Here is a 115343-nt window from a genome sequence, read left to right on the forward strand (position 1 = left end):
TGGTTGAACAGGGTCATCAGCGCTCTCCTTGGGTGTGGACGCGTGCTCGTGCGGGCTCCAGCAGGGAAGGGGCGGGCTCCAGCTTGTTCTGCAGCCAGGTGTGGAAGGCGCCGATGTGGTGCTCGCTGGGCACCAGGACACCGCCCTTGGCGTACATCCGGGACCCCATCCCGGGCTGGGTACGTTCGCAGGCGTCGAAGTCCTGCCGGTTGACCCGGTCGAACAGCTCCACCGACCGGCTGACGTCCTTGCCGCTCTCCACCACGTGCGGCAGATACAGCCAGTCGCACTCGACCACCGTACGGTCGGCCGCCACCGGATACATCCGATGGAAGATCACATGGTCGGGCACGAGGTTGACGAACACCTGCGGCCGCACAGTGATCGCGTAATAGCGCCGGTCCTGCTCCTCACCCACCCCCGGTATCCGGTCGAGCCCCTCCGAACCGTCCACGGTGAACCCCCGCACGTCCTGGCCGAACTCCGCGCCGTGGCCGACGTAGTACTGCGCGGCATACCCGTCCGCGAACTCCGGGAGCACCTCGGTGAGTTCGGGATGGATGGTGGCACAGTGGTAGCACTCCATGAAGTTCTCGATGATCAGCTTCCAGTTCGCCTTCACGTCGTAGGTGATACGACGGCCGACGGACAGCTCCTCGATGCCGTAGCGCTCGATCGACCCGACGTCCCCCAGGCGCGCGACGACGTCCCCGACGACCTCCTCCTCGAACGAGGGCGGGTTCTCCGCGAGGCACACCCACACATACCCGAGCCACTCCCGGACATGGACGGTGACCAGGCCGTACTCGGTGCGGTCGATGTCCGGCATCGACGTCAGGTTGGGCGCGGCGACGAGCTTGCCGTCCAGGCCGTAGGTCCAGGCGTGGTACGGGCACTGGAAGGCCCGCTTGACCTCGCCCGCCTCCTCGGTGCACAGCCTGGCCCCGCGGTGCCGGCAGATGTTGAGGAAGGCCCTGACCGAGCCGTCCCGGGAGCGGGAGACCAGCACGCTCTCGCGTCCGACCTGGTAGGTGCGGAAGGCGCCGGGCTTGTCCAGGTCGGCGGCGCGCGCGACGCAGAACCACATCGCCTCGAAGATGTGCTCCTGCTCCCGGGCGAAGATCTCGGGGGCGGTGTAGTACTCGCCGGGCAGCGTGGGGATCAGGCTGGGCGGCAGGTTCGTGAGGGTCATCGTGTCACCTTCGGAGGATGTTCAGACGCGCACGCGGCGAGGGTCGAAGAGGTCGATGGGGTGGTCGGTGGTGCCCTCGGTCGCCAGGTCGGCGAGGATCTCGCCGATCACGGGCACGAACTTGAACCCGTGGCCGGAGAATCCGCAGGCGACGGTCACCCGCGGCTGCTCGGGGTGGTGGGCGAGGACGAAGTGCTCGTCGGGGGTGGTGGCGTACATGCAGGCCGCGCCCTTGAGGAAGCGGCCGGGCAGGGTGGGGATGCGGGGGCGCAGGTAGTCGGCGATGGCCGCGATCTCGCCGGGGTGGATCTCGCGGTCGAGGGCGTCGGGGTCGCAGACGCCGCCCTTGCGGAAGAAGGCGACCTTGGCGCCTCCGTCGGGGCCGTCGAGGGCGGGGAAGCCGTAGATCTGGCCGCCGTCCGGGTCCTCCCAGATGTAAACGGGGTGCCGGTCGTGGGTGAACGGGCCGGTTCCGCCCTCGGGTTGGAACCAGTACATGACCTGGCGCTCCACCGTCACCCGCACCCCGAGGTCCGTGAGGAGCTTCGGCGCCCAGGCCCCGGGGGCGATGACCAGCCGGTCGGCGGTGTAGGCGCCGCGATCGGTGACCACCCAGGGCCTGCCGCCCCGCCCGTCGGCCTCCCAGCCGAGGACCGTTTCGGCGAAGTGCAGGTCGGCGCCGTGGGACTTGGCCAGGTCCAGGTGGGCCGCGACGGTCGCCTCCGGCCGGGCGATGCCGGCCTTGCGCTCGTAGAAGGCGACGTCCTCGGCCGCCGGGGTGAAGGTGGGGAAGCGGCGCCGGATGTCGGCGGCGCCCAGGACCTCGTGGTCCAGGCCCCATTGGCGGGCGCTGCGCAGGGTGCCGGCGAAGGCCGTGCTGTCCTCGCGGCCGATCATGAGACCGCCGGTCTCGGTGAAGACCTCGCGGCCGGAGTCGGCGGCCAGCTTCTGCCACAGTTCGTGGGCGCGCAGCAGCAGGGGGACGTAGGCGGGGTCCTCGAAGTAGGCCTGCCGGTAGATGCGTGAACCGCCGTGGCTGGAGCCGAGGTTGTGGGCGGGGCCGAAGCGCTCCAGGCCGAGCACGCGCCGGCCGCGGGCGGCGAGGTGGTAGGCAGCCGCGCTGCCCATCCCGCCCAGGCCCACGACGATCACGTCGTACGAAGAGGCCATGTCCATCTCCTGGGAGTCATGCCGGTTGTGGTGTCGGGGTTCCGGGGACAGCAAGCCTGAGTTGCATATGAGGGAACGCTTATCGCTATAAGCAACGACTTCCCAAACTGTCCCTTCACCGGCAGGCACTGTCAAGAGGGTGATTCGGCGAAGTCGCCGACCACCTTCCGCCGATGTGCGCACACCCCTAGGGTGTGGAGGAGCGCTTTTGTATGGTTGCGCCATGAGCAACCACACCGCACATAGCGAAACGACTGGCCCCGCGGTGAGCGGGGTGCAGTCCGTCGACCGGGCCGTCAGCGTTCTGGAGATCCTGGCCCAGCGGGGCGAGGCGGGGGTCAGCGAGGTCGCCGCGGAGATCGACGTCCACAAGTCGACCGCGTTCCGCCTGCTCGGGGCGCTGGAGGCACGCGGTCTGGCCGAGCAGACGGCCGAGCGGGGCAAGTACCGGCTCGGCTTCGGCATCGTGCGTCTGGCCGGCGCGGTCACCGGGCGCCTCGACATCACTCAGCAGGGCCGGCCGGTGTGCGAACGGCTCAGCGAGGAGATCGGCGAGACCGTCAACATCGCGGTCCTTCAGGAGCAGTACGCGGTCAACCTCCACCAGGTGCACGGCCCGGGCGCCGTCGGCACCCACAACTGGGTCGGACAGCTCACCCCGCCGCACGCCACGTCGAGCGGCAAGATCCTGCTGGCCCACCTGACGGAGGAGCGGCGCACGGAGGTGCTCGCGGTGTCCGGGCTGCGGAAGCTGACGTCGCGCACCCTGACCAGCAGGGCGAAGCTGGAGAAGAACCTCGCCGAAGCGCGCGAGCGCGGGTACGCGGTGACGCTGGAGGAACTCGAACTGGGCCTGCACGCCCTGGCGGCGCCCGTCCGGTCCCGGGAGGGCGAGGTGATCGCCGCGCTCAGCGCCTCCGGACCCGCCTACCGGTTCACCGAGGAGCGGCTGCACCAGATCGCGCCCGCCGTCGTCGAGGGCGCGGAGGAGATCAGCCGCCGGATGGGTTGTCCGGGCTGATCCCCTCGGGGTTCGGCGGAGCCCCGGCCGGGGCTCCGCCGAGGCAGCCGCTCAGACGTACTCCGTGGCCGCGTCGAGCAGCCATTCGGCCAGATAGCCGGCGAACGACGAACGGACCAGGACCCAGAATCCGGCCCTCGGCTCGTCCCGGGCGACCAGGACGACCTGCGTGCGGCCCAGCGTCGTCTGGGCGCAGCGCCCGGGTCCGAAGACCCTCGGGTGCAGGTCCAGCGCGCAGCCGTGGGCCAGCAGGTCGCGGGCGCGGGGGCCGGTGACGAGGAGGGTGGTGCGCTGGGCGGAGACGTCGGTCACCGAGACGGGCTCGCCTTCCGCCGCCTCCCGGATCCGGCGCTCCAGGTCCCGTTCGCTGCCGGGCGGCCCGATCAGCAACCATTCGTCCGGACCGAGCCACAGCGCGGTCAACTCCCCAGCGCGTACGGCGGTGTTGGGCTGGATCGGCAGGGGGAGGCCCAGGGTCAGGCCGACGGCTTCCGCCGCCGCTCCCTTGGCGTCCAGGCGTACGTTCACCTGGGCCAGGAAAGGGAGTTCGGCCAGCCTGATCTCGCCGCTGGAGCTGCGGGTCGCGGCGGCCAGACGGTCGGCGACCCGCACCAGCGGGCTGCGCGGCGGGACGGTCGGGGCGGTGTCAGCCATCGCGGCGGGCTCCCTCGGGGTCGTAGAGGACGGGGCTTGCGACGGTCACCGGGACCAGCCGGTCGCCGACGGGGGCGTAGAGGCGTTCGCCGATACGGTCGCGGCCGCCCTTGATGAGGGCGAGCGCGAACGTCCTGCCGAGGGCCGCGCTGCGGTAGCTGGAGGTGACATGGCCGAGCATCGGCACGGGCGGGGCGGGCAGTTCGCCGGTCGCGACCAGGTGGGTGCCCTCCGGGAGGAAGGCGGCCGGGTCCTCTGGGAGGAGGCCCACGAGGTGTTTGCGGTCGGGACGGGCGGTGTCGGCGCGGGCGTAGGAGCGCTTGCCGATGAAGTCGGGCTTCTTCTTCGACACCGCCCAGCTCATGCCGAGGTCCTGCGGGGTGACCGTGCCGTCGGTGTCCTGACCGATGATCGGGTAGCCCTTCTCGGCGCGCAGAACGTGCATGGTCTCGGTGCCGTAGGGGGTGATGCCGTACAGGGCGCCGGCCTCGTACACGGCCTCCCAGAGGGCGAGGGCCTGCCACGGTGAGACGTTGATCTCGTAGGCGAGTTCGCCGGAGAAGCTGATCCGGCAGACCCGAGCGTCGATGCCGGCGACGGTGGTCTCCCGCCAGGCCATGAACGGGAAGTCCTCGTTGGCGACGGCCAGTTGCGGGGCGAGGGCGCCGAGGACCGCGCGGGACTTCGGGCCGACCAGGGCGATGGTGGCCCACTGCTCGGTCACGGAGGTGCAGTGGACCTTCAGCTCCGGCCACTCGGTCTGCAGCCACTCCTCCATCCAGTCGAGTACGGCGGCGGCGTTGCCCGTCGTCGTGGTGACCAGGAAGCGGTCCTGGGCGAGGCGGATGACCGTGCCGTCGTCGAAGACCATGCCGTCCGGGCGGCACATGACGCCGTAGCGGATCATGCCGACCTTCAGGGTGCTGATCATGTTGGTGTAGAGCAGGTCGAGGAAGACGCCGGCGTCCGGGCCCTGTACGTCGATCTTGCCGAGGGTGGAGGCGTCCATGAAGCCCACGCTCTCGCGGGTGGCGGCGCATTCGCGCAGCACCGCCGCTTCCATGTCCTCGCCGTCCCGCGGGTAGTACCAGGGGCGCTTCCACTGGCCGACGTTCTCGAACAGGGCGCCGTGCGCGACATGCCACTCGTGGATCGCGGTCGTCCGGACCGGGTCGCTCAGCGCGCCCCGGTCGCGGCCCGCGAGGGCCGCGAAGGAGACCGGCGTGTACGGCGGGCGGAACGTGGTCGTGCCGAGCGCCGAGATGTCCACGCCGAGCAGCTCGGCGACGACGCCACTGGCCAGGACGCCGGAGGTCTTGCCCTGGTCGTTGGCGGTGCCGGCCGTGGTGTAGCGCTTGGTGTGCTCCACCGAGTGCAGGCCGGCGCCGGTCGCGCGGGCCAGGTCGTCGACGGTGACGTCCCGTTGGAGGTCGACGAAGCGGGGGGCGTCGTCGGTGCCGCCGGGGACGACGTACACGTGCATGGGGGGCGTCTGGCGAGGCTGTGCGGCCGTCCGCGGGAGGCGGGGCGTCTCGGGCGTGTACCCCAAGGCCGCCACGGCGCGGGCTCCGGCGGCCGCGCCCTGGGCCAGGACCGTGGCCTGGTCGAGGGCGCCGCTCGCGCTGCCGGCCACCTCGACCGCCTGGCGGCAGGTGTCGGGGACGAAGGAGCCGAGCGCCTCGTCGTAGCGGAGCTTGCCGCCGGACTGGCTGAACAGGTGCGCGACGGGGTTCCAGCCGCCGGAGACCAGCAGCAGGTCGGCGGCGAACTGCCGCTGTCCCGCCGCTTCTCCGTACGGGGCGACGGTCACGGCGGTGAGGCGCGGGGCGCCCTCCGTGCCGGTGACGGCGTGGCCGGGCAGGACCTCGATGCCGGCCGACCTCGCGCGGTCGGCCCACTCCCCCGGTTCGGGGCGGGTGTCGACGATCGCCGTGACGGCCACGCCCGCGGTGTGGAGGTCCAGAGCTGCCGCGTAGGCGCTGTCGTTGGTGGTGAAGACCACCGCGTGGCGGCCGGGCAGGGCGCCGTGGCGGTTGACGTGCGTGCGGGCCGAGGAGGCCAGCATCACTCCGGGGCGGTCGTTGTCCGCGAAGGCCAGGGAGCGCTCGTGGGCGCCGGTGGCGAGGACGACGCGACGGGCGCGGATGCGCCAGACGCGTTCGCGGGAGACGTGCTCGGGGGCGTCGGCGCCGAGGTGGTTGGTGCGGCGTTCGACGGCGAGGAGGTGGTTGTCGTCGTAGTGGCCGAAGACGGTGGTGCGGGTCAGGACGCGGACCTCGGGGGCGGCGGCGAGCTGTGCGGTGATCTCCTGGACCCAGTCGAGGTGTTCGGCCGTGCCGAGGAGGCTGCCGCCCGGTTCCGGCTGGTCGTCGGCGAGGATGACGCGGGCGCCACCGGCCGCTGCGGCGGACGCTGCGGCGAGGCCTGCGGGGCCTGCGCCGACGATGAGCAGGTCGCAGTGGGCGTGTACGGCGTCGTAGCGGGCCGGGTCGGGGGCGGTGGCGAGGCGGCCCTGGCCCTGGAGGCTGGTGGCGACGAGGCCGTCGTAGAGCTCGACGGTGGTCGCGGGGAGCATGGGCTCGGGGAAGGGTTCCTCGATCTGGACGACCGCGTTGGGTTCTTCCGCGCCGGCCGAGAAGATGCCTCGGGGGCGGCCCAGTTTGATGCTGGTGCCGGTCTGGATGATGCCGTTGGCGAGGAGGGCGGAGGCGAGGGTGTCGCCTCGGTAGCCCTGGTACTCCGTGCCGTCGAAGGTGAAGGTGAGGGGGGTGTCGCGGTCGATCCGGCCTCGGGTGGGGTGGCGGAACGGGGTTTTTTCGCCCCCGCCGCCCCTACCCGTCCCGTCCTGAAGGGGCGCTGCCCCTTCTACCCCGCCCGTGTTGTCGGTCGGCTGCGGGTGGGTGGGGGCTGGTCGCGCAGTTCCCCGCGCCCCTTCCGGGGCTGCCGCCCCGGACCCCGCCGAGAACGCCGGCCTGGGTTCCACGGCTGTCGGGCGTTCCTCTCCCGTTCTGTACACCGCCAGGATTTCGTTCGTCGACGTGTCGCGTACGGCGTTGAACCAGCGGCGGCAGCCTGCCGCGTGGGTCCAGCGTTCGGCGAAGGGGCCCTTGGGGTTGTCGCGGAAGAAGAGGTAGCGGGCCCATTCCTCGTCGGTGAGGGAGGCCGGGTCCTCCGGGTAGGGGACGTGGGCCTGGCCGCCGTAGTGGAACTCGGCCTCGTCGCGGGGCCCGCACCACGGGCAGGAAATGAGCAGCATGGTTCGGCTCCCTAGTGGGCCACCGCGGCCGCGCCGTGCTCGTCGACGAGCGCGCCGGTGGTGAAACGGTCGAGCGAGAAGGGGGCGTTGAGGGCGTGCGGGGTGTCGTGGGCGATGGTGTGGGCGTAGACCCAGCCGACGCCGGGGGTGGCCTTGAAACCGCCCGTTCCCCAGCCGCAGTTGAGGTAGAGGTTGTCGACGGGTGTGAGCCCGATGATCGGTGAGGCGTCGGGGCTGGTGTCGACGATGCCGCCCCAGGTGCGCAGGACGTGGGCGCGGGCGAAGACCGGGAACAGCTCCAGGGCCGCCGCCATCTGCTCCTCGATGATGTGGAAGGCTCCGCGCTGGGTGTAGGAGTTGTACGCGTCGATGCCCGCGCCCATCACCAACTCGCCCTTGTGGGCCTGGCTCACGTACACGTGGACCGCGTTGGACATCACCACCGTGGGGTGCACCGGCTCCAGCAGCTCCGAGACCAGGGCCTGCAACGGGTGGCTCTGGAGGGGGAGTTCGATGCCCGCCATGGCGGCGAGGACGGAGGTGTGGCCGGCCGAGCAGAGCGCCACCTTGCCGGCGGCGATCGGGCCGAGGTTCGTGCGGACGCCCACCACGCGGTTGCCGACCACGTCGAGGCCGGTGACCTCGCAGTTCTGGATGATGTCGATGCCGGCGGCGTCCGCCGAGCGGGCCAGGCCCCAGGCCACGTAGTCGTGCTTGGCGATGCCCGCGCGCGGCTGGTAGGTGGCGCCCAGGACCGGATAGCGCACGTCCGGCGAGGTGTTGACGATCGGGCACACTTCCTTGACGCCGTCCGCGTCGAGCCACTCCGCGTCCACGCCGTTCAGGCGGTTGGCCTCCACGCGGCGCACGCTGTCGCGCACGTCCTGGAGGCTGTGGGCGAGGTTCAGCACACCGCGCTGGGAGAAGAGGATCGGGTAGTCGAGTTCCTCCGCCAGGCCCTCCCACAGCTTCAGCGCGTGCTCGTAGATGCCCGCGCTCTCGTCCCACAGGTAGTTGGAGCGGATGATCGTGGTGTTGCGGGCCATGTTGCCGCCCGCGAGCCAGCCCTTCTCCAGCACGGCGACGTTCGTGATGCCGTGGTTCCTGGCGAGGTAGTGGGCGGTGGCCAGACCGTGCCCGCCGCCGCCGACGATCACCACGTCGTACGCCTTCCTCGGCTCGGGATTGCGCCACAGGAAGTCGGGGTGGTCGGGGAGGCCGGCGCCGGGTGTGCGGGGGCTCATCGGGCGTCTCCGTTCAGCACGTTCATACGGTGTTCGCGTTCCTCTCGGCGGCCTCGACGACGTTGGCGAGCAACATCGCCCGGGTCATGGGGCCGACTCCCCCGGGCATGGGGGCGAGCCATCCGGCGACCTGGGCGGCGTCCGGGTGGATGTCGCCGACCAGGCCCTGGTCGGTGCGGGTGATGCCGACGTCCAGGACCGCGGCGCCGGGGCGCAGCATGTCCTTGGTGACCAGTGCGGGCGAGCCGGCGGCCGCGATGACGATGTCGGCCTCGCGCACGTGCCAGGCCAGGCCCTTGGTGCCGGTGTGGCAGAGGGTGACGGTGGCGTTCTCGGAGCGGCGGGTGAGGAGCAGGCCGATCGGGCGTCCCACCGTGATGCCCCGGCCGATCACGCACACCCGTGCTCCGGCGAGCGGCACGTCGTGGCGCCGGAGCAGTTCCACGATGCCGCGCGGGGTGCACGGCAGGGGTGCCTCCGCGCCCAGGACGAGCCGGCCGAGGTTGACGGGGTGCAGGCCGTCGGCGTCCTTGGCCGGGTCCATTCGTTCCAGTACGGCGCCCGCGTCCAGGTGGCGTGGGAGCGGGAGCTGGACGATGTAGCCGGTACAGGCCGGGTCGGCGTTCAGCTCGTCGATGACGTCCTCGACCTGCTCCTGGGAGGCGTCGGCGGGCAGCTCCCGGCGCAGGGAGGCGATGCCCACCTGGGCGCAGTCGCGGTGCTTGCCGGCGACGTAGGCGCGGGAGCCGGGGTCGTCGCCGACCAGGACGGTGCCGAGGCCGGGCGGCCTTCCGACGCTGGCACTCAACTTGGCCACACGTTCGGCGAGTTCACGACGGATGACGGCGGCGGTCGCCTTCCCGTCAAGCACTTGGGCTGTCACCGGGGTGCTCCTTCCCACGAGGCTGAGGCTGAGCGCCCCGGAAGGGGCGCGGGGCTGCATCTGTCAGCGGCTCCGCCGCGGGGCGCGACCGGCCACGACGAAACCGCAGGCGAACGCGGACACATCGCGGCACGGCCCTCGCAGCGCTCACCCACGAAGACGGGACATCGTCGGGTCGAACAACGGCTCCTCGGCGACGACCGCCTCGACCCGCCGGTCGAAGTAGCCGATCCCCAGAGCCGTGCCGGGCACGGCGAGCTCGGCCGGGAGCCAGGCGTAGGCGATCCCCTTGCCGATCGTGTAGCCGTAGGCGGCGCTGGTGACGTAGCCGACCGGGCGGTCACCGTCGTACACGGGCTCCTTGCCCATCACGACCGACTGCGGATCGTCGATGGTGAGGCAGGTCAGCCTGCGCCGCACGCTCTCCTTGCGGAGCAACACCGCCGCCTTGCCGATGAAGTCGTCCTTGTCGAGCTTGACGGCGAAGCCGACGCCGGCCTCGTAGGGGTCGTGCTCGTAGGTCATGTCGGTGCCGAAGGAGCGGTAACCCTTCTCCAGGCGGAGGCTGTTGAAGGCGCCGCGGCCCGCGATGACGCCGCCGAGGGGCTCGGCCGCCCGCCACAGGGTGTCCCACAGCTTCTGGCCCTGGTCGGCGGTGGTGTACAGCTCCCAGCCGAGTTCGCCGACGTAGCTCAGGCGCATCGCGGTGACGGGGACGGACCCTATGTAGGCGCGCTTGGCGCGGAAGTACTTCAGGCCCTCGCCCGAGAAGTCCTCGTCCGTCAGCGGCTGCAGGACCTTGCGGGCGAGCGGGCCCCACAGGCCGATGCAGCAGGTGCCGGGGGTGATGTCGCGGACCTGGACCGTGCCGTCGGCGGGCAGGTGGCGGGTGAGCCAGTCGAGGTCGAGGTTGCCGTTGGCGCCGACCTGGAAGAGGTCGCGGCCGAGGCGGGCGACGGTGATGTCGCTGCGGATGCCGCCGTCGTGGTCCAGCAGCAGGGTGTAGGTGACCGAGCCGACGGACTTGGCGACCTTGCCGGTGCACAGGCGCTCCAGGAAGGCGGCGGAGCCGGGCCCGCTGACCTCCAGGCGCTTGAGGGCCGTCATGTCGTACATCGCGACGGTCTCGCGGGTGGCCTGGGCCTCCGCGCCGACGATCGGCGACCAGAACTGCGCGGCCCATGCGTTGGGGGTCGGGATGTTGCGGCCTTCGACCAGCTTGGCGTTGGCCTCGTACCACTGGGGGCGCTCCCAGCCGTTCGCCTCCAGGAAGAAGGCGCCCAGCTCCCGCTGGCGGGTGTGGAAGGGGCTGGTGCGGATCGGGCGCGGGTCGCCGGAGGGCTGGAGGGGGTGGAGGATGTCGTAGACCTCGACGAAGTTCTGGCAGTCGCGGGCCAGGACGTACTCCGGGGACAGCTGGTGCGGCTCGAAGCGGTTGACGTCGCACTCGTGCAGGTCGAAGGACGAGCAGTGGCCGTCCACCAGCCATTCGGCCATGGCCCGGCCCACCCCGGCGGAGTGGGTGACCCAGACGGCCTCGGCGACCCAGAAGCCCTTGACGTCCGGGGACTCGCCGAGGAGCGGGAAGTTGTCGGTGGTGAAGGAGAACAGGCCGTTGATGCCCTCCTCGATCTTCGCCTCCTGCGTCGCGGGGAGCAGGGACTGCGTCTCGGCCCAGGCGGGCTCGAAGTCCTCCTCGGTGAACTTCAGGACGGACGGCATCTCGGCGGCCTCGTCCACGGAGAGGATGTCGTCGGCGGAGATCGGCATCGGGCGGTGGCCGTAGTAGCCGATGCCGATGCCGTCGTAACGGTCGCGGTAGTAGAGGTCTGCGTCCTGGTGGCGCAGGATCGGGCGGACCGCTTCCTCGGTCTGGCCGGCGAGGGCCGGGACGGGGCCGGTCCAGGCGAGCTGGTGGGCCAGCGGGGTCAGGGGCAGGTTCATGCCGGCCATGCGGGCGATCCTCGGGCCCCAGATGCCGGCGCAGCACACCACGATGTCGGCCGCCAGGTCGCCCTGGTCGGTGCGGACGCCGGTCACCTCGCCGTCGGTCGTGAGGATGTCGAGTACCTCGTGGCGGGCCAGGAAGGTCACGCCGCGCTCGGTGGCCCGGCGGATCTGTGCCTCGACGGCGAGGACGGCCTTGGCGAGGCCGTCGGTCGGGACCAGGAGGCCGCCGAGGACCTTGTCGCGGTCGACCAGCGGGTGCCGCTCGACGCACTCGTCGGCGGTCAGCAGGCGGGACTCGATGCCCCAGGCGGTGATCCAGCCGTGGCGGCGGTGCAGTTCGGCGAGACGTTCCGGGGTGGTCGCCACTTCCAGGCCGCCCACCTGGAGGAAGCAGGGCTTGCCGTCGACGTCGAGGGAGCAGAACTTCTCGACGGTGTAGCGGGCCAGCTCGGTCATGGTCTTGGAGGAGTTCGTCTGGAAGACCAGGCCCGGGGCGTGCGAGGTGGAGCCCCCGGTGGCGGGGAGCGGGCCCTGGTCGACCACGGTCACTTGGGTCCAGCCGCGCGCGGAGATCTCGTCCGCGAGGGCCGCTCCCACGACACCCGCTCCGATGATGACCACTCGGGGTCCCGCCATCGCCGCACCTCCGGTTGAGTTGCTTTCTGCGCAACGTGATTCAGGTTGCGCAACTCAATGTGCCTGCCGTGCGAGTGGGTGTCAAGGGGTCCGTGACGTCGGAAAACAGCCCGAAACACGGCAATGCCCGGTGGGCGGTGCACGTCCGTGCGCACCGCCCACCGGGCATGTGTGAAGGGGTTGCTCAACCCAGGGTGAAGGTCCTACCTGATCCAGCGTGAAGGGCCTTCTCGATCCAGGGCGAAGGGCCTACTCGATCCAGCGTGAGGGCCCTACTCAATCCAGCGTGAAGGGCCTACTTGATCCAGGCCTCCACCTTGTCGCGGTTGGCCTCGACCCACTTCTTCGCGGCCGCCTCGGGCTTCATCCGGTCCACCGCGATGTACTTGGCCACGACGTTCTGGTCGTCGTTGGTCCAGGTGAAGTTCTTCACCAGGTCATAGGCCGGGCTGCCCGACTCGGCGAACTTCTTGCTGACGATCTTGTCCAGCTTGTACACGGGGTAGTCGCAGGCGACCTTCTCCGCGTCGGCGTCGCACCCGTCCTCGTACTCGGGCAGCTTCACCTTCTTCAGCGGTACCTCGGACATGAACCACTGCGGCTCGTAGAAGTAGCCGATCGCCCATTCCTTGTCCTTCTCCGCCTTGCGGAAGGCCTGGATGAGCGCGGTCTCGCTGCCCGCGTACACGACCTTGTAGTCCAGCTCGAGGTTCTTCACCAAGGCCTCGTCGTTGGTGACGAACGACGGGTCGCCGTCGAGGAGCTGGCCCTTGCCGCCGGACTCGGACGTCTTGAACTTCGCCGCGTACTTGTTGAGGTTGTTCCAGTCGAGGATGTCCGGGTGCTCCTCGGCCAGCCACGGCGGCACGTACCAGCCGATGAGGCCTTCGTTGCCGGTGGGGCCCGCGTCGACGGCGGTCTTCTGGTCGGTGATGTACTTCTTCTTCAGGTCGTCGTGGCCCCAGTTCTCCACGACCGCGTCGACCTCGCCCGTGCCGAATCCCTGCCAGGCGATCTCTTCCTTCAGGTCCTTCTTGTTGACCTTGCAGCCGAGATCGTGCTCGGCGACGTAGGCGATGACCGCCGCGTTGGCCTCGTACCCCACCCACGGGTTGACCGCGAGGTTGAAGGTGCCGCACTTGCCCGACTCGCCCGAGCCGCCGGCACTGTCGTCACCGACCTTCGCCCCGCCGCAGGCCGTGAGGGTGAGGCCGAGGATCGCTGTGCCGGCCGCGCAGGCCCGCCAGTGTCTTGCCATGGTGTGGTGCTCCTTATGCGCCGGCGCGGCGAGCCGCTGCCTGAGTGATCCGGTCGAACATGACTCCGAGAAGGACGATGGCGAGCCCGGCGGCCAGCCCCTTCCCGTACAGCTGTCCCTGCGAGAAGCCGGCCACGACGTCGTAGCCGAGGGCGCCCGCGCCCACCAGGCCGCCCACCACGACCATCGACAGCACGTAGATCAGGCCCTGGTTGGTGGCGAGCGTCAGGGCGCCGCGCGCCATCGGCAGCTGGACCTTGGTGATGATCTGCCAGGTGTTGCACCCGGCGGAGGTGGCCGCCTCCACGGTGGTGGCGGGGACGTTCCGTATCCCGTCCGCGACGATCTTGATGGCGACGGGCGCCGCGTAGACGACGGCGGCGACGATCGCCGTGAAGCGGGTGGCGCCGAACAGCGCCAGGAACGGGACGAGATAGACGAACGGCGGCATGACCTGGGCCGCGTCCAGGGTGGGCCGCAGCAGCCGGTCCACGAGCGCGCTGCGTCCCATCCACACCCCGAAGGCGATCCCGAGCAGCATCACCAGCACGGTGGCGACCAGGGTCGACGCCATCGTGGTCATGCTGTCCGACCACAGGCCGGTGCCGACCAGCAGGCCCACGCACACCACCGTGGTCAGTCCGGCGCGCCGGCCGCCGAGGACGGTGCCGAGCGCGACCAGGACCGCGCCGACGAGCCACCACGGGGAGTCGGTGAGCAGGGTCTGGAACGGGTTGAGCAGCCCGTTGGTGAGGGCGTCGCGGAAGGCGTTGGTGAGGCCCGACAGGTTGTCCTGCGCCCAGGTGGTCACGGAGTCGGCACCGCGCGCGACGGCGCTGCCGGTGTCCCCCTCGCCGGGGAACTCCGCCGCCCACACATAGGTGTGGGAGAGGTAGACCAGCACGGCGGTGACCGCGGCGCCCGCGCCCAGCAGCGGACGCCGCCAGGCCAGGAAACGGTTCTTCGAACGCCGGGCCGCCTCCTCGCGTCCGCTCGCCGCGGTGGTCACCCGGTCCAGCACGATGGCCATGACGACGATGGCCAGGCCCGCGTTGAAGGCCGTCCCGACGTCGAGGGACTGCAGTGCCTGGATGACCGTCTTGCCGAGGCCGGGGGCGTCGATCAGGGCGGCGATGGTCACCATGGCCAGGGCGGCCATGATGGTCTGGTTGACGCCCATCACCAGGGTCCGCCGGGACATCGGCAGCAGGACCTTGGTGAGGGACTGCCGTCGGGTGGCGCCCAGCGATTCGGCCGCCTCGACGGTCGTCCTGGGTACGGAGCGGATGGCGTGCGCGGTGATGCGGATCGTCGGGGGCGCCGCGTAGATCAGGGTGGCGATGGTGGCGGAGGCCGGGCCGATGAGGAAGAAGAGGGTGAGCGGGGCCAGATAGACGAAGGTCGGCATCGTCTGCATGAAGTCCAGGAAGGGCGTCACGATCCGGTTGAACCGGTCGGACAACCCCGCCCACACGCCCAGCGGGATCGCGAACAGCAGTGCCACGAGGACGGCCGAGACGGTCAGCGCCAGGGTGTCCATGCTCTCCTGCCACAGGCCCTGCAGGCCGAGGAAGGTGAAGCCGGCCACCGCCAGCAGCGCGACCCGCCAGTTGCCCACGGCCCAGGAGACATAGCCGGCGATGCCGACGACGCCGAGCCACCCGATCTGCGGGAGGGGCCGGCCGGCGGAGGGCTGCGAGATCAGCTCCTGCACGAAGGTCACCACGGAGTCGATGACCAGGCGGATCTCGTTGAAGAAGTACAGGAAGAGCGGGTTGGAGTTGCGGTTGGCGCCGATGGAGTCGTTGACGTCGTTGAACCACCGGTGCAGATCGGTGAGGTCGGCGGCGGCCAGGGCGAGGGTCTGCTTGCCGCGCAGCAGGGCGAAGAGCAGCAGCCAGCCGACGAGGATGGCGGCGACGACCATGGACCGGCCGACCTTGCGCGGGGTTCTGGCGGGCGCGGCCGGTTTCTCGACGGGTTCGGTCTGCTCCGGTTTCTCCATCACGGCGGTCATCAGGCGCCGCCTTCCTGCCCGGCGACCACCGCGAGGATCTCCTCGTCCCCGACGATGCCGAGCAGCTTGCCGTTCTCGACGACCTTGACCGGCTTGTCGGCCGCGAGCACCGCCCGGGTGGCCTCCTTCACCACGACGTCCGGGCCCAGCTCGGGGCCGTCCAGGGCATCGTCGTCGGCGGGCGGGCGCATGATCCACCGCAGGGTCAGTACGTCACCGCGCGGCACGTCCTTGACGAACTCGCGCACGTAGTCGTCCTGCGGGGCGCCCACGAGTTCGTCGCCGGTGCCGCACTGGACCATCTTGCCGTCGCGCATGATGAGGATGCGGTCGCCCAGTTTGAGGGCCTCGGAGAGGTCGTGGGTGATGAACACCATGGTCTTGCCGACCTCGCGGTGCAGCCGGATGACCTCGTTCTGCATGTCGCGCCGGATCAGCGGGTCGAGCGCGGAGAAGGGCTCGTCGAAGAAGAGCACGTCCGGGTCGCCGGCCAGCGCCCGGGCGAGGCCGACGCGCTGCTGCATGCCGCCGGACAGCTGGTCGGGGAAGGAGTTCTCGTAGCCCGCGAGCCCGACCAGCTCGACGACCTCCTGGGCGCGCCTGGTCCGCTCGGCCCTGCTCATGCCGCGGATCTCCAGCCCGAACGCCACGTTCTCGACGACGCGGCGGTGGGGCAGGAGACCGAAGTGCTGGAAGACCATGGAGAACTTGCGGCGGCGCAGCTCACGCAGGCGCTTGTCGTCCGCCTTGCGGATGTCCTCGCCCTCGAAGACGACCTCGCCGGCGGTGGGTTCGATCAGCCGGGTCAGACAGCGCACCAGCGTGGACTTGCCTGAGCCGGACAGGCCCATGACGACGAAGACCTCGCCGGGCGAGACGTCGAAGTGGACGTCGCGTACGGCCGCGGTGCATCCGGTGCGGTCCATCAGCTCGCGACGGGTGAGCCCGCACAACTCCTCGGAGTCCGGGACCTGTTCGGCCTTCGGTCCGAACACCTTCCACAGCCTGCGCACGGAGATGACGGGGGTGGTGCCCGAGTCCTGGGACGTGCCGCGCCGCTGCGGCACCTCGGTCTGTGTGGTCACGTTCGACCTTCTTTCGGCGTTCAGCCGCGGAACCAGTGCTGCGGCCGGGGTCGGATGTTCTGCCAGATGTGCTTGGGCTCCCGGTACTCGTTCAGGCCGGTCGGTCCCAGCTCGCGGCCCACGCCCGAATGCCCGAAACCACCCCATTCCGCTTGCGGCACGTACGGGTGGTAGTCATTGATCCACACAGTGCCGTGGCGCAGTCGCCGGGCGACCCGCTGGGCCTTGCCGCCGTCCTGTGTCCAGACGGCTCCGGCGAGCCCGTACTCGGTGTCGTTGGCGATGCGTACGGCGTCGTCCTCGTCGGTGAAGCGCTCCACGGTGAGCACGGGTCCGAACGACTCCTCGTGCACGACCCGCATGTCCTGTCGGCACTCGTCGAGCACGGTCGGCAGATAGAAGTGGCCCTGTCCCAGGGCGGGGTCGTCGGGGCGTGCGCCGCCGCAGCGCAGTACGGCGCCCTCGGCGAGGCCGGCCGCGACGTACGCCTCGACCTTGGCCAGGTGCTGTGCGGAGATCAGCGCCCCGGTCTCGGCCTCGGGGTCGAAGGGGCCGCCGAGCCGGATCCGCCGGGCGCGGCGGACGACCTCGTCGACGAAGCGGTCGTGCAGGGAGTCCTCGACGATCAGCCGGGCGCCGGCCGAGCAGACCTGCCCGGAATGCAGGAAGACGGCCGTGAGGGCGAAGTCCACGGCCGCCTCGAAGTCGGCGTCGGCGAAGACCACGTTGGGGTTCTTGCCGCCGAGTTCCAGCGCCACCTTCTTCACGGTCGCGGCGGCGGTGGCCATGATGCGCTTGCCGGTCTCCACGCCGCCGGTGAAGGAGACCAGGTCGACGCGCGGGTCCTCGGAGAGCGGCGCGCCCGCCTCGGGCCCGGCGCCCAGCACGAGGTTGGCGGCGCCGGCCGGGAGTCCGGCCTCCTCCAGCGCCTTCATCAGCAGGATCGAGGTGGAGGGGGTGAGCTCGCTGGGCTTGAGGACGATCGTGTTTCCGGCGAGGAGCGCCGGGGCGACCTTCCAACTGGCCTGAAGCAAGGGGTAGTTCCAGGGGGTGATGAGCCCGCACACGCCGACCGGCTCGTACACCACGCGGCTTACGGCGTCGTCGCGCCCGGTGTCGATCACCCGTCCGGCGTCGGTGCCGCCGAGGCCGCCGTAGTAGCGGAAGCAGGAGACGACGTCGGCGATGTCGTACTCGCTCTCCACCAGCCGTTTGCCGGTGTCCAGGGACTCCGCGCGGGCGAACTCCTTGGCGTCGCGCTCGATGATGTCGGCGGTGCGCAGCAGCAGTTCGCCCCGCTGCCGCTCGGGGGTGCCCGGCCAGGGCCCCTCGTCGAAGGCCCGGCGGGCGGCGGAGATCGCCGCCTCGGTGTCGGCGCGCGTCGCTTCCGATACGGTCGTGACAGACCTCCCGTCGGCGGGACATCGGATCTCCCGGTACCCGCCGGCCACCGGGTTGCGCCATGCGCCGTCCACGTACAGGTCTGCCACGCGCCGAGCCTTTCCAGGGAAGTCGTTGCGCATTGTGCACCCAATTGCTTGTGGTGGAACCCTGGCGAATGTCCGGACAGACGTCAAGGGGTTGGCGGATGACGATTTCGCAAGGGGCCCATTGACCCTCCTCTCTTGACCGGAGACCCTCGTCGAGCCGAACATGTTGCGCATCGCTCATCGTGTTGTGCAATACGCACCGACGGAGGCCGAACGTGTCCCCCAAGTTCCCTCGACCGCACTCCGGCCGTGAGTACGTCCTCACCCTCTCCTGCCCCAACAGCGCCGGACTGGTCCACGCTGTGAGCGGCTTCCTCGTCCGCAACTCGGGCAACATCCTGGAGAGCCAGCAGTTCGACGACCGGCTCCAGGGCCGCTTCTTCATGCGGGTCCACTTCGACGTCTCCGACCCGACGGCCGATCTGGAGCAACTGCGCTGCCGCTTCGGCCCCGTGGCCCAGGCCTACGGCATCTCCTGGAGCCTGAGCGACGCGGCCACGCCGACCCGGACCCTGATCATGGTGTCCAAGTTCGGCCACTGCCTGAACGACCTGCTCTTCCGCCGGCGCACCGGCGCCCTCAACATCGAGATCCCCGCGATCGTCTCCAACCACCGGGACTTCGAGGAGCTCGCGCGGACGTACGACATCCCCTTCCACCACATCCCGGTGACCAAGGAGACCAAGCCCGAGGCCGAGGCCCAACTGCTGGAACTCGTCCGGGAACTGGGCATCGACCTGGTGGTACTGGCCCGCTACATGCAGGTCCTCTCCGACGACCTGTGCAAGGAGCTGGAGGGCCGTGCCATCAACATCCACCACTCCTTCCTCCCCAGCTTCAAGGGCGCGCGCCCCTACGAGCAGGCCTACCAGCGCGGGGTGAAGCTCGTCGGCGCGACGGCGCACTATGTGACCCCGGACCTGGACGAGGGCCAGATCATCGAGCAGGACGTGGTCCGGGTGGACCACTCCCTCGACCCCGGCGACCTGGTCACCGTCGGCCGCGACGTGGAGGCACAGGTCCTCGCGCACGCGGTGAAGTGGCACAGCGAGAGCCGCGTGATGGTGGACGGCAACCGCACGGTGGTCTTCCGCTGAGCGACACGCGAGCGCAGGGGGCCGGCCCGGAATCCGGCCCGGCCCCACCCCCGTTCCGCTTCAGGCTTGCTGCTGCCGCAGGAACTCCCCCAGTACGGCGGTGAGTTCGGCCGGCGCGTCCTCCTGTACGAGGTGCCCGGCGCCGCCGATCGGTTCGAACCGCGCGCCGGGAACGAGCCCGGCGAGTTCGTGCCCCTTGGCCACCGGGATCCAGGTGTCGTCCTCGCCCCAGCAGACGAGCACGGGAATGCCGATCGTGCCGTAGCGCCCCTGGATCTCGTCGGTGTGGCGCTGGTCGGCCTGGGCGATCTGCCGGTAGAAGGCCCCCTGGCCGGGGTCGCCGAGCCAGGGTTCGACGAGCCGGTCGAGGACCGCCGGGTGCAGCCCGGGACCGCTCGCGGAAGCGACGTACTCCCGCACCAGGGCCCGGTGGAGCGCGGGCGGCAGCCGCTCGAAGACCCCCGAGTGCTCCCCGAGGAGCCGGAAGGCCGGTGACCCCCACGGCGCCAGCGCGACCGGATCCACCACGGCGAGGGCCCGGTAGCGGGCGCCGTGCAGCAGGTGGGCCCGCAGGGCCACGGCCCCGCCGAAGTCATGGGCGACGACGAGCGGTTCCGCGAGCCCCCAGTGGCCCAGGAGTTCGACGAAGACGCGCCCCTGGGCGGCCAGGGAGACGTCCTGCCCGGCCGCCATCTCGGAGGTCCCGTAGCCGGGCATGTCCCACACGAACACCTCGTGGTCCCGCGCGAGCGAGCGGGCGACGGCACGCCAGACGTACGACGAGAAGGGCGTGCCGTGCAGCAGGACGACCGGCGGTCGGCCGGGAGGACCCAGCCGGTCCCAGCGGACGTCACCGGATGTGCTGGTGAAGGTTCGGGTCAGCTTCCAGTCGGTGTCCGTAGCCATCCTTCTCCCGGTTCAGCCGCCCAGCCGGTCCAGCAGCGCGCGGCGCCACCGCTCCGTCTCGGCGATCTGGTTGAACGTGAACAGGTGCAGACCGGCCACGCCCGCCGAGGGTGCGGTGAGCGCCTCCTGCGTGCGGGTCAGCAGCCGCTCGGGTGCATACCCGCCGGGGGCCGCGAGACGCGCGAACCAGGAGGCGTGCTTCGTCAGGAAGCGCGTCGACTCCCCCACGCCGATCTTCGTGGCCATCGCCAGCAGCTTCGCCCGCTGCACGGGGCCCGCGACGCCCACGTGGACCGGCAGGGTGACCTCCCGGTGTCGTATACGAACGAGCCACTGCCCCAGCACCCGCGGATCGAAGCAGAGGTTGCTCACGATGTACGTGGCGTGCTCGCGCTTGTCCCACATGGCCTGGACGGTGATGTCGTCGTGGATGAGCGGATGACTCTCGGGGTAGCCGGTCACGCCGACCCGGGCGAAGGGCCCGCCCAGTTCGGTCAGCCCGCGCAGCACCGGCAGCGCCCCCTCGTAGACCCCGGCCGGCGGGTCGGCGTCGCCGGCCGGGACGAAGACGTCGTCCACGCCCGCCTCGCGCAGCCGGCCGGTCACCTCCTTGAGGTGCACCTCGTCCCGCAGCAGCCGCGCGGGCACGTGCGGGACGACCCGGTAGCCGTGCGCGGCGAGCCGGACGGCGAGGTCGAGGGTGGGTTCCAGGCCCTTGGCCGGTGACGCCGTCACGGTGACGACGACGTCGCGCGGGACATGGGCGAGGACCTTGTCCTCGGTCGCCCGGGTCGGCAGCACCTCGTAGCGGACGCTGCCCAGCAGCGCCCTCAGCCCCGCGGTGCCCAAGGCCTACCCGGCCTGCTTCTGGGCGTCGCGGTGGCGGTAGTACGCGGCCTTCGACGGCGCGAGCGGCTCCTTGCCGAGGATCAGGTCGGCGGCCTTCTCCGCGATCATCATCACCGGGGCGTAGATGTTGCCGTTGGTGACGTAGGGCATGACGGAGGCGTCCACGACGCGCAGTCCGTCCAGACCGTGCACCCGCATGCTGCCGGGGTCGACGACGGCCATGTCGTCGGTGCCCATCTTGCAGGTGCAGGACGGGTGCAGGGCGGTCTCGCCCTCCTTGGCGACCCAGTCGAGGATCTCCTCGTCGGTCTCCACCTGCGGGCCGGGCGAGACCTCGCCTCCGTTGTACGGGGCGAGCGCGGGCTGGTTGAGGAGCTTGCGGGCGACCCGGATCGCCTCGACCCACTCGCGGCGGTCCTGTTCGGTGGAGAGGTAGTTGAAGCGCAGCGCCGGGTGCTCGCGCGGGTCCCTGCTCTTGATCTTCACGGAGCCGATGGCGTCGGAGTACATGGGCCCGACGTGCACCTGGTAGCCATGGCCGCCGGCGGGTGAGGAGCCGTCGTAGCGGACCGCGACCGGCAGGAAGTGGAACATCAGGTTGGGGTAGTCGACGTCCTCGTTGCTGCGGGCGAAGCCGCCCGCCTCGAAGTGGTTGGTGGCGGCCGGGCCCTTGCGGAAGAGCCACTGCAGTCCGATGAAGGGGGCGCGCCACTTCGCCATGTACGGCTGCATGGAGACGGGCTGCTTGCAGGCGTACTGGACGTAGACCTCCAGGTGGTCCTGCATGTTCTCGCCGACGCCCGGCAGGTCGTGGACGACGTCGATGCCGAGGGCGCGCAGTTCCTCGGCGTTGCCGACGCCGGAGAGCTGGAGGAGTTGCGGGGAGTTGATGGCTCCGCCGCAGAGGATGACCTCCTTGGCGCGGACCTGCTGGAGGGCGCCCTTGCCACGCCGGAACTCGACGCCGACGGCGCGCTTGCCCTCGAAGAGGACACGGGTGACGAGGGCGCGTGTGGTGACGGTGAGGTTCCGGCGCTTCATCGCGGGCCGGAGGTACGCCTTCGAGGCCGACAGGCGGCGTCCGCGGTGGACGTTGCGGTCGAACGCGGCGAAGCCCTCCTGCCGGTAGCCGTTGACGTCGTCGGTGGGGGCGTAGCCAGCCTCCTCGGTGGCCTTGAGGAAGGCACCGAAGAGGGGGTTGGTGGCCGGGCCGCGCTCCAGGACGAGGGGTCCGTCGTGGCCGCGGAACTCGTCGTCCGGGTCGGCCGCCAGACAGTTCTCCATGCGTCGGAAGTACGGCAGACAGTGCGCGTAGTCCCAGCTCTCCATGCCCGGGGCGGCGGCCCAGCGCTCGTAGTCCATGGGGTTGCCGCGCTGGAAGATCATGCCGTTGATGCTGCTGGAGCCGCCCAGTACCTTGCCGCGCGCGTGGTAGACGCGGCGGCCGCCCATGTGGGGCTCGGGCTCGGACTCGTACTTCCAGTCGTAGAACCGGCTGCCGATCGGGTAGGTCAGCGCCGCGGGCATGTGGATGAAGACGTCCCACGGGTAGTCCGACCGGCCGGCCTCCAGGACGAGCACGCGGTGGGCCGGGTCGGCGGAGAGCCGGTTCGCCAGTGCGCTGCCGGCCGAACCGCCACCGACGATGACGAAGTCGTACTGCACAGGAGCCATGGTGCCTCGTCTCGCTCGCGCCGTAGATACGCGAGGCATGCTAACGGCGTCGCGTCATACGCACTAGGTTGCGAATGGCACAACTTTCGGGACCCTCGTTTCGGCTCCGTTACTTGCAGGAAAGTTGTTTACTACGCGTATAGTTTCACTGTGAGCAACTACAGCACTGATCCGGAAACGTCGAATTCACCTGCCGGCGGAGTGCAGTCGGTGGACCGCGCCATCAGCGTCATGGAGATCCTCGCCCAGCGTGGCGAGGCGGGCGTCAGCGAGGTGGCGGGCGAGATCGAGGTGCACAAGTCCACCGCCTTCCGCCTGCTGGGGGCCCTGGAGGCGCGCGGTCTGGTGGAGCAGGCGGGCGAGCGCGGCAAGTACCGGCTCGGCTTCGGGATCGTCCGGCTGGCGGGCGCGGTCACCGGCCGTATCGACATCACCCAGCAGGGCCGCCCGGTCTGCGAGCGGCTCGCCGAGGAGATCGGCGAGACCGTGAACATCGCCGTCATGCAGGAGCACTACGCGATCAACCTGTACCAGGTGCGCGGTCCGGGCGCGATCACCGCGCACAACTGGGTCGGCCAGCTGACGCCCCTGCACGCCACCTCCAGCGGCAAGATCCTGCTGGCCCACCTGCCCGCGACCGAGCGCGCGACGGTGCTGTCCGACGCCGGAATGAAGAAGGTCACCCCGCGCACCATCACCGCGAAGACGAAGCTGGAGAAGAACCTCGCCGAGGCCCGGGAGCGAGGCTACGCCTTCACCCTGGAGGAGTTCGAGCTCGGTCTGCACGCCATGGCCGCGCCGGTCCGCGACCGGGACGGCGAGGTCGTCGCGGCCCTCAGCGCCTCCGGCCCCTCCTACCGGTTCACCGAGGAGCGCCTGCACGAGCTCGCCCCGGTGCTCACCAAGGGCGCCCAGGAGATCAGCCACCGCCTGGGCTACCTGGGCTGAGTCACCCCCGAGGGGTGCCCAGACGCTCGTTCACCCAGTCGTGGAAGGCGCCGATGTGGTGCTCGCTGGGCACCAGGACACCGCCCTTGGCGTACATCCGGGACCCCATCCCGGGCTGGGTGCGTTCGCAGGCGTCGAAGTCCTGCCGGTTGACCCGGTCGAACAGCTCCACCGACCGGCTGACGTCCTTGCCGCTCTCCACCACGTGCGGCAGATACAGCCAGTCGCACTCGACCACCGTACGGTCGGCCGCCACCGGATACATCCGATGGAAGATCACATGGTCGGGCACGAGGTTGACGAACACCTGCGGCCGCACAGTGATCGCGTAATAGCGACGGTCCTGCTCCTCACCCACCCCCGGTATCCGGTCGAGCCCCTCCGAACCGTCCACGGTGAACCCCCGCACGTCCTGGCCGAACTCCGCGCCGTGGCCGACGTAGTACTGCGCGGCGTACCCGTCCGCGAACTCCGGGAGCACCTCGGTGAGTTCGGGATGGATGGTGGCGCAGTGGTAGCACTCCATGAAGTTCTCGATGATCAGCTTCCAGTTCGCCTTCACGTCGTAGGTGATACGACGGCCGACGGACAGCTCCTCGATGCCGTAGCGCTCGATCGACCCGACGTCCCCCAGCCGCGCGACGACGTCCCCGACGACCTCCTCCTCGAACGAGGGCGGGTTCTCCGCGAGGCACACCCACACATACCCGAGCCACTCCCGCACGGCCACGCTCACCAGGCCGTACTCGGCGCGCCCGACGTCGGGCATCCTGCTGAGGTTGGGCGCGGCGACGAGCTTGCCGTCCAGGCCGTAGGTCCAGGCGTGGTACGGGCACTGGAAGGCCCGCTTGACCTCGCCCGCCTCCTCGGTGCACAGCCTGGCCCCACGGTGCCGGCACACGTTGAAGTACGCGCGGATCGAGTGGTCGCGCGCCCGGGTGACCAGGATGCTCTCCCGGCCGACGTCGACGGTGCGGAAGGCGCCGGGCTTGTCCAGGTCGGCGGCGCGCGCGACGCAGAACCACATCGCCTCGAAGATGCGCTCCTGCTCCTGGGCGAAGACCCCCGGATCCGTGTAGGCGGAGCCGGGGAGGGTGGCGATCAGACTGTCCGGCAGGCCGGTCGAGGTCACGGTGGACTCCTCGGGGGACGTCGTGGAGGGGTCAGGTGTCACGCCGCGGCGGCGAGCTGCTTGCGCCAGCGCATGAACAGCCGCGGCTGGTTCATCCCGAGCACGGCGACCGGGGTCCCGGCCCGTCGGTAGACGGCCAGGACGTCGCGGCCGTCCTCGGTGCCCGCCTCGACGGTCACACTGTCCGCGCCGGACGCGTGACCGACGAACTGGATCTTCACTCCGTACTGGTCGGACCAGAAGTACGGCGGCCGGGGCACACCCGGTTCCACCGCGCCCTGCGCCAGCAGGGCGGCGACGGCTGCGTCGGGGCGCTCGCGCGCGCCGGTCCAGTGCTCCACGCGGCGATGGAGGCCCGCGCGCGGGTCGTACCAGTTGGCGCAGTCGCCGACCGCGACCACGCCGGCCAGGCTGGTGCGGCCGTCCGCGCCGCACTTGACGCCGTTGTCGAGCGCGATGCCGGAGCCTTCCAGCCACTCCACGCACGGGCGGGCGCCCACGCCGACCACGACGACGTCGGCGGGGATGCTGCGGCCGTCCTCCAGCAGGACGGCGGTCACACGGGTCTCGCCGCTCAGCCCCTTGACGCCCGCGCCGCACACCAGCCGGACACCGTGGTCGGCGTGGAGGGCGGAGACGAGGGCGCCCATGGTCGCGCCGAGCGGCCCGGCGAGCGGAGTCGGTGCCGCCTCGACGACGGTCACGTCGAGCCCCAGGGCGTACGCGGTGGAGGCGACCTCGGCTCCGATGAAGCCGCCGCCGATCACCACCAGCCGTCCGCCGCGGGCCAGTTCGTCCCGCAGGGCACGGGCGTCGTCCAGGGTGCGCAGGGTGTGCACTCCGGCGAGGCCCTCGGAGCCGGGCAGGGTGCGTGCCGCGGCGCCGGTCGCGAGGACGAAGCCGTCGGCGCGCACCGCACGTCCGTCGGCGAGCCGGACGGCGCGGCCGGTGTGGTCGAGGCCGACGGCTCGGGTGCCGAGCAGCCACTCGGCCCCCAGGTCCTCGTCGTCGACCTCCAGGGCGAGGTCGGCCTCACCGAGGGTGCCGGCCAGGAACTCCTTGGACAACGGCGGCCTGTCGTACGGGCGGTGGAGTTCGTCGCCGATGACGACCAGCCGCCCGTCGTAGCCCTGCTTGCGCAGTGAGCGTGCCGCCGAGAGGCCGGCCAGCGAGGCGCCGACCACGGCGACGGTCCTCACGCGGGACCCGCGGCGAGCCGGGCCGCGATGCAGGGCGGCAGGTTGGGCGCCGCCGTGGACAGCCTGACGTAGATCATGCCGTCCTCGACCGCGACCTCGTGCGTCCGGACCGGGAGCTTGGCCGGCGGGGCGTCGACCGCGCCGGTCCGCAGGTCGAACTTCGAGGCGTGCAGCGGGCATTCGACCTCGCAGCCCTCCAGCCAGCCGTCGGCGAGCGAGGCGTCCTGGTGGGTGCAGGTGTCGTCAATGGCGAAGAGTTCGCCGTCGTCGGTGTGGAACACCGAGACCGGCGGATCGATGTCGAGCCGGTGGGCCTCGCCTCGCGGGAGATCCACGAGTCGGCACGCGGGAATCATCATGACACCTCGGTGCGTATAACGAAACGGATTGCGGTAAGCGCAACGCCAGTCTGGGGGCCGTCCAGAAGCGTTGTCAAGGCGTCAAAAGACCTCGTTCGGACAGGCCGGTCACCCCGTCTCCGGGCACCCCGAAGCGCCCGAACCACCTGCGGAAACAGGCGGAACGGGCGCCGCGTGCCGCCCCTCGGGGCACGTCAGAAACCGCGGTCGATCCACTCCTGCAGCTGCGGCGCCTCGGCCGCGACCGTCGTGGTCCCCCCGTGCCCGGTGTGTACGACGGTCTCCCCGGGCAGCGTCAGCAGCCGGTCCCGGATCGACTCGACGATGGTCGGGAAGTGGCTGTACGACCTCCCCGTCGCCCCGGGCCCGCCGGCGAACAGCGTGTCCCCGCTGAAGAGCGCGCCCAGGGCCGGCGCGTACAGGCAGACCGCGCCCGGGGCGTGACCGGGCGTGTGCAGCACGGTCAGCTCGATACCGGCCACGGTGAGGCCCTGGCCGTCGGCCAGTTCGGCGTCCGGCGCCCGGTCGGGGTGGGTCTGCTTCCACAGCGGCAGGTCGTCCGGGTGAAGGAGGACCGGGGCGCCCGTGCGCGTGGCGAGTTCGGGCGCGGCGTCGATGTGGTCGTTGTGGGCGTGCGTGCACACGATGGCGGTCAGCCGCCGGTCGCCGACGGCCGCGGCGATGGCGTCGGCGTCGTGCGCGGCGTCGATGACGATCACCTCGGTGTCGTCGCCGACGATCCACACGTTGTTGTCGACGTCCCAGGTGCCGCCGTCCAGCGAGAACGTGCCGGAGGTGACGAGGTGCTCGATGCGGGCGGCCATCAGAGCACCACCACCGAGCGCAGGACGTCGCCGTGGTGCATCCGCTCGAAGGCCTTCTCCACCTCGTCCAGCGCGATGGTCTCGGTGACGAAGGCGTCCAGGTCCAGCCGGCCCTGGAGATAGAGGTCGACGAGCATCGGGAAGTCGCGGCTGGGCAGGCAGTCGCCGTACCAGGAGGACTTCAGCGCACCGCCGCGCCCGAACACGTCCAGCAGCGGCAGCTCCAGCTTCATCTCCGGGGTCGGCACGCCGACCAGGACGACCGTGCCGGCGAGGTCGCGGGCGTAGAAGGCCTGCCGGTACGTCTCCGGGCGGCCGACCGCCTCGATGACGACGTCGGCGCCGAAGCCGTCGGTCAGCTCGCGGATCGCCGCGACCGCGTCGACGTCCTTGGAGTTGACGGTGTGGGTCGCGCCCAGCTTCTCGGCGGTGGCCAGCTTGCGGTCGTCGATGTCGACGGCGATGACCTTGGCGGCGCCCGCCAGATGCGCCCCGGTGATCGCCGCGGCCCCGACACCGCCGCAGCCGATGACGGCGACCGTGTCGCCCCGGCCGACGTTGCCGGTGTTGAGGGCGGCGCCGATGCCCGCCATCACACCGCACCCCAGCAGTCCGGCGGCGGCCGCGGACGCGGCACGGTCGACCTTGGTGCACTGTCCGGCCGCGACCAGCGTCTTCTCCGCGAACGCGCCGATGCCGAGGGCGGGCGCCAGTTCGGTGCCGTCGAGCAGGGTCATCCTCTGCTTCGCGTTGTGGGTGTCGAAGCAGTACCAGGGCCGGCCGCGTCGGCAGGCCCGGCACTGGCCGCACACCGCACGCCAGTTGAGGATGACGAAGTCACCGGGGGCGACATCGGTGACCCCCTCCCCCACCGACTCCACGACGCCCGCGGCCTCGTGGCCCAGCAGGAACGGGAAGTCGTCGTTGATGCCGCCCTCGCGATAGTGCAGATCGGTGTGGCAGACGCCGCAGGCCTCGACCTTCACCAGCGCCTCACCCGGGCCCGGATCGGGCACGATGATCGTTTCCAGGCTGACGGGGGCGCCCTTGCCCCGCGCGACGACGGCACGGACCTGGTGCGTCATGGCCACTCCTCGACTGATGTGAGACCTGATCAGATGTTGCTCATTACGGCACGCATCTCATGTTCCGCAACACAGCATCCTGGAGTGCCGACCGGAGGTCAAGGAGTGGGAACGCTCTGGCGAGAGGGGTTGACGGAGGGACCCAAGACGTGTTCGCTGTTGCGCCAACAGCGAACAATTTCTCATTACGCAACAGGCTCTTGACGTAACACCGCCGCATCGCGCCCGAGACACCGACGTATCACGCCCGAGCCCGACAACCGAAGGAATGTGAGCATGGCTGCTCCCCGGATGGCCGACAGGCCGACCAGTACCTCGGACCCAGAAAAGGCGGAGCATCGCTCCCCCTTGGCGTCGATCGCTCCGCGGGTCTTCTGGCCGTCCGCGCTCGTCATCGTCGCCTTCGTGGTCTACGCCACGGTCTTCGAGACCTCCGCGCAGAACGCCATCAGCACCGTGCAGGAGGAGATCGTCAGCGGCCTCGGCTGGTACTACACCGCCCTGGTCTCCCTCTTCGTCATCTTCGCCCTCTGGGTCGGCATCGGCCGCTTCGGCGACATCAAGCTCGGCAAGGACGACGAGCGGCCCGAGTTCACCATGGGCTCGTGGCTGGCGATGCTGTTCGCCGCGGGCATGGGCATCGGGCTCGTCTTCTGGGGTGTGGCCGAGCCGTTGAACCACTTCGTCTCGCCGCGGCCGGGCGTGGCCGAGGGCGACGCCGCGCGGAGCGAGTTCGCCATGGTCCAGACGTTCCTGCACTGGGGCATCCACCCCTGGGCCATCTACGTCGTGGTCGGTCTCGCCGTCGCCTATGCCGTGCACCGCAAGAACCGTCCCATCTCGATCCGCTGGGCCCTGGAGCCGCTCTTCGGCGACCGGGTCAAGGGCGCCTGGGGCGACGCCGTCGACACGATCGCCATCGTCGGCACGGTCTTCGGCGTGGCCACCTCGCTCGGCTTCGGTGTCCTGCAGATTTCGTCCGGGCTCGGCTTCCAGGGCTGGGTGACCGACACCGGCACTCCGCTGCGGATCGCCCTCATCGTCGGCATCACCCTGCTCGCCACCGTCTCCGTGGTCACGGGTGTCGGCAAGGGCATCAAGTGGCTGTCGAACATCAACATGGGCCTGGCCGGCGGGCTGATGCTGTTCGTGCTCGTCACGGGCCCGACGCTGTTCCTCCTCAACGGCTTCGTGGACGACATCGGCGCGTATCTGCAGAACCTGCTCGCGCTGAGCTTCGACACCGGTTCCAGCCAGGGCGCGGAAGGCACCGCCTGGGTGAGCGGCTGGACGGTCTTCTACTGGGGCTGGTGGATTTCCTGGGCGCCGTTCGTCGGCGTCTTCATCGCCCGTATCTCCCGCGGCCGGACCGTGCGTGAGTTCATCACGGGCGTGCTGCTGGTACCAACCCTGCTGACCTTCTTCTGGTTCGCCGTCTTCGGCGGCTCGGCGATCCACCGCGAGACCGTCGGCGACGGCGGCCTGGTGGGCGAGGACGGCGCGGTCGGCACCGACAGCGCGCTCTTCCAACTGCTCGACACCCTGCCGGGCGGCGCGTTCGTCGCCGGGTGCGCGCTCCTGCTGATCGTGCTGTTCTTCGTCACCTCCTCCGACTCCGGCAGCTACGTGGTCGACGTGCTCGCCTCCGGCGGCAACCCGGAACCGCCCCTCTGGAGCCGCGTGTTCTGGTGCGCCGCGGAGGGGGCCGTGGCCGTCGCGCTGCTGGTCGCCAGCGGCACGGGCACGTCGTCCCTGTCCACCCTGCAGACGGCGGCGATCATCACCGCGCTGCCCTTCAGCCTGGTGATGATCGGCATGTGCGTCGCCACGGCCAAGTCCTTCCGCCGCGAACACCACGCCCGGCTGGCCGCGCAGCGCAGAAAACAGGAGGCCCGGCTCGTCGACAAGGCCGTCACGGCGATCGAGGAGGGCCTGGAGAACGGAACATCCGCGGCCGTCGCCAAGGACGACCCGGTGAACACGCGCACCCCCTAGCTGGAGGTGATCGCAGTTGGCCTCCTGGAGCCCGCTCCAGGAGGCCAACTTCCTTTTTCGGCCCCGTTTCCACGGAGTCCGGGGCGGGTCACGCTCCGGCGGCAGGTTCCAGCCGGACCACGACGGACTTGGACGTGGGGGTGTTGCTGATCGCGGCCGTCGAGTCCAGCGGTACCAGGACGTTGGTCTCCGGGAAGTAGGCCGCGCAGCAGCCGCGGGGCGTCGGGTAGGCGACGGTGCGGAAGGCGGGTGCCCGGCGCTCCACGCCGTCGGCGTACTCGCTGACGATGTCGACGAGGTCGCCGTCGGCCAGACCGCGGGCGGCGAGGTCGTCCCGGTGCACGAAGAGCACGCGGCGCCCCTGACGGATCCCGCGATAGCGGTCGTCGAGGCCGTAGACGGTGGTGTTGTACTGGTCGTGCGAACGCAGCGTCTGCAGCAGCAGGCGGCCGTCCGGCACGCGCGGGAACTCCAGTGGATTCGCGGTGAAGTGGGCGAGGCCGGTGGCGGTGGTGAAGCGGCGCTCGTCGCGGGGCGGGTGCGGCAGGGCGAAGCCGCCCGGCCGCCGTACCCGGGCGTTGAAGTCCTCGAAGCCGGAGATCACGCGCTCGATGCGGTCACGGATGCGGTCGTAGTCCGCCTCGAACTCCTCCCACGGCACCTGCGCCCCCGTGTCCCCGAGAACGGCCCGCGCCATCCGGCAGATGATCGCGGTCTCGCTCAGCAGGTGCTCGGAGGCGGGGGCGAGCCGCCCCCGAGAGAGATGCACCATGCCCATGGAGTCCTCCACCGTGACCTGCTGCGGCCCGCTCGGCCGCAGGTCGGCCTCGGTGCGGCCGAGGCACGGGAGGATGAGCGCCTGCTCCCCGGCGACGACGTGCGAGCGATTGAGCTTGGTCGATATCTGCACGGTGAGGCGGCAGTTGCGCAGCGCCCGCTCGGTCAGCTCGGTGTCCGGGGCGGCGGCGACGAAGTTGCCGCCCAGCGCCACGAAGACCCGTACCTCGCCGTCGCGCATGGCGCGGATCGTCTCCACGGCGTCGTGACCGTGGTGCCGCGGTGGCGTGAACCCGAACTCGGCCCCGAGCGCGTCCAGGAACGCGTCGGACGGCTTCTCGTGGATGCCCATCGTGCGGTCGCCCTGCACGTTGGAGTGGCCGCGCACCGGGCAGAGTCCGGCGCCGGGCCGGCCGATGTTGCCGCGCAGCAGCAGGAAGTTGACGACGTCGCGGATGGTGGGCACGGAGTGCTGGTGCTGGGTGAGTCCCATCGCCCAGCACACGACGGTCTTCTCGGCGGCCAGGACCTCGCCGAACGCGGCCCGGATCTCCTCCTCGGGCAGCCCGGTCGCCGTCAGGATCTCGTCCCACGGCGCCTTGCGGGCATGCTCGGCGAACTCCTGGAAGCCGTGCGTGTACCGGTTGATGAAGGACAGGTCCAGGCAGGTGCCGGGGGCCTCGTCCTCCGCCTCCAGCAGCATGCGGCTGAAGGCCTGGAACAACGCCTGGTCCCCGCCGAGCCTGATCTGGAGGAACCGGTCCGCCAGCCGGGTGCCGCCGCCGGCGATGCCGGAGGGCCGCTGCGGGTTCTTGAACCGCAGCAATCCGGCCTCGGGCAGCGGGTTCACCGCGATGATCCGGGCGCCCCGCCGCTTGGCCTTCTCCAGCGCGGAGAGCATACGGGGGTGATTGGTGCCGGGGTTCTGGCCGACGACGAGGATGAGGTCGGCCTCGTAGAGGTCGTCGAGGCGGACGCTGCCCTTGCCGATGCCGATGGTCTCCGTCAGGGCCGAACCGCTGGACTCGTGGCACATGTTGGAGCAGTCGGGCAGGTTGTTGGTGCCGAAGGCCCGGACGAAGAGCTGGTAGGCGAACGCGGCCTCGTTGCTCGCCCGGCCGGAGGTGTAGAAGGCTGCCTGGTCCGGGTGGTCGAGCGCGCCGAGTTCGCGGGCGATCACGGCGAAGGCGTCGTCCCAGGAGATCGGCCGGTAGCGGTCGCCGCCCGCCGGGCGGTACATGGGGTGGGTGAGGCGGCCCTGCTGCCCGAGCCAGTAGTCGCTGTGCGGGAGCAGGTCCGCCAGAGTGTGCTCGGCGAAGAAGTCCGGGGTGACCCGGCGGAGCGTGGCTTCCTCGGCCACCGCCTTGGCCCCGTTCTCGCAGAACTCCGCGCGATGCCGGTGCTCCGGCTCGGGCCAGGCGCAGCCGGGGCAGTCGAAACCCTCCTTCTGGTTCACCTGGAGGAGGGTGAGCAGGCCGCGGCGCGCGCCCATCTGCTCCCCGGCGTGCCGCAGCGAGGACGTGACCGCGGGGAGGCCGGCGGCGAACTCCTTCGGGGTTCCGACCCGCAGGCGGGCGTCACCGGGATCTTCAGCAGGTGCCTTGCGAGTCATGTGAAGCGCTACTCCGAGGTGCAGTGGGATCACAACCGGGCCAAGTTGCTTATAGCGCAACGGTATCTCTATATGCAACACACCAAAGGAAGCCCGCCCCCCGACCTCCTGTCAAGACCACGGCCGCGCCGGACTCGGACCGAACCCACGCAAAAAAGGGCCCCCACAGGTGGTTACCTGTGAGGACCCTTCGCACCGTCGGGACGACAGGATTTGAACCTGCGACCCCTTGACCCCCAGTCAAGTGCGCTACCAAGCTGCGCCACGTCCCGGTGCCGTCTGACCTGGGCTTTCCCCTGGCCGTACGAACAGGAAAACAATACCGCACTCGGGTCCGTGGTCGCGCACCGGTTTACGCGTGGGGATTTCAGTCCGCCGCCGGAAGTCCCAATTCCGGGTAGGCGTCGAGAAGTCGGCTGGGCGCCGCCTGCCGCCAGGAGTCGGCCAGGATGTCCCTCAGTTCCCCCTCGTCCTCCAAGGAGGCGAGGCGGACCCGGACCCAGGCGAACTGCGCTTCGTGGTCGGCGATCCAGAACTTCTCCGGCTCGGCCAGCACCAGTTCGTCCCGCTCCTCCTTCGGGCAGCGCACGGCGACGGAGCTCTCGTCCTCGGGCAGCGTGGCGAACATCTTGCCCGCGACCCGGAACGTGGGCATGCTCCAGGCGATCTTCTCCGTGGTGTCCGGCAGCGACAGGGCAATACGGCGTACGTCTTCGGCATCCTGCATGCCACGCACCGTAGCCGCTCCCACTGACAGTCACCTGATCACTGCGTCCGCTCCAGCTTCTTGTAGTAGAGCGTCGTCCCCCGCAGCACCCCGCCCGGGTCCGCCGCGTAGTCGGGGATCACGCCGGCCCGGGTCCAGCCGGCCCCGGCGTAGAGACGCTCGGCGGGGCTGTCGGTCTCGGTGTCCAGGTGGAGGAGGGTGATACCGGCGGCAGCGGCCGCCTGCTCGGCGGCGGTCAGGAGCGTACGGCCGAGGCCGCGTCCGCGGGCGGACCGGTGCACCATCAGCTTGACCAGCTCGGCGCGGTGGGCGCTGTTGGGCTTGTCGGGCAGGGCCAGGCCGACGGTGCCGACCGGCCGGTCACCGTCGAGGGCTGCCCAGACGGCCAGCCGCCCGGCCGCCGCCGCTGCGGCGCGCTCCTTCCACCAGGCGGCGGCCTCGGCGGGGTCGAGCGGGGCGAGGAATCCGACCGACGCTCCCCCGTTCACGATGTCGACCAGCAGCTCGGCCAACTCCTCCGCACGGTCGAGGAGTTGTGCCGCGTCCAGGCGGGTGACGATCACGGCAGCACCACCGCCAGCACGTAGCGCGCCGCCCGGGGGCCGGCGCAGCGGAACCGGGTCGCTCCCCACACCCGCATCCGCAGGCAGTCGCCGACCGTGAGGTGGTGCTCCGTCTCCCCGTCCGTCACGTCGAGCTCCCCCTCCAGGATCCAGAGGTGCTGTTCCAGGCCGGGGACGGGCGGACGGTCGTAGGCGATGTCGGCGCCGGGGGCGAGGCGGCCCTCGACGAGTTCGCCGCGGAGCGCGGCGTGCGGCGGGGAGACCGAGCGCCGTACGAAACCGGCGGCCGGGTCCTCCCACACCTGCTGGTCGGCGGCGCGCACCACGCGCGCGGGTGCCGCCTCGACCTCGCTGAGCAGCTGGGACATGGTCCGGCCGTAGACCGCGCAGAGGCGGTTCAGGAGGGAGGCGGTGGGGCTGGTCTCGGCGCGCTCGGCCCGGGACAGGGTGGACTTGCTGACCCCGCTGCGCTCGGCCAGCTCGCCCAGGGACCAGCCGCGTTCGGCGCGCAGCTCGGCCAGGCGGTCGCCGAGCCGGGCGTCGACGGGATCGGGTTTGGGTCGCGCCTCCTGCTGTTTCACATCCGGGATGGTATCCCATATCCAGGACGATCATGTCGCGCCGCAAGCCGGGTCCGGAACAGCGGGCCGGGTGGCTCGGTCAGGGCCGCGGGGATCGTCGTCACCCGCGCGACGGCCCGGACCGGTGCCGGCCCGTGGCCGCTTGCCTATGCTTCGGCGGCGGCGCGCAGTGCGTCCAGTACCGGGCGGATCAGCGGGTGCTCCTCGGCCCCTCGGCGCACGGCGGCGAAGACCCGTCGGGTGGGCGCCACCCCGTCGACCGGGCGGACGACCACTCCGGTCAGGTCCATGCCGCGCAGCGCCGAGCGCGGTACGAGCGCGACGCCCACGTCCGCCGAGGCCAGCGCCACGACCGCCCGGAAGTCGTCCGAGGAGTGTTCGAGGCGTGGCTGGAATCCGGCGCTCTCGCAGGCCAGGACGACCACGTCGTGGCAGGGGTTGCCCGGGTACGGCCCGATCCACGGGTCCTTGGCCAGCTCGCCCAACGGCACCTCGGCCGCGTCGGCCAGCCGGTGGCGCACGGGGACGACCGCGTCGAAGGGCTCGGCGTACAGCGGGACGTGCGCGAGACGCGGGTCGTCGGCGGGCGGGGCCCCGCGGTACTCAACGGCGACGGCGACATCGACCTGCCGGTCCAGGACCATCGGCAGGCTGGCGTCGCCCTCGGCGTCCTGCACCCGGATGCGGATCCCGGGCGCCGACTCGGCGAGCCGGGCCACGGCGGGGGCGACGACCTGGGCGATGCCGGTCGCGAAGGAGGCGACGGTGACCGTGCCGGCGGCGCCCGAGTCATAGGCGGCGAGTTCGGCCTCGGCCCGCTCCAGCTGGGCGAGGACGGCGTTGGTGTGGCTCAGCAGGATCTCGCCGGCCGGGGTGAGCCGTACGCCCTTGGCGCCGCGCTCGACCAGGCGGTGGCCGGTCTCCTGCTCCAGCGCGGTCAACTGCTGCGAGACGGCCGAGGGCGTGAGGTACAGCGCGGCGGCAGCCGCCGTCACCGTGCGGTGGTCGGCCACCGCACGGAGGATGTGGAGCCGCCGCGCCTCGATCATGGGATCGATTCTCTCAGGTCAGGCGTCCAGCTCCGCGCGGGCGGCCACGAAGGCGTCGACCGCCCGGTTCACGTCCTCCGTGGAGTGCGCGGCGGACAGCTGCACCCGGATGCGGGCCTGGCCCTGCGGCACGACCGGGTAGGAGAAGCCGATCACGTACACGCCGCGCTCCAGCAGCAACTCGGCCATGCGGCCGGCCCGCGCCGCGTCCCCGATCATCACCGGCGCGATGGCGTGGTCGCCGGGGAGGATGTCGAAGCCCTCCTCGGTCATCCGGCGCCGGAACAGGGCCGTGTTCTCGGCGAGCCGCACCCGCAGGTCGTCCGCGGACTCCAGCAGGTCGAGCACCTTCAGCGAGGCCGCGGCGATCACGGGTGCAAGGGTGTTCGAGAACAGGTACGGGCGCGAGCGCTGGCGCAGCAGGGCGACGATCTCGGCGCGGGCGGCGACATAGCCGCCGGAGGCGCCGCCGAGGGCCTTGCCGAGGGTGCCGGTGATGATGTCGACGCGGTCCATGACACCGTGCAGCTCGGGGGTGCCTCGCCCGCCGGGACCGACGAAGCCGACGGCGTGCGAGTCGTCGACCATGACCATGGCGTCGTAGCGGTCGGCGAGGTCGCAGATCTCGGCGAGGGGCGCCACGTAGCCGTCCATGGAGAACACGCCGTCGGTGACGATCAGCCGGCGGCGTGCGCCTCCTTCAACGGCCTCCTTCAACTGGCGTTCCAGGTCGGCGAGATCGCGGTTGGCGTAGCGGAAGCGGCGGGCCTTGGACAGCCGGATGCCGTCGATGATCGAGGCGTGGTTCAGGGCGTCGGAGATGACGGCGTCCTCGGGGCCGAGGAGGGTCTCGAAGACACCGCCGTTGGCGTCGAAGCAGGAGGAGTACAGGATCGTGTCCTCCTGGCCGAGGAAGGCCGAGAGCCGCGCCTCCAGCTCCTTGTGCACCTCCTGCGTGCCGCAGATGAAGCGCACGGAGGCCATGCCGTAGCCCCAGCGGTCGAGGGCCTCGTGGGCGGCGGCGATCACCTCGGGGTGGTCGGCGAGGCCCAGGTAGTTGTTGGCGCAGAAGTTGAGGACCTCGCCGGGGCGGCCGCCCGCGGTGACGGCGACGGTCGCGGACTGCGGGGTGCCGATCACGCGCTCGGGCTTGTGCAGGCCGGCGGCGCGGATCTCGTCGAGGGTGGCGCGCAGGTCGTCGCGCACGGAGTCGAACATCGGAGAAGCTCCTAGGAAGAGACGCGGGGAACGACGCGAGGGATGACGTGAGGGATGATCGCGAGGAACGACACGAGGACTGACGCGGGGGTTCACGCGGTCCAGTCGAGGATGACCTTGCCGCCCCTGCCGCCGGCGGCGTCGGCGAAGGCGGCCTCGAAGTCGCGGTAGCCGTAGCGGCCGGTGATCACCGGCGAGAGGTCGAGGCCGCCCTCCAGGAGGACCGACATCGCGTACCAGGTCTCGAACATCTCCCGGCCGTAGATGCCCTTGATCGTGATCATGGAGGTGACGATCCGGGCCCAGTCGACCGGGAACTCCTGTGCGGGCAGGCCGAGCATGGCGATCCGGCCGCCGTGGGTCATGTTGGCGATCATGTCGCGCATCGCTACGGGGTTGCCCGACATCTCCAGGCCGATGTCGAAGCCCTCGCGCAGGCCGAGGGAGCGCTGGCCGTCGGCGATCGTGGACTCGGCGACGTTCAGGGCAAGGCTGACGCCGATCTTGCGGGCCAGTTCCAGGCGCTCCTCGCTGACGTCGGTGATCACGACGTTGCGGGCGCCCGCGTGCCTGGCCACCGCGGCCGCCATCAAACCGATCGGCCCGGCGCCCGTGACGAGCACGTCCTCGCCGACCAGCGGGAAGGACAGCGCGGTGTGCACGGCGTTGCCGAACGGGTCGAAGATCGCGGCGACGTCGAGGTCCACGGGGACGCGGTGCACCCACACGTTCGACGCGGGCAGGGCGACGTACTCGGCGAAGGCGCCGTCGCGGCCGACCCCGAGTCCGACGGTGGCCCGGCACAGGTGGCGGCGGCCGGCCAGACAGTTGCGGCACTTGCCGCACACCAGGTGGCCCTCGCCGCTGACCCGGTCACCGGCCTTGATGTCGGTGACGTTCCGGCCGGTCTCGACGACCTCGCCGACGAACTCGTGCCCGAGGACCAGCGGGGTGCGGATCGTCTGCTGCGCCCAGCCGTCCCAGGACCGGATGTGCAGGTCCGTGCCGCAGATGCCGGTGCGCAGCACCTTGATGAGCACGTCGTCGGCTCCGACGGCGGGCTCGGGAACGTCCGTGAGCCAGAGCCCGGGCTCCGCCTTCTGCTTGACCAGCGCCTTCAACGCGACGGCTCCTGTCGGTGCGACCCCGGGCGCGGGCATGCCGAAGGCGCCCGCGTCCGGGGAGAGGGGTGGAATCGCCTAGCAATCTGCCGTACGGCACCGGCCCGGGTCCATCGAGGTTTTCTTAACCCGCGCCACAGCTGGGCTTCACACCCGCTCCTCCCCCACGCGACGACGCGCCCCCTTCCGGCGCGACTGCCCCGCGCCGCACCGGCGTTCGGCGGGGCTGATTCCGGCACCTCACGGTCGTGGCGGGACGCGCGCGGCACCCGGCGACGGCGGTCGTCGGACGACGTAGGAACTCTCGCACCGCGCCGTTCGTCCGACAGGCATGGAGCCGCTCATGACCACCGCACGGGACCTGGCGATCCTCGCCCTGGACACGGCGGGCGACCGCCCGGTCGATCAGGGCGAGGTGTCGCTCGCGCTCGCGGCGGCCGAGATACTCGACCTCGTCGGAGCCGGGGCCGTCGTTCTGGACGGCGACCACATCGTGCCGAACGCCCAGGCGCCCACGGGCGACCGCCTGCTGGACGAGGCCGCCGCCGCCCTCGTACGACAGCAGCCCTACGAGTCGGTCGAGGACTGGCTGTGGCGCCGGGGCCGCGGGCTGTCCTCGGCCTACGTCGACGACCTGGAGCGGATCGGGCTGACGACCCGGCCGCGGGGCCGCATGCTCCCGCTGCGGTCCGCGCGGACGGTGCTGGTCGACTCGCCGGCCCGGCGCGCGGCCGAGGAACGCCGGGCCGCGGGCGAGCCGGTCCTGGCCGCACTCGCGGCCACCGCCGGCATCGGCGACGAGCCGGCCACGGAAGCCGTCGGGGACACGGCCACCACCGTGCTGGCCGTGGTCGGGGACGCGGTGATGGAGCTGGAGGCGGTACGACAGCGCAAAGCGATCGAGAACGCGGCGTTCGACAATCTCTGGCGCGGCGTCTAGGACGCGGCACCGCCCCTCGTTCCGGGTACGGCAACCGGGGCCCAGGCGCCTCAAGTGGACTTCAGGCGCGCGGCGTTGTTGCAGTACAGAACTTGGCGCACGTCATCCGGCCCGCCCGTCGGGCCACCACCGCCCGTGCCTCCTCGCCCTGCACCGCGACGGACGCCCTCACAGTGCCCGGAGCCCTGCACGGCGACCAGCGCCCCTCACAGCGCCGGGAGTCCGTCCGCCTCCCGTCGCTCCAGTCGTGCGACCAGCTCCGCGGCGGACGCCTTGATGGCCTCCAGGCCGGCCTTCCCCCAGGACCGCGGCGCCACATCGACCACGCACACCGTGCCCAGCACCATCCCCGTGCTGTCGATGAGCGGGGCGCCCAGATAGGAGCGGAACCCGAACTCGTCCACCGCGGGATTCCCCGCGAACCGCGGGTAGTCGAGGACGTCCTCCAACACCAGCGCCTTGCCCCGTGCCACCACATGGGGGCAGAAGCCGTGGTCGCGCGGCAGGTTCCGGCCGACCTGCGGGCTGGTGCCGTCGGCCTTGCGGTGCGGCCCGGCCGCCGGGCGGCGCAGGCCCGCGAAGAACTGCCCCTGCTCGTCGAGGAAGTTGACCATGGCGTACGGCGCCCCGGTGGCCTCGGCGAGGCGGTCGGCGAAGGCGTCGAGGGCGGGGTCCGTGCGGTCCCCGAGTCCCAGCCTGCGCAGTCGGCGCGCGCGGGCGGGGGCTTCCGTGTCCTCCGGGGTGAGCAGCAGACGACCGGCCGGGCGGGGCGGGTCGTACCTCATGGACACACTCCGTCGATAGGGGCGTAAGGCATGGGCGGGCTCCGTGGGGTGTGCGTCGATCACATGTGGGCGCCGTGGCTGGGCGCGGGGGCCGGGGTGTGGGCGATGAGGTGTTTCACCAGGGTCAGCAGGGTCTGGACGCCCGAGCTGGAGATCCGGGCGTCGCAGCGGACGACCGGGATCCCGGGGTCGAGGTCGATGGCGGCGCGGACCTCCTCGGGGTCGTAGCGGTAGGCGCCGTCGAACTCGTTGATCGCGACGATGAAGCCGAGACCGCGTTGTTCGAAGAAGTCGACGGCGGCGAAGCACTCCTCCAATCGGCGGGTGTCGGCGAGGATGACCGCGCCGAGGGCGCCCTCGCACAGTTCGTCCCACATGAACCAGAACCGCTCCTGCCCGGGCGTGCCGAACAGGTAGAGGACGTGTTCGGGGTCGAGGGTGATGCGGCCGAAGTCCATGGCCACCGTCGTCTCGACCTTGTTCTCGATGCCGTCGAGATTGTCGGTCGCGGCGCTGACGGTGGTCAGCAGTTCCTCGGTGCTGAGCGGCGCGATCTCGCTGACGGCGCCGACGAAGGTCGTCTTGCCGACCCCGAATCCGCCCGCCACGAGGATCTTCAGCGCGGTGGGGAACGGGTCGGCGCCTTCGTCGTACTCAGAGCTGTCGTCGTAGTCCATCGAGCACTGCCTCCAGAAGAGCCCGGTCAGTGGGGTTGTGGTGGAACTCGGGGGGCTTGGTGGTGAGCGCCCCGCAGTCGACGAGATCCGACAGCAGCACCTTGGTGACCGCCGCCGGCAGCTTCAGGTGGGCGGCGGCCTCGGCGACCGAGACGGGTGCGCGGCACAGGGCGAGCGCTTCCGCGTGCTCGGGTCCGAGGTAGCCGAGGGGGGTCGCCCCAGTGGCCATCACCTGCGAGATCAGGTCGAGCGCGACGGTGGGCCGAGTACGGCCGTTGCTGACCGTGAAGGGGCGCACCAGTCGTCCGGCCGCGTCGTCGAGCCAGGGCCCGTCGCCGGCCGCCGTCACGCTCAAGGCCTCGACGCCGAGGGTTGGACGGCGTGCTGCCGGGGGGCGGTCACCAGGTAGGGGCGGACGCTCTTGACCAGCATCGCCATCTCGTAGCCGAGCACGGCGGCGTCGGCCTCGCGGCCGGCCAGCACGGCGAGGCAGGTGCCGGAGCCGGCGGTGGTCACGAACAGCAGCGTCGAGTCGAGTTCGACGACGACCTGCCGGACGTCTCCGCCGTCGCCGAACCGGACTCCGGCGCTGCGGCCCAGGGAGTACAGGCCGGAGGCCAGGGCCGCCATGTGGTCGGCGCTGTCCGGGTCGAGGCCGTGGACGGACTTCACCAGTCCGTCGCAGGAGAGGAGTACCGCGCTGGTCGTGTGCGGTACGCGCTGCACGAGGCCACTCATCAGCCAGTCGAGATCGGATGCATGGCCGGTCGGCGCTTCGCTCGCCATGGTGGATCGACTCCTTGAGGTACGAAGGTCTGCGGGAGCGCTGGGGGTGGGGGTGGGAAGGGGGGTCATCCGGCGGGTGCGCTCCCGTCGTGCCGGGTGGTGTGGTCGAGGCGGGACATGCGCGCGGGGCGCGCCTCGGTTATGCGGGTCGTGGGCGTGTCCGGTTCCATGGGTCCGGACACCAGGTGGATCGGGTCCGCCGTGTGCTGGGGCTCCATGGTGTCCGGGCCCGGGTGGCCCGCCTCCATGTGCTGTTGGGCCTCGGCCAGGCCCATTCCCCGTTGGAAGGCCGCCATCAGACCGGGGTCGTGTCCGGCGAGGTGTTCCGTGTCCGGGCGCGGCACGGCGGCCGGGCCCCCGCGCAGTTGGGGCGCGATGTGTTCCTGGGCGCGGCGGCGGGGCAGTTGGGGCTTGCCCATGGTGCCGCGGACGGTGCCGTTGCGCGGGGTGGGCGGCGCGGCCGTGTGCTCCGCGACGAGGGGGCGGTCGTCGGGCCGGATGCCGGGCACGGCCTCGGCGGGGGTGGGCCGTTCCCGGTGCGCGCCGCGCACGGGCAGCGGCACGGGCCCGCCGCCGTTCGCCGCCGGTGCCGCGCCCCGGTACTCGCCCACCGGCGTCCGGGGCACCCCGGGCTGTGCGTGCCGCGGCGCCTGCGCCCCGTGCTGCGGCCCGCCCTGCACCTGCGGCGACTGCTCCTGCGCCACAGCGGTCATGGCGCCGCCGGCCGCCCCCTGCTCGGCGCCGAGCAGGCCCTGCGGTACGACGAGCACGGCCTGGACGCCGCCGTAGATGTTGGTCTGGAGGCGGACGTTGATGCCGTGCCGCCGGGCGAGCTGGGAGACCACGAACAGTCCGATGCGCCCGTCCGCGAGCAGCCTGCCGACGTTGACCTGGTCGGGGTCGGTGAGCAGGGCGTTCATCTTCTCCTGCTCCTCGACGGGCATGCCGAGTCCGCGGTCCTCGACCTCGACGGCGAGTCCGGAGGTGACGAGGTTGGCCCGCAGCAGCACTTGGGTGTGCGGGGCGGAGAACACCGTGGCGTTCTCGACGAGTTCGGCGAGCAGGTGGATGACGTCGGCGACGGCGTGCCCGCGCAGGGTGCCGTCGACCGGCGGCACGAGCTTGACCCGCGAGTACTGCTCCACCTCGGCGATCGCCGAGCGCAGCACCTCGGTCATGGAGACGGGGTTGCTCCACTGCCGGCGGGAGACGGCGCCGCCGAGGACGGCGAGGTTCTCGGCGTGGCGGCGGATCCGGGTGGCGAGGTGGTCCACATGGAAGAGACTCTTGAGCAGGTCGGGGTCCTCGATCTCGTTCTCCAGCTCGTCGAGGATCGAGATCTCGCGGTGTACGAGGGACTGCAGCCGCCGGGCGAGGTTGACGAAGACCTCCAGCTTCTGTTCGCTGCCGGCCTGGCTGGAGAGCTGGGCGGCCTGCACGACGGCGGTGACGGCGCCGTCGTGCGCGCGGGCCAGGTCGGCGGCGAGCAGTTCGAAGTCGTCGGCATCCTCGGGCGGGCCGCTGCGGGGCTTGCGCCGGGGCGGGGCGTCGCCGCGGCGCAGGGTCTCCACGAGGGCCCGCAGGTCGGCCTCGTGGCGGGCGCTGCTGCGGCGCAGGGCGCCGATGCGCTCGCTCACGGACTTCGCGGTGCGGTCGGCGGCCACGGCGGCGACCACGATGCCGGCGAGGGCCACCGCGATCGCACCGGCGAGCATGCCCCACAGGGTGAGGCTGGGCACTGCACCGGTGGAGCGGACGGTGAACAGTACGGCGGCGCAGGCCGCGAGTGCCACCGCGACCGGCGGCAGCACGGCGAGCCGCAGGAGTTGCGGCCGTATGTGCGTCTCGGGCAGCGCGGGAACGGGGCGGGCGACCGGCCGCCCGTGCCGCCCGCCCTCACGGCGGTCTGCACGTGCGGCCGGTGCGCGGAGGTGAGACATCGGTGTCCTCGTACTGTCCGTCGGGCGGGTTGCCTGGGGTCGCGGTCTGCGCGTCGGACGTGCGCCATCGCGGTGTCGGTCGAGAGAGTCGAAGAATTCGGCCCCGCGTCGCCCGACGGACACTGACAGTAGTCGGCAAGGCATCATGTGCGATGGGCAGTTGACAAACTCGTACGTGGAGCGTCCCGCTCTGGTATGAGCGCTCGCACGAAAGATCGAGAGCCCGCACGGGAACCGGCCCGGGATAGGAAAGTTCTCGATCACACCTGCTCAGAAGCGGTCACAGGCAGAAGCCGGGAGCCGCGGAGTACCGCACGCCCCCTCCACCACCGACGAGCCCTTCCACGCCCGCCCGCACACCCCGCGCCCCCTACGGCGGCCACCTGGGCGGCGCCGCCGATGTCACCCACCGTGTTGATGAGGCCATGGAATGAGGCCATGGAATGAAGGACCTGCGCTTCAACTCCGCGCGCAGGGCGGCGGGATACGCGGTGAACCCGCCCTCGGTGCCCAACGCCCCGGGGACGGTCGCGGGCGCCGACTCCTTGAGCGCCTCGACCGGCCGCGGGTGCACCACGCGCGCGCCGCGCGGCATTCCAGGCCGCCGCCGTCGAGGGGACGGCGCCTCCTGCACCGGTCGATTGAGCAGGGCGGCGACCCGGCGCCGCCGGGCGCCCCGGGCCGAGGGTCCGGCGTTGGAACGCCGGTCACCCCATCGCCGGGCCGCCGGGCCGCCGGAACGGGGCGATGATCTTCCGTACGGCCTCCACGGCTCCCCAGTCGTCGTCATGGGCGATGACGCTCAGGAGTTCCCGGAGATGGAAGAGATCCATCGTCCCGCCAGCCGTCATGCGCCGCTCCGCGAGGAACGCGTGGCCGTCGCTGTCCCAGGTGTTGTCCTGGCGTAGCCGGCCCAGCCGGCCCAGCCGGCCCAGCCGGTGCCGGCCGAACCGCTCGGCGGTCGTGAAGGTGTGCAGGGCGGCGACCGTGTGGGCGAGCTGCTCCCAGAGACGCTCGTCGTCGCGGCGCGGCCGCATCTTCACGACCGCCGAGCGGTCAGGCCGGCGGCTTCGACCGGGAAGATGTCCCGTTCCGGTCGCAGCGCTGCGGTGTGGTCCCCGGCTTCCGCGATCTGGCCGCGCTCGACCACGACGAGATGAGGTCGGCCATTCCCACCGTGGAGAAACGGTGGGAAACCAGCATCGTGATCCCCCGTACGTCCTCCTCCGGGCCGGCCCGGGGCACGGCCTGCCGGACAGTGGACTCGTACCGGACGACCTCCGCCACTCGCCTCAGTTCCTACGCCCTCAAGCCTCGGCCACCAGGTCGAGGTCCTCGCGACTCGCCGTCGCAGCAAGCTCCGGAACGGGCCACCTGCGGTCGGGCACATACCCCACGCCCCGCCACCACGGCTCGACCGGCAGGACGCCCGCCGGCTCGAACGGCTGTCCCGGAACGGGAAGAGCCGCGGCCTGTCCCACCGCGTCGGCGGCGGCCTTCGTCCACTCGCCGGGCTCGGCCCACGCGTGGAAGGCCAGGTTGAACGTCGCCCAGTGGATCGGGAGCAGGACGCCGTGCGGCCGGCCGCCCTGGAGGTCGAGGTGGGCGCGCATGCCCTCCTCGGGGGTCATGTGGATGTCGGGCCAGAAGTCGCTGTAGGCGCCGATCTGGATCATCGTGGCGTCGAACGGGCCGTGCTCGGCGCCGATGTCCTTGAAGCCCTCGAAGTAGCCGGTATCGCCGCTGTGGTAGATCCGGTGCTCGGTGCCGGCGACGGACCAGGAGGCCCAGAGGGTGTGCTGGGTGTTGCGCAGGCCTCGGCCGCAGAAGTGGCGGGCGGGGGTGGCGGTCAGGGTGAGTCCGCCGATCCTGGTGGCCTCGTGCCAGTCCAGCTCGCGCAGCCGGTCGGCGGAGACTCCCCAGCGCTCCAGGTGGGCGCCGACGCCGAGCGGGACGGCGAACACCGTGTCCGTGCCGGCCAGCGCCTTGATGGTGGGCAGGTCGAGGTGGTCGTAGTGGTCGTGGGAGATGACGACGACGTCGACCGGGCCGAGCGCGGCCAGCGGCAGCGGCACCGGGTGCAGCCGCTTGGGGCCGACGAAGGGGAACGGGGAGCAGCGCTCGCCCCACACCGGGTCGAAGAGCACCCGGTGTCCGTCGATCTCCGCGAGGACACTGGAGTGGCCCATCCAGGTGAGGCGCAGCCCGGTGGCGGGCAGGCGCGCGATGTCGGCCAGTGTGGTGGCGTGCACCGGGAGGGTGCCCTGGGGGGCGCGCCGGGGGCGCTGGTCGCGGTCGAAGAAGACCTTGGCGAATTCGCTCATCGAGCCGGACGGCCGGGTGCGGGCGATGCCTCCGGGGTTCTGGAAGACGCCGTCCTTGAAGTGGGGCGACCTGCGGATGCGTGCCAGGCGTTCACCGCTCGGGTCCGCGCCGAAGGCCTCCGGCTCCAGCGCGCGGAGCCTGGAGCTCAGGGAACGGAAACCGGTCACGGTACCTCCAGGTGGAGTCGTCGAGGCATCCATTATGGTCGCCCGCTCCGACAACTCCCGATCACCGTTCTCCCGGATCCGTCCGGCGACTGCGTTGACAGTCCGGACACCACGTCTCAATACTGACCAGTAATTCAGTAAGGAGACTCCATGGCCGCCCCCCTCCTGTCCCTCACCTGGACCGATCACATCACCGGCCGCAAGGGCTTTCTCGTGGTCGACCGGCTCGTACGAGGGGTGTCCAGCGGCGGGCTGCGGATGCGCGAGGGCTGCACCCTCGACGAGGTCACCGGCCTCGCGCGCGGAATGACCATGAAGGAAGCGCTGCACTACGACCCCGAATGCCGCTACGTGCCGCTCGGCGGCGCCAAGGGCGGCATCGACTGCGATCCACGGGACCCGGGCGCGTACGACCTTCTGGTGCGCTACCTGCGGGCGATGCGGCCGTACGTCGAGGACTTGTGGACCACCGGGGAGGACCTCGGTCTCAGCCAGGACGTGGTGGACCGTGCCGCCGCCGAGGCCGGGCTGGTGTCGTCGGTCCAGGCCGTGTATCCGCTGCTGGACGACGAGGCCGCGGCCCGTCGGCGCCTGTCGGACGCCTTCGCCGTCGAGGTGGACGGCATCGGACTGGCCGAGCTGGTCGGCGGCTGCGGCGTGGCCGAGTCGGTGCTCACCGCGCTGGACCGGGCGGCGGTGCCGTACTGGAGGACGCGCGTCGCCGTGCAGGGATTCGGAACCATGGGCGGCGCGACGGCCCGCTTCCTCACGCGCGCGGGGCTCACGGTCGTGGCGGTGGCCGACATCAAGGGCACGATCGCCAACCCGGCGGGCCTCGACGTCGAGAGCCTGCTCGCCGCGCGGGACGCGCACGGCACCGTCGACCGCGCCGCCCTGCGCCCCGGCGACCGCGAACTGCCGGGCGACGCCTGGCTGTCGGCCGAGGCGGAGGTGCTGGTACCCGCGGCCGTTTCCTACGCCGTCGACACCGCCAACCAGGGACAAATCACCGCCCGTTGGATCGTCGAGGCGGCCAACATGCCGGTCCTGCCCGAGGCGGAGAACCTGCTGGCCGCGCGCGGCGTCACCGTGCTGCCCGACGTCGTGGTCAACTCCGCCACGAACGCCTGGTGGTGGTGGACCCTCTTCGGTGACGTCGGCCCGGACGCGGAGGAGGCCCTCGCCCATGTCCGCCGCGCCATGCGCACCCTGACGGAAGGCATGCTCGCCCGCGCGGAGCGGGACGGCACGACACCGCGAGCCGCCGCACACGCGATCGCCGCGGAGCGACTGCCGGTGATCGCGGATCGGTACGGGTGGCACCGGTGACCACGGGACGGTACGCGTGGTACCGGTGAACCGGCCGACAGGAACCCCGAATCCGGCCGGTCGCCCGGCCCGCGCCCGTGGCCAGGACCTGTCGGTCCCCCTCCGTCGCCGCGCGTGCCGGGGATAGGGTGAGTCGCGTGGCGAGAGTGCGATTGAGCGTGGCGGAGCGGCGTGAGGAGCTGCTGCGCGCCGCCATCGAGCAGATCGAGGCGCGGGGCGTGGCGGCGGTCAGGATCGCCGACGTGGCCTCGGTGCTCGGTGTGAGCAACGCGCTCGTGCTCTACCACTTCTCCACGAAGGAGAAACTGGTCGCCGCCGCCTTCGCCTACGCCGCCGAGGACGACCTCGCCCATCTGCGCAAGCTGCTCGGCCGCCGTACGACGGCGTTGCGCCGGCTGCGTGCGGCCGTCCGCTGGTACGCGCCGACGGGCCAGGCCAAGGGCTGGCGGCTGTGGATCGAGGGCTGGGCGGCGGCGCTGCGCGAGCCCGCCCTGCGCGAGGTCACCCAGGATCTTGACCGGGAGTGGAAGGCCGCGATCGCCGACGTCATCGCGGAGGGCGTGGCCGCGGGCGAGTTCCACTGCCCGGACCCCTCGGCCGCCGCCCTGCGTCTGACGGCCCTTCTCGACGGGCTCGCCGTGCAGCTGACGTCCTACCCCGGCTCGCTCTCCCGCGCGCGTGCGCAGGAATGGGCCGACGAGGCACTGGCCCGGGAGCTGGGCCCGGCACGGGAGTCGTCGGCGCTCACTCCAGCTCGTACACGGCCGTGACCGTCACGGTGTCCCGGATCTCGCCGGGCGCGACCGGCACGCCCGCGCCGCCGTCGGCGATGTCCGCGGGGGCCGGGTAGGGGTACGGACCGCCCGACGCGCCCTCGGTGACCGAGACCAGACGACCCAGACTCCGTCCGCTGAGGCGGGCGTACTGGAGCGCCTTGGCGTGCGCGTCCCCGTAGGCGGCCTCACGCGCGCGTGCGCGCAGTGCGGTGCGGTCGGAGACGTCGAAGGCGACCCCGTGGACGCGGCCGGCGTCTCCGGTGGCGTCCGTGATCGCCTGGATGACCTCGCCGGTCCGGCCGATGTCCCGGACCGTCACCGAGAAGGTCTGCGCGGCCTGATACCCGGTCAGTCGGGCGGCGCCGTCCTGGTAGTTGTGGACGGGCACGAGGGACAGTCCTTCGGTACGGATGTCCCGCTCGGCGATCCCCTGTGCGCGTACGGCGCGCAGCAGGGCGCCGGCGGCCCTGCTCTGGGCCTCCTGTGCCGCCCGGGCGGTCTCGGCGACGGCCTCGACCCCGGCGCTGACGACGGCCAGGTCGGGCGCGGCGGTCGCGCTGCCGGCGCCGGTCACGGTCACGGTGCCCGGGGTCGGCGCGAGGCGCGCCGCGGCGGTGACGGGGCCGGTCAGCCCGCTCGACACGACGACGGGGCCGGTCAGCGCGGTCGCCGGGGTGGCCGCGAGGGCGGGCAGGCCGAGGGCGAGGAGGGCGGCCGCGAGGGTGGCGGCGGTGCGGGGCAGCGGTGCGGGCATACGGTGCCGGCCTTCCGGGTACGGCGGGGACGGTGCGCGCCCGCCCCAGCAGGACGGCGCGCGCCCGTCCCAGCACGACGGTGCGCGCTCATCCCAGCACCGGGCCCGGCACCCGCGCGTGCACCACTCCCCCGCGGTCACCTCACTGGTCGAGCCCGCGCCACGACGCGGGCGGCGGCGGCCTTCAGGCCACCGACTCGATCCGCATCTTGATGTCGTACGGCGACAGACTCCCCTTGGCCGTCACGTGGTCGCCCGACGACTCCCCGCGCAGCCGGCGTCCGATCCACGGCACGAGGTACTCGCGTGCCCAGTTGACGTCGTCCCTGCGGATCTCCAGGGTGCCGCGCGGCGGAAGCGGCGGCCACGGCTGGTCGGGGTCGGCCGGGACCTCCAGGCCGAGGACCTGGCCCGCGCGCAGCGCCACGCGCGTGTGCCCCTCGGGCGAGAGATGCAGCCGGTCGTCGTCCCAGGCGCGCCGGTCCTGGACGGTCTTGAGGGACCACAGGTCCAGCACGGGGCAGCCGTACCGGTCGGCGATGGCCCGGACATGCAGGTTGTACGTGGCGATCTTGCCGCGCAGGTGCTTCAGCACCGGCACGCCGCGGGTGTCGAAGCCGGTCGTCACCAGCACGGTGCCGGCGACCTCGGTGAGCCGCGCGATGGCCCGCTCGTAGCGCTCGGCGACCTCGTCGGGGTCGCTGCCGGGCCGGATGATGTCGTTGCCGCCGGCACAGAAGGACACCAGGTCCGGTCTGAGTTCGACGGCCCGTGGGACCTGGTCCGCCACGATCTGGTCGAGCAGTTTGCCCCGTACGGCCAGGTTCGTGTAGTCGAAGTCGCCCTCGGGCCGCCGGTCGGCGAGCAGCACCGCGAACCGGTCGGCCCAGCCGACGAAGGCCCCGTCGGGGCCGGGGTCGCCGACGCCCTCGGTGAAGCTGTCCCCCACCGCCACGTACGACCCGATCACTGATCTGTTGTCACTCTTCGAATCGTCTGCCACATCGGCACATGATTCACCGTTGAATGTGACCTACGCGACCGTAGGCAGGGGTTGACGAGCGGTGAGATAAGCCACTCCCAAAGGATTGGCCAAACCTGGAATAAGCCTCCGATCAGGGCTGTTGCCCGCTCATCCGCCGTCCCCGCACACGGACCGCCGAAGGCCGGACCCGGGGATCGGGGTCCGGCCTTCGGGGGCGTGTCAGGCGGGGTGGTGCGGGCGGCGTCAGCCGATGGCGACGCCCTTCGAGCGGAGGTAAGCGACCGGGTCGATGTCCGAGCCGTACTCCGGCGTGGTGCGCATCTCGAAGTGCAGGTGCGGGCCGGTCGAGTTGCCGGTCGAGCCGGAGAGGCCGATCTGCTGGCCCCCGGTCACCGTCTGTCCGCTGGAGACGGACAGCGAGGACAGGTGGGCGTACTGGGCGTAGTAGCCGTCGGCGAGCCTGATGACGACCTGGTTGCCGTAGGCCCCGGCCCAGCCGGCGGAGACGACGGTGCCCGCGCCCACGGCCTTCAGGGAGGTGCCCGTCGGCGCCGCGAAGTCGACGCCGGTGTGGTAGCCGCTGGACCACATGCTGCCCGCGACCTTGTAGGAGGTGCTGACGCCCGCGCCCGTCACCGGGGCGGAGAAGCCGCCGGAGGAGGACTCGGCGGCCTGGGCGGCCGGTGCCGGCTGCGCAGCGGAGGACTGCGCGGAGCCGGAGGACTGCGTGGGCGCGGAGGAGTCCGTGGAGGGCTTCGGCGCGGACTGCGAGGCGGAGGAGCCGGAGGAGCGGGAAGCCCTGGAGGGGGACCTCTCGGCCGTACCCGCGGAGGCGGCCTTCTGGCCGATCGACAGCTTCAGGCCCGGGTGGATCAGCGACGGGTCGCCGCCGACGGCCTCACGGTTGTCCCGGTAGAGCTTCTGCCAGCCGCCGCTGACGTCCTGCTCGTCGGCGATCTTCGACAGATAGTCGCCCGGCCGCACCGTGTAGCTCTTCACGGCGGTCGTGGCGGCCTTCTTCCCGGCCGACTTCTTCGCCGCCGCCTTTTCGGCCGCCGTCTTCTCGGCGGTCTTCTTCTCCGCCACCGGAAGGGACTGGACGGCCTTTTCCGAAACGGACTGCGACTCGGCCGCGTGGGCGCCGGTGGCACCCAGGAGCGGAAGGGCGAGTGCGGCTCCGCCGGTTCCGGCGACGGCGATCGAACGGGTGAAGCGCTGGGTCTTGGGACGGCGGTGCTTACCCCTCGCGGGCATGACGAATTCCTCTCCGGCGCCTACGAGGTGAGCTGTCGGGTGCGGACTGGAGATGTCCGGCCGCGCACTGGGCGCGACTTGACCCCAAGCCTGTTCCGGAGACCGGAACAGGCGGTTGTGCCTGTGGGTCCCCCGCTCCTGCCGGGTACGGGTGAGTGTGCGGATCCCGGACGGCGGCAGGATTAGGCGTCCGTCCGGAGTGGTGGCGAACGTAAGCGACCAAGACGCAAAGGGACAAGCAGAAGGTTCCGCTCCCATGCGTTCCTCTTGATCCCCTGTGAGAATTCCCGGTCACCCTCCGTGCATGGGGTGGCCCGCCGTTTCCGTAAACCCCCTTGAAAACCACTTGAATTACGTGAACATGACGGGCGACGCACGGTCACGGATATGACGCTGCTCACGTGACGTCGCTCCAGACTCCTTTACTCCAGAGCGAGTTGGAATGAAGGCTGCAATTCGGGCAGAACTCTCAGATGCGACGCAGTCGGAGAACCGTCGCATCGAGGTCGCCCCGCAGCCCCGTGCGCAGCCCGTGCTGCATCAGGACCGCACCCCGGTGAACTTCACCCGTTTCGCGGCATTCGTACGACGCCGTCGGGTCGAGTCCGCGCAGCCGCACCGCCGGTGCCGGCTCGCCGAACCGCTGCGCCTGGAGCCAGGCGAGGACGACGCTCTCGTCGCCGAGCACGTACTGCACGGCGCTCAGCCCGCCCCGCGGGGGCCGCAGCCGATGGAGGTCGCCGCGCTGCACGAGGGGCCGGATCTCCTTGTAGAGATCCACCCATTTGCGGGCCTCGGCCAGTTCCTCCTCGGTCCACCGCGTGAGGTCTCCGCCGACCCCCAGCACCCCGGCCATCGCGCTCACGAACCGGAACCGGAGCGAGCTGACCCGGCCGTTCAGCATGGCGTTGGGGCTGTCCGTGACCCAGGCGGCCATCACGCGCGCGGGATGGAGCTGGCTGAAGCCGTGCTGGATGGCGAGCCGGTCGAGCGGGTCGGTGTTGTCGGAGGTCCACACCTGGTCGGTACGGCTCAGGACACCGAGGTCGATCCGGCCGCCGCCGCCCGAGCAGGACTCGAAGGCCACGCCGGGATGGGCGGCCCGCAGCCGGTCCAGCAGGCCGTACAGGGCGTGCACGTGGTCGGTCCACAGCCGCTGCGGGTACGGCTCCCCGGGCCAGCCGGCGTCGGTGAAGCAGCGGTTGAAGTCCCACTTCACGTAATCGATCGGAGCGCTGGAGAGAAGGCTGTCGAGCTGGGTCCAGAGGTAGTCCTGGACGTCCTCGCGCGCGAGATTCAGTACGAGCTGATTGCGGAACTCCGTCCGCTTTCGTCCCGGATGGTGCTGCACCCAGTCCGGGTGGGCGCGGTACAGGTCGCTGTCCGGGTTGACCATCTCCGGTTCGACCCAGATGCCGAACTGCATGCCGAGGTCGTGCACCTGGTCGGCGAGCGGCTTGAGGCCGGACGGGAAGCGGTCGGGGTTGGGGGTCCAGTCGCCGAGGCCTGCGCGGTCACTGGTGCGCGCCCCGAACCAGCCGTCGTCGACGACGAACAGCTCGACGCCGATCGCCGCGGCCCGCCGGGCGAGCGCGAGCTGCTGGTCCTCGGAGATGTCGAACTCCGTGGCCTCCCAGGAGTTGAACAGCACCGGCCGGTCCCGGTCGGCGTCCGGCACCACGTACGCCCTCTGGTACGCGTGCCAGGCCCGGCTCGCCCCGCCGAAGCCGCCGTCGCTCCACAGACCGGCGAAGACGGGGGTGGTGAACGACTCCCCGGCCGCCAGCCGGAGCAGTCCGGAGTCGTCGTGTCCGGCGCCGCCGGTGATCTGTACGCGCGCGTCGGGGAGTTGGGCCACGGCGATCCGCCAGGACCCCGACCAGCCCAGGGCGCAGCCGTACACCTCGCCGCGCTCCTCGGTGGCGTCGGTGTCGAGGGCCACCCAGGGCAGGTGCTGGTGTCCGGTGTGGCCGCGGCGGCTGCCGATGACCTTCTCGCCGTAGGTGAGCGGGGTGCGCACCAGGCGGGACTCGGCGGCCCAGCGGCCGTGCAACTGGGAGAGCCGCCAGTCCTCCCGCTCGGGCAGCGTCCAGGTGGCGGAGTCCGCGCGCAGCACCTCGACGGCGGGCCCGTCGTTGCGCAGGGTCACCCAGCGCTCGACGACGTCGCCGCGCATGCGGTAGTGCAGCGTGACGGCGAGCCCGTCGTCGCGGAACCGCAGTCTCAGTTCCTCGTCCTCCGTCTCGGCCGCCTCGAAGCGCCACTCGGTGCCGCGCCGCTCCTCGGTGCGCACCGACAGGGCGGGCCGGACGAAGCGGGGACCGCCCTCGACCGGGTACTCCTCATGTCCGTCCAGCAGGGACTCGAAGGGCCGGTAGTCGGGCAGCGGACGGGCCGCGAGCGCCTCGGCGTCGGCCAGGGCGATGCGCGCTCCCCAGTGCAGGTGCAGCAGCTCGTCGTCCGCGCCGAGATGCAGGGCGTAACTGCCCGTCGGCCCGGACAGCAGCCACGTACGTCCGTCATCGGAGATCTCCAGCATCGCCCACCTCACAGATCCGCACACGCACACTCAAGTACCAACATCATCAAGCGTGACGAGGCCTCACGGCAATGCCTTGTGGACAACCGGCGGACAACCGCCTGTGGACAACTCATTGCCCCAGGAACCCATGTCGTATCGTCGAGAGGTGCCCGTCGACGAGCCGCGTCGGCGGCACCGGCTGGGAGGAGCCCCCGTGACGCAGCAGATCCCGTCGACCGAACCCGAGCTGGCCGGAGTCCGCAACTTCCGCGACGTGGGCGGGCTGCCGACGGTGGACGGACGGCGGGTGCGCCACGGAGTGCTGTTCCGCAGCGGCCACCTCGCGCACGCCACCGACGAGGACGCGGCCTTCCTCGGCTCCCTCGGCCTGCACACGATCTTCGACTTCCGCAACGCCGCGGACCAGAAGCTGGAGGGTCCGGACGTCGAGCTGGCGGGCGTGCGCAATGTGAACCTGCCGCTGTCCGACCCCGCGGAGGGCGCCGAGTTCTGGAAGATGGTGCGCGACGGCGACCTCGACCAACTGCGCGCGATCCTGGCCGACGGCAAGGGTGCGCAGCGCATGATCGACTCGTACCGCATGATCATCAAGGAGCGCACCGCCGAGCACTCCCAGGTGCTGCACTCCCTCGCCGAGGACAGCGTTCCGGCGCTGATGCACTGCGCCGCGGGCAAGGACCGGGCCGGCCTGTCGATAGCGGTGACCCTGCTCGCCCTGGGTGTCGAGCGGGAGGCGATCGTCGCCGACTACCTGGAGTCGAACGCCAAGCACCGCCGCTACAAGGTGCACCGCAGCAGCACCGCCGCCTCGGCCTACTCCCCCGAGATCATGGAGCTGCTCAGCCCGCTCTTCGACGCGCGCGCCGAGTATCTGACGGCGGCCTTCGAGACCATCGAGGAGACCTGGGGCGGCGTCGAGAGCTACCTGGAGCAGGGGCTGCGGCTCACCCCCGGGCTGCGGGAGCGGCTGCGGGACCTGCTGCTCGACTGAGCCCGGCGGCTACTGCTTGGCCCCCAGCTCGAACAGCAGGTAGATGAAGGCCGCGAAGACATGGCCGACCGCGATGTAGATGATCAGGCGCACCCACAGGGCGCGCGGGAACTTCTCCTCCATGTCGCTCATGGCGTCGCTCCGGTCTCCGAAGGGGTCGGCCCCAGGCACAGGGCGGCCGTGGGGCTCTGCAGCAGGGTGTGGACGAACAGCAGGTCGACCCCGTCGCGGTCGAGCGCGGCGATGCGGTGCGGGGTCAGCGAGTCGAAGTGCGCGCTGTCGCCGGGCGCGAGCCGGTGCACGGTGTCGCCGAGGCGCAGCCGCAGCCGCCCGGTGAGGACGTAGAGCCACTCCTCGCCGGGGTGCACCCGCACGATGTCGCCCTGCGAGCCGTGCGGGACGTGCACCCGCAGGGCCTGCATACCGCGGCCGGGCGCGCCGGCCTGCCAGTAGGTCCAGCCGCCCGCGGGGGCCGGCTCCATGTCGGCGGCGCGCACGACGGCGTCCCGGTCGGCGACCGTCTCGCCGAGCAGCTCGGAGACGGTCGTACCGTAGATGCGGGCGAGTGACAGCAGCATCGGCAGGGACGGCTGGCGCTGCCCGGTCTCCAGCCGGGAGAGGTGGGCGGGCGACAGTCCGGCCGCGCGGGCCGCGGCCTCCAGGGTGAGGGAGGCCTGGCGCCGCAGGGAACGGAGCTGCGGCGCCATGACGGGCAGGTCGTCCACCGGCCCGGTCTCGGGAGAGCTCATGCTCTCCATTCAGCCGGAGCCTTGCCCGTGGGGCAAATTCCTTGCCTCAGAGGCAAAAGGTCGATGTGCTCCGGTCCCTACCGGTTGGCCACCGCCTGCTTCACCAGGGTCCGCCCGAACTCCCACATCAGGCCACTGCCGCTGTGCGCGTCGTCCATCACATCGGTGAAGGCGTCCACGAAGCGGTCCACCTCCCGCTCGCCCACGATCAGCGGCGGGATCAGCTTGATCACCTCCAGGTGGTCGCCGGAGACCTGGGTGAGGATCCGGTGCCGCTGGAGCAGGGGTACGACGACCATCTGCGCGAACAGGCCCTTGCGGGCGGCCTGGAGCATGGTCCAGCGGCCGCGCAGCTTCAGGGAGGAGGGCCGGCCGAACTCGATGCCGATCATCAGGCCCCGGCCGCGGACGTCGGCGAGCAGCTCGTACTTGTCGACCAGTGTCGCGAGTCGGGACTTCAGCAGCTCGCCCGTGGCACGGGCGTTCGCGACGATCTGCTCGTTCTCCATGACCGCGAGCACGGCGAGCCCGGCCGCCATGGCCTGCGCGTTGGACCCGAAGCTGGCCGAGTGCACCAGCACCCGGTCCATCGACGAGTACACCTTCTTGAAGATCCAGTCCTTGCCCAGGGTGGCGCCGACCGGCACATAGCCGCCGGAGAGCGCCTTCGCCACGCACACCAGGTCCGGCTCGACGCCGTCCTCGTGCTGGTAGGCGTAGAAGTCCCCGGTCCGGCCGAGGCCGGTCTGCACCTCGTCGGCGATGAGCAGGGCCTTGTGCCGGTGCAGCAGTTCCTGCGCGGCGCGCAGATAGCCGGGCGGGGCCTCGTGCACGCCCTTGCCCTGGATCGGCTCCACGATCAGCGCGGCCACGTCGCCCTTCTTCAACTCCCGGGCCAGGGCGTCGAGATCACCGAGGGGTACGGCGGTGTCGGGCAGCAGCGGGGCGAAGCCGTCGCGGAAGCCGTCCTCGCCGTTGACGGACAGGGAGCCGGTGGTCAGGCCGTGGAAGGCGTGGTCGCAGTACAGGATCCGGGGCTTGCCGGTGGCCCGCCGGGCGAACTTCAGCGCGGTCTCGACGGCCTCGGTGCCGCTGTTGCCGAAGAACGCCCGGTCCAGGTGCGGGCTGTGCGCGAGCAGCTTCTCTGCCAGCAGCCCGGGCAGCGGCTGGCAGTCGAAGCGGATGAGGTCGGCGAGCGAGGCGTCGAGGACGTCGTGCAGCGCCTTGCGGACGACGGGGTGGTGGCGGCCCAGGCCCATCACCCCGAACCCGGCGAGCATGTCCAGGTAGTCGTCCCCGTCCGCGTCCCAGAAGTAGGCGCCCTCGGCCCGCTCGTAGACCTTGTCGAAGCCGATGGTGTGCAGCATGCGCGGGAGCTGGTGGTTGAGATGTCTGCCGTGCAGCTCGTAGCGCTCGGCTCCGCGCTCGGCGAGCAGGGCGCCGAGGTCGAACTCCGTGGTCATTCCGCTGTCTCCTCGACTGGCTCCTTGACGGCCAGGCTCGCGCTGATCCGCCCGGCGACCTCCACCGGGGTGAGGCCGATGTCCGCCAGCACCTCGCTCCGCTTGGCGTGCGCGAGGAACTGTTCGGGGATGCCGAACCGCCGTACCGGTACGTCGACTTCGGCGTCCCCCAGGGCCAGCGCCACGGCGGCGCCCACGCCGGACGCGCGGCTGTTGTCCTCGACGACGGCCACCAGCCGGTGCTCGGCGGCGAGGCCGGTCAGGGCGGGGTCGACCGGTTTGACCCAGCGCGGGTCGACGACGGTGCAGCCGATGCCGCGGGCCTCAAGCAGCTCGGCGGCCTGGAGGCAGACCGGCGCCATGACGCCGACGGCCACCAGGAGCACCTCGGGCCGTGCGTCCCGGTGCAGCACGTCCAGGCCGCCGACCCGGTCCACCGCCGGGATCGAGGGGCCCACCGACTCCTTCGGGAAGCGGACCAGCGTGGGCGCGTCGTCCACGGCGACCGCCTCCCGCAACTGGGCCCTGAGCTGGTCGGCGTCGCGCGGCGCGGCGATCCGGAGGCCGGGGACGACCTGGAGCACCGACATGTCCCACATGCCGTTGTGCGAAGCGCCGTCGGCGCCGGTCACCCCCGCCCGGTCCAGCACGAACGTGACGCCGCAACGGTGCAGGGCGACGTCCATCAGCAACTGGTCGAAGGCGCGGTTGAGGAAGGTGGCGTAGACGGCGACGACCGGATGGAGGCCGCCGGTGGCCAGGCCCGCCGCCGACACCGCCGCGTGCTGCTCGGCGATGCCCACGTCCCACACCCGGTCCGGGAAGCGGGCGGCGAACGTGCCGAGACCGACCGGGTGCAGCATGGCCGCCGTGATCGCCACGACGTCCTCGCGCTCCTCGCCGATCCTGACGATCTCCTCGCCGAACACCGAGGTCCAGGAGGGGCCGTTGGACGGGGCGAGCGATTCGCAGGTGAGCGGGTCCATCACGCCGACGGTGTGGAAGTGGTCCTCCTCGTGGGCGAGGGCGGGTTCGTAGCCGCGGCCCTTCTCGGTGAGGCAGTGGACCAGGACGGGGCCGTGGAAGCGTTTCGCGCGGCGCAGCGCGGACTCGACGGCGCCGATGTCGTGTCCGTCGATCGGGCCGACGTACTTCAGGCCCAGGTCCTCGAAGAGACCCTGCGGGGCGAAGGCGTCCTTGAAACCCTTCTTGGCGCCGTGCAGGGCCTCGTAGACGGTGTGGCCGACCACGGGGGTGCGCAGCAGGACGTCCTTGCCCCAGGCCAGGACCTTCTCGTAGCCGTCGGTGGTACGCAGGGCGGCCAGGTGGTTGGCGAGACCCCCGATGGTCGGTGAGTACGACCGCTCGTTGTCGTTGACGACGATGATCAGCGGCTGGTCCTTGGCGGCGGCGATGTTGTTCAGCGCCTCCCAGGCCATGCCGCCGGTCAGGGCGCCGTCGCCGATGACCGCGACGACGTGTCCCTTCTCCCCCTGGACCCGGCGGGCCTTGGCGAGTCCGTCGGCCCAGCCGAGCGCGGTGGACGCGTGGCTGTTCTCCACGATGTCGTGCTCGGACTCCTCGCGCGAGGGGTAGCCCGACAGACCGCCCTTGCCGCGCAGCTTGGAGAAGTCCTGACGTCCCGTCAACAGCTTGTGCACATAGCTCTGATGACCGGTGTCCCACACGATGCGGTCGACCGGCGACTCGAAGACCCGGTGGAGCGCGACGGTGAGTTCCACCACCCCGAGATTGGGTCCGAGGTGTCCGCCGGTCCTGGCCACCGCGTGCACCAGGAACTCCCTTATTTCTTCGGACAGTTCACCGAGTTCCGCCTCGGACAGCGCCTTCAGGTCGCGTGGTCCCCGGATGTTCTCCAGAATCGTCACGTCGGGCCCCCTTCGGTCCGTGCTGCTCAACTCACGGTGACGGCCGGCTCCCCCGACGCGACGCCGTCCTGCTCCATCTGTTCGGCGATCTTCATCGCCTCCTCGATGAGGGTCTCCACGATCTTCGACTCGGGTACGGTCTTGATGACCTCGCCCTTCACGAAGATCTGCCCCTTGCCGTTGCCGGAGGCGACCCCCAGATCCGCTTCCCGCGCCTCGCCGGGGCCGTTGACCACACACCCCATGACCGCGACGCGCAGCGGCACTTCCATGCCCTCCAGACCGGCCGTGACCTCGTCGGCCAGCTTGTAGACGTCCACCTGGGCGCGCCCGCAGGACGGGCACGACACGATCTCCAGCCGCCGTTCCCGGAGACCCAGCGACTGAAGGATCTGGATGCCGACCTTGACCTCCTCGACGGGCGGCGCGGAGAGGGAGACCCGGATGGTGTCGCCGATGCCCTGGGAGAGCAGCGCGCCGAAGGCCACCGCCGACTTGATCGTGCCCTGGAACGCCGGGCCCGCCTCCGTCACACCGAGGTGGAGCGGGTAGTCGCACTGGGCGGCGAGCTGCCGGTACGCCTCGACCATGACCACGGGGTCGTTGTGCTTGACCGAGATCTTGATGTCCCGGAAACCGTGCTCCTCGAAGAGCGAGGCCTCCCACAGGGCGCTCTCGACCAGCGCCTCGGGGGTGGCCCTGCCGTACTTCTGCAGCAGTCGGCGGTCCAGCGAGCCCGCGTTGACGCCGATCCGGATGGGCGTGCCGTGGTCCTTCGCGGCCCGCGCGATCTCCTTGACCTTGTCGTCGAACTGCTTGATGTTGCCGGGGTTCACCCGGACCGCCGCGCAGCCCGCCTCGATCGCGGCGAACACGTACTTGGGCTGGAAGTGGATGTCCGCGATCACCGGGATCTGCGACTTGCGCGCGACGGTCGCGAGGGCGTCCGCGTCGTCCTGCGTGGGGCAGGCGACGCGGACGATCTGGCAGCCGGAGGCGGTGAGTTCCGCGATCTGCTGCAGGGTGGCGCCGACGTCCGACGTACGGGTCGTCGTCATCGACTGCACCGACACCGGGGCCCCGCCCCCGACCGGCACCGGTCCGACCTGGATCCGGCGCGACGCGCGCCGCTCGGCGATCGGGCGGACCGGTACCTCGGGCACGCCCAGGGGGACGGCGGTCATGACATCACTCCCGGTTCCCGTTGACCGTCTCGCGCATGGCGCGCAGGGACTCCTTCAGGGACCCCATGGTGGCGAGGACGGCGGTGGGCTCGTAGCCGCAGTGCGCCATGCAGTTGGCGCAGCGCGGGTCCTTGCCGCGGCCGTACTTGTCCCAGTCGGTCTCCTCGATCAGTTGGCGGTACGTCGGCACGTACCCGTCGCTCATCAGGTAGCAGGGGCGCTGCCAGCCGAAGAGCGAGTAGTTGGGGATCGCCCAGGCGGTGCACGGGAAGTCGACCTTGCCCTCCAGGAAGTCCAGGAAGAGCGGCGAGTGGTTGAGCCGCCAGCGGCGCCGGTTGCCGCCGGAGAAGGCCTTCTTGAACAGCTCGCGGGTCTGCTCCACGCCCAGGAAGTGCTCCTGGTCGGGCGCCTTCTCGTAGGCGTAGGCGGGCGAGATCATCATCTCGTCGACCTTGAGGTCGTCGTTGAGGAAGTTGAGCACCTCGACGATGGTCTGCGGGGTGTCGGTGTTGAAGAAGGTGGAGTTGGTGGTGACCCGGAAGCCGCGCCGCTTGGCCTCCTTGATGGCCGCCACGGCCTCGTCGAACACGCCCTCCTTGGCCACGGACTCGTCGTGGCGCTCGCGCAGGCCGTCGATGTGCACGGCGAACGCGAAATAGGGCGAGGGCTTGAACTTGTCGATCTTCTTGCGCAGCAGCATGGCATTGGTGCACAGGAAGACGTACTTCCGCTTGGCCACCAACTGCCGCACGATTTCGTCGATCTGAGGGTGCATCAGGGGCTCACCGCCGGCGATGGACACCATCGGGGCGCCGGATTCGAGCACCGCTCCCACGGCCTGAGCGACCGGCATGCGCTGCTTGAGGACCCCCGCAGGATGCTGGATCTTGCCGCAGCCCTCGCACTTGAGGTTGCACGCGTAGAGCGGTTCCAGCTCGACGATGAGCGGAAACTTGTCGCGCCTGCGGAGCTTTTGTTCGGCCAAGTATGTAGCGACCTTGATGGACTGGCGCAGCGGCATGGCCATCTGGCTCACCTCCTGGGGAGCAGCAAAGAACGGTGCCATTCGAAGAAAGCGGGAAGGACCGACCTGAGTACACGGAATGCCGATATTCCACCGCGCACCGTGCCGATCCGGACCAGTTCGTGTTCTGGAGCGTCCACGACCACCCGTACGGCCGCAACGGGGCGCTCACCCGCGCGCACGGCGCTCAGGAGCGTGGCCGCGGACTCCATGTCGACCGCGATTGCGCCGGTCGCGAGCAGGTCGGACCGTTCCTGACCACGCACGACGTGATCGGAACCGGTGAGCGGTCCGGTGTGGACAGTGCGCCCCGGTACGGCGCGGGCCAGTTCCTTGACGAGCAGGTCGGTGGCGACGCACGGCGTGGTCCCGCGCCGGTCCCGGGTCTCCTCGGCGACGACCAGGTCCCCGGGGTGCATGCCGGGGGCGAGCCCCGCGCAGAAGCCGGTCGCCAGCACGGCGGCACCGTACAGTGCCGGGTCGGCCAGGGCCCGCGTGACGGACCGCTCGGCCGCCTTGGGGCCCATCCCGGTGCGCAGCACGGTGACCGGCCCGCCCGCCCCCCGCTTGTACGGTTCGGCTGCGGGGCGCTGAAAGCCGGTGCGCAGGGCGAGGTGCTCGATGCCGAGCGCGCAGGCGATCAGCAGCGGGGCGGTGGCGGGCTGGGGGTTCATCAGCGCCTCTCTGCCCCGGAGAACGGCTCTCCGTGGACGTACCGGCCGAGCGCGGTGAGCGGGAAGACCTGCCGGTAGAGGTGGTAGTTGATGGAGAAGTCCCAGGGGAATCCGGTGCCGGTGAAGTACGGCTCGTCCCAGGAGCCGTCCTCGCGCTGGGTGGCGGCGAGCCACTCGACTCCCCGCTCCACGGCCTTGGACTCCCGCTCCCCCGCGGCCAGCAGCGCCATCAGCGCCCAGGCCGTCTGCGAGGCGGTGGAGGCGCCCCGGCCGCTCCAACCCTTGACGTCCCGGTAGGAGCGCAGGTCCTCGCCCCAGCCGCCGTCGTCGTTCTGGACGGACTCCAGCCAGGCCACGGCCCGGCGGATCGCCGGGTGCGAGCCCGGGAACCCGGCGGCGACCAGGGCGGGTACGACGGACCCGGTGCCGTAGACGTAGTTGACGCCCCAGCGCCCGAACCACGAGCCGTTGGGCTCCTGTTCGGCCAGCAGCCACTCGATGCCCCGCCGGGTGCGCGGATCGTGGGCGAGCCCCTCCACCGCGAGCATCTCCACGACGTGCGCGGTGACGTCGGCCGACGGGGGGTCGATGACCTCGCCGAAGTCGCAGAAGGGCAGCCGGTTGGGGAACGGGCTGGTGTTGTCGACGTCGAAGGCGCCCCAGGCGCCGTTCTTCGACTGCATGCCGAGGTTCCAGCGCACCCCGCGTCCGATCGCCTTCTCCACCCGCTCCGGGTCGTGGTGGCGGACCCGGCGCAGCGCGAGGACGACCTCGGCGGTGTCGTCGATGTCGGGGTAGTTGTCGTTGTGGAACTCGAACGCCCATCCTCCGGGCGGCAGTTGGGGACGCTTCACGGCCCAGTCGCCGGGCCGGACGATCTCCTCGCCGAGCATCCAGTCGGCGGCCTTGACCAGTTGCGGATGGTCGGCGGGCACCCCGGCGTCGGCCAGCGCGATGGTGGCCAGGCAGGTGTCCCACACCGGCGACTGGCAGGCCTCGATCATCCGGGCCCCGTCCTCCCGCCAGACGGCGAAGCGGTCCAGCGACTCCAACCCGGCCCGCATCACGGGGTGTTGGAGGTCGTAGCCGAGGAGGTGCAGGGCGATCACCGAGTACACGGCCGGGGGCTGGATACCGCCCCAGCAGCCGTCGTTCTCCTGCCGTTCGATGATCCAGCGGGCGGCGGTGTTCATCGCGGACCGGCGCAGACCGCGCGGCGCGACTTTGCGCAGCACGTGCAGCGCCTTGTCCATCCGCTGGAAGGCGCCGTCCCAACTCGCCATCGGAGCAAGGGGCTTGGCGGGATTGGGGCGGGCGGGGTCGGTGTGCAGCTCGTCCAGCGGGAAGGGGGCGGGCCGCACCGGGCGCTTGGCGGAGACGATCGTCAGCGGAACGATGGTCTGCCGGGCCCAGCAGCCGAAGTCGTAGATGTTGAGCGGCACCCACTTCGGGAAGTAGATGAGCTCGGGCGGGAGTTCGGGCAGGTCCTCCCACTTCCACCAGCCGAACAGGGCCAGCCAGATCCGGGTGAAGACCCGGGCGGAGGCGATGCCGCCCCGGTCGCGGATCCACTGCGCCGCCCTGGCCATGTGCGGCGCCTCGGGCGCGTCACCGGCCAGGCGGAGGGCGACGTAGGCCTCGATGGTGGCGGAGAGTTCGCCCGGTCCGCCGTAGAAGGTGGCCCAGGTGCCGTCCTCGCGCTGTTCGCCGCGGATGTACAGGGCGGCGGCGCGGGTGGTGGCCTCGTCGCGGATGCCCAGGAACTGGCGCAGCAGCAGGTCCTCGGCGTCCATGGTGACATTGGTCTCCAGGTCGCCCTTCCACCAGCCCTGGGCGTCCTGCCGGGAGAGCAGATGGTCGGTGGCGCGCCGGACGGCACGCACTGCGGCGTCATGGACCCCGGCCGCTGCGGGGCCGACGCTCTCGGTTTCGCTGGCCGCGGCAGCGCGGGGCTGCAGGGCCCCGGTGCTTCCGTCGGTCGTCGCTGTCATGGCTTCCCCTTCGTGCAGTGTGCAAGTGGTGCGTCTGCTGTGGGTCCGCCGTCGGCCGGTGCGCGATCAGCTCACGAACACCGGCCGGCGACTACGCGAGGGCTATTCGACCGATAATGATCATCTCTTTCGTACGACGACGAAGTCGGCGAGCGCCGCGAACTGCGCGCGCACCCGGTCGGGCATGTCGATGGAGTCGAGGGCCTCGAGGGCGACGGTGTGCTGACGGCGTGCCTCCTCGGCGGTCCACTCGCGGCCGCCGGCCTCCTCGATCAGGGCGGCGCGGGCCGCGAACTCCTCCTCGGAGAAGTTCGCGAAGTCGCTGCTCTCGGCGTCCGCGGCGAGGAGTTCGCCGAGCCGGTCCGAGGCCGGACCGCCGGCCGCGAGCGCTGCCACGACCGGCAGCGACTTCTTGCGCTGGCGCAGGTCGCTCCAGGTCTGCTTGCCGGTGGCGACCGGGTCGCCCCAGATGCCGAGGAGGTCGTCGACGGCCTGGAAGGCCAGGCCCAGGTGGTAGCCGTACTTCTCCAGGGTGTCGGCGGTACGGTCGTCCGCGCCGCCGAGCACGGCGCCGATGGAACTGGCGCAGGCCAGCAGGGCGCCGGTCTTGTTGCCCTCCATCTCCAGGCACTCCTCGACGCTCACGCGGTCGCGGTGCTCGTAGGAGATGTCCTGGGCCTGACCGTCGATGAGGGCCCGGGTGGCGCTGGTCAGCCGACGGGTGGCGCGGCCGGCCTCGACGGTGCCGAGTTCCAGCAGGATCTCGTTGGCCAGCGCGAACAGGGCGTCGCCGACCAGGATGGCCTGGGCGGGCCCGTGCACCTTCCACACCGTGTCCCGGTGGCGGCGCTGCTCGTCGCCGTCCATCAGGTCGTCGTGCAGCAGCGAGAAGTTGTGGACCAGTTCGACGGCGACCGCGCCGGGGATGCCCGCCTCGGGCGCGGCACCGGTGACCTCGGCGGAGAGCACGGCGAGGGCGGGGCGCACGGCCTTGCCGCCGTCACCGGCCGTGGGCCTGCCCTCGGCGTCGATCCAGCCGAAGTGGTAGGCGGAAACGGTGTCCATGGGAGGGGCCAGGCGGTCGATCGCCGCCCTCAGTACCGGGCTGGCCAGCGTCCGGCCGCGCTCCAGCAGCGCGGTCACGTCCACCGCGTCGGCAGCCGTCGAGGCCGGGGGCACAGGGGGCACAGTCTCTCCTCTTGTTGCGGTACCGGGGGTGCGGGGACCTGCCGCGTACTGATCGACCTTCACCGAAGCTCACCTCGCAGGGACGCTCCGGTCGCCTCCGGCTCTCGGCCGGGGGTCCGGGGGTGGTCCCCCGGCCTGGCGCTGTAGGCCGCCTCCTCGACGTCGAAGAGGTGGTGACGGGGCCGGCCCAGGGCGCTCAGCGCGGCGTCCGCCGCGCTCACGCCGCTGCGGACCGCACTCTCCATGGTCGCGGGCCACCCTGTGGCGGTCCACGCTCCGGCCAGGTAGAGGCCGGGTGCCTTGGTACGGGCGCCGGGCCGCAGCCGGCCGACGCCTGGGGCGGGAGCGAACGTCGCCGTGCGCTCCCGGGTCACGAAGAAGTCCTTCACCTGCGCCCCGCGCGCGCGGGGCAGCAGCCGCTCGAGCTCCGGCAGATAGCGCTCGCGCAGCGCCGCCACCGGAACGTCGATGTCGTCCTGCGCGGCCGACTGGGACAGCGCGAGGTACTGCCCCGCGCGCAGCCCGGAGGCCTCGGTCCGGTCGAAGACCCACTGCACGGGCGTGCCGAGGGCCGCGAAGAACGGCCTGCTCAGCACCTTCCGGTCGTACACGACATGGACGTTGAGGATCGGCGCGGTGCCGATCTCCAGAAGCTGCTCGGGAGCGTCGAGGGCGCCTTCGGGCAGCAGGTCGTACGCCTCGCGCTGGGCGACGGCGAGGACGACGGCGTCCGCCCGGAGCGTCTCGCCGGGAACCTCGACGCTCCACCGCCCGTTTTCATCAGTGGAGACGGAGGTGGCGCGTGTACGGACCTCGGTACGGACGCCCGCGGAGTCGAGCGCCTTGCGGGCCAGCCGGTCGTGCAGTTCGCCCAGCGGGACGCGCGCCCAGCCGATGTCGGCCGCGCCCGGGTCGGAGAGCAGACCGGTCTTGAACACCATCGCGGCGAGCCCCAGCGAGGCGTCGCCCGCGACCGCGTTGAGGGTGGCGACCCCGACCAGGTCCCACAGGGCCTCGACGGCACGCGCCGACTGACCGTGCGCGGTCAGCCAGCTGCCGAAGTCCTGCGCGTCCAGGGCCGGATCGGCGAGGTCGAGCCCCTTGAGCGCGAGCGCGGCGCGCCCGACCGCCGCCCGCTCGGCGAGCGAGAGATGCGGGTAGGTGGCGAGGCTGCGCCCCAGATGCAGCGGTACGGGCAGCGCGTCGCGTCGCAGCCGCCCCAGTCGCCGCCCCTCGGGCCGGTTCACGTCGAGGACGGGCACGTCGAGACGATCCTGCAGCGGGGCCAGCGCCTGCCCCTCGATCCGGTCGAGGAACCAGCGGTAGGCGGTGCAGCAGCGCAGATAGACGTGCTGGCCGTTGTCGACGGTCAGCTCGCCGCGCCGGAAGGAGAAGGCGAGCCCGCCCAGGCGCGGGCGGCCTTCGAGCAGTGTCACGCGCACTCCGGCGTCGGCGAGCGCGAGCGCGGTGGTGATGCCGGCCAGGCCGCCGCCGATCACGACGGCGTCACGCCCCGGCTGCCGTCCCGGCGTGGCCGTGAGCGGTTCCTCGGACCGCATGCCGTCGCTCATCGTGCGTCCTCCCCCGAGCGGCCGCCGCGGTGCTTGAACGATGCACGGTCGGCCGTTGCAGTCAGGGACGCCGCCCCGCCGCGGAGGGTTGCGTACGCCTTTTTGCCGGTGGCATCACTTTGGGCCGGATTGTCCATCAGGTGCGCCTCCTGACGGCCCGCCGGGTCACATGCCGGGCGTCCAGCCCGGACAGGCCGCGCACGGCGACGTAGGCCTTCTCGCGTCCGGGCAGTGAGACCCGGCCGCGCAGCACGGCCTCCGGGTCGCGCTCGATGCGGTCCAGCAGGCGGCGGTAGATGCCGGCCATGGCGGCGACGCAGGCGCCGCTGCGCCGGTCGAGCAGCGGGAGCAGGCGATATCCCTCGGCGAAAAGGGCGCGGGCCCGTCGCACCTCGAAGTGCACGAGCCCCGCGAAGTCGGCGCCCTCGGGTGGTTTCGGTCCGCTGAACCCGGCCGAGCAGCCGAACTTGGCCAGGTCGTCGGCCGGCAGGTAGGTGCGCCCGCCCTCGGCGTCCTCGCGTACGTCCCGGAGGATGTTGGTGAGTTGGAGCGCGAGCCCGAGCGTGTCGGCATACTCCGGCGCGCGCTCGGCGCCGCGCGCCCCCGGTTCGGTGCCGAACACCCCGAGCGAGAGCCGCCCGATGGCGCCCGCCACACAGCGGCAGTACACCTTCAGGTCGTCCCAGGTCTCGTAGGTCTCGCCGCGTACGTCCATCAGCACGCCGTCGATCAGCTCGTCCAGGCCGTCGAGCGGGATCGGGAAGACCTCCGCGGCATGGGCGAGCGCGACGGCGACCGGGTCGGTGTCGTCCTCGTCGACCGCGCCGCCGCGCACCCGGGTGAGCATCGCCCGGGTCTCCTCCAGCCGCGCCGCCTTCACCTCGTCGGCCAGCGCCCCGTCACCGATGTCGTCCACGCGGCGCGAGAACGCGTACAGCGCCGACATAGCGCGGCGCTTCGGTGTGGGCAGCAGCCGGATCCCGTAGGCGAAGTTGCGCGCCTGCTGTCCGGTGACGGCCTCGCAGTAGCTGTAGGCAGCGAGTACCGGTGCGGACACGTGTGGTGCAGACTCCACGGTCCGGATCACCCCTTTCCTCGCAGAGTCACGCCCGCCTCGCGCAGCAGCTGGATCTTGCCGGGCTTGGGCGGGCCGGGAAGTACGTCGTATTCGGCGGCGGCGATCGCTCGGATCGCCGCCCTTCCCCCCGCCACGAACCCTGCGAGCAGCAGCCTCAACCTGCCGTGGACGCTACCCACGAGGGGGGCGCCTTCATTCAGGAGATCCCGGGCTCTTTCTGCTTCGTATGCAACCAGTGCGCGCACCGATGCGCCTGCGGTCTTCGTGGCGAGATCCGCCTCCTGGACGTGAAAGCGCTTCATGTCCTCGGCGGGCAGGTAGATGCGGTCGCGGCCGAGGTCCTCGGCGACGTCCTGGAGGTGCTCGACGATCTGGAGGGCGGTGCAGACCGCGTCGGAGCGGCGGATGCGCTCCGGGGTGGCGGTACCGGTGACGCCGAGCACGAGATGTCCGACGGGGTTGGCGGACAGTTCGCAGTAGGCAAGCAGATCGTCGTAGGTCTCGTAGCGGGTGACGAGCTGGTCCTGGCGGTTGGCCTCGATCAGGCCGAGGAAGGGTTCGGGGGTCAGCGAGCGGCGGCGGACCGTCGGCTGGAGGCGGCGCAGCAGGGGGTGGCGGGGGGTGCCGTCGAAGACCCGGCGGAGGTCGGCCTCGAAGGCGTCCAGCATGACCAGGCGGTCGTCGGCCTCCGCGGGCGATACGCCGAGCAGGCGGGCGTCGGCCCCGCCGGGGGCCAGGTCGCCGTCGCCGATGTCGTCGACGAGGCGGGCGAAGCCGTAGACGGCCATGAGGTCGGTGCGCCAGGCCCGGGGCAGGAAGAAGGGGGCCACCGGGAAGTTCTCGTGCGCAGCCTTGTCGAGGGTGCCGCGCTCCGCGTCACCGGCGTGCGGCATGCCGGTTCCCGTCACCGCGAGCCGTCCGACGCAGGGACGGCACATGCTGCGTTGAGCTGGGGAGTTTCCGTAGCCATTGCCGTCACATCTCCCGTTCTACACCGCAGACCCAATACGCACTATTTCGGACACGCCGCCCGGCCGCCCGCGCGACCGCCCTGACAGAGGGTGTGGGGCATTATCGCCCCACTTGCCGCGATTCGGGACCGGTACAGCTTACGTTGTACAACGCACTGCGGGTCCCCGGGGTGCCCTGCACATCACAACAACACACCGATTGGCCCCAAGATTCCTACGGGAAGCCGAAGTTGACGTTTCCTTTGCAGACGCGGAGCCCCGCCGGAAGAGTTCCGACGGGGCCGTGGGAAGCGAGGTCCGCCGCGTGTGCCGGTGCCGGGTGGACTACTTGCCCGTGAACTTCTCGTACTCCTTGAGGACCTCGTCGGTCGGGCCGTCCATGCGCAGCTCGCCGCGCTCCAGCCACAGGACGCGGTTGCAGGTGTCACGGATCGACTTGTTGCTGTGGCTGACCAGGAAGACCGTGCCCGCCTCCGCGCGCAGCTCGCGGATGCGCGCCTCGGAGCGCTTGCGGAACTTGGCGTCACCGGTGGCCAGCGCCTCGTCGATCATCAGCACATCGTGGTTCTTCGCCGCGGCGATGGAGAAGCGCAGGCGGGCCGCCATGCCGGAGGAGTAGGTGCGCATCGGCAGGGTGATGAAGTCGCCCTTCTCGTTGATGCCGGAGAAGTCGACGATCTCCTGGTAGCGCTCCTTGATCTCCTCGCGGGTCATGCCCATGGCGAGCCCGCCCAGGATGACGTTCCGCTCGCCCGTCAGGTCGTTCATCAGGGCCGCGTTGACGCCGAGGAGGGAGGGCTGGCCGTCGGTGTAGACCTTGCCGCTCTCGGCGGGCAGCAGGCCCGCGATGGCGCGCAGCAGGGTCGACTTGCCGGAGCCGTTGGAGCCGATCAGGCCGATGGCCTCGCCGCGGTAGGCGACGAAGGAGACGCCCCTGACGGCGTGCACCTTGCGCACCCCGCGCGCCGCGTCGTCCGAGCCGCGCCTCAGCATCCGGCTCAGCGCCGCGGTGGCGCTGCCCCTGCCGCCCTTCGCGCCGTTGACGCGATAGACGATGTGCAGGTCGTCGGCGATGACGGTGGGGACGCGCGCGTCCGTCTTCGGGTCAGCCACGGCCGTACCTCTCCTCCGCCTTCCAGAAGTACACGAACCCGCCGGCCGCGACGAGCAGCGCCCAGCCGCCCGCGGCCGCCCAGACGTGGTCGGGGAGGTTCTCGGAGCCGTAGCCGTCGATCAGCGCGAAGCGCATCAGGTCCATGTAGATCGCGGTGGGGTTCCACTGCAGGACGGTCGCGATCCACTGCGGCTTGTCGGCCAGCATGATCGGGATCGAGTACATGACGCCGGAGGTGTACATCCACGTACGCATCACGAACGGCATCAGCTGGGCCAGGTCCGGGGTCTTGGCGCCGGCCCGGGCCATGATCAGGGCGAGGCCAGTGTTGAACACGAACTGCAGGCACAGCACGGGCACGATCAGCAGCCAGGACAGCGCCGGGTAGCTGCCGAAGACGCAGGTCACCACGAACAGCACGAGCATCGAGGCGAGCAGTTGCTGGAGCTGCTGGAACGCGAAGGAGACGGGCAGCGAGGCGCGCGGGAAGTGCAGGGCGCGCACCAGGCCCAGGTTGCCGGAGATCGCGCGCACGCCGGACATCACCGAGCTCTGCGTGAAGGTGAACACGAAGACGCCGGTGACCAGGAACGGAATGTACACCTCGCGCGACATGCCGCGGTCGGCCCCGAGGATCACGCCGAAGATGAAGAAGTACACGGCCGCGTTCAGCAGCGGCGTCACCACCTGCCACAGCTGGCCGAGCTTGGCCTGGCTGTACTGGGCGGTCAGCTTCGCCCGGGAGAAGGCGAGGATGAAGTGACGCCGGTGCCAGAGCTGGCGCACGTACTCGACCAGCGAGGGGCGGGCGCCACTCACGGACAGCCCGTACTTGGCGGCCAGCTGGGCCGCCGTGAGGCCGTCGTCGGGCGACGGGGGCTCGCTCACCGCGACTCGGCCGTCGTGCGTTGTCTCACTCACTAGCGAAAAACTTTCGTCTTCGAGATGCACGCCTGTGCGGGCATGGCATGACCCTGGGGCCGTGGGTGCGGCCCGGTTGCTCTCAGGGACGAGCTTGTCAGATGACGGGAGGCCGGCCCAGTCGGGTCAGCCGCCACACCGTACGCCACTTCATGGGCCGGCGGGGGCCGCACGGGCTGCTCCAGCCCTCCCGGAAGCCGCCGAACCAGGCCTTGAGCGCGGGCCGTGAGGGGCGGCGCACCAGGGTGAGCAGCATCCAGACGCCGAGGTAGACCGGCACCAGGAGCGCGGGCAGGTTGCGGCGGGCCAGCCAGACCCGGTTGCGGGCGACCATGCGGTGGTAGACCGCGTGCCGCGAGGGCGCGGTCGTGGGGTGGTACAGCACCATGTCGGACCGGTAGTCGATCGTCCAGCCCGCGTCGAGGGCCCGCCATGCCAGATCGGTTTCCTCGTGTGCGTAGAAGAATTCGTCCGGCAGGCCGCCGACTTCGGCGAAGACCTGGGTGCGTACGGCGTTGGCGCCGCCGAGGAAGGTGGTGACCCGGGAGGAGCGCATCGGGTCCGAGGCGCGCAGCCGCGGCACGTGGCGGCGCTGGGTCTCGCCGGTGTCCGGGTCGGCGATGCGGAAGCTGATGATGCCGAGCGTGGGGTCGTCGGCGAAGGCCTGTCGGCACAGCTCGGCGGTGTCGTGCTGCGCGAGCAGGCCGTCGTCGTCGAGGAACAGCAATATGTCGACATCGCGACCGCTGGGGCCGAACGCGTCGATGCCGACGTTGCGGCCCCCGGGGATGCCGAGGTTCTCCGGCAGTTCCACGGTCCGCACGCCCTCGGGCACGTCCGGGACGGGCGAGCCGTTGCCGACCACGACCACCTCGACGCGGTCGCCGTCCTGCTTGGCGACCGAGTCGAGCAGGGCACGCAGCTCGTCGGGGCGGTTGCCCATGGTGATGACGACCGCGCCCACCTTCAGTGAGGACCCCACGCCGCTCACCTCAGCCTGCTCGACACGAGGATGGAGACCAGGTGCAGCAGCGTCTGCAGCAGCGCGATGCCGGCCAGTACGGCGACCCCGAGCCGGGAGAAGAACAGGTCGCCGCGGATCTGGTCGGCGACCGCGAGCACCAGGATCAGCAGGGACGCCTCGATGCCGAGGATCAGCCGGTGGAACTTCAGCGCCGCGGCGGCCCTGCGGGCCAGTGCCATGCCGGAGGAGCGCGGCTCGGAGGCCGACTCCTTGACGGGCGGCAGGCCGTTCTGGTGGCGGGCGACGCCCACCAGGTCGGTCTCGGCCTTGATCAGGATCGCGCCGAGCGCGGCCAGCGTGCCGAGGAAGGCCCACAGCCAGTCGATACGGCCGCTGCCCCACAGGTCGGCGGCGCGCAGCCCGAAGCCGACCAGCACGGCGGCGTCGGTCAGGTAGGCGCCGACGCGGTCCAGGTAGACCCCGCCGAGCGAGTACTGCTTGCGCCAGCGGGCGATCTCGCCGTCGACGCAGTCCAGCAGCAGGTACAGCTGGACGCACACCACACCGAGCACGGCGCCCGGGATCCCCGGCACGAGCAGTGCCGGGGCCGCGAGCACACCGAAGACGGTCATCAGGTACGTGAGCTGGTTGGGCGTCACCCTGGTGTTGACCAGGTAGCGGTCCACCCGCAGGGACACCTCGCGCATGTAGAGGCGTCCCATCCAGTGCTCACCGCTGCGCCGGTCCTTCACCCCCGGGGGGTGGACGACCGGACGGAGTTCAGCTACCGATGGCCTTGACATAGTCGGCGTAGATGTCCTTGATCTGGTCGGTTTTCAGGTCGAGGTGTTCGAGGATGGTGTACCGGCCGGGGCGGGTCTCCGGAGCGAACTCCACGACCCGGACGAACTCGTCCCGGGTGAAGCCGATCTCCTCCGGCAGCACCGGCAGTCCGTGCCGGCGCAGCACCTCGGCCATGTAGGCCGACTCCTCGTGGGCCCCGCGCAGGTACATCGCGAAGGCCGCGCCCAGTCCGCACTGCTCGCCGTGGGCGGCGGCGCGGCGGGGGAACAGCAGGTCGAAGGCGTGGTTGATCTCGTGGCAGGCCCCGGAGGACGGGCGGGAGTCGCCCGACACCGACATGGCGATGCCGCTGAGCACCAGCGCCTCGGCGAGCACCTGGAGGAACTCGGTGTCCCCTATGCCGCCGGGGTGCCGGAGGACGGCCTCGCCGGCCTGGCGGGCGATCGCGGCGGCGAGGCCGTCGATCTTCTCGCCCTTGACGCGGTGGGCGAGCTCCCAGTCGGCGATCGCGGAGATGTTGGAGATCGCGTCGCCGATGCCGGCGCGTACGAAGCGGGCCGGGGCCTCGTGGATGACGTCCAGGTCGATCACGACGGCGATCGGGTTCGGTACGCCGTACGATCCGCGGCCCGCGTCGTTGTCGAGGGTCGCCACGGGCGAGCACAGGCCGTCGTGCGCGAGGTTCGTCGGCACGGCGACCAGGGGCAGGCCGACCCGGGCGGCGGCGAACTTGGCGCAGTCGATGATCTTGCCGCCGCCGAGGCCCACGACGGCGTCGTAGTGGCCGGCCCTTATGTCACCGGCCAGCCGGACCGCGTCGTCGAGGGTGCCGCCGCCGACCTCGTACCAGGTGGCGCCAGGCAGTGAGGGCTCCAGCCGCTCGCGCAGCCTCGCGCCGGAACCGCCGCTGACCGCGACGGCCAGCCTGCCGGAGTGCGAGATGCGCTCGTCGGCGAGCACACAGCCCAGGTCGTCGAGGGCTCCTGCGCGGATGTCCACGACGACCGGCGAGGGGATGAGCCTTGTCAGTACTGGCACGCGATCTCCCGTCCGCGGGCGAGATCGTCGTGATTGTCGATCTCGACCCACTTGACGTCACCGATCGGCGCCGTGTCGATCTTGAAGCCGCGGTTCACGAGCTCCTGGTAGCCGTGCTCGTAGAACTGCTGCGGGTCGGTCTCCCAGACCGTCTTCAGGGCGTCGACCAGCTCGGGGGCGGCGTCCCCCTCGATGAGGGTGACGCCGATGTACTCGCCGGTGGCCTCGGACGGGTCCATCAGCTTGGTGATCTTCGTGACGCCCTTGTCGGGGTCGACGACGACCTTCATCTCCTCGTCGGCCAGGGCCTTCACGGTGTCCAGGGCGAGGATGATGCGCTTGCCGTCGCCGCGGGCGGCGAGCAGCGTCTTCTCGACGGAGACCGGGTGGACGGTGTCGCCGTTGGCGAGGATCACGCCGTCCTTGAGGGCGTCACGGCCGCACCACAGGGAGTAGGCGTTGTTCCACTCCTCGGCCTTGTCGTTGTCGATGAGGGTGAGCTTGAGGCCGTACTTCGCCTCCAGGGCCTCCTTGCGCTCGTACACGGCCTCCTTGCGGTAGCCGACGATGACCGCGACCTCGGTCAGACCGATCTCGGCGAAGTTGCCGAGGGTGAGGTCCAGGACCGTGGGTTCGCCCTCTATGCCCGCGGGCCCCACCGGCACCAGCGCCTTGGGAAGGCTGTCGGTGTAGGGGCGCAGACGCCGTCCGGCGCCGGCCGCCAGCACGAGGCCGATCATGCGGGTTCTCCTTCATCGTGTACGGCGGGTGCCCCTGCGGACACCCAGAAGCGGATGCTCTCGACGAGCACCAGCAGGGCCACGGCCACGGCGAGCGCCGTGAGCGCGACCTTGAACTGTGCGGCGGTGAACAGCACGGCCAGCACCGTGACGGCCAGCGTCCGGCCCTCGTGCCCCCCGATCGCCCGCACCAGCCAGTGCGGGGGCGCTCCCGCGTTGCCGCGGATGCGGTAGACCGTGTCGTAGTGATGGTAGGCGACGGCCGCCACCAGGCCGAAAGCCGCAGGAAGGGCTCCGTTCACCCCCGCGTTGACGGCGAGGGCGAGGACGGTGCCGTACTCGGCCGCGCGGAAGAACGGGGGGACCAGCCAGTCGAGGGCGCCCTTGAGGGGGCGGGCGACGGCGAGGCCGGAGGTCACGGCGTAGAAGAGGGCGGCGAGGACCGGCCAGGGGCTGCCGGACTCGGTGAGCGCGGCGGTGGCCACCACGGCGAGGCCGCCGAGCAGGGCGAGTGCGGGCGTCGCGATGCCGGGCAGCCGGCGCGCGGGGTTCTTGAACGCCTCGGCGAAGCCCTGGGCGAGCGGGCCGGAGTCCGCGAGGTCGGCCAGCGCCTGCGCCGCCCGGTCGGTGCGGCGCGCCTTGCGGGTCAGGGAGCGCAGCACGCGGCCGGCCGTGGTGTACGTGGCCGCGAAGGCGCAGCCGACGAGCAGCGCGTAGAAGGTGATGCGGGGGGTGGTGACGGCGGTCAGGACGGCGATCATCGCCCAGCGCTCGCCGATCGGCAGGACGATCATGCGGCGCACCCAAACCGTCCAGCCGACGCTGTCGAGCTTGTCCGAAAGGGCCGCCGTGGGGCTGGTGTTGGCGGTCGCGTCGTGGTTCGCCTCGTTGAAGGAGAAGTCCACGACGTGCCGGCAGGTCTGCAGGACCATCGCGCCGAGGGCGAGCGCCCACACGTCGTCACCGCCGCGGGCGGCGCCGAGGGCGAGGCCCGCGTAGTAGGCGTACTCCTTGGCCCGGTCGAAGGTGGCGTCCAGCCAGGCGCCGAGGGTGGAGTACTGCAGGGAGTAGCGGGCGAGCTGGCCGTCTGTGCAGTCCAGCACGAAGGAGAAGAGGAGCAGCAGGCCCGCCGCCACGAATCCGCCGCGGGTGCCGGTGGCCGCGCAGCCCGCGGCGATGAGCGCGGTGACCAGCGAGGCGGTGGTGACCTGGTTCGGGGTCAGGCCCCGGCGGGCGCACCAGCGGGCGAGGTAGCGGGAGTAGGGGCTGATGCAGAAGGTGGTGAAGAAGCCGTCGCGGGCCTTCACGGCCGACTTCAGGCGTACGGCCTCGTCGTCGACGGCGGCGACGGACTGGCGTGCCTCGTTGCGGGCCTGCGGGTCGGCGGGCACGGCGGCGACGAGGCTGCCCAGCTCGGGCCGGTGCACGGCGGTGCCGTCCTCGTCCAGGGCGGTGACGACGCGGTCGGCGAGGCTGTCCACGGCGAGTGCCGTACCGCCGCCCGCGGAGTTCTCGCGGGCCATCGCGCGGGTCAGCGCCTGGCGGCCGGCGGGCTGGGCGGTGAGCGCGCCGGGCACCGCGGCGAGCGGGAAGCGCGGGTCGGTCAGGCCCAGGCGCAGGGCGTGCAGGTGGCCCACGAAGCGGGCGTCGACCAGGGCGACACGCTCCTGGGCGGGGACCTGGGCCAGGAGCGTCTCGGCGTCGGCGGCGTCGGCGGCCGTCCGGACCTCGAAGCCGAGCGACCGCAGATCGGCCTCGATCGACGATCCGGGGACCGGCTGACCGGTGAGGATGGCGGTCGACAACCGAACTCACTCCCTGGGTGCCGACGCCGGGACGTCGGGCTTGCGCATGATGGGGGCGCCCTTGCCTGTGGCCCCGGGCGGCATGTCGGCAGAGGCTATCGGATGCCGGGAACGCCGCGTTCACCGACCGTTTCACGGCCCGATCGACGTGGTTCGCACACGCCGTTGCCGCGATCATCATCGGGGATGCGGGGCCCGGCCCACAAACCGCGCTTCCAGAACGGGCATTCGGGACATTCCCTTCGCCGCGGGTGCCTCGGCATAGGGTGAGCCACCATGACATGGCTGATCACAGGCGGGGCCGGATACATAGGGGCGCACGTGGCGCGGGCCATGACCGACGCCGGGGAACGCGTGCTGGCGCTGGACGACCTCTCGGCCGGGGTGCCCGCGCGGCTGCCGGACGGCGTGGCGCTGGTGCACGGTTCGTCGCTCGACGGCGAGCTGCTCAAGCGGCTCTTCGCGGAGCACGCGGTGACCGGTGTGGTGCACCTGGCCGCGCGCAAGCAGGTGGCCGAGTCCGTGGCCCAGCCGACCCGCTACTACCGGGAGAACGTGGGCGGCCTCGGCACGCTCCTGCAGGCGGTCGCCGAGGCCGGGATCCGGCGGTTCGTCTTCTCCTCGTCGGCGGCCGTCTACGGCAATCCGGACGTGGACCTCATCACGGAGGACACCCCGTGCGCGCCGGTGAACCCCTACGGCGAGACCAAGCTGGCCGGCGAGTGGCTGGTGCGGGCGGCGGGACAGGCGCACGGGATCTCCACCGCGTGCCTGCGCTACTTCAACGTGGCCGGCGCCGCCGCTCCCGAGCTGGCCGACACCGGCGTCTTCAACATCGTCCCCATGGTCTTCGACCGGCTCACCCGCGACGAGGCGCCGCGGATCTTCGGTGACGACTACCCGACGCCGGACGGCACCTGCGTGCGTGACTACATCCATGTCGCCGACCTCGCCGAGGCCCATCTCGCGGCCGCCCGCCGGATCACCGGCCGGAGCGGCGACCTCACGGTGAACATCGGCCGCGGCGAGGGCGTCTCCGTCCGCGAGCTGATCGACGTCATCGGCGAGGTCACCGGCGACGCCCGGCCGGCCGTGGTGGAGGGCCGTCGCCCCGGGGACGCGCCGCGGGCGGTGGCCTCGGCCGCGCGGGCCGCCGAGGAACTCGGCTGGAGTGCCCGGCGCGGAGTGCGCGAGATGGTCGAGTCCGCGTGGCGGGGATGGCAGCTGCACCACGACCGATGATCACACCGGCGCCCTGACCTGCGGATCGTTTCTGCAGGTCAGGGCACATGACAACGGTGTTCAATGCAGCGTTGCCTCATACGCCCCACCCGTAGTTCACTGTGGTCCCGGACGACCCACCGGACCACATCAGGAGGCGGCTTTCATGGGGGCTGGGCACGATCACGGGCATGCGCACGGTGCGCCCGCCGGCGGTACGGCGACCGCGGCGTACCGCGGCAGGCTGCGCGTCGCGCTGTCGATCACGCTCACCGTCATGGTGGTCGAGGTCGTCGGAGGCGTCGTCGCCGACTCGCTCGCCCTGGTCGCGGACGCGGCGCACATGGCGACCGACGCGCTGGGCCTGGGCATGGCCCTGCTCGCCATCCACTTCGCGAGCCGCCCGCCGAGCGGCAACCGCACCTTCGGCTACGCCCGCGCCGAGATCCTCGCCGCGCTCGCCAACTGCCTGCTGCTCCTCGGGGTCGGCGGCTACGTCCTGTACGAGGCGATCCAGCGGTTCATCACGCCGGCCGACACCCACGGCGGGCTGACCATCGTGTTCGGCGCGATCGGCCTGGTCGCGAACATGATCTCGCTCACGCTGCTGATGCGCGGCCAGAAGGAGAGCCTGAACGTGCGCGGCGCGTTCCTGGAGGTGGCCGCCGACGCGCTGGGCTCGCTGGCGGTGCTGATCTCAGCGGTGGTGATCCTGACGACCGGCTGGCTGGCGGCCGACCCGATCGCCTCGCTGGTCATCGGTCTGATGATCGTGCCGCGCACCCTCAAGCTGCTGCGCGAGACCCTTGACGTCCTGCTGGAGTCGGCCCCCAAGGGCGTCGACATGATGGAGGTACGGGCGCACATACTCGCCCTGGACGGTGTGGAGGACGTCCACGACCTGCACGCCTGGACGATCACCTCCGGGATGCCGGTGCTCTCCGCGCACGTGGTCGTCAGCTCCGAGGCGCTCAACGCGATAGGGCACGAGAAGATGCTCCACGAGCTGCAGGGCTGCCTGGGCGACCACTTCGACGTGGAGCACTGCACCTTCCAGCTGGAGCCGGGCGGGCACGCGGAGCACGAGGCGCGACTGTGCCACTAGGCGCTCCGCTGGGGGTGCGGTGACGTGGTGTCGGTCGTCCGCGGGCTCGTCGTGGCCGGGCGCGCCGTTCCCCGCGCCCCTTCGGGGCGCTGCCGTACCGCAGTCGAATGCGCCGGGCCCGCCCGGGAGCGCCGCGGGCACGCCATCCTTCGGCCGCGGCGCCGTCGGGGCCGGGCGCGCAGTTCCCCGCGCCCCTTCGGGGCGCTGGCGCACCGCAGTCGAATGCGCAGCGCTACGGAGCGGTTCGGGGGGCGGTGGCGTCTTCACCCTCACAGCTCGGCCGTTCGAGGTTCCGCCACCGCCGCGCCGGGCACGATCAACTGCCGGGAGTGCCGGATTCGTGCGGCACACTTGGGGCGCGAAGACTGAAGTGAAGGATGGGTATGCCGATCACACCTGCCACCACGGCGCAGAGCGCGTCGAACGGCACCGCGGACGCGATTCTGCTCGAACTGGTCGACGAGAACGGTGTGACGATCGGCACCGCCGAGAAGCTCGCCGCCCACCAGCCGCCGGGACAACTGCACCGCGCGTTCTCGGTGTTCCTCTTCGACGAGCGGGGCCGGTTGCTGCTCCAGCAGCGGGCGCTGGGCAAGTACCACTCCCCCGGCGTGTGGTCCAACACCTGCTGCGGCCACCCGTACCCGGGCGAGGCGCCGTTCGCGGCGGCGGCCCGGCGGACCTTCGAGGAGCTCGGGGCCTCCCCGTCGCTGCTCGCCGAGGCGGGCACGGTCCGCTACAACCACCCGGACCCGGACTCGGGCCTGGTGGAGCAGGAGTACAACCACCTCTTCGTGGGCCTGCTGCAGGCCCCGCTGCGGCCGGACGCGGAGGAGGTCGGGGACACCGCCTTCGTGACCCCCGCGGAGCTGGCCGAGCGGCACGCCAAGGACACCTTCTCGTCCTGGTTCATGACCGTCCTGGACGCGGCCCGTCCCGCGGTCAGGGAGCTGACGGGCCCGTCCGCGGGCTGGTGAGCCGGACAGACCCTAGGCCACCTGTTCGGGCTTGAGCGGCAGGGCGGCCCAGATCACCTTGCCGCCGCTCGCGGTGTGCTCGACGTCGCACACCCCGCCCGCCTCCCGGGTGATCTCGCGCACGAGGAGCAGCCCGCGCCCGCCGGTCCGGCCGTGGTCGGCCTCCAGGGCCGTCGGGCGGTAGGGGTGGTTGTCCTCCACGGACACCCGCACCCACTCGGCGCCGACGGCGACCTCAACGGCGAGCATCGGCGACAGCAGTGCCGCGTGCCGGACGGCGTTCGTGACCAGCTCCGAAACGATCAGCAGCAGCCCCTGCACCAGCTCGTCCGAGATCGGTACTCCCTGGCGGTACAGCAGGTCCCGCACCGCGTGCCGCGCCTGCGGGACCGAGGCGTCCACCGCGGAGGCGGTGAACCGCCACACCCCTTCGTAGGGCAACGGGTCCGGGGACCCGTGGTTGTCCATCGGCCGGTCGCCACCCTCGCGCTCGATTGTCGCCACACGACGAGTGTTGGTAACGCACCGCTCCACACCGGATGCCTGAACAGAAGTCAGCGGATATCGAACGTTTCTGACCGTTGACGTATGACACAGTCGACTACGAGACCGCCCCTGCCCTTCTCGCACCAACTTTACGAACTATTCGGGTTGTACGGGTTTGGCGGCGCCCTCCTGCTGTTCCGCTTCCGTCACCATGCCCACGATCCGCCGCCCGCCGAAGCCGGTCGCGATCAGCCCCAGCCCGTCGAAGAGCAGCGCGAGGGCGAAGAACGTGCCGATGACGTACTTGCTGCTGCTCGGCCAGGAGGCCAGCACCAGGATGCCGAGGAGCAGGCCGAAGGCGCCCTGCACCAGGGTCCAGCCGAACTGGGGGCCGCGCACCACCAGACTGCCGACGAGCCGGAACACCCCGCCGGTGAGGAAGAGCAGCGCGGCGAACATGGTCAGCGCCTCGGCGGCCGCCTCCGGCCTGCGCATGATGACCACGCCGGCCGCGATGTTCAGCGCCGCGACCACCACGCCGAGCCAGAAGAAACTGGTGCCGCGCGCCTGGATCGCGTGCAGCAGGCCGACGGTGCCCCCGATCAGCAGCAACCATCCGAACAGGATCATGGACGTCAGCGTGGCGACGCCGGTGTAGACGAGACCGACGAGGCCTGCCAGGACCAGGATCATGCCGAGCGCCGCGAGCCAGCCGAAGCCTCGGTGCAGCTTCGCCGCCTCGCCCGTGGGACCGGTGGACTTCGCCATGCGGCACCTCCTCGATCGGATGTCTGTTCCCGGTTCCCTTCGACCCTGCGCCGTAACGCGCTCGGGCGCCCTTCTTGATCGGCCGTCCGGTGGGGGCGGATAGCATCCGGCCATGGAGCCGCAGCTGCTGCACGGCGTCACCGACTCGGTGGCCACCGTCGTCATCCACCACCCGGCCAAGCGCAACGCCATGACGGCCGCGATGTGGCGGGCGCTGCCGCCCCTCCTCGACGCCCTCGCGGCCGATCCGGAGGTGCGGGCGCTGGTGCTGACCGGAGCGGGCCAGACCTTCTGCGCGGGGGCGGACATCTCCGGCCTCCAGCACTCGGCGGAGGAGGCCCAGGGCCTCGCCGTACTCGCCGAGGAGGCCCTCGCGGCCTTCCCCAGGCCGACCCTGGCGGCCGTACGCGGGCACTGCGTGGGCGGCGGCGCACAGCTCGCGGCCGCCTGCGACCTGCGGTTCGCCGAGGAGGGTTCGCTGTTCGGCGTGACACCGGCGAAGCTCGGCATCGTGTACCCGGCCTCCGCCACCCGCCGGCTGGTGTCGTTGACGGGACCGGCGGCCGCCAAGTACCTGCTGTTCTCGGGCGAGCTGATCGACGCCGAGCGGGCGCTGCGCACCGGCCTGGTCGACGAGCTGCTGCCGGCCGGCGAACTGGACAAGCGGGTGGCGGAGTTCACCCGGGTGCTGGTGAGCCGCTCCCAGCTGACGCAGGCCGCGGCCAAGGAGTTCGCGAACGGGCGCACCGACCGGGACGCCTACTGGACCGAGCAGGCGCGCGGCAGCGGCGACACCGCGGAGGGCGTCACCGCCTTCCTTGAGCGCAGGGCGCCGCGCTTCACCTGGACTACGTCGGGCTGACGCGGCTCCACGCGCGCGGGGAGGCAGTCGACCGGCGTCCCAAGGTGCCTGCCTGCCCGGCCGCGGCTCCACGCGCGCGGGAGGCAGTCGCAATGACGGGTTCCCCACCTTTTCCGCCACCCTTGACCGCGGATACCAAGCGGTCGGTAACCTGCCCGGCATGACTACTGCCGTCCTTGACGCGCGCGCGGGCCGCCGCTGCCACAACGCGCTCAACACCCTGCACTCGATGCACTACTTCGCCCCCGAGCTGGGCCAGGAGCTGGGCGCGCTCGGGATCACCCATCCCAAGGCCGTGAACCTCGCGGTGCGGGCCGCCGCGCTGGGCGCGGTCGGGGCCGGCACGGTGGCGGCGACCTTCTACAACTACAAGTACGAGACCGTCGCCCGGCATGTCCCCGCCGTCTGGGAGACCGCCGCCCCGGACCGGGTCCTGGCCGCACGCGCGCGTGCGGCCGACGCCATGCTGCGCCGGCTGCTCGGCGAGGAGGCCCTGGCGTCCGCGGAGATGGCGGAGGCCGCACAGCTCGCCCTGCGCGCCACCGAGGCCTGCTCGCGCGCCGCCCGGCCGCTGTACGCGGCCCACGCCGACCTGCCGGTCCCCGAGGAGCCGCACCTGGCCTACTTCCACGCCGCCACACTGCTGCGCGAGCACCGGGGCGACGGGCATCTCGCCGCACTGACGGCCGCCGAACTCGACGGTCTGGAGGCCGTGGTCACGCACACCGCGACCGGCCGCGGCTTCACCCCGACGTGGGTGCTGCGCACCCGTGGCTGGACCCAGGACGAGTGGGACGCGGCGGTCGGCCGGCTGCGCGAGCGCGGGCTGGTGGACGCGTCCGGCGAACTGACCGAGAGCGGAGTCGCCCTGCGCGACGAGGTCGAGCGGCAGACGGACCGGCTGGACCGGGCCCCCTACGAGCACCTGGGCGCGCAGGCCGTCGCCCGTCTGACGGAACTCGGCACCGGATTCGTACGCACCGCCCTCGCCGCGGGCGCCTACCCGGCGGACCTGATCGGCAAGGCCTGATCCATCCGGCGGCGCATGGTGGGACGCGGGCGAGGTACCCGGGGCCTCCCGGTCGGGTGCGGCCGGGGAGAGGAAAGGGGACGTCCGTGTTCCGTGCCATCGGAGATGTACTGCGCCAGATCGGTGGGGCGATCGCCACCGTGGTGACGCTGCCGTTCCGGGCGCTGGCCCGGCTCTTCGGCGGAGCCTCGGGTTCCACAAGGAGCCGCCGGGTCTGATGCCCGCGCCCTGATCCCCGGCTGTCGGTGTCACCTGCCACAATTGCCGCGCAACCTCAGTGAGAAGGCGGTACGGGATCGTGACGACACCCGGGTCCAACGGATCGAACAACGCGGGATCCATCGAAGGCAGGATCGCCGGGGAGCTCGGCGTACGGGAGCGGCAGGTCAAGGCCGCCGTGGAACTGCTCGACGGCGGTTCGACGGTGCCCTTCATCGCCCGCTACCGCAAGGAAGCCACCGACATGCTCGACGATGCGCAACTGCGCACGATCGAGGAGCGGCTGCGCTATCTGCGGGAGCTGGAGGAGCGGCGGACGGCGATCCTCGACTCGGTGCGTGAGCAGGGCAAGCTCACCGAGGAGCTGGAGGCGCGGATCCGCGGTGCGGAGACCAAGGCCCGCCTGGAGGACATCTACCTCCCCTTCAAGCCCAAGCGCCGCACGAAGGCGCAGATCGCGCGCGAGGCGGGTCTTGAGCCGCTCGCCGAGGGGCTGCTCGCGGACCCGGCGGTCGAACCGCAGGCCGCGGCCGCCGCGTTCGTCGACCCCGACAAGGGCGTGGCCGATCCGCAGGCCGCCCTGGACGGCGCCCGGGCCATCCTCACCGAGCGGTTCTCGGAGGACGCCGACCTGATCGGCGAGCTGCGCGAGCGCATGTGGGTGCGCGGACGGCTGGCCGCCAAGGTGCGGGAGGGCAAGGAGGAGGCGGGCGCCAAGTTCGCCGACTACTTCGACTTCGCCGAGCCGTTCACCGAGCTGCCCTCGCACCGCATCCTGGCGATGCTGCGCGGCGAGAAGGAGGAGGTCCTCGACCTCGTCCTGGAGCCGGAGGAGGCCACCGAGGGGCCTTCGTCCTACGAGGGGATCGTCGCCGCGAAGTTCGGGATCGCCGACCGGGGCCGCCCCGCCGACAAGTGGCTGACGGACACGGTCCGCTGGGCCTGGCGGACCCGGATCCTCGTCCACCTGGGCATCGACCTGCGGCTGAGGCTGCGGACGGCCGCCGAGGACGAGGCGGTCGACGTCTTCGCCGCCAACCTCCGTGACCTGCTGCTCGCCGCCCCGGCCGGCACCCGCGCGACGCTGGGCCTCGACCCGGGCTTCCGTACGGGTGTGAAGGTCGCCGCGGTGGACGCGACCGGCAAGGTCGTCGCGACGGACGTGATCTATCCCCACGTCCCCGCCAACAAGTGGGACGAGGCGATCGCCAAGCTGGCCCGGCTGGCGAAGGAGCACGCGGTCGAACTGGTTGCGATCGGCAACGGCACGGCCTCCCGCGAGACGGACAAGCTCGCCGGTGAACTGATCACCAAGCACCCCGAGTTGAAGCTCACCAAGGTGATGGTGTCCGAGGCGGGCGCCTCCGTGTACTCGGCCTCCGCGTTCGCCTCGCAGGAGCTGCCCGACATGGACGTGTCGCTGCGCGGCGCGGTCTCGATCGCGCGCCGCCTCCAGGACCCGCTCGCCGAGCTGGTGAAGATCGACCCGAAGTCGATCGGCGTGGGCCAGTACCAGCACGACCTGTCCGAGGTGAAGCTGTCCCGCTCGCTGGACGCGGTCGTGGAGGACTGTGTGAACGGCGTGGGCGTCGACGTGAACACGGCGTCCGCCCCGCTGCTCGCCCGCGTCTCCGGCATCACCTCCGGCCTCGCCGAGAACATCGTGGCGCACCGCGACTCCCACGGCCCGTTCCGGTCGCGCGCGGAGCTGAAGAAGGTCCCGCGGCTCGGCCCGAAGGCGTACGAGCAGTGCGCGGGCTTCCTGCGGATCCGGGGCGGCGACGACCCGCTGGACGCCTCCAGCGTGCACCCGGAGGCGTACCCGGTGGTCCGCCGCATGGTGAAGACGTCCGGCCAGGAAGTGGCCGCGCTCATCGGCAACACGGGTGTGCTGCGTTCGCTGCGGCCGCAGGAGTTCGTGGACGACACGTTCGGTCTGCCGACCGTGAGCGACATCCTGAAGGAGCTGGAGAAGCCGGGGCGCGACCCGCGGCCCGCGTTCAGGACGGCCACCTTCAAGGAGGGCGTCGAGAAGATCTCCGATCTGTCGTCCGGGATGGTCCTGGAGGGCGTGGTCACCAATGTGGCGGCGTTCGGCGCGTTCGTGGACGTCGGTGTCCACCAGGACGGGCTGGTGCATGTCTCCGCGATGTCGAAGACGTTCGTGAAGGATCCGCGGGAAGTGGTCAAGCCCGGTGACATCGTCAAGGTGAAGGTGCTGGACGTCGACATTCCGCGGAAGCGGATCTCGCTGACGTTGCGCCTGGACGACGAGGCAAAGGCCTCCGGCGGTGAGCGGCGACGGGAGCGTGGCCAGCGTCCGCCTCAGCAGCGGCAGCAACGGCCGCAGCGGCAGGCTCCGCCGGCCAACGGGGCGATGGCCGACGCGCTTCGGCGTGCGGGGTTGTTGGATCCGAAGAACAAGGGGCGGTAGCGGTGGTGGGGAACTGCGGGCCGGTTGTGGCCGGTCGCGCGGTTCCCCGCGCCCCTCACGGCGCTTCGGTCACCTTGCCTGCATGGACCTCCAGGCGGCGGGTCACCCTGACCGCGTCCAGCATGCGGCGGTCGTGGGTGACCAGCAGGAGCGTGCCCTCGTACGCCTCCAGGGCCGACTCCAGTTGTTCGATCGCCGGGAGGTCGAGGTGGTTGGTCGGCTCGTCGAGGACGAGGAGGTTGACGCCTCGGCCCTGGAGCAGCGCCAGCGCGGCTCGCGTGCGCTCGCCCGGGGAGAGTGAGGCCGCCGGGCGCAGGACGTGGTCCGACTTCAGGCCGAACTTGGCCAGCAGGGTGCGGACCTCGACCGGTTCCGTGTCGGGGACGGCCGCGTGGAACGCGTCCAGCAGGCACTCCTCGCCGTGGAAGCGCTTGCGGGCCTGGTCGACCTCGCCGATCAGGACGCCGGAGCCGAGGGAGGCCTCCCCCGCGCTCAGCGGGACACGGCCCAGCAGGGCCCCGAGCAGGGTCGACTTGCCCGCGCCGTTCGCGCCGGTCACCGCCACCCGGTCCGCCCAGTCGATCTGGAGGGAGACGGGGCCGAGGGTGAAGCCGTCGCGGCGCACCTCGGCGTCGCGGAGGGTGGCGACGACGGCGCCGGACCGCGGGGCCGACGCGATCTCCATGCGCAGTTCCCACTCCTTGCGGGGCTCCTCGACGACGTCGAGGCGTTCGATCATGCGCTGGGTCTGGCGGGCCTTGGCCGCCTGCTTCTCGCTGGCCTCGCTGCGGAACTTGCGGCCGATCTTGTCGTTGTCGTTGCCCGCCTTGCGGCGCGCGTTCTTCACGCCCTTGTCCATCCAGGAGCGCTGCATCTGCGCCCGGTCCTGGAGGGCGGCCTTCTTGTCGGCGTACTCCTCGTAGTCCTCGCGCGCGTGCCGGCGGGCGACCTCGCGTTCCTCCAGGTAGGCCTCGTAGCCGCCGCCGTAGAGGTTGATCTGCTGCTGGGCGAGGTCGAGTTCGAGAACCTTGGTGACGGTGCGGGTGAGGAACTCGCGGTCGTGGCTGACGACGACCGTGCCGGCGCGCAGGCCGGTGACGAAGCGTTCGAGGCGTTCCAGGCCGTCGAGGTCGAGGTCGTTGGTGGGCTCGTCGAGGAGGAAGACGTCGTAGCGGGAGAGCAGCAGGGAGGCGAGGCCCGCCCGTGCCGCCTGGCCGCCGGACAGGGACGTCATCGGCTGGTCCAGGTCGACGGCCAGGCCGAGGGAGTCGGCGATTTCCTCGGCGCGTTCGTCGAGGTCGGCGCCGCCGAGGTCGAGCCAGCGCTCCAGGCTCGTCGCGTACGCGTCGTCGGCGCCCGGGGCGCCGTCGACCAGCGCCTGGGTGGCCTCGTCCATGAGGCGCTGGGCCTCGCTGACACCGGTGCGGCGGGCCAGGAACCCGCGCACGGTCTCGCCCGGGCGCCGCTCCGGCTCCTGCGGGAGGTGGCCGACGCTGGCCGTCGGCGGGGACAGGCGCAGTTCGCCCTCCTCCGGCGCGGCGAGGCCGGCGAGCATCCTGAGAAGGGTGGACTTGCCGGCGCCGTTGGCCCCGACCAGTCCGATCACGTCTCCGGGGGCGACGACGAGGTCGAGTCCGCTGAACAGGGCGCGGTCGCCGTGGCCGGCGGCGAGGTTCTTCACGACGAGAGTGGCAGTCATCAGGGCCCTGATCCTAGTCGCCGGGTCCGGGGGCCCTATGTCCCCGTCTCACCTGGCCATCGCCGCCACCAGCACGCTTCCCGAGGTCCGGGCCACCACGAAGGACTCCCCCTTCACGGCCCTGGCGTCCAGGGCGATGCGGTGGCGGCCCGCATCCAGGACGCCGTCGAAGACCTCGTGGACGTGGGCGCGGTACAGGCGGTCCAGGCGGTAGGCGGTCAGCCGGACCCGGCAGGGTGAGCTCACCTCGATGCCCGCCTCGCCGTCGGCGGCCACCAGGCGGGTCAGCCGGCGCTGCTGCACGGGGCTGCGGTCCAGCGCGTGCTCGATCTGCGCGACGAGCAGGGGCACGATCGGGGCGAGGCCGTCGACGTAGGCCACGTCGACGCCGGCGCGGTCGAAGGCGCGGCGCACGGCGGAGCGGTCCTGCTCGATGACGGCGCGGCCGAAGGCGACGGCGCCGTAGGCCCGCAGTTCGTCGGCGGGGACGTGCTCGGCGTCCCGGGTGATGTCGGCGCCGATGCCGATGGTGCGCAGGGCGGCGGCGAGCTTGGCCAGCAGGGCGACGCGGGCGCCGATGAGCAGGACGCGGCGGCGGGAGGCGTGGGCGGCCCGGTCCAGGAGGGAGGCCAGCGCCGCCCGGTACGCGGCGCCCTGGAAGCGGAACGGCCCTATGCCGTGGTAGCCGTTGAGCTCCAGGTCGGCGTGGTCGGCGGTCTGCCAGGCGAAGTCGCGCCAGATGTAGTCCTCGCCGTCGCGCTCGACGGCCGCGGTGACCGCGCCGCAGCTGAGGTTCTCGCACTCGGGGCAGCCGTAGATGACGTAGCGGCCGTCCGGGAGCGGTGGTTCGGCTTCCAGCAGGAGGCTGCGCACCTGGGCGGTGAAGATGGCGGGCGGGACGTCGGAGGCGAGCGGGGAGACGGCGTCGAGGTCGGAGAGCCGGAACAGCAGCGGGCGCCCGTCGACGATGAAGTCCACGAAGTCCCGGTGGACTTGGTAGTCACCGTTGGCGAGGACTCCACCGGCACGCATCGCCGGTGCCAGGCCGAAGGACGCGTACTCGGCAGACATGCTGTGAGTATCCCCAGCACGGGGGTGGTGCGAGCACGGCATGGCACATTCCGCTACCGTCCCCGCGTGGAGACTGGGCGCAGCGACGAAGTCATCGTGGTGGGCGGCGGGGTGACGGGCCTGACGACGGCCGTGGTCCTGGCCGAGCGCGGCCTGCGGGTCCGGGTGTGGACGCGGGACCCCGTCGAGCGGACCACCTCGGCGGTCGCGGGCGCACTGTGGTGGCCGTACCGGATCGAACCGGTCGCGCTCGCGCGCGTGTGGGCGCTGCGGTCCCTCGCCGTGTACCGGGAGCTGGCGCTGCGTCCGGAGGTCACCGGCGTACGCATGGTCGAAGGGGTACTGGGCGAGGGCGACCTGGACGGGGCGGACGCGTGGGCCGCGGCTCAAGTGCCGGGTCTGCGCCGGGCGAGGGCCGAGGAGTACGGCGGGACCGGGCTGTGGGCCCGGCTGCCGCTGATCGACATGTCGACTCATCTGCCGTGGCTGCGGGAACGGTTCCTCACGGCGGGCGGGGTCGTCGAGACGCGTACGGTGTCCTCGCTCGCCCAGGCCCCGGCGCCGGTCGTGGTGAACTGCACGGGGCTCGGGGCGCGCGAGCTGGTGCCGGACACGGCCGTACGGCCCGTGCGGGGGCAGTTGGTGGTCGTGGAGAACCCCGGGATCCGCACCTGGGCCACCTCCACCGAGCCGTCCGGGGAGATGGCGTACTTCTTTCCGCAGCCCGAGAGGCTGGTGCTCGGCGGGACGGCGGAGGACGGGCAGTGGTCGCTGGAGCCCGATCCGCGGGTGGCCGAGGCGATCGTGCAGCGGTGCGCGCGCCTGCGTCCGGAGATCGCCGGGGCCCGGATCCTGGACCACCGGGTGGGGCTGCGGCCCGTCCGGGACGCGGTCCGGCTGGAACGCGAACCGCTCCCGGACGGGCGGGCGCTGGTGCACAACTACGGCCACGGCGGCGCGGGCGTCACGGTGGCCTGGGGCTGCGCGGAGGAGGCGGCCGCGCTGGCCGCCCCCTGACGCTCAGCAGTCGGCGACGGGCTGTCCGGCCGTGATGTGGTACGGGGCGCGTTCGTCGAGGAGCAGCGGGACGAGGGCGCGCAGGGACTGGCGCAGCGGGACGTACGTGCCGTGGGTCCGCACTCCGTGCACGGCGAGTACGTCCTTGACCTGCGCGTACTGGTCCGAGGTGAGCCGGTAGCCGCAGGGCGGGTCCTGGATCACCTCGGCGGGCTCGGGCGGGTCGTTGTCGGCGCCGCCCACGTAGACCGGTCCGGTGTCGCGCCATCCGGCGAGCCGGGCGGCGGCGGTGGCCGCGTCGACCCGTGCCCCCCGCTCGCCGGCGAAGGCGAACAGGCCGTCCAGCGCCGAGAGCTGGGAGTCGACCCGGCGCAGGTTGTTGACCGCCTCCGGTACCGCGGTGAGGGGTTCCACGCGGCTTTCGATGAGCAGGCCGACGGCGTGCTTGATGCCGGACATGTTCCGCAGGATGCGTTCCTGGCCGTCACCGGCGACCTGCCGGATCGGTTCGCCGGTGACCGGGTCGGTCCAGATGCCGTACGTCCCGGTCGTGTAGCCGTCGGCCTCGGCGGTGGGCCGCACGTAGTCCAGCGACAGCTTCCGCGCCTCCTTGTGCACGGCGGTGGCGGTGTTGAGGTTGCGCGGCCACAGGTCGAAGAGGTCCTTGTCGTAGTACCGCGGGGTGCCTCCGTACTCGTGCAGGTCGTAGATCACGTCGGGTTTACGGTCGCGGACCACCGCGGCCAGCGCGCGGCCCTCGGCGGTCCGCAGGGCGAGGTGGTCGCGGTTGATGTCGATGCCGTCGCTGTTGCCGCGGGTGTCGGCGGCCCGGCCGTCGGGGTTGGCGGTGGGGACGACGAGCAGGGTGGTGGTTCTCAGGAACCGCTTCGTCCGGTGGTCCTGGGCGTAGGCCAGGTCGCGGATCGTGGTCAGGCACGCCTCGCGTCCCGAGGGTTCGTCGCCGTGCTGGCTGCACACCAGCAGCACGGTGCGGGTGCTGGGCCGGGTGCCGAGCCGGACCAGTTGGAGCGGGCGGTTCTGCTCGGTGGTGCCGATCCGGCTGACCGACACCCGGTCGCTCGCCCGGTCGACGGCCGCGAGGAACTCCCGCTCCTCGGCCTGGCTGGTCCAGCGGGCACCGCCCGACTCCTCGAAGCCCGTGCGCGGCGGGGTGTCCGCCGCGTGCGCGGGAATCGACAGCAGGGGTGCGGCGAGTACGGCCGCGATCACCGCGGCGATACGGGACTTCACGAGGCCTCCGGGATGCGCTGGGCGGCGCGCGGTCCGGCCACGCCGTCGAGGACGGACGGGCTCGGGGCGGGCGCGGTGCCCGAGGTCGCCTTGCGGAACGCCTCGGCGCCGCCGACCAGCGGCACCCGGGCCTTGGTGCGGGACAGGTCGAGCGTCAGGGTCGGCCGGGTGGACGGCGGTTCGATGAGGCCCCTGTCGGTGCCGGCGACGATCAGGGCGAGCCGGTGGCCGGCCGGGACGACATGGTCGGTGGCCGCCAGGTCGAGGGTGATCGTGTACGGCGTGCCGGGCCGGAGCGAGACGCCCTTGCGGTCGGAGGCGTGGTTGCCGAGGTCGGCCCAGCCGCGGCTGAGGATGGTGTAGTCGACGTCGGCCGTCTTCGTGGCGGTCTCCCGGAAGCAGGCGCTGTCGCCGGTGGTGCTCGCGCCCCAGCAGGTGCGCCGGGTGAGGGTGGTGATGCCCTCGCCCGCGGTGGCGTAGTCGCGGATGGTGTCAGGGCCGAGGTCCACGAGCACGGCCGACAGGTGGGCCGTGGAGGTGCTCGGGGTGGCGGTGACGGTGACCTTGGAGGAGCCGGACAGGCGCAGGTCGCGGGTGAGCGGGCCGGTGACGAAGCCCGCCTTGTCGGGGGTGGGCCGGTCGATGTGGGCGGCCCAGTCGGTCTCGTTGTGCCCCGGGTCGTCGGTGAAGGTCTCGGTGCCGGAGCCGCGGGTCAGGCCGAGGGTGCCGACGCCGTCCTGGGTTCCTTCGGCGGGGCGCAGTGTGGTCGGCTGGGTGGCGCGTGGCGGCCAGACGTTCGAGGTGACCCAGTGGTCGGGGCTCCGTTCGATGTCGGCCATGGGCTCGTCGTCGATGCCGTTGTCGTAGCCGAGGAGTTCGTGGTCGAACCAGCGGTGCAGGGTGTCCACCCACTCGGCGCGGCGGAAGTCGAAGGGGTCGACGTGACCGACCTGGGAGAGCCAGATTTTGCGCTCGACGCCGTGCTTGGCCAGGGCGTCCCACCACTGGCCGAAGTGCTTGGCGCGGACGTTGAGGTCCTGCATCCCGTGGATCACGAAGACGCTGGCCCTGACCTTGCGGGCGTCGGGCACGTAGTTCCGCTCGCTCCACAGCGGGGTCCAGTCGCCGGTGCGCGGGGCGCCGGCCACGATCCTCTGCTGGACGGCGGCGCAGCGGGCGCGGGCGTCGGGGCTCTCGACGTAGTTCGACAGCCAGTCGGGGCCGGAGCCGAACAGCGGGGCGCCCTTGGCGAAGTAGTAGTCGTACCAGGAGGAGATGGCGCCGATGGGGACGATCGTCTTCAGGCCCTTGACCCCGGTGGCGGCGACGCCGTTGGCGATCGTGCCGTCGTAGCTCTTGCCGATCATTCCGGTCCTGCCGTTGGTCCAGCTCGTGGCCTTGGCGCGGGTGGGGCCGGTGCGGGTGGTGTAGCCCTTGGCACGGCCGTTGAGCCAGTCGACGACGGCCTTGGCGGACTGGATGTCGGAGCGGCCGCCGACGTCGACGCAACCGTCCGAGCGATTGGTTCCGGCCAGGTCGACGCCGACGAAGGCGTAGCCGCGCGGGACGAAGTAGTTGTCGTAGTACAGCGGCATCTGGACGACGTCGCCGTTCGCGTCGTAGGTCTTGCGCTGGCTGTCGTTGCCCCGCCCGCAGCAGGAGTAGTACGGGCTGGCGTCCATGATGACGGGTACCTTGCGGCCCTGCTGGGCGGGTTCGCGGGGGCGGACGATGTCGACGGCGACGCGGTCGCTCCTGCCGTCGCCGTCGCCGTCGAGTCCGGTGTCTACCCATACGGACTCGCGGATGGCGTTGTCGTAGGAGTGGACGGGTTCACTGGTGCGCGGGCCGGCCTGGGCCGTGGCAGGAGTGAGGGCGGTGGCCATCAGGGCGGCTGTGGCCGCCGTCGCGAGCGGTCTCCAGATCGTGAAGCGCATGCGTATGGACATGCGCGGACGGTACATCGATCAACTCCCGTACAGAAGAGGGCAACTGGAGACGGAAGTGGTCCGAGGGGGGTGCCGGAGCATGGCGGCCGAATGGCGATCGTGTGACGGGCGGGCCGGTGGACACGCGCGGGACACAGGGAGTGAATAGGCTTCGAACAGCCTTCGGTCCCCTACGACTTGGAGCTTTCGTGCACCGCAGATTCTTCGCGCCGGGCGCGCTCGCGGCGGCCACCGTGTTGCTGGCGATCCCGGCATCGGCCGCGAGTTCCGTCCCCGGCGCTCCGGGCATCGGCGACCCCTACTACCCGGCCTACGGCAACGGCGGCTACGACGTCTCCCACTACGACCTGCGGCTGACGTACCAGCCGGCCACCGACCTGTTGCAGGGCACCGCGACCCTGCTGGCGCGCACCACGCAGGACCTGTCGCGGTTCAACCTGGACTTCCTGCTCGACGTCAGCGAGGTCCGGGTCAACGGCGCCAAGGCGTCGTTCACCACCTCCGGCGAGCACGAGCTGGAGATCACCCCGAAGCGGCCGCTGGCCAAGGGCTCGGACGTCACCGTCGTGGTCCGCTACAGCGGTGTGCCGTCCGCGAAGAAGGCGTACGGCTTCACCAGCTGGCACCGCACCCCGGACGGCGGTGTCGCCGCCAACGAGCCCGAGGCCGCCTGGTGGTGGTTCCCGAGCAACGACCACCCGCTCGACAAGGCCACCTACGACGTGTCGGTGGCGGTGCCGGACGGCACCCAGGCCATCTCCAACGGCACGCTCCAGTCGACGAGTTCACGGCTGGGCTGGACCCGGTACAACTGGCGCTCCAACAAGCCGCAGGCGACCTACCTCGCCACGCTCGCGGTCGGGAAGTTCGACATCACGACCGGCACCACCGAGAGCGGGATCCCGGTCCTCAACGCCTACAGCAAGGACCTGGGCGACAACTACCCCGCGGCGAAGGCGAGCATCGAGCGGACCGGGGAGATCGCCGACTGGCTGAGCGAGTACTTCGGGCCGTATCCGTACAACGCGCTCGGCGGCTACGTGCCCAACACCACGACCCGGTACGCGCTGGAGACGCAGACCCGGCCGTTCTACAGCCCGGTGCGGTTCGCGAACGGCACCAACACCTATCTGGTCGTGCACGAGCTGGCGCACCAGTGGTACGGCGACCTCGTGTCGGTGGCCGGGTGGAAGGACATCTGGATCAACGAGGGCTTCGCTCGGTACTCCGAGTGGCTGTGGTCCGAGCACGAGGGCGAGGGCACCACGCAGGAGATCGCCGACTACGTGTACGCCTCGCGCGCGGCCGACGACCCGTTCTGGACGGTCCTGCCCGGTGATCCGGGGCCGGACAACCAGTTCCACATCGCGGTCTACGACCGGGGCGCGCTGGCGCTCCAGGCGCTGCGGAACGAGATCGGCGACGACGACTTCTTCGCCATCCTCAAGGGCTGGACGGCCAAGTACGCCCACGGCAACGCGACCGTGGCCGACTTCCGGGCGTACGCGGAGGAGGTGTCCGGTCAGTCGCTGGGCGCGCTGTTCGACACGTGGCTGTTCCAGCCGTCGAAGCCGCCCGCGGCCGCGGCACGTGCCGTGTCCCTCGCGCAGGAGAAGACGGCTCCCGCGCAGCCGAAGTCGTGGAAGAAGCTCGTGTCGACGGGCGATGTGCACGACCACGACACGCACGAGGGCCACGAGGGCCACGAGGACTAGGCCGACTACGGTTCGCCCGCGCCCCGAAGGGGCGCGGGGAACTGCGCGGCCGGCCACGACGGCGCCGCAGCGGCTGAGGCGAGAAGGTCGCCGCGGCTGATCGCGTCGGCCCGTGTCGACGGCACCGTGCAGGCGTACGCGCCCGCCACCGATCCGTACTGGGCGCAGCGGTGCGGGGGTTCGCCGTTCAGGCGGCCGAAGAGGAAGCCTGCGGCGAAGGCGTCGCCCGCGCCGTTGGAGTCGACGACCGGGGCCGGGGGCGTGACCGTCGGGACGTGGGTGAGTTCGCCGTCGGTGAGCAGGTGGGCGCCCTCGGCTCCGGCGGTGGCGACGACTACCTCGGCGCGCCCCCGCTCGGCTATGCGGCGCATGGTGCGCTCCGGGTCGGCGAGGGCGGTGGCGGACAGGAAGACGACGTCGGCCGCGAGGGCGAAGGCCTCGTGGTAGGGGTTCTCGCCGTCCCAGTTGTGCAGGTCCGTCGAGATCGTCACGCCGCTCTCGGCCAGGACCGGCAGGGCCCCGGCACAGGGGTGGGTGATCGACACGTGCGCGTGGCGGCTCGCCCCGGCCAGGGTGCGGACGGTGTCCTCGGGCAGGCGGTCGCCGGCGTGCCCGCGGCTCGTGTCGTACAGCGACAGCCGCCGACCGTCGGGCCCGACGAGGTTCACCGCCCGCTTCGTGCCGAGCGGCTGCGGTACGGCGGTCAGGGCGATGCGGTGCTCGTCGTGCAGGGCGCGGACCAGGTCGCCCTCGGGGTCGTCGCCGAGGAAGTCGAGGTGGTGGACGCGCAGGCCGAGCGCGGTCAGGCCGAGGGCGACGAAGTCACCGGTCTGCCCGGCGCGGGTCCGGATCCCGTCCTCGATCATGTAGCTGTCGGCGTACGGCAACGGCAGCTCCGGCACGTGGACGATGGTGTCCACTCCGGCTCCGCCCAGTACGAGAACGTCGGTGTCGCGGCTCAACTCCGGCCCTCCCCGTGGTCGTAGACCGTGACGGGGATACCCCGCCGGACGAGCCGCTGCTCGATCAGCGGTTCGACGCGGGACCACTTGCCCCCGGCCAGACCGCACCCTATCCGGGGCATGTGCACGGAGGCGCCGAGTTCGACGGCCCTGTCGGCGAGGCGCTCCAGGGCGGCGTCGATCGCCTCGTAGCGCACGGGGACGCCCTTGCTGCCGGTCCGTATGCCGCGCTGGCCGACCAGGTTGGCCACCCACACGTAGGGCTCGACCTGGACGAACTGCGCGGCTCCCAGGCCGAAGTCGTTCGCCGCGCGGTCGCGGTGCCAGGCGCGGTAGGCCTTCTCCGGCTCCGGCCAGCGGCGGGACAAGGCGAGGACGAAACCCTTGCCCCAGCCCCCGATGTCGTTGCAGACATGGGCGATCACCTTGACGCCCTTGACGGACGGAACGGTGGCGTCACCCCGGACGTATGTGATCTCCGACATGACGCCACCGTAGGCGTTGGCACTGACAGCGGCAGTGGGATTACTTCGTGAGGTCGGCCAACTCCTGGTCCTGGGCCCTGGCGACGCGGCTGCGGATCGCGTACCAGCCGACGACCAGCATCGCGGCGATCACGGGGATGAGGAGGAGGGTCTTGCGGCCGACCTCGGGGTCGTTCCACATCAGGCCGAGGACGGCGATCAGGAAGGCGATCGTGACGATCTCGGTGACCGGGCTGCCGGGGAGGCGGAAGGAGGGACGGGCGAGCAGGCCCTCCTTGGCGCGGCGGACGAACAGCAGGTGGCAGATCATGATGATCACCCAGGTGCTGATGATGCCGAGGGAGGCGACGTTCAGCACGATCTCGAAGGCCTGGTCCGGCATGAGGAAGTTCAGGCCGACGCCGAGCACGCAGACCGCGCAGGTCAGCAGGATGCCGCCGTAGGGGACCTGGCTGCGGTTCATGCGGGCGGTGAACCTGGGGGCCGAGCCCGCCATCGCCATCGAGCGCAGGATGCGGCCCGTGGAGTACAGGCCGGAGTTCAGCGAGGACATCGCCGCCGTCAGGACCACCAGGTTCATCACGTCGCCCGCGCCCTCGACGCCGATCTTCGACAGGACCGTCACGAAGGGGCTCTCGTCGGCCGAGTAGACCGAGCCGGGGAGCAGGAGGGCCAGCAGGACGACCGAGCCGACGTAGAACAGGCCGACGCGCCACATGATCGAGTTCACCGCGCGCGGGACGACCTTCTCCGGCTCGGCGGTCTCGCCCGCGGCGACGCCGACCAGCTCCAGGGCCGCGTAGGCGAAGATCACGCCCTGCATGACCAGGACGACGGGCATCATGCCGTGCGGCAGGATGCCGCCGTTGTCGGTGATGACGTGCAGGCCGGGCGTCTCGCCGCCCACCTTGTGCTGGGTGGCCAGCAGGAAGATGCCGATCAGCATGAAGCCGACCAGGGTGGCGACCTTGATGATCGCGAACCAGAACTCCATCTCGCCGAAGATCTTCACCGAGATCAGGTTCACGGCCAGGACCACCGCGAGGGCGGCCAGGGCGAGCACCCACTGCGGGATGTCGGTGAACATGCTCCAGTAGTGCGTGTACAGCGCGATGGCGGTGATGTCCGCGATACCGGTCGTCGACCAGTTCAGGAAGTACATCCAGCCGGCGACGTAGGCGCCCTTCTCGCCGAGGAACTCGCGCGCGTAGGACACGAAGGAGCCCGAGGAGGGACGGTGCAGGACCAGTTCGCCCAGGGCCCTGACCACGAAGAAGGCGAAGATGCCGCAGACGAGGTAGGCGATCGCGAGCGCCGGGCCCGCGCTGTGGAGGCGTCCGCCGGCGCCCAGGAAGAGGCCGGTGCCGATCGCGCCGCCGATGGCGATCATGTTGACGTGGCGGGCCTTGAGGTCCTTGCTGTAGCCGGCGTCACCCGCGTCCGCGGTGATTCCGGTCGCCTGGGGGTGGGCGGCGACCTGTGCCGTGTCCACGGCGTCCTTGCTCACAGGGGGTACCACTCTCTGGTGCGCCCGGGCGGGGGTGTGCCCGGGTGTCCTTGCATAGCTGTGGCCCGTACCCCGCGGTCGCGCGGTACAGACCAGTGCAGCACCTTCCCACATCGATCACCCCGTACGCGGTGGCCCATGTCACAGCGCGTCGGTTCTCACATGGTCGTCGGGGGCGTGCGGAATGGTTTCACAGCACTGGTGAGACAGCGATACTGCTGCACATGACGACCGAGGCCGGGCAGCTGACCCTCACCATCGACGAGCTCGCCGCGCGCGCGGGTGTCACCGTCCGCACGGTGCGGTTCTACGGCACCAAGGGCCTGCTGCCGCCGCCGGTCATCGGCCCGCGCCGGGTGGGCCACTACGGCAGGGAGCACCTGGGGCGGCTGGCGCTGATCGAGGAACTCCAGCAGCAGGGGATGACGCTGGCCGCGATCGAGCGGTACGTGCAGCAGCTGCCGCCGGACCTGAGCGCGCAGGACCTCGCCATCCACCGGGCGGTGGTCGCCTCCTGGGCGCCGGACACCGTGGAGACCGTGCCCCGGGCGGAACTGGAGCGGCGGGCCGGGCGGGAGCTGGGCGACGAGGACGTGGAGCGGCTCGCCGCGATGGGGGTGATCGAGCCGGACGGCACCGCGTTCCGGGTGGACACGGGCCTGCTCCGGCTCGGCGTGCGGCTGCTGGACGTACCCCTGTCGCAGGAGGCGATCCTCAAGGCGCGGGGCGTCCTCATGGAGCACTCCCGCGCCGCGGCCCACGAGCTGTCGCAGCTGTTCCGCGGCGAGGTGTCCCAACGCGCCGCACAGGACGTGAAGTCGCTCTCCGCGGACATGCAACCGCTGGTGGTGCAGGCGCTGTTGACGACCTTTCAGCGCTCGCTCCGGGAGGAGCTGCGGGAGTGGCTGAGCGACGGGCACGGGCCGACGGGTCAGAGGTAGGTGGATCCGCCTGACACGTTGAGCGTCTGGCCGGTGAGGAAGTCGCTTCCCTCGTCGACGACATAGAGCAGGGTGGAGACGAGGTCGGGCGGCTCCGGGGTGCGCCGGACCGCCTGCCCTGCGCGGACGTCCTCGAAGCCGCCGTCCGCGCCGGACGTCCGCTCGGTCGTGGGCGTGCGGACCATGCCGGGTGCGATCGCGTTGGCGGTGATGCCGTAGGGCGCGAGGGCGCCGGCCAGGGCCCGGGTGAAGCCGATCAGGCCCGCCTTGGAGGCGATGTACGGGACCATCGTGGGCGGCGCGCTGAACACGGCCGCCGAGGCGATGTTGACGATGCGGCCCCAGCCGGCCGCCTTCAGGTACGGCAGCGCTGCCCTGGTCACCAGGAACGGCGCCTCCAGGTTGACGCGCATGATCCGGCGCCAGTCCTCGGCCGTCGTCTCCTCGAAGGGCTTCGCCGGGTAGATGCCCGCGTTGTTGACGACGACGTGCAGCGTGCCGAACCGGTCGATGAGCCGCTCAAGACCCTCCCCTATCTGCGTCTCGTCGGTGACGTCGCCGACGAGTTCCACGTAGTCGAGGATCTTCGCGGCGGTCTCGGGCTGCGGGGCCAGGTCGAGGCCCGCGACCCGGTACCCGCGTGCGGCGAGCGCCACGGCGAACTCCTGTCCCAGGCCCTGTGCCGCTCCGGTCACCAGCGCGGTACGCGTCTCCATGCAGGCGAGTGTGACGATCCGTCAGGGGGTGGGCAAGGGTGCCTTTTCAGCAGCGCGGGACGGGTTTGCTGTACGTCGTGTTGCTGGAATTGGACACGTAGTAGTCCGAGACGTAGCGGCCGTTGTCCAGCCGGTTCCAGACCTTGGTGGTGCCGACCGTCGTACCGGCGCGCTGGCAGGTGACCCAGGCCAGGGCGCCGTTGGGCGAGGTGCCCACGGCGGGGTAGCCGGAGCCCGGTCCGCTGCGCTCGGTCAGGCCGCCGGTGGCGGTCACCTGGTACGGGTACGTGCAGCGGGGCAGGGGTGAGCTGTAACCGGTGCCGGACGGGGTGCTGACGTAGTAGTCGGAGACGTAGCTGCCGTTGCTGAGCTTGTCCCAGACGGACGTGGTGCCGACCTTGGATCCCGGTGTCTGGCAGACGACCTTCAGGGACGCGCCGGGGGCGTACGTGGCGGCGACGGGGTAGCTCGTCGAGGGGCCGGTGCGGGCGTTGAGCGGGGTCGTGCTCGTGACCTTGTACGGGTGGGCGACCGTGGCGACGGGGGCGTCCAGGCGGTCGTTGTCGATGTTCAGGGTGACGCCGCCGTACGTCTCGTTGTGGCTGCCGCGGTACTGCTTGGCTCGTTGGTGGACGGCCCACTTGGAGTCGGCGATGCCGGTCCAGCCCTTGAGGGAGTCGACGCCGTCGTAGCGGGCGATCCACAGGGCGTCGGGGCGGGCGTACGTCGTCGAGGTGTAGACGTCGGAGAGTTGCTTGGCGCCGAGGTTGAGGTTCATGTAGACGCCGGAGACGTAGCCGCGGCGGTGGAGTTCCTTGGTCCAGGCCGAGACGTAGTTCAGTACGGCGGTGCGGCAGACGGTGTCGGTCTGGGAGTAGTGCTCGATGTCGTTGTAGAGGGCGCTGCCGGGGAGCATGCCGAGGCCCTTGGCCGCGGTGATCGCCTCACCGGCCGCGGCCGTGCCCTGGGAGCGGGCCGTGGCGGGGGTCTTGCTGATCTTGGCGTCGGAGGGGCGGGCGCCGCAGGGGGGTTGCAGGCCCTTGTGGATCGGCAGCAGGCGCCATTTCAGCCGGGAGACGGAGGCTGCCCAGGGGGCGGTCAACTCCGGTTGGGCGCAGGTGCGGTTGATGCCCGAGACGTAGACGCCGAGGGCGCGGTACGGGGAGGCGTTCCAGGCCTTGACGGAGGCGAGGGGTGGGGCGGTGCAGGTGTCGAAGGCGAGGCCGGAGTAGCGGGTGGCGGTGGCGCCGGTGGGATAGCCGATGGGGGTGGCCGGTTCGGCGGTGGCGGTGGGGGCGAGGGTGAGGGTGGCGGTGGTGAGGAGGGTGGCGGCGGAGGCCAGGACGAGGAGTCTTCGGGTGGTGGGGTGTGGGTGCGGGTGTGGGTGCGGGTACGGCATGGCAGCCCCCTGGCGAAGCGGTGGTTGTCCGTCAGGTTCGGGGTGGGTTCCCGCTGCGGGCAAGGGGCCGACCGGCCCAAGGTGGTTGGGTGGCGGGCGGCGAGAGTTCTTCGCCCCCGCCGCCCCTACCCGTCCCATCCCCAGGGGCTCCGCCCCTTCGACCCCGCCAGGGGGCTCCGCCCCCAGGACCCCCGCGGGGCTCCGCCCCTGCACCCCGCCGGGGCTCCGCCCCTGGACCCCGCGCGGGGCCTCGCCCCTGCACCCCGCCGGGGCTCCGCCCCTGGACCCCGCGCGGGGCTGCGCCCCCTGTACCCACGCAGGGCTCCGCCCCAGCACCCCGCCGGGGCTTCGCCCCTGGACCCCCGTTCGGCCTGAACGGCCTCGTCCTCAAACGCCGGACGGGCTGGACATGACGACCGGCGCCGACAAAGGCCCCGCCAGGGCGTTACGCGTCCGTGAAGTGTTCGCCGTTTTCTGCCTTCTGTACCAGCAGGGGCGGCGGGGTGAAGCGGGTGCCGTAGCGGGTGGTGAGTTCTTGGGCTCGGGATACGAAGCCGGGGAGGCCGCCCTCGTAGCCGTTGATGTACTGGAGGACGCCGCCGGTCCAGCCGGGGAAGCCGATGCCGAAGAGGGAGCCGATGTTGGCGTCGGCGACGGAGGTCAGGACGCCCTCCTCCAGGAGGCGGACGGTGTCGAGGGCCTCGGCGAAGAGCATGCGTTCCTGCATGTCCTTGAAGGGGATCTCGGCGTCCGGGCGTGTGAAGTGCTCGCGCAGGCCCGGCCACAGGCCGATGCGCTTGCCGGTGTCGTCGTAGTCGTAGAAGCCCGCTCCCCCGCTGCGGCCGGTCCGGCCGAACTCGTCGACCATGCGGTCGATGACGGCCTCCGCCGGGTGCTCCTGCCAGGTGCCGCCCGCCTCCTCGACGGCCCGACGGGTCTCGGTGCGGATCTTGCGCGGGAGGGTGAGCGTCAACTCGTCCATCAGGGAGAGGACCTTGGCGGGGTAGCCCGCCTGGGCCGCCGCCTGTTCGACCGACGCGGGTTCCACGCCCTCGCCGACCATCGCCACGCCCTCGTTGATGAAGTGGCCGATGACCCGGGAGGTGAAGAAGCCGCGGGAGTCGTTCACCACGATCGGGGTCTTCTTGATCTGGCGGACCAGGTCGAAGGCCCTCGCCAGTGCCTCCTCCCCCGTCCGCTCGCCCTTGATGATCTCCACGAGCGGCATCTTGTCGACCGGTGAGAAGAAGTGCAGGCCGATGAAGTCCGCCTGGCGCTCGACTCCTTCGGCGAGGGCGGTGATGGGGAGGGTGGAGGTGTTGGAGCACAGCAGCGCGTCCGGCTCGACGATGTGCTGGATCTCCTGGAAGACCTTGTGCTTCAGCTCCGGGTTCTCGAAGACCGCCTCGATCACCGCGTCGCAGCCCGCGAGTTCGGCAGGGTCGGCGGTCGGGGTGATGCGGGCGAGCAGGGCGTCCGCCTTCTCCTGCGTCGTACGGCCCCGGCTCACCGCCTTCGCGCAGAGCTTCTCGGAGTACGCCTTGCCCTTGGCGGCGGCTTCCGGGGACACGTCCTTCAGGACGACGTCGATGCCCGCGCGGGCGCACGAGTAGGCGATGCCCGCGCCCATCATTCCGGCGCCGAGGACGGCGACCTTGCGGACCGGGCGCGGTTCGATGCCCTTGGGGCGGTTGGCGCCGGAGTTGACGGCCTGGAGGTCGAAGAAGAACGCCTGGATCATGTTCTTCGAGGTCTGTCCGGCGGCGAGTTCGACGAAGTAGCGCGCCTCGATGACCTGGGCCGTCTCGAAGTCGACCTGGGCGCCCTCGACCGCCGCCGCGAGGATGTTGCGCGGGGCGGGGTAGGGGGCGCCGTTGGTCTGCTTGCGCAGGGTGGCCGGGAAGGCGGGCAGGTTGGCCGCGAACTTGGGGTGGGCGGGGGTGCCGCCGGGGATGCGGTAGCCGGGCTTGTCCCAGGGCTGGTGCGACTCGGGGTTGGCCTCGATGAAGGCGCGGGCCTTGGCGAGCATTTCCTCGCGGGTGACGGCCACGTCGTCTACCAGGCCGTTCTGGAGGGCGCGCTGCGGGCTGTACTGGGTGCCCTGGAGGAGGACCTTCAGCAGCGCGTCGGCGATGCCGAGGAGGCGGACGGTGCGGACCACACCGCCGCCGCCCGGCAGCAGGCCGAGCGTGACCTCGGGGCAGCCGATCTTCGAGCCGGGTGCGTCGAGGGCGATGCGGTGGTGGCAGGCCAGGGCGATCTCGTAACCGCCGCCCAGGGCCGCGCCGTTCATGGCCGCGACGACCGGCTTGCCGAGGGTCTCGATGCGGCGCAGGTTCCGCTTGATCGCCAGGCCGCCGTCGAACAGCTCCTGCGCGGTCTCGGGCGTGACCCGGATCAGGTCGCGCAGGTCGCCGCCGGCGAAGAAGGTCTTCTTGGCGGAGGTGATGATGACGCCGCGGATGGTGTCCTTCTCGGCCTCCAGGCGGTCGGTGACCGTCGCGAGGGAGTCGCGGAAGGCCTGGTTCATGGTGTTGGCGGACTGGTCGGGGTCGTCGATGACGAGGGTGACGACGCCGGTGCGGTCCTGTTCCCAGCGGATGGTGGTGGTCATGAGGGGGTCTCCGTTGAAGTCTCGTGGGGCCGCTGGGGTGTTCAGACGCGTTCGACGATCGTGGCGATGCCCATGCCGCCGCCGACACACAGGGTGGCGAGGCCGTAGCGCTTGTCCTGGCGCTCCAGTTCGTCGACGAGCGTGCCGAGGATGATCGCGCCGGTGGCGCCGAGGGGGTGGCCGAGGGCGATGGCGCCGCCGTTGACGTTGACCTTGTCCAGGGACAGGCCCATGTCCTTCACGAAGCGCAGGACGACGGCCGCGAACGCCTCGTTGATCTCGACGAGGTCGATGTCGTCGATGGTCAGCCCGGCCTTGGCGAGGGCCTTGCGGGTGGCGGGCGCGGGGCCGGTGAGCATGATGGTGGGCTCGGACCCGGAGACGGCCGCGGAGACGATCCGCGCGCGCGGGGTGAGGCCGTGGCGCTCGCCGACCTCCTTGGAGCCGATGGCGACCAGGGAGGCGCCGTCGACGATGCCGGAGGAGTTGCCCGCGTGGTGGACGTGGTCGATCTTCTCGACCCAGTGGTACTTCTGCAGCGCGACGGCGTCGAAGCCGCCCAGGTCGCCGATGTCCGCGAAGGACGGCTTGAGCTTGGCGAGCGAGTCGGCGGTGGTGCCGGGGCGCAGGTGCTCGTCGTGGTCGAGGACGACCAGGCCGCTGCGGTCGCGGACGGGGACGACGGAGCGGTCGAAGCGGCCCTCCTTCCACGCCGCGGCCGCCCGCTCCTGGGAGAGGGCCGCGTACTCGTCGACGTCCCGCCGGGAGAACCCCTCGATGGTGGCGATGAGGTCGGCGCCGATGCCCTGCGGCACGAAGTTGACCGCGAGGTTGGTCATCGGGTCGTTGAACCAGGCGCCGCCGTCCGAGGCCATCGGCACCCGGGACATGGACTCCACGCCGCCCGCGAGGACCAGGTCCTCCCAGCCCGAACGCACCTTCATGGCGGCCATGTTGACCGCTTCGAGGCCCGACGCACAGAAGCGGTTCTCCTGTACGCCGGCCACCGTGTCCGGCAGTCCGGCGGCCACGGCGGCGATGCGGGCGATGTCGGAGCCCTGGTCGCCGACCGGGCCGACGACGCCGAGCACGATGTCGTCGATCGCGGCCGGGTCGAGGCCCGGGAAGCGGTCGCGGAGTTCGTGGATCAGCCCCACGACCAGGTCGATGGGCTTGGTGCCGTGCAGGGCGCCGTTCGCCTTGCCGCGGCCGCGCGGGGTGCGGATCGCGTCGTACACGTACGCTTCGGTGCTCACGGGGAAGCCTTTCGGTGAGGGTCGGCCGGGCGACGGTGCTTCAGCCCAGCAGGGAGCGGCCGATGATCTCCTTCATGATCTCGGTCGTCCCTCCGTAGATGGTCTGGATCCGGCCGTCGGTGAAGGCACGGGCGACCGGGTACTCGCTCATGTAGCCGTAGCCACCGTGCAGTTGGAGGCAGCGGTCGGCGACGCGCTTTTGCAGCTCGGTCGCCCACCACTTGGCCATGGAGGCGTGCACGGCGTCGAGTCGGCCGTCGGAGTGGTCCTCGACACAGCGGTCGAGGAAGGTGCGGGTGACGGCGCATTCGGTGGCCATCTCCGCCACCTCGAAGCGGATGTGCTGCTTGGTGGCCAGGGGCCGGCCGAAGGCCTCGCGCTGCTTGACGTATTCGGTGGTGATCTCCAGCAGGTGTTCGGCGGCGGCGATCGCGGAGACGGCGATGCTCAGGCGCTCCTGGGCGAGGTTGGTCATCAGGTGGACGAAGGCGCCGTTCGGCTCGCCGAGGAGGTTCTCCTTGGGCACGCGGACGTCGTGGAAGAACAACTCGGCCGTGTCCTGCGCCTTCTGGCCGATCTTGTCGAGGTTGCGGCCGCGCTCGAAGCCCTCCGTGCCGCGCTCGACGACGAGCAGGGACAGACCGTGCGCGCCGCCCTCGGGGGTCGTTCTCGCAACGACGATCACCAGGTCGGCGAGGATGCCGTTGGAGATGAACGTCTTGGAGCCGTTGAGCAGCCAGTGGTCGCCGCGGTCCTCGGCGTGGGTGCGGATGCCCTGGAGGTCGGAGCCCGCGCCGGGCTCGGTCATGGCGATGGCCGTGATCAGCGAGCCGTCGCAGAAGCCGGGCAGCCAGCGCCGCTTCTGCTCCTCGGTGGCCAGGCCGGTCAGATACGGGCCGATGATGTCGTTGTGCAGGCCGAGGGCGAGGCCGGGGGTGCCCGCGCGCGTGAACTCCTCGGCGAGTACGGCGCTGTAGCGGAAGTCGGCGGTGCCGCCACCGCCGTACTCCTCGGGCACGGCGAGGCCGAGGAGGCCCTGTTTGCCGGCCGCGCGCCAGGCCTCGCGGGAGACGATGCCGTCCTTCTCCCACTGCTCGTAGTGGGGCAGCACCTCCCGGGCGAGGAAGCCGCGCACGGTCTCGCGGAACGCGTCGTGCTCGTCGGAGAAGATCCGCCGCTTCATGCAAGGCCCTTCGTCAGGTCGGGTACGTCCCAGTCGCGCGCCACGTCGGCCGTGCCGGCGCCCGGGCGCGCGGGGCCGGAGCGGACGGTCGTGGGGGTTGCGGAGAAGCGGGGCGCCGGGGCGGGCTGGATGATGCCGTCGTGGTCGGTGAAGGTGGAGCGGGCGGCGAGGTGCGGGTGGTGCGGGGCCTCGCGCAGCGACAGGACCGGGGCCACGCAGGCGTCGGAGCCCTCGAAGACGGCCGTCCACTCGTCCTGGGTGCGGGATGCGAAGCGGGCGGCGACGGCCTCGCGCAGGTCGCCCCAGCGGGTCCAGTCCTTGCGGGCCCCGCCCTGGTCCTCGATGCCGAGCAGGCGCAGGAACTCGTCGTAGAACCGCGCCTCCAGGGCGCCGACCGCCATGTACCTGCCGTCGGCGGTCTCGTAGGTGCCGTAGTAGGGGCAGCCGCCGTCGAGGAGGTTGGCGCCGCGCCGGTCCTGCCAGCCGCCGGCGGCGAGCATGCCGTGGATCATCGCGGAGAGGTGGGCGGTGCCGTCCACGATGGCCGCGTCGACGACCTGGCCGGTGCCGGTCGCGCGCGCGTGGTGGAGGGCGGCGAGGACGCCGACGACGAGGTAGAGGGAGCCGCCCGCGTAGTCGCCGAGCAGGTTGGCCGGGACGGCCGGGGGCTCGTCCGGGGCGCCGATCATGCCGAGGGTGCCGGTGAGGGCGATGTAGGCGATGTCGTGGCCGGCGCGGTCGGCGAGCGGGCCGTCCTGGCCCCAGCCGGTCATGCGGCCGTAGACGAGCCGGGGGTTGCGGGCGTGGCAGGCCTCGGGGCCGACGCCGAGGCGTTCGGCGACGCCGGGGCGGTAGCCCTCGATCAGGACGTCGGCACGGGCGGCGAGGTCGAGGACGCGCGCGGGGCCGTCGGGCGACTTCAGGTCGACGATCACCGAGCGCTTGTTGCGGTTGGTGATGTCGTACGCGGGGTCGATCGCGAGACCCGGGCCGCCGGGCCGGTCCACGCGGACGACGTCGGCGCCGAGGTCGGCGAGGAGCATCGCGGCGAACGGGCCGGGCCCGATGCCGGCCAGCTCCACCACGCGTACGCCGGTGAGCGGGCCGTGCCCTGGCGTCTTTGCCATCCGGTCCCCAGGTTGGTGTGTGACACGACTGATGTAACACCAGCGATGCTAGGAACGTGTTCCAGTGAGCACAAGACCTGACGAGCAAGCGCTTAGCCAAACTGTGGCGGGTTACCAACGGCCCCCTCGTCGAGCTCCGCACCCTTCACGCTAGCCTCGGCCACCGACAACGGCGCGAGGTACGGGACCGAGGAGTGTCATGAGCAGGCCGAACAGGACCGACCGTCCCTACGACATCGTGCTCTTCGGGGCCACCGGGTTCGCCGGGACGCTCACCGCGGAGTACCTCGCTGCGCACGCGCCGGAGGGGCTGCGCTGGGCGATCGCGGCCCGCAGCGAGGAGAAGCTGCGACGCCTGCGCGAACGGCTGCCCGGCGGCGAGCGCGTCGGCGTCCTGCGGGCGGAGGTCTCCGATCCGGCCTCGCTGCGCGAACTCGCCGAGCACGCGCGCGTGGTGGCCACGACGGTGGGCCCCTACCTGACGTACGGCGAGGAACTCGTCGCGGCCTGCGCGGACAGCGGGACGGACTACATCGACCTCAGCGGTGAGCCGGAGTTCGTGGACCTGATGTACGTCCGTCACGACGCACGCGCGCGGGAGACGGGCGCACGGCTGGTGCACGCGTGCGGTTTCGACTCGGTGCCGCACGACCTCGGCGTCCGGTTCACGGTAGAGCAGCTGCCGGAGGGCGTGCCGCTGACCGTGGACGGGTTCGTGACCGCGGACGCCATGTTCTCCGGGGGGACGCTCGCGTCGGCGCTGGGCCAGTTCGCCCGCGGACCGCGGATGCTGGCCGCCGCGCGCGACCGCGCCCGGCACGAGCCGCGGCTGGTGGGGCGTCGGGCGCTCGCCCCGGCGGGGGCGCCCCGCTACTGCGGTGAGATCGGCGCGTGGGCGCTGCCGCTGCCGACGATCGACCCGCAGATCGTCCGCCGGTCCGCCGGGGCCCTGGACCGCTACGGCCCCGACTTCCGCTACCGCCACTACGCGGCCGTACGCCACCTGCCGGTCGCGGTGGCCGGCGTCGCGGCCGTGGGCGGCGTCCTGGCCGCCGCCCAGGTGCCGCCCGCGCGCCGGTGGCTGTCGGAGCGGCTGCGGCCCGGCGACGGCCCGAGCCCCGAGAAGCGCGCCAAGAGCTGGTTCTCCGTCCGCTTCGTCGGTGAGGGCGGCGGTCGTCGCGTCTTCACCGAGGTGTCGGGCGGCGACCCCGGCTACGACGAAACGGCCAAGATGTTCGCCGAGTCCGCCCTCTGCCTGGCCCTCGACCCGCTCCCCGCGACCTCCGGCCAGGTCACCACGGCCACGGCCATGGGCACCGCCCTCACGGAACGGCTGCGCCGCGCGGGGATCGTCTTCCGGGTGGCGGCGACTCGCTGAGCGCTCCGCCGAAGTGGCGTGATGTGTCGTCGGTCGGCTGCGGACTCGTTGTGGCCGGTCGCGCAGTTCCCCGCGCCCCTAGGGCCTGTCCGGCGGACCGCAGCCGAATGCGCCGGGTCCGCCCAGTGGCTCACAGCGGCCACTGCATCACCGTGTAGACCATCCCGCAGATCCAGGCGAACCCCGCCACCACGGCCAGCACCAGCGCGGCCGTCACGGCCCGCTCCACGGGGCGGTTGGGGTCGGCCAGCGGCTTGGGAGCGCGATGCGTCGTCATGCGCCCCAGCCTGCCGGTGGGTGCGGCGGGGAACATCCGTGCGGGTACTCAGGCGGGGTACTCAGGTGGTGCGTGAGTACCCCTCGCCGTCCGGCAGCCGGTGGCCCAGGGCCGCTTCGAGGCGGACCCGCACGGCCGGGTCACGGGCCTCGGCGGCGATGCGCTCGGCGAGGGGGCCGATGGCCCAGCCGGCGGAGTGGTCGAAGTACGGCGCTGGACCTGCCGTGTTGTGGGCGACCTTGGCCACCAGTTCCGCCAGGCGGAACACCGACCGCTCCTCCGCGGCGACGGAAGCGGCGCGCAGACGTTCGAAGACCGCACGGCCCCCGCTCCACCGGTCCCGGTCGCTCGCCGTGTCCAGCGCGGCGACGATCTCAGGTCTTCTCGGCTCGCCCGCCACAGCCGCTTCGAGCACGCGGCCCGCCCAGCGCACCGGATCCCGCTGGCGCTCGAACAGGGTTCGGCCCCACGACCGGCTCCGGTCCGTCCGCGCGCGGGCGGCGACCTCCTCATTCGGCGCCGTCGCCTCCCGCAGCGCCCGTCGGCACAGTGTGTCTGCCCTTCGGGTCGTCTCCGGGAGGCGGTATGCGGGGGTGAGGGCGAGGGTGTGGGCGCAGGCGTTGGGGAGGGTGGTGCGGTGGCCCACGGAGACGAAGACCGGCTTGACGTCGGTGCGGGTGCGCAGGACGCGGCCGACCTCCTCCGTGCCGGACAGGAGCGGGGCGGACGATCCGCGCGGGGCGGCGGGGGTGTCGTAGGTGAAGGTGAAGGGGTTCTTGGCGATGCCGATGGTGGGCAGGCCGGTGAGGACGCCGAGGTGGGTGGCGAGGCCGAAACGGCGGGGGTGGGCGAGGCCGTAGCCGTCGCAGACCACCAGGCCGGGTGGGCGGGGCAGGGCGTCCAGGGCGGCCAGCACCGTGGGGATTTCGCGGAAGGCGAGCAGGCCCGGGACGTAGGGGAAGGAGATCCGGCCGACGGCCGTCGACTCGGCGACGACCTCCAGAGTCGCCGCATCCAGCACGACGGCCGCGGCGGCGACGACGTCCCGCTCGTCGTCGTAGGCCACGTCGACCCCCGTGACGTGGCCCGTTCCGGGCGGTGGTCCGGGGTCGTCGAGCACCACCCGCTCCCGCAACTCGTCCTGGACGGCGCGGGCTTCCTCCTCGGTCGCGGGCCAGCCCGCGGGAATCTGTACGGTCGTCATGATGCGGACGAGCGTACGGGTCCCCGCGACGGAGGCGTGACCCCGGCCGTCGCGAGGGACCGCGCGGAGATCGAGGAGGTCGCCGCCGGGGAACTGTTCGTCGACGCCGGGGTGCGCGCGTACCGCGTCACCGAGTTCGTCGCCCCGAAGACCGCGCCGGAGCCGGAGCGGTATCGCGAGACGCCCGGCGGAGCGCTCAGCTCTTGCCGCCCAGCGCGCGCTGCAGCTGGCTCTTGTTCATGTCCGAACGGCCCTGGATGTTGCGGCGCTTGGCCTCCTCGTACAGCTGGTCGTACGTGGGCCCCTGGGAGCCCTTGCCGGACCGCTGGCCGCCGCGCTTGCCGGACGACATGTCCTGGGTCGAGGTGCGGCTGGCGCTCTTGGACTCGCCGGACCGGGCGCGTTCCTTGTTCACCGTGCGTGCGGCGATCTCCTCGGCCCGCCCGGTGCTCTCCCCCCGGTCCTGCGCACTCTTCTTGATGTGCTCGTACTGCCGTTCCCGCTTGGGGCTCGAACCGCGTGGCATGTGCGCTCACTCCTCTCGCAGTCAGCGGCCGAGTACCCACATTCCGGTTCCGCTCTCCAGCCGCGCCACGCGTCCGCGCTCGCCCGCGGCCCAGCAGCCCAGGTCCGGGGTGCAGTCCACGGTGTCGTACGAGCCCGTGTCGACGGTCCGCCAGGTGCGGCCGCCGTCGGTGGTGAGGTCGGTGCCGGTGGGGCCGACGGCGAGGGCGGCCGTGCGGCTGTGCGGGAGCCAGGCGACGCCGGAGCGGTAGGCGTGCACCGGCGTCGCGGCGGGCCGCCAGGTGGCACCGCCGTCGCCGGTGCGGGCCGCCGCGCGCGGGGAGGCCTGGTCGGGCCGGTAGTCGCCGCCGACCGCGAGACCGTGGGCCCGGTCGCGGAAGGCGAGGGCGAAGACGCCCCGGGCCGGGTCTCCCGCCGGGACCGGGGTGTCGGTGGCCGTCCAGGTCAGCCCCCGGTCGGCGGAGTGCAGCACGCGCGCGCGTGCGGCGCCGCCGGTGGCCAGCCACACGTCCTTGGGGCCCGCGGAGACCAGGCACTGCCCACTGGCGGCGAAGCCGGCCTCGCCCTCCAGCGCGGCGGGCATCCCGTCGTCCGGCAGGACCGTCCAGGAACGGCCGCCGTCGGACGTCGACAGGATGCGGAACTTCCCCTCCACCGGGTCGCTCATCGCCAACCCGTGCCGACGGTCGAAGAAGGTCATGCAGTCGTAGAAGGCCCGCGGATCGGTGTTGCGGAACGACTCGGTCCAGGTCGCTCCGCCGTCGTCGGTGCGGTAGACCCGGGAGGCCTCGCCCTCGCCGATGGCCAGGACCACGGCGCGGCGCGCGTCGAAGGCCTCGACGTCCCGGAACTGCAGATCGCCCGCACCGGGTGGCGAGACGTTTCGCCAGGAGTCCCCGCCGTCCGTGGTACGCAGCACGGTGCCCCCGGTCCCGGCCAGCCAGGCGGTGTCCCGGCTGACGGCCGCCAGCCCGCGGAACCGCACCGCCGTCGTCCCGGTGTCCTTCGCCTCCCAGTGCGGAGCCGACCGCTCCGCGTCCCGCGCCTGCGCGGGTACGGCCGTCAGCGCGGCCAGCGCCGCCCCGCACACCATCCCCGCGGCCGCCGTACGAAGCCTGCGTCCCGTCCGTCGCGTGTTCCCCGAGCGCCTCATGGCAGGCGAAGCTAACCGCTCCGCTGGAAGTGCCGCAACGGGGTGTGCCTCGCCCGCGGCGCCGCCGTGGCCGGTCGCTCCCCCACGCTCGGCTTGGCTCGCGCGGGGGGGACCCCATCGCGGCGGACCCCAATCGCGGCGGACCCCCATCGCGGCGGAGCCGCATATCGATACAGCCCCGCGCCCCTTCCGCGCGCCGCCGAACCGTAGCCGACTTCACCCGACCGGCCCCCGTCCAGAACGCCTCCACCGCCCCACCCGGCGAGCACGGACGAACCCGTCACTCCCGTGCATGAAAAGCGGTGACCGAGGTCACTCGCCTCCGGTGTGCACGGATTGGCGGATTCCGTCGTCTCTTCCAGTGCCAGGTCTCGTCCGCCCGGAGATACGTCCAGCCGTCACAAGGGAGCAAGGCGTTGTCCATCGTCATCGAGCAGCCCGTCGAGGCCCGTCTCGTCGCCGCCGCGCCGCGGATGCCGAGCATTCCCGCCACGCTGCACTACGACCGGCGCGACCCGTTCGCGGTCCGCATGACCTTCCCTGCCCCGGCCACCCTGGAGGGCGTGGAGGTCTGCTGGACCTTCAGCCGCGAACTCCTCACGGAGGGTCTCACCGAGTCCGTCGGCCACGGCGACGTCCGCGTCCGCCCCTACGGCTACGACCGCACCGTCCTGGAGTTCCACGCCCCCGAGGGCACGGCCGTCGTCCACGTCCGCACCGGCGAGGTGCGCCGGTTCCTGGACGCGACCGGCGAGCTGGTACCGGTCGGCCTGGAGCACCTGCAGCTCGACCTCGACCATGATCTGGCGCAGCTCATGCGCGATGTCTGAGCGCTCGGGGCGAGCCGGAAGGGATCCGGCTCCCACGTTATTCCGTTGACGCCCCTCCCCCTCCCTCGTACTGTGTAGAACGGTTCTGTTGCCGTCGATCGGAGAAGGACGTTGCTCGTCTGAGGTCTTGAGACACCGCGTCACACCACACGTGTGTGCGTCGCGTGCGACCTCGGCGTTCGAGCCGTCCTCCGGAGCAGGGCCTTTTCTCATGCCCCCGGACTGCCTCCGTCCGCAGGTCGCCGGTGTCTCGATACGCGTTTGCCATTGATCACTGCGAGCAACCGCGGAGGCATGCATGCCCAGTTCCATCACCTGTACGTCCCTCGCCTACGCCTGGCCCGACGGCACCCCCGTCTTCGAGGGCCTCGACGTCGCCTTCGGCTCGGGCCGGACCGGTCTCGTCGGTGTCAACGGGTCCGGCAAATCAACCCTGTTGAAGCTGATCGCGGGTCGGCTCACCCCGGCCGACGGCGCGGTGCGCGTGGCGGGCGAGGTCGGCTATCTCCCGCAGAACGTCACCCTGGACACCACGCTCAGCGTCGACGAGGCCCTCGGCATCGCCGCGCAACGGGCCGCGCTGCACGCCATCGAGGCGGGGGACGTGGCCGAGGAGCACTTCGAGACGGTCGGCGACGACTGGGACGTGGAGGAGCGCGCGCTCGCCACGCTCGGCGAACTCGGGCTCGCCCACATCGGGTTGGACCGCACCATCGGGGAGGTGTCGGGCGGCGAGTCGGTCCTGCTGCGGCTGGCCGCGCTGCTGCTGCGTCGGCCGGACGTCCTGCTGCTCGACGAGCCCACCAACAACCTCGACCTCTACGCCCGCAGGCGGCTGTACGCGGCCGTCTCGTCCTGGCCGGGCGTGCTGGTCGTGGTCAGCCACGACCGCGAACTCCTCGAACTCGTCGACCAGATCGCCGATCTGCACTCCGGGGAGATCACCTGGTACGGCGGCAACTACTCGGTGTACGAGGCAGCGCTCGCCGCCGAGCAGGAGGCGGCCGAGCGCATGCTGCGGGTGGCCGAGGCCGACATGAAGAAGCAGAAGCGCGAACTGGTGGACGCCCACGTCAAGTTGGCCCGCCGCAAGAGGTACGGCCAGAAGATGTGGGACCAGAAGCGCGAGCCGAAGATCGTCATGGGTGCGCGCAAGCGGGCGGCACAGGAGTCCGCGGGCAAGCACCGGATCATGCACGAGGAGAAGCTCGCCGAGGCCAAGGAGCGGCTCGACGAGGCGGTGGAGGCCGTACGGGACGAGGACGAGATCCGCATCGACCTGCCGTACACGGCCGTGCCGCCGGGCCGTACCGTCCTCACCCTCCTGGACCTGGAACTCGCCTACGGGGCACGGGTGGCCGGCGGGCTCGATCTGCGCGGCCCGGAGCGGGTCGCGCTGCTCGGACGGAACGGCTCGGGCAAGACCACGCTGCTGCGCACGATCGCCGGGGAGCTCGCGCCGGTGTCGGGCGAGGCGACGGCGCATGTTCCGCTGCGGTTCCTGCCGCAGCGGCTGGACGTCCTCGACGACGAGCGGACCGTCGCCGAGAACGTGGCCCGGTTCGCGCCGGGTGCCACCAACAACCGGGTCCGGGCCAGGCTCGCCCGCTTCCTGTTCCGGGGCGCCCGCGCCGACCAGAAGGCGGCCACGCTGTCCGGCGGCGAACGCTTCCGGGCGGCACTGGCCGCGCTGATGCTCGCCGAGCCCGCACCGCAGCTGCTGATGCTGGACGAGCCGACGAACAACCTCGACATGGCGAGCGTGCGTCAGCTCACCACGGCCCTGGAGTCGTACGAGGGGGCCCTGATCGTGGCCAGCCACGACCTGCCGTTCCTGGAGTCGCTCGGCATCACCCGCTGGCTCCTGCTCGACGGGGAGCTGAGGGAGGTCACCCCGGACGCGCTCGCACGTCCCGCGTAGGGGCGGGGCAGTTGGGCCTCGGGCCGGGCGGCCCATGACGCGGGCCGCCCGGCCGGGGGCTGCTACCAGACTCCGCTGCGGAGGTACGGGTTGGGGGTGTTGAGGTTGCTGTCGTAGCTGGCCCTGAACACATAGTTCGGATCAGCCCGGGTCAGCCACCCGGACGTGTGCGTGTAGCCGGTGCCGTCCGAGAGGTAGGTGGCGTCGGCGAAGGTCCACCTGTTGCCGCCGTCCGAGCTGATCTCCAGCCAGACCCAGCCACGCGGGTCCCAGCCGGAGCCTTGGATCCGCCCCCAGCCGTACTGGAACCCGTTGTAGTAGCCCGACCGGATCTCGATGGTTATGGTTCCGCGCGTCCTCGGGACGCGGGTCACGCGGTTGGTGGTGGACTCGAACACCTGGTCGGCATTGATCGTTTCCGGTGCCGCGTGCGCGGGAGTGGCGAACGCCCCGACGCCCAACGCGCCCAGCGTTCCCGCCACCGCCGCAGATCCGGCCGACCTCAGCAGCATCCTTCGGTCCATGGAGTGACTCATAGATCCCCTCGTCTCAGGAGTGAAGGTGTGGGTGTGCGGTGCGTGACGTCGGCCGTCCCCGGCCGGGGACGGCCGACGCTCAGGTCCTGCCGCGCGCCGAGGCAACCCCCGTGTGCCTCAACGGTTCTCGGGCAGGTCCGACTCGGCCGGGAGCGCGGACGCCGTGGCCCGCGCCGACGACGAGGCCTTCGCGGTGGGCTTCTTGCCGCAGAACGCGGCTTCGAGGGTGCCGCCGAGCGCGGTGTTGGCCGAGCCCTTGTTGGAGGTGTTGGCCATCGCGGAGAGGCTGCGGCGGCCGTCACGGGTCGCGAAGGCGTAGGTGTAGTAGCCCTGGACGGTGCCGGTGTGGCCGTAGATCTGCGTACCGCAGGACAGGTCGTAGCGGCGCAGGCCGAGGCCGTAGAAGCGGGTGTCGGTGGCGTCGGTCGGCGTGACGGTGGTCATCGCCTCCATCATGGTCGGCGACAGCAGCCTGCCCCGCATCAGCGCGGTCGTGAAGGTGTTCAGGTCCGCCGGGCTGGAGATGACCGCGCCGGCCGACTGGGCCCAGGAGACGGTCTGTTCCGTGGAGTCCACGAGCGGGCGGCCGACCTCGTCGTCGTGCAGGTAGCCGCGGACGTGCAGTCCGGCGATGCGGGCGTCGGGGTGCACGTACGAGGTGCTGCGCAGCCCCAGCGGGCCGATGATGCGGCGCTGGTACGCCTCTGCCACCGGCTTCCCGGAGATCTTCTCGATGAGCATGCCGACGACCACGAAGTTGGTGTTGGAGTACTTGTACGAGACGCCGGGCTCGGTGGTGCGGGGCTCGCTCAGCGAGAGGTCCAGCAGTTCCTGGTAGCTGAAGACACGATGGCGTACGGCCTCGAAGCCGGGCACCGTGTGCTCGAACATCGCGTTGGTGTAGTCAGCGAGACCGCTGCGGTGGGTCAGGAGGTGCCGGACCGTGATCCGGTCATCGGGCAGCAGCCCGGGAAGGTACCGGTTCACCGGCGCGTCGAGCTGCAGTTTCCCTTCCTGCACCAACTGCAGCAGGACCACGCTGGAGAAGGTCTTGCTGACGCTTCCGATCCGGAAGCGGGCGCGGACGTCCATGGCGGCGCCCGACTCCCGGTCGCGTACTCCCAGGGCCCGGGTCTGGACCCTCTTGGAGTCGGTGAACCGGGCCATCGCTCCGGGTGCGCCCTCGGCCATGGCGGCCTTCAGCGCGGCCGCGACGCCCTCCATGTCGGGGGCGGGTGCGGGAGCGGGCTTGGTGGTGCGCGTGGCGTCGGGAGCGGCAGGCGCGGCCTGCGCGGTGGTGGCGGGCACGATGCCGGCGGCGAGCGCGGCGATCAGGGTGGCGCCGGCGGCCAGCCGGCGGTGGTTCGACGTCATGTGAGGTCCGAAGGACATGCAGCGCCCCGTTTCTCTTTCCTGTTCTGCGCGGGGCACAGCGATGTGCGCGGTTGGTCGTCCGCCACCGTCCCCCGTGGTCGGGCACAGTCTCCTGCAAGGCGGCGGCACGGCCCAGCATTTCGAGCGGCTTCAAAATGTGTTCCGGTCGACTTCTTCGCTCGGGCCCGCTCGGTCATTGCTCGGGCCGGGGCGAAACCGCTGCTCGGGCCCGTGCGTCCCAAGGGGTGGTGGTGGCAAGACGGCAGGGGAGTGTTCATGGCCCGGTTCTCCGAGTTGTGTCTGGGGCCGCTGGAATCGGTACCGGTGTCGGTCGTGGCGCAGCCGGGCGTCACGCTGATGTCGCTCGTCGCGGATGCGCTGGGCGGCCGCTCCCAGGGGGTGCACCCGGCGTGGCGCCGCGCGCTGTCCTCGGCGGTGCCCGACGGGGCGGAGACGGTGCTGCGGCCGCTGTTCACCCCGGAGTACTCGATGGTCCCCGACTGCCTCACGCCCACGGCCCCGCTGTGGGAGACCGATCTCTCCGTCCAGCTCGACCGTCTGGCGGAGGTCGCGCCCCATGTGCTGCTGCGGGAGCTGGAGACGGACTTCGGCGGGACGGTCCCCCGGCAGTGGCAGTCGGTGATCGACCGGCCGAAGGCCTTCATCCACGCGTACGCGGCCATTCTCCGCGCCGTGTGGGAGGCGTTCGGACCGGTCTGGGCGAGGGCCGGTTCCCTGCTGGCCCGGGAGACCGAGCGGGTGGGCGTGGCGGTGGTCAGCAACGCCCTGCCGCTCGTGCTGGCCGGACTGGGGCCCAAGATCCGCTTCGCCGGGCAGACGCTGTACGTGCCGGATCCGCACCCGGAGACGTTCGAGCGGGGTGCCCGGCGCGTGGTGCTGGTGCCCATCGTGTCCGGCAACGGTGCCTCGGTCTTCAGTTTCGACCGTTCCGACGCCGTGTGGTTCGGCTATCCCGTGCCGGGCCTGAACACGCTGTGGACCACCGAGAGGGCCGAGGAGGCCGCCACCGAACGGGACCCGCTCAAGCTGGTGGTGGGCACCCTGCGGGCGGGCATCCTGCGCGAGCTGGCCCGCCCGTGCACCATGGGCTCCCTGGCCGCCACGCTCAACTGCACGCCGGCGACCGTGACGTACCACTG

General features: G+C 71.5%; 99 protein-coding genes, 1 tRNA gene, 1 pseudogene and 1 riboswitch (1 of these 102 running past the window's edge). Of the genes and pseudogenes, 22 read left to right on the forward strand and 79 right to left on the reverse strand.

Going from position 1 to position 115343, the window contains the following annotated elements; all coding sequences use genetic code 11:
- Window positions 1–16 precede the first annotated feature (16 nt).
- Window positions 17–1192, reverse strand: a complete 1176-nt coding sequence (locus ICC28_RS21110) for an aromatic ring-hydroxylating oxygenase subunit alpha (RefSeq protein WP_188290212.1) — start codon at window positions 1190–1192, stop codon at window positions 17–19.
- 21 nt (window positions 1193–1213) lie between these two features.
- On the reverse strand, window positions 1214–2362 hold the full coding sequence (solA, locus tag ICC28_RS21115) for an N-methyl-L-tryptophan oxidase (RefSeq protein ID WP_188290213.1): 1149 nt from the start codon (window positions 2360–2362) through the stop codon (window positions 1214–1216).
- 274 nt (window positions 2363–2636) lie between these two features.
- Here solA and ICC28_RS21120 point away from each other — a divergent pair, with 274 nt between their 5' ends.
- A complete protein-coding gene (locus ICC28_RS21120) occupies window positions 2637–3383 on the forward strand; it encodes an IclR family transcriptional regulator (protein WP_282701492.1) in 747 nt (248 codons plus the stop codon).
- Window positions 3384–3434: 51 nt separating this feature from the next.
- On the opposite strand, the gene ICC28_RS21125 is transcribed toward ICC28_RS21120, so the two are convergent.
- The 9 genes from ICC28_RS21125 to ICC28_RS21165 form a co-directional block, all read right to left on the reverse strand.
- Entirely contained in the window at window positions 3435–4037 is a 603-nt protein-coding gene (locus ICC28_RS21125; protein ID WP_188290215.1) for a sarcosine oxidase subunit gamma, read from the reverse strand.
- On the reverse strand, window positions 4030–7293 hold the full coding sequence (locus ICC28_RS21130) for a sarcosine oxidase subunit alpha family protein (protein WP_188290216.1): 3264 nt from the start codon (window positions 7291–7293) through the stop codon (window positions 4030–4032). Before ICC28_RS21130 ends, ICC28_RS21125 begins: the two co-directional genes overlap by 8 nt.
- Before the next feature lie 11 nt (window positions 7294–7304).
- Window positions 7305–8537: a sarcosine oxidase subunit beta family protein gene (locus ICC28_RS21135; RefSeq protein WP_188290217.1), complete on the reverse strand. Its 1233-nt coding sequence runs from the start codon at window positions 8535–8537 to the stop codon at window positions 7305–7307.
- Window positions 8538–8559: 22 nt separating this feature from the next.
- Window positions 8560–9420, reverse strand: coding sequence for a bifunctional methylenetetrahydrofolate dehydrogenase/methenyltetrahydrofolate cyclohydrolase (locus ICC28_RS21140; RefSeq protein WP_188290218.1), 861 nt, complete (start codon window positions 9418–9420; stop codon window positions 8560–8562).
- 147 nt (window positions 9421–9567) lie between these two features.
- The gene (locus ICC28_RS21145; protein WP_188290219.1) at window positions 9568–12006 is read right to left on the reverse strand and encodes an FAD-dependent oxidoreductase; all 2439 of its coding nucleotides are present in this window, start codon (window positions 12004–12006) and stop codon (window positions 9568–9570) included.
- 295 nt (window positions 12007–12301) lie between these two features.
- Window positions 12302–13264, reverse strand: coding sequence for an ABC transporter substrate-binding protein (locus ICC28_RS21150; protein ID WP_188290220.1), 963 nt, complete (start codon window positions 13262–13264; stop codon window positions 12302–12304).
- 13 nt (window positions 13265–13277) lie between these two features.
- Window positions 13278–15281: an ABC transporter permease gene (locus ICC28_RS21155; protein ID WP_188290221.1), complete on the reverse strand. Its 2004-nt coding sequence runs from the start codon at window positions 15279–15281 to the stop codon at window positions 13278–13280.
- A complete protein-coding gene (locus ICC28_RS21160) occupies window positions 15281–16366 on the reverse strand; it encodes a glycine betaine/L-proline ABC transporter ATP-binding protein (RefSeq protein ID WP_188290222.1) in 1086 nt (361 codons plus the stop codon). The genes ICC28_RS21155 and ICC28_RS21160 overlap by 1 nt, the downstream gene beginning before the upstream one ends.
- A 20-nt stretch (window positions 16367–16386) precedes the next feature.
- Entirely contained in the window at window positions 16387–17856 is a 1470-nt protein-coding gene (locus tag ICC28_RS21165; protein WP_188290223.1) for an aldehyde dehydrogenase family protein, read from the reverse strand.
- A 215-nt stretch (window positions 17857–18071) separates the two neighbouring features.
- On the opposite strand from ICC28_RS21165, the gene purU reads away from it, so the two are divergent.
- Complete coding sequence (purU, locus tag ICC28_RS21170) at window positions 18072–18953, forward strand: formyltetrahydrofolate deformylase (RefSeq protein WP_188290224.1); 882 nt, start codon at window positions 18072–18074, stop codon at window positions 18951–18953.
- Window positions 18954–19013: 60 nt separating this feature from the next.
- On the opposite strand, the gene ICC28_RS21175 is transcribed toward purU, so the two are convergent.
- Genes ICC28_RS21175 through betA form a run of 3 tightly spaced genes read right to left on the reverse strand, consistent with a single transcriptional unit; the run spans window position 19014 to window position 22382 of the window.
- A complete protein-coding gene (locus tag ICC28_RS21175) occupies window positions 19014–19859 on the reverse strand; it encodes an alpha/beta fold hydrolase (protein ID WP_188290225.1) in 846 nt (281 codons plus the stop codon).
- A 12-nt stretch (window positions 19860–19871) separates the two neighbouring features.
- A complete protein-coding gene (locus ICC28_RS21180) occupies window positions 19872–20708 on the reverse strand; it encodes a methylenetetrahydrofolate reductase (RefSeq protein WP_188290226.1) in 837 nt (278 codons plus the stop codon).
- A 3-nt stretch (window positions 20709–20711) separates the two neighbouring features.
- Window positions 20712–22382 (reverse strand): choline dehydrogenase, encoded by a 1671-nt coding sequence (gene betA, locus ICC28_RS21185; RefSeq protein WP_188290227.1) that lies wholly within the window; start codon window positions 22380–22382, stop codon window positions 20712–20714.
- A gap of 201 nt (window positions 22383–22583) precedes the next feature.
- Between betA and ICC28_RS21190 the strand changes: the two genes are divergently transcribed.
- The gene (locus ICC28_RS21190; protein WP_188290403.1) at window positions 22584–23330 is read left to right on the forward strand and encodes an IclR family transcriptional regulator; all 747 of its coding nucleotides are present in this window, start codon (window positions 22584–22586) and stop codon (window positions 23328–23330) included.
- Between the two features lies 1 nt (window position 23331).
- Here ICC28_RS21190 and ICC28_RS21195 read toward each other — a convergent pair whose 3' ends face one another.
- The 5 genes from ICC28_RS21195 to ICC28_RS21215 all read right to left on the reverse strand — a co-directional run bounded on the left by ICC28_RS21195 (window position 23332) and on the right by ICC28_RS21215 (window position 27929).
- Window positions 23332–24462, reverse strand: coding sequence for an aromatic ring-hydroxylating oxygenase subunit alpha (locus ICC28_RS21195; RefSeq protein ID WP_188290228.1), 1131 nt, complete (start codon window positions 24460–24462; stop codon window positions 23332–23334).
- A gap of 38 nt (window positions 24463–24500) precedes the next feature.
- Window positions 24501–25661 carry an NAD(P)/FAD-dependent oxidoreductase gene (locus ICC28_RS21200; RefSeq protein ID WP_188290229.1) on the reverse strand — a complete coding sequence of 387 codons (1161 nt, stop codon included), beginning with the start codon at window positions 25659–25661 and terminating at the stop codon, window positions 24501–24503.
- The gene (locus tag ICC28_RS21205) at window positions 25658–26020 is read right to left on the reverse strand and encodes a bifunctional 3-phenylpropionate/cinnamic acid dioxygenase ferredoxin subunit (RefSeq protein ID WP_188290230.1); all 363 of its coding nucleotides are present in this window, start codon (window positions 26018–26020) and stop codon (window positions 25658–25660) included. Before ICC28_RS21205 ends, ICC28_RS21200 begins: the two co-directional genes overlap by 4 nt.
- Before the next feature lie 194 nt (window positions 26021–26214).
- Window positions 26215–26844, reverse strand: a complete 630-nt coding sequence (locus tag ICC28_RS21210; protein WP_188290231.1) for an MBL fold metallo-hydrolase — start codon at window positions 26842–26844, stop codon at window positions 26215–26217.
- Entirely contained in the window at window positions 26844–27929 is a 1086-nt protein-coding gene (locus tag ICC28_RS21215; protein ID WP_188290232.1) for an S-(hydroxymethyl)mycothiol dehydrogenase, read from the reverse strand. The genes ICC28_RS21210 and ICC28_RS21215 overlap by 1 nt, the downstream gene beginning before the upstream one ends.
- 276 nt (window positions 27930–28205) lie before the next feature.
- Between ICC28_RS21215 and ICC28_RS21220 the strand changes: the two genes are divergently transcribed.
- Complete coding sequence (locus ICC28_RS21220; protein ID WP_223189217.1) at window positions 28206–29924, forward strand: BCCT family transporter; 1719 nt, start codon at window positions 28206–28208, stop codon at window positions 29922–29924.
- A gap of 88 nt (window positions 29925–30012) precedes the next feature.
- On the opposite strand, the gene ICC28_RS21225 is transcribed toward ICC28_RS21220, so the two are convergent.
- The 8 genes from ICC28_RS21225 to tdh form a co-directional block, all read right to left on the reverse strand.
- Window positions 30013–32313: an FdhF/YdeP family oxidoreductase gene (locus ICC28_RS21225; protein ID WP_188290233.1), complete on the reverse strand. Its 2301-nt coding sequence runs from the start codon at window positions 32311–32313 to the stop codon at window positions 30013–30015.
- A 198-nt stretch (window positions 32314–32511) separates the two neighbouring features.
- Window positions 32512–32585, reverse strand: a tRNA-Pro gene (locus tag ICC28_RS21230).
- Window positions 32586–32680: 95 nt separating this feature from the next.
- On the reverse strand, window positions 32681–33040 hold the full coding sequence (locus tag ICC28_RS21235; RefSeq protein WP_188290234.1) for an MmcQ/YjbR family DNA-binding protein: 360 nt from the start codon (window positions 33038–33040) through the stop codon (window positions 32681–32683).
- A 38-nt stretch (window positions 33041–33078) separates the two neighbouring features.
- Window positions 33079–33603 (reverse strand): GNAT family N-acetyltransferase, encoded by a 525-nt coding sequence (locus tag ICC28_RS21240; protein ID WP_188290235.1) that lies wholly within the window; start codon window positions 33601–33603, stop codon window positions 33079–33081.
- Window positions 33600–34184: a helix-turn-helix domain-containing protein gene (locus ICC28_RS21245; protein WP_188290236.1), complete on the reverse strand. Its 585-nt coding sequence runs from the start codon at window positions 34182–34184 to the stop codon at window positions 33600–33602. Before ICC28_RS21245 ends, ICC28_RS21240 begins: the two co-directional genes overlap by 4 nt.
- Before the next feature lie 146 nt (window positions 34185–34330).
- The gene (locus ICC28_RS21250) at window positions 34331–35233 is read right to left on the reverse strand and encodes a LysR family transcriptional regulator (protein ID WP_188290237.1); all 903 of its coding nucleotides are present in this window, start codon (window positions 35231–35233) and stop codon (window positions 34331–34333) included.
- 18 nt (window positions 35234–35251) lie between these two features.
- Window positions 35252–36451: a glycine C-acetyltransferase gene (locus ICC28_RS21255; protein ID WP_188290238.1), complete on the reverse strand. Its 1200-nt coding sequence runs from the start codon at window positions 36449–36451 to the stop codon at window positions 35252–35254.
- Window positions 36452–36543: 92 nt separating this feature from the next.
- On the reverse strand, window positions 36544–37572 hold the full coding sequence (gene tdh / locus ICC28_RS21260; RefSeq protein ID WP_188290239.1) for an L-threonine 3-dehydrogenase: 1029 nt from the start codon (window positions 37570–37572) through the stop codon (window positions 36544–36546).
- A gap of 343 nt (window positions 37573–37915) precedes the next feature.
- Here tdh and ICC28_RS21265 point away from each other — a divergent pair, with 343 nt between their 5' ends.
- Window positions 37916–38512 carry a GOLPH3/VPS74 family protein gene (locus ICC28_RS21265; protein ID WP_188290240.1) on the forward strand — a complete coding sequence of 199 codons (597 nt, stop codon included), beginning with the start codon at window positions 37916–37918 and terminating at the stop codon, window positions 38510–38512.
- 206 nt (window positions 38513–38718) lie between these two features.
- Here the strand turns inward: ICC28_RS21265 and ICC28_RS21270 are convergent, their stop codons facing one another.
- The 7 genes from ICC28_RS21270 to ICC28_RS21300 form a co-directional block, all read right to left on the reverse strand.
- Window positions 38719–39297: a GAF domain-containing protein gene (locus ICC28_RS21270; protein ID WP_188290241.1), complete on the reverse strand. Its 579-nt coding sequence runs from the start codon at window positions 39295–39297 to the stop codon at window positions 38719–38721.
- A 59-nt stretch (window positions 39298–39356) separates the two neighbouring features.
- On the reverse strand, window positions 39357–39974 hold the full coding sequence (locus tag ICC28_RS21275) for a GTP-binding protein (RefSeq protein WP_188290242.1): 618 nt from the start codon (window positions 39972–39974) through the stop codon (window positions 39357–39359).
- A complete protein-coding gene (locus tag ICC28_RS21280) occupies window positions 39952–40323 on the reverse strand; it encodes a DUF742 domain-containing protein (protein ID WP_188290405.1) in 372 nt (123 codons plus the stop codon). The genes ICC28_RS21275 and ICC28_RS21280 overlap by 23 nt, the downstream gene beginning before the upstream one ends.
- A gap of 2 nt (window positions 40324–40325) precedes the next feature.
- The gene (locus ICC28_RS21285; protein ID WP_188290243.1) at window positions 40326–40760 is read right to left on the reverse strand and encodes a roadblock/LC7 domain-containing protein; all 435 of its coding nucleotides are present in this window, start codon (window positions 40758–40760) and stop codon (window positions 40326–40328) included.
- A gap of 65 nt (window positions 40761–40825) precedes the next feature.
- Window positions 40826–42700 (reverse strand): ATP-binding protein, encoded by a 1875-nt coding sequence (locus ICC28_RS21290; protein ID WP_188290244.1) that lies wholly within the window; start codon window positions 42698–42700, stop codon window positions 40826–40828.
- A gap of 707 nt (window positions 42701–43407) precedes the next feature.
- A complete protein-coding gene (locus ICC28_RS21295) occupies window positions 43408–43743 on the reverse strand; it encodes a fructosamine kinase family protein (RefSeq protein ID WP_188290245.1) in 336 nt (111 codons plus the stop codon).
- Between the two features lie 264 nt (window positions 43744–44007).
- On the reverse strand, window positions 44008–45192 hold the full coding sequence (locus ICC28_RS21300) for an MBL fold metallo-hydrolase (protein ID WP_188290246.1): 1185 nt from the start codon (window positions 45190–45192) through the stop codon (window positions 44008–44010).
- A gap of 150 nt (window positions 45193–45342) precedes the next feature.
- Between ICC28_RS21300 and ICC28_RS21305 the strand changes: the two genes are divergently transcribed.
- Window positions 45343–46521: a Glu/Leu/Phe/Val dehydrogenase dimerization domain-containing protein gene (locus tag ICC28_RS21305; RefSeq protein ID WP_188290247.1), complete on the forward strand. Its 1179-nt coding sequence runs from the start codon at window positions 45343–45345 to the stop codon at window positions 46519–46521.
- Window positions 46522–46658: 137 nt separating this feature from the next.
- Window positions 46659–47291 (forward strand): TetR/AcrR family transcriptional regulator, encoded by a 633-nt coding sequence (locus ICC28_RS21310; protein WP_188290248.1) that lies wholly within the window; start codon window positions 46659–46661, stop codon window positions 47289–47291.
- Here the strand turns inward: ICC28_RS21310 and ICC28_RS21315 are convergent.
- From ICC28_RS21315 to ICC28_RS21330, 4 genes are all read right to left on the reverse strand, one after another.
- On the reverse strand, window positions 47266–48051 hold the full coding sequence (locus tag ICC28_RS21315) for an SIMPL domain-containing protein (protein WP_188290249.1): 786 nt from the start codon (window positions 48049–48051) through the stop codon (window positions 47266–47268). The two genes, ICC28_RS21310 and ICC28_RS21315, sit on opposite strands and share 26 nt — an antisense overlap.
- 184 nt (window positions 48052–48235) lie before the next feature.
- On the reverse strand, window positions 48236–49021 hold the full coding sequence (locus tag ICC28_RS21320; protein WP_188290250.1) for an SGNH/GDSL hydrolase family protein: 786 nt from the start codon (window positions 49019–49021) through the stop codon (window positions 48236–48238).
- Window positions 49022–49279: 258 nt separating this feature from the next.
- A complete protein-coding gene (locus tag ICC28_RS21325; protein ID WP_188290251.1) occupies window positions 49280–50290 on the reverse strand; it encodes a LysM peptidoglycan-binding domain-containing M23 family metallopeptidase in 1011 nt (336 codons plus the stop codon).
- A gap of 4 nt (window positions 50291–50294) precedes the next feature.
- Window positions 50295–50454: riboswitch (cyclic di-AMP (ydaO/yuaA leader) on the reverse strand.
- A 305-nt stretch (window positions 50455–50759) separates the two neighbouring features.
- Window positions 50760–52829 carry an alpha-galactosidase gene (locus ICC28_RS21330; RefSeq protein ID WP_188290252.1) on the reverse strand — a complete coding sequence of 690 codons (2070 nt, stop codon included), beginning with the start codon at window positions 52827–52829 and terminating at the stop codon, window positions 50760–50762.
- 196 nt (window positions 52830–53025) lie between these two features.
- On the opposite strand from ICC28_RS21330, the gene ICC28_RS21335 reads away from it, so the two are divergent.
- Window positions 53026–53823 carry a tyrosine-protein phosphatase gene (locus ICC28_RS21335; RefSeq protein ID WP_188290253.1) on the forward strand — a complete coding sequence of 266 codons (798 nt, stop codon included), beginning with the start codon at window positions 53026–53028 and terminating at the stop codon, window positions 53821–53823.
- Window positions 53824–53832: 9 nt separating this feature from the next.
- Here ICC28_RS21335 and ICC28_RS21340 read toward each other — a convergent pair whose 3' ends face one another.
- The 20 genes from ICC28_RS21340 to ICC28_RS21430 all read right to left on the reverse strand — a co-directional run bounded on the left by ICC28_RS21340 (window position 53833) and on the right by ICC28_RS21430 (window position 74991).
- Window positions 53833–53955, reverse strand: a complete 123-nt coding sequence (locus ICC28_RS21340; RefSeq protein ID WP_188290254.1) for a DUF6126 family protein — start codon at window positions 53953–53955, stop codon at window positions 53833–53835.
- A complete protein-coding gene (locus tag ICC28_RS21345) occupies window positions 53952–54572 on the reverse strand; it encodes a helix-turn-helix domain-containing protein (RefSeq protein WP_188290255.1) in 621 nt (206 codons plus the stop codon). Before ICC28_RS21345 ends, ICC28_RS21340 begins: the two co-directional genes overlap by 4 nt.
- 77 nt (window positions 54573–54649) lie before the next feature.
- Window positions 54650–56035, reverse strand: a complete 1386-nt coding sequence (locus ICC28_RS21350; RefSeq protein ID WP_188290256.1) for an aspartate aminotransferase family protein — start codon at window positions 56033–56035, stop codon at window positions 54650–54652.
- The gene (gene dxs, locus ICC28_RS21355) at window positions 56032–57924 is read right to left on the reverse strand and encodes a 1-deoxy-D-xylulose-5-phosphate synthase (protein ID WP_188290257.1); all 1893 of its coding nucleotides are present in this window, start codon (window positions 57922–57924) and stop codon (window positions 56032–56034) included. Before dxs ends, ICC28_RS21350 begins: the two co-directional genes overlap by 4 nt.
- Before the next feature lie 26 nt (window positions 57925–57950).
- Window positions 57951–59108, reverse strand: a complete 1158-nt coding sequence (gene ispG / locus ICC28_RS21360) for a flavodoxin-dependent (E)-4-hydroxy-3-methylbut-2-enyl-diphosphate synthase (RefSeq protein ID WP_188290258.1) — start codon at window positions 59106–59108, stop codon at window positions 57951–57953.
- Window positions 59109–59112: 4 nt separating this feature from the next.
- Complete coding sequence (hpnH, locus tag ICC28_RS21365; protein WP_188290259.1) at window positions 59113–60135, reverse strand: adenosyl-hopene transferase HpnH; 1023 nt, start codon at window positions 60133–60135, stop codon at window positions 59113–59115.
- Window positions 60136–60140: 5 nt separating this feature from the next.
- Window positions 60141–60806 (reverse strand): 1-hydroxy-2-methyl-2-butenyl 4-diphosphate reductase, encoded by a 666-nt coding sequence (locus ICC28_RS21370; RefSeq protein ID WP_188290260.1) that lies wholly within the window; start codon window positions 60804–60806, stop codon window positions 60141–60143.
- Window positions 60806–62797 (reverse strand): squalene--hopene cyclase, encoded by a 1992-nt coding sequence (gene shc, locus ICC28_RS21375; protein WP_188290261.1) that lies wholly within the window; start codon window positions 62795–62797, stop codon window positions 60806–60808. The genes ICC28_RS21370 and shc overlap by 1 nt, the downstream gene beginning before the upstream one ends.
- Window positions 62798–62917: 120 nt before the next feature.
- Window positions 62918–64048, reverse strand: a complete 1131-nt coding sequence (locus tag ICC28_RS21380) for a polyprenyl synthetase family protein (RefSeq protein WP_188290262.1) — start codon at window positions 64046–64048, stop codon at window positions 62918–62920.
- Window positions 64045–65556 carry a hydroxysqualene dehydroxylase HpnE gene (hpnE, locus tag ICC28_RS21385; RefSeq protein ID WP_188290263.1) on the reverse strand — a complete coding sequence of 504 codons (1512 nt, stop codon included), beginning with the start codon at window positions 65554–65556 and terminating at the stop codon, window positions 64045–64047. The genes ICC28_RS21380 and hpnE overlap by 4 nt, the downstream gene beginning before the upstream one ends.
- Complete coding sequence (locus tag ICC28_RS40665) at window positions 65553–65693, reverse strand: DUF6380 family protein (protein ID WP_223189220.1); 141 nt, start codon at window positions 65691–65693, stop codon at window positions 65553–65555. Before ICC28_RS40665 ends, hpnE begins: the two co-directional genes overlap by 4 nt.
- Window positions 65693–66643, reverse strand: coding sequence for a presqualene diphosphate synthase HpnD (gene hpnD, locus ICC28_RS21390; protein WP_188290264.1), 951 nt, complete (start codon window positions 66641–66643; stop codon window positions 65693–65695). Before hpnD ends, ICC28_RS40665 begins: the two co-directional genes overlap by 1 nt.
- A complete protein-coding gene (hpnC, locus tag ICC28_RS21395) occupies window positions 66640–67527 on the reverse strand; it encodes a squalene synthase HpnC (RefSeq protein WP_188290265.1) in 888 nt (295 codons plus the stop codon). Before hpnC ends, hpnD begins: the two co-directional genes overlap by 4 nt.
- 402 nt (window positions 67528–67929) lie before the next feature.
- Window positions 67930–68718, reverse strand: coding sequence for an ABC transporter ATP-binding protein (locus tag ICC28_RS21400; protein ID WP_188290266.1), 789 nt, complete (start codon window positions 68716–68718; stop codon window positions 67930–67932).
- Window positions 68711–69640 (reverse strand): ABC transporter permease, encoded by a 930-nt coding sequence (locus tag ICC28_RS21405; RefSeq protein WP_188290267.1) that lies wholly within the window; start codon window positions 69638–69640, stop codon window positions 68711–68713. Before ICC28_RS21405 ends, ICC28_RS21400 begins: the two co-directional genes overlap by 8 nt.
- Before the next feature lie 97 nt (window positions 69641–69737).
- Window positions 69738–70583, reverse strand: coding sequence for a glycosyltransferase (locus tag ICC28_RS21410; protein ID WP_223189244.1), 846 nt, complete (start codon window positions 70581–70583; stop codon window positions 69738–69740).
- Between the two features lie 44 nt (window positions 70584–70627).
- Window positions 70628–71407, reverse strand: coding sequence for a CDP-alcohol phosphatidyltransferase family protein (locus tag ICC28_RS21415; RefSeq protein WP_188290269.1), 780 nt, complete (start codon window positions 71405–71407; stop codon window positions 70628–70630).
- Window positions 71385–72446 carry an iron-containing alcohol dehydrogenase family protein gene (locus ICC28_RS21420; RefSeq protein WP_188290270.1) on the reverse strand — a complete coding sequence of 354 codons (1062 nt, stop codon included), beginning with the start codon at window positions 72444–72446 and terminating at the stop codon, window positions 71385–71387. The genes ICC28_RS21415 and ICC28_RS21420 overlap by 23 nt, the downstream gene beginning before the upstream one ends.
- Window positions 72434–73186, reverse strand: a complete 753-nt coding sequence (locus ICC28_RS21425) for a sugar phosphate nucleotidyltransferase (protein ID WP_188290271.1) — start codon at window positions 73184–73186, stop codon at window positions 72434–72436. The genes ICC28_RS21420 and ICC28_RS21425 overlap by 13 nt, the downstream gene beginning before the upstream one ends.
- Window positions 73183–74991 carry a DUF5941 domain-containing protein gene (locus ICC28_RS21430; protein ID WP_188290272.1) on the reverse strand — a complete coding sequence of 603 codons (1809 nt, stop codon included), beginning with the start codon at window positions 74989–74991 and terminating at the stop codon, window positions 73183–73185. The genes ICC28_RS21425 and ICC28_RS21430 overlap by 4 nt, the downstream gene beginning before the upstream one ends.
- A gap of 276 nt (window positions 74992–75267) precedes the next feature.
- Between ICC28_RS21430 and galE the strand changes: the two genes are divergently transcribed.
- The 3 genes from galE (at window position 75268) to idi (ending at window position 78294) form a co-directional block, all read left to right on the forward strand.
- Entirely contained in the window at window positions 75268–76233 is a 966-nt protein-coding gene (gene galE / locus ICC28_RS21435; protein WP_188290273.1) for a UDP-glucose 4-epimerase GalE, read from the forward strand.
- Between the two features lie 145 nt (window positions 76234–76378).
- Window positions 76379–77317 (forward strand): cation diffusion facilitator family transporter, encoded by a 939-nt coding sequence (locus ICC28_RS21440; RefSeq protein WP_188290274.1) that lies wholly within the window; start codon window positions 76379–76381, stop codon window positions 77315–77317.
- 383 nt (window positions 77318–77700) lie between these two features.
- Window positions 77701–78294 (forward strand): isopentenyl-diphosphate Delta-isomerase, encoded by a 594-nt coding sequence (gene idi, locus ICC28_RS21445; protein ID WP_188290275.1) that lies wholly within the window; start codon window positions 77701–77703, stop codon window positions 78292–78294.
- A 12-nt stretch (window positions 78295–78306) separates the two neighbouring features.
- Here the strand turns inward: idi and ICC28_RS21450 are convergent, their stop codons facing one another.
- Window positions 78307–78798, reverse strand: coding sequence for an ATP-binding protein (locus tag ICC28_RS21450; RefSeq protein ID WP_188290276.1), 492 nt, complete (start codon window positions 78796–78798; stop codon window positions 78307–78309).
- 138 nt (window positions 78799–78936) lie between these two features.
- Window positions 78937–79548, reverse strand: coding sequence for an HdeD family acid-resistance protein (locus tag ICC28_RS21455; RefSeq protein ID WP_188290277.1), 612 nt, complete (start codon window positions 79546–79548; stop codon window positions 78937–78939).
- Between the two features lie 112 nt (window positions 79549–79660).
- On the opposite strand from ICC28_RS21455, the gene ICC28_RS21460 reads away from it, so the two are divergent.
- From ICC28_RS21460 to ICC28_RS21470, 4 genes are all read left to right on the forward strand, one after another.
- Entirely contained in the window at window positions 79661–80410 is a 750-nt protein-coding gene (locus tag ICC28_RS21460; RefSeq protein WP_188290278.1) for an enoyl-CoA hydratase/isomerase family protein, read from the forward strand.
- 160 nt (window positions 80411–80570) lie between these two features.
- Entirely contained in the window at window positions 80571–81440 is an 870-nt protein-coding gene (locus ICC28_RS21465; RefSeq protein WP_188290279.1) for an SCO6745 family protein, read from the forward strand.
- A gap of 86 nt (window positions 81441–81526) precedes the next feature.
- Window positions 81527–81658 carry an LPFR motif small protein gene (locus tag ICC28_RS41120; RefSeq protein WP_317454057.1) on the forward strand — a complete coding sequence of 44 codons (132 nt, stop codon included), beginning with the start codon at window positions 81527–81529 and terminating at the stop codon, window positions 81656–81658.
- Window positions 81659–81738: 80 nt separating this feature from the next.
- Window positions 81739–84093: a Tex family protein gene (locus ICC28_RS21470; RefSeq protein ID WP_188290280.1), complete on the forward strand. Its 2355-nt coding sequence runs from the start codon at window positions 81739–81741 to the stop codon at window positions 84091–84093.
- A gap of 55 nt (window positions 84094–84148) precedes the next feature.
- Here the strand turns inward: ICC28_RS21470 and ICC28_RS21475 are convergent, their stop codons facing one another.
- Complete coding sequence (locus tag ICC28_RS21475; RefSeq protein WP_188290281.1) at window positions 84149–85792, reverse strand: ABC-F family ATP-binding cassette domain-containing protein; 1644 nt, start codon at window positions 85790–85792, stop codon at window positions 84149–84151.
- 48 nt (window positions 85793–85840) lie between these two features.
- Window positions 85841–86863 (reverse strand): oxidoreductase, encoded by a 1023-nt coding sequence (locus tag ICC28_RS21480; protein WP_188290282.1) that lies wholly within the window; start codon window positions 86861–86863, stop codon window positions 85841–85843.
- A 66-nt stretch (window positions 86864–86929) separates the two neighbouring features.
- On the opposite strand from ICC28_RS21480, the gene ICC28_RS21485 reads away from it, so the two are divergent.
- On the forward strand, window positions 86930–87880 hold the full coding sequence (locus ICC28_RS21485; protein ID WP_188290283.1) for an FAD-dependent oxidoreductase: 951 nt from the start codon (window positions 86930–86932) through the stop codon (window positions 87878–87880).
- Window positions 87881–87883: 3 nt separating this feature from the next.
- Here ICC28_RS21485 and ICC28_RS21490 read toward each other — a convergent pair whose 3' ends face one another.
- Window positions 87884–89131 (reverse strand): M14 family metallocarboxypeptidase, encoded by a 1248-nt coding sequence (locus ICC28_RS21490; protein ID WP_188290284.1) that lies wholly within the window; start codon window positions 89129–89131, stop codon window positions 87884–87886.
- Window positions 89128–91080, reverse strand: coding sequence for a Xaa-Pro dipeptidyl-peptidase (locus ICC28_RS21495; protein WP_188290285.1), 1953 nt, complete (start codon window positions 91078–91080; stop codon window positions 89128–89130). The genes ICC28_RS21490 and ICC28_RS21495 overlap by 4 nt, the downstream gene beginning before the upstream one ends.
- Before the next feature lie 188 nt (window positions 91081–91268).
- Between ICC28_RS21495 and ICC28_RS21500 the strand changes: the two genes are divergently transcribed.
- A complete protein-coding gene (locus ICC28_RS21500; RefSeq protein ID WP_188290286.1) occupies window positions 91269–92795 on the forward strand; it encodes a M1 family metallopeptidase in 1527 nt (508 codons plus the stop codon).
- Window positions 92796–92800: 5 nt separating this feature from the next.
- On the opposite strand, the gene ICC28_RS21505 is transcribed toward ICC28_RS21500, so the two are convergent.
- The 3 genes from ICC28_RS21505 to ICC28_RS21515 are packed head-to-tail and all read right to left on the reverse strand — an operon-like array spanning window position 92801 to window position 95749.
- Window positions 92801–93757, reverse strand: coding sequence for an adenosine kinase (locus tag ICC28_RS21505; protein ID WP_188290287.1), 957 nt, complete (start codon window positions 93755–93757; stop codon window positions 92801–92803).
- Complete coding sequence (locus ICC28_RS21510) at window positions 93754–94242, reverse strand: macro domain-containing protein (RefSeq protein WP_188290288.1); 489 nt, start codon at window positions 94240–94242, stop codon at window positions 93754–93756. The genes ICC28_RS21505 and ICC28_RS21510 overlap by 4 nt, the downstream gene beginning before the upstream one ends.
- A gap of 40 nt (window positions 94243–94282) precedes the next feature.
- A complete protein-coding gene (locus ICC28_RS21515) occupies window positions 94283–95749 on the reverse strand; it encodes an amino acid permease (protein ID WP_188290289.1) in 1467 nt (488 codons plus the stop codon).
- A gap of 224 nt (window positions 95750–95973) precedes the next feature.
- Between ICC28_RS21515 and ICC28_RS21520 the strand changes: the two genes are divergently transcribed.
- Complete coding sequence (locus ICC28_RS21520; protein ID WP_188290290.1) at window positions 95974–96690, forward strand: MerR family transcriptional regulator; 717 nt, start codon at window positions 95974–95976, stop codon at window positions 96688–96690.
- On the opposite strand, the gene ICC28_RS21525 is transcribed toward ICC28_RS21520, so the two are convergent.
- The 6 genes from ICC28_RS21525 to ICC28_RS21550 form a co-directional block, all read right to left on the reverse strand.
- Window positions 96681–97406: an SDR family NAD(P)-dependent oxidoreductase gene (locus tag ICC28_RS21525; protein WP_188290291.1), complete on the reverse strand. Its 726-nt coding sequence runs from the start codon at window positions 97404–97406 to the stop codon at window positions 96681–96683. The genes ICC28_RS21520 and ICC28_RS21525 overlap by 10 nt on opposite strands.
- A gap of 46 nt (window positions 97407–97452) precedes the next feature.
- Window positions 97453–98805: a glycoside hydrolase domain-containing protein gene (locus tag ICC28_RS21530; protein ID WP_188290292.1), complete on the reverse strand. Its 1353-nt coding sequence runs from the start codon at window positions 98803–98805 to the stop codon at window positions 97453–97455.
- A 445-nt stretch (window positions 98806–99250) separates the two neighbouring features.
- A complete protein-coding gene (locus tag ICC28_RS21535; RefSeq protein WP_188290293.1) occupies window positions 99251–101419 on the reverse strand; it encodes a 3-hydroxyacyl-CoA dehydrogenase NAD-binding domain-containing protein in 2169 nt (722 codons plus the stop codon).
- Between the two features lie 41 nt (window positions 101420–101460).
- Entirely contained in the window at window positions 101461–102675 is a 1215-nt protein-coding gene (locus ICC28_RS21540) for an acetyl-CoA C-acetyltransferase (protein WP_188290294.1), read from the reverse strand.
- 40 nt (window positions 102676–102715) lie between these two features.
- Window positions 102716–103858 (reverse strand): acyl-CoA dehydrogenase family protein, encoded by a 1143-nt coding sequence (locus ICC28_RS21545; protein ID WP_188290295.1) that lies wholly within the window; start codon window positions 103856–103858, stop codon window positions 102716–102718.
- A complete protein-coding gene (locus tag ICC28_RS21550; RefSeq protein WP_188290296.1) occupies window positions 103855–104985 on the reverse strand; it encodes a CaiB/BaiF CoA transferase family protein in 1131 nt (376 codons plus the stop codon). Before ICC28_RS21550 ends, ICC28_RS21545 begins: the two co-directional genes overlap by 4 nt.
- Before the next feature lie 199 nt (window positions 104986–105184).
- Here ICC28_RS21550 and ICC28_RS21555 point away from each other — a divergent pair, with 199 nt between their 5' ends.
- On the forward strand, window positions 105185–106363 hold the full coding sequence (locus ICC28_RS21555; protein WP_188290297.1) for a saccharopine dehydrogenase family protein: 1179 nt from the start codon (window positions 105185–105187) through the stop codon (window positions 106361–106363).
- A gap of 130 nt (window positions 106364–106493) precedes the next feature.
- Here ICC28_RS21555 and mmpA read toward each other — a convergent pair whose 3' ends face one another.
- The 4 genes and pseudogenes from mmpA to ICC28_RS21575 form a co-directional block, all read right to left on the reverse strand.
- Window positions 106494–106640, reverse strand: a complete 147-nt coding sequence (mmpA, locus tag ICC28_RS21560) for a morphogenic membrane protein MmpA (RefSeq protein ID WP_188290298.1) — start codon at window positions 106638–106640, stop codon at window positions 106494–106496.
- Between the two features lie 520 nt (window positions 106641–107160).
- A pseudogene (locus ICC28_RS21565) lies at window positions 107161–107844 on the reverse strand (endonuclease V); the annotation flags it as partial.
- A 196-nt stretch (window positions 107845–108040) separates the two neighbouring features.
- Window positions 108041–108370 carry a plasmid stabilization protein gene (locus ICC28_RS21570; RefSeq protein WP_188290299.1) on the reverse strand — a complete coding sequence of 110 codons (330 nt, stop codon included), beginning with the start codon at window positions 108368–108370 and terminating at the stop codon, window positions 108041–108043.
- 21 nt (window positions 108371–108391) lie between these two features.
- Window positions 108392–109462, reverse strand: a complete 1071-nt coding sequence (locus ICC28_RS21575) for a WD40/YVTN/BNR-like repeat-containing protein (RefSeq protein WP_188290406.1) — start codon at window positions 109460–109462, stop codon at window positions 108392–108394.
- A 476-nt stretch (window positions 109463–109938) separates the two neighbouring features.
- Here ICC28_RS21575 and ICC28_RS21580 point away from each other — a divergent pair, with 476 nt between their 5' ends.
- A complete protein-coding gene (locus ICC28_RS21580) occupies window positions 109939–110352 on the forward strand; it encodes an SsgA family sporulation/cell division regulator (protein ID WP_188290300.1) in 414 nt (137 codons plus the stop codon).
- A gap of 298 nt (window positions 110353–110650) precedes the next feature.
- Window positions 110651–112273, forward strand: a complete 1623-nt coding sequence (locus ICC28_RS21585; RefSeq protein ID WP_188290301.1) for an ABC-F family ATP-binding cassette domain-containing protein — start codon at window positions 110651–110653, stop codon at window positions 112271–112273.
- Window positions 112274–112335: 62 nt separating this feature from the next.
- On the opposite strand, the gene ICC28_RS21590 is transcribed toward ICC28_RS21585, so the two are convergent.
- Together ICC28_RS21590 and ICC28_RS21595 are read right to left on the reverse strand one after the other, a co-directional pair.
- Entirely contained in the window at window positions 112336–112797 is a 462-nt protein-coding gene (locus tag ICC28_RS21590; protein ID WP_188290302.1) for a hypothetical protein, read from the reverse strand.
- Window positions 112798–112926: 129 nt separating this feature from the next.
- The gene (locus ICC28_RS21595) at window positions 112927–114183 is read right to left on the reverse strand and encodes a serine hydrolase domain-containing protein (protein ID WP_223189221.1); all 1257 of its coding nucleotides are present in this window, start codon (window positions 114181–114183) and stop codon (window positions 112927–112929) included.
- A 276-nt stretch (window positions 114184–114459) separates the two neighbouring features.
- On the opposite strand from ICC28_RS21595, the gene ICC28_RS21600 reads away from it, so the two are divergent.
- Window positions 114460–115343, forward strand: partial view of an ArsR/SmtB family transcription factor gene (locus ICC28_RS21600; protein WP_188290304.1) — the 5' portion only. The gene runs 109 nt beyond the window's last position; the window shows 884 of its 993 coding nt (coding positions 1–884); it begins with the start codon at window positions 114460–114462; its stop codon lies off the right edge, out of view.

Source organism: Streptomyces sp. TRM68416 (genome assembly GCF_014596915.1).
In the GTDB taxonomy this organism is placed as follows: Bacteria; Actinomycetota; Actinomycetes; order Streptomycetales; family Streptomycetaceae; genus Streptomyces.

Bases quoted from the DNA above. Each gene is read 5' to 3' on its own strand.
- ICC28_RS21110 (WP_188290212.1), bottom strand. From the start codon at position 1,192: ATGACCCTCACGAACCTGCCGCCCAGCCTGATCCCCACGCTGCCCGGC.
- solA (WP_188290213.1), bottom strand. From the start codon at position 2,362: ATGGCCTCTTCGTACGACGTGATCGTCGTGGGCCTGGGCGGGATGGGC.
- ICC28_RS21125 (WP_188290215.1), bottom strand. From the start codon at position 4,037: ATGGCTGACACCGCCCCGACCGTCCCGCCGCGCAGCCCGCTGGTGCGG.
- ICC28_RS21130 (WP_188290216.1), bottom strand. From the start codon at position 7,293: ATGCTGCTCATTTCCTGCCCGTGGTGCGGGCCCCGCGACGAGGCCGAG.
- ICC28_RS21135 (WP_188290217.1), bottom strand. From the start codon at position 8,537: ATGAGCCCCCGCACACCCGGCGCCGGCCTCCCCGACCACCCCGACTTC.
- ICC28_RS21145 (WP_188290219.1), bottom strand. From the start codon at position 12,006: ATGGCGGGACCCCGAGTGGTCATCATCGGAGCGGGTGTCGTGGGAGCG.
- ICC28_RS21150 (WP_188290220.1), bottom strand. From the start codon at position 13,264: ATGGCAAGACACTGGCGGGCCTGCGCGGCCGGCACAGCGATCCTCGGC.
- ICC28_RS21155 (WP_188290221.1), bottom strand. From the start codon at position 15,281: ATGACCGCCGTGATGGAGAAACCGGAGCAGACCGAACCCGTCGAGAAA.
- ICC28_RS21175 (WP_188290225.1), bottom strand. From the start codon at position 19,859: ATGGCTACGGACACCGACTGGAAGCTGACCCGAACCTTCACCAGCACA.
- betA (WP_188290227.1), bottom strand. From the start codon at position 22,382: ATGGCTCCTGTGCAGTACGACTTCGTCATCGTCGGTGGCGGTTCGGCC.
- ICC28_RS21205 (WP_188290230.1), bottom strand. From the start codon at position 26,020: ATGATGATTCCCGCGTGCCGACTCGTGGATCTCCCGCGAGGCGAGGCC.
- ICC28_RS21210 (WP_188290231.1), bottom strand. From the start codon at position 26,844: ATGGCCGCCCGCATCGAGCACCTCGTCACCTCCGGCACGTTCTCGCTG.
- ICC28_RS21215 (WP_188290232.1), bottom strand. From the start codon at position 27,929: ATGACGCACCAGGTCCGTGCCGTCGTCGCGCGGGGCAAGGGCGCCCCC.
- ICC28_RS21220 (WP_223189217.1), top strand. From the start codon at position 28,206: ATGGCTGCTCCCCGGATGGCCGACAGGCCGACCAGTACCTCGGACCCA.
- ICC28_RS21225 (WP_188290233.1), bottom strand. From the start codon at position 32,313: ATGACTCGCAAGGCACCTGCTGAAGATCCCGGTGACGCCCGCCTGCGG.
- ICC28_RS21235 (WP_188290234.1), bottom strand. From the start codon at position 33,040: ATGCAGGATGCCGAAGACGTACGCCGTATTGCCCTGTCGCTGCCGGAC.
- ICC28_RS21250 (WP_188290237.1), bottom strand. From the start codon at position 35,233: ATGATCGAGGCGCGGCGGCTCCACATCCTCCGTGCGGTGGCCGACCAC.
- ICC28_RS21255 (WP_188290238.1), bottom strand. From the start codon at position 36,451: ATGTTCGACTCCGTGCGCGACGACCTGCGCGCCACCCTCGACGAGATC.
- ICC28_RS21265 (WP_188290240.1), top strand. From the start codon at position 37,916: ATGACCACCGCACGGGACCTGGCGATCCTCGCCCTGGACACGGCGGGC.
- ICC28_RS21270 (WP_188290241.1), bottom strand. From the start codon at position 39,297: ATGAGGTACGACCCGCCCCGCCCGGCCGGTCGTCTGCTGCTCACCCCG.
- ICC28_RS21275 (WP_188290242.1), bottom strand. From the start codon at position 39,974: ATGGACTACGACGACAGCTCTGAGTACGACGAAGGCGCCGACCCGTTC.
- ICC28_RS21285 (WP_188290243.1), bottom strand. From the start codon at position 40,760: ATGGCGAGCGAAGCGCCGACCGGCCATGCATCCGATCTCGACTGGCTG.
- ICC28_RS21290 (WP_188290244.1), bottom strand. From the start codon at position 42,700: ATGTCTCACCTCCGCGCACCGGCCGCACGTGCAGACCGCCGTGAGGGC.
- ICC28_RS21305 (WP_188290247.1), top strand. From the start codon at position 45,343: ATGGCCGCCCCCCTCCTGTCCCTCACCTGGACCGATCACATCACCGGC.
- ICC28_RS21315 (WP_188290249.1), bottom strand. From the start codon at position 48,051: ATGCCCGCACCGCTGCCCCGCACCGCCGCCACCCTCGCGGCCGCCCTC.
- ICC28_RS21325 (WP_188290251.1), bottom strand. From the start codon at position 50,290: ATGCCCGCGAGGGGTAAGCACCGCCGTCCCAAGACCCAGCGCTTCACC.
- ICC28_RS21330 (WP_188290252.1), bottom strand. From the start codon at position 52,829: ATGCTGGAGATCTCCGATGACGGACGTACGTGGCTGCTGTCCGGGCCG.
- ICC28_RS21340 (WP_188290254.1), bottom strand. From the start codon at position 53,955: ATGAGCGACATGGAGGAGAAGTTCCCGCGCGCCCTGTGGGTGCGCCTG.
- ICC28_RS21345 (WP_188290255.1), bottom strand. From the start codon at position 54,572: ATGAGCTCTCCCGAGACCGGGCCGGTGGACGACCTGCCCGTCATGGCG.
- ICC28_RS21350 (WP_188290256.1), bottom strand. From the start codon at position 56,035: ATGACCACGGAGTTCGACCTCGGCGCCCTGCTCGCCGAGCGCGGAGCC.
- ispG (WP_188290258.1), bottom strand. From the start codon at position 59,108: ATGACCGCCGTCCCCCTGGGCGTGCCCGAGGTACCGGTCCGCCCGATC.
- hpnH (WP_188290259.1), bottom strand. From the start codon at position 60,135: ATGGCCATGCCGCTGCGCCAGTCCATCAAGGTCGCTACATACTTGGCC.
- ICC28_RS21370 (WP_188290260.1), bottom strand. From the start codon at position 60,806: ATGAACCCCCAGCCCGCCACCGCCCCGCTGCTGATCGCCTGCGCGCTC.
- shc (WP_188290261.1), bottom strand. From the start codon at position 62,797: ATGACAGCGACGACCGACGGAAGCACCGGGGCCCTGCAGCCCCGCGCT.
- hpnE (WP_188290263.1), bottom strand. From the start codon at position 65,556: ATGAGCGACGGCATGCGGTCCGAGGAACCGCTCACGGCCACGCCGGGA.
- ICC28_RS40665 (WP_223189220.1), bottom strand. From the start codon at position 65,693: ATGGACAATCCGGCCCAAAGTGATGCCACCGGCAAAAAGGCGTACGCA.
- hpnC (WP_188290265.1), bottom strand. From the start codon at position 67,527: ATGCCGCACGCCGGTGACGCGGAGCGCGGCACCCTCGACAAGGCTGCG.
- ICC28_RS21410 (WP_223189244.1), bottom strand. From the start codon at position 70,583: ATGGGCAACCGCCCCGACGAGCTGCGTGCCCTGCTCGACTCGGTCGCC.
- ICC28_RS21415 (WP_188290269.1), bottom strand. From the start codon at position 71,407: ATGTCAAGGCCATCGGTAGCTGAACTCCGTCCGGTCGTCCACCCCCCG.
- ICC28_RS21425 (WP_188290271.1), bottom strand. From the start codon at position 73,186: ATGATCGGCCTCGTGCTGGCGGCCGGCGCCGGACGGCGTCTGCGCCCC.
- galE (WP_188290273.1), top strand. From the start codon at position 75,268: ATGACATGGCTGATCACAGGCGGGGCCGGATACATAGGGGCGCACGTG.
- ICC28_RS21440 (WP_188290274.1), top strand. From the start codon at position 76,379: ATGGGGGCTGGGCACGATCACGGGCATGCGCACGGTGCGCCCGCCGGC.
- idi (WP_188290275.1), top strand. From the start codon at position 77,701: ATGCCGATCACACCTGCCACCACGGCGCAGAGCGCGTCGAACGGCACC.
- ICC28_RS21455 (WP_188290277.1), bottom strand. From the start codon at position 79,548: ATGGCGAAGTCCACCGGTCCCACGGGCGAGGCGGCGAAGCTGCACCGA.
- ICC28_RS21460 (WP_188290278.1), top strand. From the start codon at position 79,661: ATGGAGCCGCAGCTGCTGCACGGCGTCACCGACTCGGTGGCCACCGTC.
- ICC28_RS21465 (WP_188290279.1), top strand. From the start codon at position 80,571: ATGACTACTGCCGTCCTTGACGCGCGCGCGGGCCGCCGCTGCCACAAC.
- ICC28_RS21475 (WP_188290281.1), bottom strand. From the start codon at position 85,792: ATGACTGCCACTCTCGTCGTGAAGAACCTCGCCGCCGGCCACGGCGAC.
- ICC28_RS21480 (WP_188290282.1), bottom strand. From the start codon at position 86,863: ATGTCTGCCGAGTACGCGTCCTTCGGCCTGGCACCGGCGATGCGTGCC.
- ICC28_RS21495 (WP_188290285.1), bottom strand. From the start codon at position 91,080: ATGTCCATACGCATGCGCTTCACGATCTGGAGACCGCTCGCGACGGCG.
- ICC28_RS21510 (WP_188290288.1), bottom strand. From the start codon at position 94,242: ATGTCGGAGATCACATACGTCCGGGGTGACGCCACCGTTCCGTCCGTC.
- ICC28_RS21520 (WP_188290290.1), top strand. From the start codon at position 95,974: ATGACGACCGAGGCCGGGCAGCTGACCCTCACCATCGACGAGCTCGCC.
- ICC28_RS21525 (WP_188290291.1), bottom strand. From the start codon at position 97,406: ATGGAGACGCGTACCGCGCTGGTGACCGGAGCGGCACAGGGCCTGGGA.
- ICC28_RS21530 (WP_188290292.1), bottom strand. From the start codon at position 98,805: ATGCCGTACCCGCACCCACACCCGCACCCACACCCCACCACCCGAAGA.
- ICC28_RS21535 (WP_188290293.1), bottom strand. From the start codon at position 101,419: ATGACCACCACCATCCGCTGGGAACAGGACCGCACCGGCGTCGTCACC.
- ICC28_RS21545 (WP_188290295.1), bottom strand. From the start codon at position 103,858: ATGAAGCGGCGGATCTTCTCCGACGAGCACGACGCGTTCCGCGAGACC.
- ICC28_RS21550 (WP_188290296.1), bottom strand. From the start codon at position 104,985: ATGGCAAAGACGCCAGGGCACGGCCCGCTCACCGGCGTACGCGTGGTG.
- ICC28_RS21555 (WP_188290297.1), top strand. From the start codon at position 105,185: ATGAGCAGGCCGAACAGGACCGACCGTCCCTACGACATCGTGCTCTTC.
- mmpA (WP_188290298.1), bottom strand. From the start codon at position 106,640: ATGACGACGCATCGCGCTCCCAAGCCGCTGGCCGACCCCAACCGCCCC.
- ICC28_RS21570 (WP_188290299.1), bottom strand. From the start codon at position 108,370: ATGCCACGCGGTTCGAGCCCCAAGCGGGAACGGCAGTACGAGCACATC.
- ICC28_RS21575 (WP_188290406.1), bottom strand. From the start codon at position 109,462: ATGGTGTGCGGGGCGGCGCTGGCCGCGCTGACGGCCGTACCCGCGCAG.
- ICC28_RS21585 (WP_188290301.1), top strand. From the start codon at position 110,651: ATGCCCAGTTCCATCACCTGTACGTCCCTCGCCTACGCCTGGCCCGAC.
- ICC28_RS21590 (WP_188290302.1), bottom strand. From the start codon at position 112,797: ATGGACCGAAGGATGCTGCTGAGGTCGGCCGGATCTGCGGCGGTGGCG.
- ICC28_RS21595 (WP_223189221.1), bottom strand. From the start codon at position 114,183: ATGACGTCGAACCACCGCCGGCTGGCCGCCGGCGCCACCCTGATCGCC.